125 protein-coding genes and 1 pseudogene (2 of these 126 only partly in view) are annotated in these 111881 nt (G+C 45.5%); 65 read left to right on the top strand and 61 right to left on the bottom strand.

Annotated features, from left to right (window positions below; genetic code table 11):
• The 3 genes from DIU38_RS16885 to DIU38_RS16875 all read right to left on the bottom strand — a co-directional run.
• Positions 1 to 1755, bottom strand: partial view of a TonB-dependent receptor gene (locus DIU38_RS16885; protein ID WP_208809188.1) — the 5' portion only. It extends 147 nt beyond the left edge of the window; only the first 1755 of its 1902 coding nucleotides appear in the window; the start codon lies at positions 1753 to 1755; its stop codon lies off the left edge, out of view.
• A gap of 33 nt (positions 1756 to 1788) precedes the next feature.
• Complete coding sequence (locus DIU38_RS16880) at positions 1789 to 2349, bottom strand: carboxymuconolactone decarboxylase family protein (RefSeq protein WP_112658386.1); 561 nt, start codon at positions 2347 to 2349, stop codon at positions 1789 to 1791.
• A 184-nt stretch (positions 2350 to 2533) separates the two neighbouring features.
• Positions 2534 to 3082 carry a hypothetical protein gene (locus DIU38_RS16875; RefSeq protein ID WP_146750468.1) on the bottom strand — a complete coding sequence of 183 codons (549 nt, stop codon included), beginning with the start codon at positions 3080 to 3082 and terminating at the stop codon, positions 2534 to 2536.
• A gap of 278 nt (positions 3083 to 3360) precedes the next feature.
• On the opposite strand from DIU38_RS16875, the gene DIU38_RS16870 reads away from it, so the two are divergent.
• On the top strand, positions 3361 to 3837 hold the full coding sequence (locus DIU38_RS16870; protein WP_112658382.1) for an organic hydroperoxide resistance protein: 477 nt from the start codon (positions 3361 to 3363) through the stop codon (positions 3835 to 3837).
• A 100-nt stretch (positions 3838 to 3937) separates the two neighbouring features.
• Here the strand turns inward: DIU38_RS16870 and DIU38_RS16865 are convergent, their stop codons facing one another.
• The 6 genes from DIU38_RS16865 to DIU38_RS16845 all read right to left on the bottom strand — a co-directional run bounded on the left by DIU38_RS16865 (position 3938) and on the right by DIU38_RS16845 (position 8175).
• The gene (locus DIU38_RS16865; protein ID WP_112683129.1) at positions 3938 to 4618 is read right to left on the bottom strand and encodes a metal-dependent hydrolase; all 681 of its coding nucleotides are present in this window, start codon (positions 4616 to 4618) and stop codon (positions 3938 to 3940) included.
• Positions 4619 to 4645: 27 nt separating this feature from the next.
• On the bottom strand, positions 4646 to 5068 hold the full coding sequence (locus DIU38_RS16860) for a hypothetical protein (protein WP_112652637.1): 423 nt from the start codon (positions 5066 to 5068) through the stop codon (positions 4646 to 4648).
• Positions 5069 to 5128: 60 nt separating this feature from the next.
• Positions 5129 to 5281 (bottom strand): hypothetical protein, encoded by a 153-nt coding sequence (locus DIU38_RS33130; protein ID WP_167516213.1) that lies wholly within the window; start codon positions 5279 to 5281, stop codon positions 5129 to 5131.
• Positions 5282 to 5301: 20 nt separating this feature from the next.
• Positions 5302 to 6102 carry a DUF1223 domain-containing protein gene (locus DIU38_RS16855; RefSeq protein ID WP_112652638.1) on the bottom strand — a complete coding sequence of 267 codons (801 nt, stop codon included), beginning with the start codon at positions 6100 to 6102 and terminating at the stop codon, positions 5302 to 5304.
• A gap of 308 nt (positions 6103 to 6410) precedes the next feature.
• Complete coding sequence (locus DIU38_RS16850; RefSeq protein ID WP_112652639.1) at positions 6411 to 7172, bottom strand: LytR/AlgR family response regulator transcription factor; 762 nt, start codon at positions 7170 to 7172, stop codon at positions 6411 to 6413.
• A complete protein-coding gene (locus DIU38_RS16845) occupies positions 7153 to 8175 on the bottom strand; it encodes a sensor histidine kinase (RefSeq protein ID WP_112652640.1) in 1023 nt (340 codons plus the stop codon). Before DIU38_RS16845 ends, DIU38_RS16850 begins: the two co-directional genes overlap by 20 nt.
• Positions 8176 to 8565: 390 nt before the next feature.
• On the opposite strand from DIU38_RS16845, the gene DIU38_RS16840 reads away from it, so the two are divergent.
• The 9 genes from DIU38_RS16840 to DIU38_RS16805 all read left to right on the top strand — a co-directional run bounded on the left by DIU38_RS16840 (position 8566) and on the right by DIU38_RS16805 (position 25265).
• Positions 8566 to 9105: an RNA polymerase sigma-70 factor gene (locus DIU38_RS16840; protein WP_167516212.1), complete on the top strand. Its 540-nt coding sequence runs from the start codon at positions 8566 to 8568 to the stop codon at positions 9103 to 9105.
• An 85-nt stretch (positions 9106 to 9190) separates the two neighbouring features.
• Entirely contained in the window at positions 9191 to 10258 is a 1068-nt protein-coding gene (locus DIU38_RS16835) for a FecR family protein (protein WP_112652642.1), read from the top strand.
• A 195-nt stretch (positions 10259 to 10453) separates the two neighbouring features.
• Entirely contained in the window at positions 10454 to 13822 is a 3369-nt protein-coding gene (locus DIU38_RS16830) for a TonB-dependent receptor (protein ID WP_112652643.1), read from the top strand.
• Between the two features lie 4 nt (positions 13823 to 13826).
• Positions 13827 to 15305 (top strand): RagB/SusD family nutrient uptake outer membrane protein, encoded by a 1479-nt coding sequence (locus tag DIU38_RS16825; RefSeq protein WP_112652644.1) that lies wholly within the window; start codon positions 13827 to 13829, stop codon positions 15303 to 15305.
• A gap of 74 nt (positions 15306 to 15379) precedes the next feature.
• Positions 15380 to 17578, top strand: coding sequence for an alpha-N-acetylglucosaminidase (locus DIU38_RS16820; RefSeq protein WP_112652645.1), 2199 nt, complete (start codon positions 15380 to 15382; stop codon positions 17576 to 17578).
• Positions 17579 to 17818: 240 nt separating this feature from the next.
• Entirely contained in the window at positions 17819 to 20665 is a 2847-nt protein-coding gene (locus tag DIU38_RS16815; RefSeq protein WP_149354116.1) for a beta-galactosidase, read from the top strand.
• A gap of 122 nt (positions 20666 to 20787) precedes the next feature.
• Positions 20788 to 21021 (top strand): hypothetical protein, encoded by a 234-nt coding sequence (locus DIU38_RS33565; RefSeq protein ID WP_208809187.1) that lies wholly within the window; start codon positions 20788 to 20790, stop codon positions 21019 to 21021.
• Between the two features lie 20 nt (positions 21022 to 21041).
• Positions 21042 to 21914, top strand: coding sequence for an acyltransferase family protein (locus DIU38_RS16810; RefSeq protein WP_407716468.1), 873 nt, complete (start codon positions 21042 to 21044; stop codon positions 21912 to 21914).
• 105 nt (positions 21915 to 22019) lie between these two features.
• Positions 22020 to 25265, top strand: a complete 3246-nt coding sequence (locus DIU38_RS16805; protein WP_112652648.1) for a GH92 family glycosyl hydrolase — start codon at positions 22020 to 22022, stop codon at positions 25263 to 25265.
• A 43-nt stretch (positions 25266 to 25308) separates the two neighbouring features.
• Here DIU38_RS16805 and DIU38_RS16800 read toward each other — a convergent pair whose 3' ends face one another.
• The 11 genes from DIU38_RS16800 to DIU38_RS16750 form a co-directional block, all read right to left on the bottom strand.
• Positions 25309 to 26337, bottom strand: coding sequence for a LacI family DNA-binding transcriptional regulator (locus DIU38_RS16800; RefSeq protein ID WP_112652649.1), 1029 nt, complete (start codon positions 26335 to 26337; stop codon positions 25309 to 25311).
• A gap of 444 nt (positions 26338 to 26781) precedes the next feature.
• A complete protein-coding gene (locus DIU38_RS16795) occupies positions 26782 to 27729 on the bottom strand; it encodes a DNA/RNA non-specific endonuclease (RefSeq protein WP_112652650.1) in 948 nt (315 codons plus the stop codon).
• Positions 27719 to 28753: a trypsin-like peptidase domain-containing protein gene (locus tag DIU38_RS16790; protein ID WP_167516211.1), complete on the bottom strand. Its 1035-nt coding sequence runs from the start codon at positions 28751 to 28753 to the stop codon at positions 27719 to 27721. The genes DIU38_RS16795 and DIU38_RS16790 overlap by 11 nt, the downstream gene beginning before the upstream one ends.
• A 10-nt stretch (positions 28754 to 28763) precedes the next feature.
• Positions 28764 to 31304: a GAP1-N1 domain-containing protein gene (locus tag DIU38_RS16785; protein ID WP_112652652.1), complete on the bottom strand. Its 2541-nt coding sequence runs from the start codon at positions 31302 to 31304 to the stop codon at positions 28764 to 28766.
• The gene (locus DIU38_RS16780; RefSeq protein ID WP_112652653.1) at positions 31301 to 32122 is read right to left on the bottom strand and encodes a TRAFAC clade GTPase domain-containing protein; all 822 of its coding nucleotides are present in this window, start codon (positions 32120 to 32122) and stop codon (positions 31301 to 31303) included. The genes DIU38_RS16785 and DIU38_RS16780 overlap by 4 nt, the downstream gene beginning before the upstream one ends.
• The gene (locus DIU38_RS16775; RefSeq protein WP_112652654.1) at positions 32115 to 33077 is read right to left on the bottom strand and encodes a TRAFAC clade GTPase domain-containing protein; all 963 of its coding nucleotides are present in this window, start codon (positions 33075 to 33077) and stop codon (positions 32115 to 32117) included. Before DIU38_RS16775 ends, DIU38_RS16780 begins: the two co-directional genes overlap by 8 nt.
• A gap of 4 nt (positions 33078 to 33081) precedes the next feature.
• Positions 33082 to 34197 carry a GTPase-associated system all-helical protein GASH gene (locus DIU38_RS16770; RefSeq protein WP_112652655.1) on the bottom strand — a complete coding sequence of 372 codons (1116 nt, stop codon included), beginning with the start codon at positions 34195 to 34197 and terminating at the stop codon, positions 33082 to 33084.
• Positions 34198 to 34342: 145 nt separating this feature from the next.
• Positions 34343 to 34597 carry a hypothetical protein gene (locus DIU38_RS16765; protein ID WP_146750469.1) on the bottom strand — a complete coding sequence of 85 codons (255 nt, stop codon included), beginning with the start codon at positions 34595 to 34597 and terminating at the stop codon, positions 34343 to 34345.
• A gap of 16 nt (positions 34598 to 34613) precedes the next feature.
• Positions 34614 to 35594 carry a nucleotidyl transferase AbiEii/AbiGii toxin family protein gene (locus tag DIU38_RS16760; RefSeq protein ID WP_112652657.1) on the bottom strand — a complete coding sequence of 327 codons (981 nt, stop codon included), beginning with the start codon at positions 35592 to 35594 and terminating at the stop codon, positions 34614 to 34616.
• 1 nt (position 35595) lies between these two features.
• Entirely contained in the window at positions 35596 to 36315 is a 720-nt protein-coding gene (locus DIU38_RS16755) for a DUF6088 family protein (RefSeq protein WP_112652658.1), read from the bottom strand.
• Between the two features lie 225 nt (positions 36316 to 36540).
• A complete protein-coding gene (locus DIU38_RS16750; RefSeq protein WP_112652659.1) occupies positions 36541 to 37089 on the bottom strand; it encodes a hypothetical protein in 549 nt (182 codons plus the stop codon).
• 74 nt (positions 37090 to 37163) lie between these two features.
• Here DIU38_RS16750 and tnpA (DIU38_RS34080) point away from each other — a divergent pair, with 74 nt between their 5' ends.
• Both tnpA (DIU38_RS34080) and tnpB (DIU38_RS16740) read left to right on the top strand, forming a co-directional pair.
• Positions 37164 to 37340 (top strand): IS66 family insertion sequence element accessory protein TnpA, encoded by a 177-nt coding sequence (gene tnpA, locus DIU38_RS34080; RefSeq protein ID WP_244311213.1) that lies wholly within the window; start codon positions 37164 to 37166, stop codon positions 37338 to 37340.
• A 162-nt stretch (positions 37341 to 37502) separates the two neighbouring features.
• Positions 37503 to 37787 carry an IS66 family insertion sequence element accessory protein TnpB gene (gene tnpB / locus DIU38_RS16740; RefSeq protein ID WP_167516206.1) on the top strand — a complete coding sequence of 95 codons (285 nt, stop codon included), beginning with the start codon at positions 37503 to 37505 and terminating at the stop codon, positions 37785 to 37787.
• Between the two features lie 239 nt (positions 37788 to 38026).
• On the opposite strand, the pseudogene DIU38_RS16735 reads toward tnpB (DIU38_RS16740), so the two are convergent.
• Positions 38027 to 38475: pseudogene (locus DIU38_RS16735) on the bottom strand (IS66 family transposase); the annotation flags it as partial.
• Between the two features lie 135 nt (positions 38476 to 38610).
• On the opposite strand from DIU38_RS16735, the gene DIU38_RS16730 reads away from it, so the two are divergent.
• From DIU38_RS16730 to DIU38_RS33125, 3 genes are read left to right on the top strand one after another with little or no spacing between them, the layout of a single operon-like run.
• Positions 38611 to 40590, top strand: a complete 1980-nt coding sequence (locus tag DIU38_RS16730; RefSeq protein WP_112653272.1) for a PAS domain-containing protein — start codon at positions 38611 to 38613, stop codon at positions 40588 to 40590.
• A 17-nt stretch (positions 40591 to 40607) separates the two neighbouring features.
• Positions 40608 to 41009 (top strand): sensor histidine kinase, encoded by a 402-nt coding sequence (locus tag DIU38_RS16725; protein ID WP_146750456.1) that lies wholly within the window; start codon positions 40608 to 40610, stop codon positions 41007 to 41009.
• Complete coding sequence (locus DIU38_RS33125; RefSeq protein WP_167516210.1) at positions 40993 to 41169, top strand: hypothetical protein; 177 nt, start codon at positions 40993 to 40995, stop codon at positions 41167 to 41169. The genes DIU38_RS16725 and DIU38_RS33125 overlap by 17 nt, the downstream gene beginning before the upstream one ends.
• A gap of 50 nt (positions 41170 to 41219) precedes the next feature.
• Here the strand turns inward: DIU38_RS33125 and DIU38_RS16720 are convergent, their stop codons facing one another.
• Positions 41220 to 41711, bottom strand: a complete 492-nt coding sequence (locus DIU38_RS16720; RefSeq protein WP_112653274.1) for a DUF421 domain-containing protein — start codon at positions 41709 to 41711, stop codon at positions 41220 to 41222.
• Between the two features lie 104 nt (positions 41712 to 41815).
• Here DIU38_RS16720 and DIU38_RS34075 point away from each other — a divergent pair, with 104 nt between their 5' ends.
• From DIU38_RS34075 to DIU38_RS16675, 11 genes are all read left to right on the top strand, one after another.
• Complete coding sequence (locus tag DIU38_RS34075; protein WP_244311212.1) at positions 41816 to 42379, top strand: alcohol dehydrogenase catalytic domain-containing protein; 564 nt, start codon at positions 41816 to 41818, stop codon at positions 42377 to 42379.
• Between the two features lie 32 nt (positions 42380 to 42411).
• Positions 42412 to 43023 (top strand): zinc-binding dehydrogenase, encoded by a 612-nt coding sequence (locus DIU38_RS34070; protein WP_244311211.1) that lies wholly within the window; start codon positions 42412 to 42414, stop codon positions 43021 to 43023.
• A 7-nt stretch (positions 43024 to 43030) separates the two neighbouring features.
• Complete coding sequence (locus DIU38_RS16710; protein ID WP_112653276.1) at positions 43031 to 43876, top strand: SDR family oxidoreductase; 846 nt, start codon at positions 43031 to 43033, stop codon at positions 43874 to 43876.
• Positions 43877 to 43900: 24 nt separating this feature from the next.
• Positions 43901 to 44140, top strand: a complete 240-nt coding sequence (locus DIU38_RS34065; protein WP_243771210.1) for an SDR family NAD(P)-dependent oxidoreductase — start codon at positions 43901 to 43903, stop codon at positions 44138 to 44140.
• A complete protein-coding gene (locus DIU38_RS16705) occupies positions 44095 to 44697 on the top strand; it encodes an SDR family NAD(P)-dependent oxidoreductase (RefSeq protein ID WP_243771209.1) in 603 nt (200 codons plus the stop codon). The genes DIU38_RS34065 and DIU38_RS16705 overlap by 46 nt, the downstream gene beginning before the upstream one ends.
• 12 nt (positions 44698 to 44709) lie before the next feature.
• The gene (locus DIU38_RS16700) at positions 44710 to 45816 is read left to right on the top strand and encodes an NAD(P)-dependent alcohol dehydrogenase (RefSeq protein ID WP_279574058.1); all 1107 of its coding nucleotides are present in this window, start codon (positions 44710 to 44712) and stop codon (positions 45814 to 45816) included.
• A gap of 21 nt (positions 45817 to 45837) precedes the next feature.
• Positions 45838 to 46638 carry an alpha/beta hydrolase gene (locus DIU38_RS16695; RefSeq protein WP_112653277.1) on the top strand — a complete coding sequence of 267 codons (801 nt, stop codon included), beginning with the start codon at positions 45838 to 45840 and terminating at the stop codon, positions 46636 to 46638.
• Between the two features lie 141 nt (positions 46639 to 46779).
• Positions 46780 to 47205: a DUF4142 domain-containing protein gene (locus DIU38_RS16690; RefSeq protein WP_167516209.1), complete on the top strand. Its 426-nt coding sequence runs from the start codon at positions 46780 to 46782 to the stop codon at positions 47203 to 47205.
• A gap of 29 nt (positions 47206 to 47234) precedes the next feature.
• A complete protein-coding gene (locus tag DIU38_RS16685; protein WP_112653279.1) occupies positions 47235 to 48236 on the top strand; it encodes an SDR family oxidoreductase in 1002 nt (333 codons plus the stop codon).
• A gap of 10 nt (positions 48237 to 48246) precedes the next feature.
• Positions 48247 to 48747 (top strand): DUF4142 domain-containing protein, encoded by a 501-nt coding sequence (locus DIU38_RS16680; protein WP_167516208.1) that lies wholly within the window; start codon positions 48247 to 48249, stop codon positions 48745 to 48747.
• Between the two features lie 181 nt (positions 48748 to 48928).
• On the top strand, positions 48929 to 49804 hold the full coding sequence (locus tag DIU38_RS16675) for an alpha/beta fold hydrolase (RefSeq protein WP_208057790.1): 876 nt from the start codon (positions 48929 to 48931) through the stop codon (positions 49802 to 49804).
• Positions 49805 to 49834: 30 nt separating this feature from the next.
• Here DIU38_RS16675 and DIU38_RS16670 read toward each other — a convergent pair whose 3' ends face one another.
• The 7 genes from DIU38_RS16670 to DIU38_RS16640 all read right to left on the bottom strand — a co-directional run bounded on the left by DIU38_RS16670 (position 49835) and on the right by DIU38_RS16640 (position 53904).
• Entirely contained in the window at positions 49835 to 50107 is a 273-nt protein-coding gene (locus DIU38_RS16670) for a hypothetical protein (protein ID WP_112653281.1), read from the bottom strand.
• Positions 50108 to 50109: 2 nt separating this feature from the next.
• Positions 50110 to 50568 (bottom strand): DUF748 domain-containing protein, encoded by a 459-nt coding sequence (locus tag DIU38_RS16665; RefSeq protein ID WP_112653282.1) that lies wholly within the window; start codon positions 50566 to 50568, stop codon positions 50110 to 50112.
• A complete protein-coding gene (locus DIU38_RS16660; protein ID WP_112653283.1) occupies positions 50565 to 50795 on the bottom strand; it encodes a hypothetical protein in 231 nt (76 codons plus the stop codon). Before DIU38_RS16660 ends, DIU38_RS16665 begins: the two co-directional genes overlap by 4 nt.
• A 29-nt stretch (positions 50796 to 50824) precedes the next feature.
• Entirely contained in the window at positions 50825 to 51709 is an 885-nt protein-coding gene (locus DIU38_RS16655; RefSeq protein WP_112653284.1) for an alpha/beta fold hydrolase, read from the bottom strand.
• 28 nt (positions 51710 to 51737) lie between these two features.
• Positions 51738 to 52151, bottom strand: a complete 414-nt coding sequence (locus DIU38_RS16650) for a PPC domain-containing DNA-binding protein (protein WP_167516207.1) — start codon at positions 52149 to 52151, stop codon at positions 51738 to 51740.
• 272 nt (positions 52152 to 52423) lie between these two features.
• Positions 52424 to 53023, bottom strand: a complete 600-nt coding sequence (locus DIU38_RS16645) for a Crp/Fnr family transcriptional regulator (protein WP_112653286.1) — start codon at positions 53021 to 53023, stop codon at positions 52424 to 52426.
• Between the two features lie 17 nt (positions 53024 to 53040).
• Complete coding sequence (locus DIU38_RS16640; RefSeq protein ID WP_112653287.1) at positions 53041 to 53904, bottom strand: AraC family transcriptional regulator; 864 nt, start codon at positions 53902 to 53904, stop codon at positions 53041 to 53043.
• A gap of 202 nt (positions 53905 to 54106) precedes the next feature.
• Between DIU38_RS16640 and hxlB the strand changes: the two genes are divergently transcribed.
• From hxlB to DIU38_RS16605, 6 genes are all read left to right on the top strand, one after another.
• Positions 54107 to 54697: a 6-phospho-3-hexuloisomerase gene (gene hxlB, locus DIU38_RS16635; protein WP_112653288.1), complete on the top strand. Its 591-nt coding sequence runs from the start codon at positions 54107 to 54109 to the stop codon at positions 54695 to 54697.
• Positions 54698 to 54742: 45 nt separating this feature from the next.
• Positions 54743 to 55375, top strand: a complete 633-nt coding sequence (hxlA, locus tag DIU38_RS16630) for a 3-hexulose-6-phosphate synthase (protein WP_112653289.1) — start codon at positions 54743 to 54745, stop codon at positions 55373 to 55375.
• 297 nt (positions 55376 to 55672) lie between these two features.
• On the top strand, positions 55673 to 55957 hold the full coding sequence (gene tnpB, locus DIU38_RS16620) for an IS66 family insertion sequence element accessory protein TnpB (RefSeq protein ID WP_167516206.1): 285 nt from the start codon (positions 55673 to 55675) through the stop codon (positions 55955 to 55957).
• A 50-nt stretch (positions 55958 to 56007) separates the two neighbouring features.
• Positions 56008 to 57522, top strand: coding sequence for an IS66 family transposase (gene tnpC / locus DIU38_RS16615; protein ID WP_149354115.1), 1515 nt, complete (start codon positions 56008 to 56010; stop codon positions 57520 to 57522).
• Between the two features lie 62 nt (positions 57523 to 57584).
• Positions 57585 to 58496, top strand: coding sequence for a PAS domain-containing protein (locus DIU38_RS16610; RefSeq protein ID WP_112658295.1), 912 nt, complete (start codon positions 57585 to 57587; stop codon positions 58494 to 58496).
• Positions 58497 to 58617: 121 nt separating this feature from the next.
• On the top strand, positions 58618 to 58911 hold the full coding sequence (locus tag DIU38_RS16605) for a putative quinol monooxygenase (RefSeq protein ID WP_112658293.1): 294 nt from the start codon (positions 58618 to 58620) through the stop codon (positions 58909 to 58911).
• Between the two features lie 623 nt (positions 58912 to 59534).
• Here the strand turns inward: DIU38_RS16605 and tnpA (DIU38_RS34900) are convergent.
• From tnpA (DIU38_RS34900) to DIU38_RS16590, 3 genes are all read right to left on the bottom strand, one after another.
• Positions 59535 to 59672, bottom strand: coding sequence for an IS66 family insertion sequence element accessory protein TnpA (tnpA, locus tag DIU38_RS34900; RefSeq protein WP_407716483.1), 138 nt, complete (start codon positions 59670 to 59672; stop codon positions 59535 to 59537).
• A gap of 63 nt (positions 59673 to 59735) precedes the next feature.
• On the bottom strand, positions 59736 to 60170 hold the full coding sequence (locus DIU38_RS16595) for a hypothetical protein (protein ID WP_112658291.1): 435 nt from the start codon (positions 60168 to 60170) through the stop codon (positions 59736 to 59738).
• A gap of 99 nt (positions 60171 to 60269) precedes the next feature.
• Positions 60270 to 63299, bottom strand: coding sequence for a type ISP restriction/modification enzyme (locus DIU38_RS16590; RefSeq protein WP_112658289.1), 3030 nt, complete (start codon positions 63297 to 63299; stop codon positions 60270 to 60272).
• Positions 63300 to 63415: 116 nt separating this feature from the next.
• Here DIU38_RS16590 and DIU38_RS16585 point away from each other — a divergent pair, with 116 nt between their 5' ends.
• Positions 63416 to 63628: a hypothetical protein gene (locus DIU38_RS16585; protein ID WP_112658287.1), complete on the top strand. Its 213-nt coding sequence runs from the start codon at positions 63416 to 63418 to the stop codon at positions 63626 to 63628.
• A gap of 24 nt (positions 63629 to 63652) precedes the next feature.
• Here DIU38_RS16585 and DIU38_RS16580 read toward each other — a convergent pair whose 3' ends face one another.
• The gene (locus tag DIU38_RS16580) at positions 63653 to 64252 is read right to left on the bottom strand and encodes a hypothetical protein (protein WP_112658285.1); all 600 of its coding nucleotides are present in this window, start codon (positions 64250 to 64252) and stop codon (positions 63653 to 63655) included.
• 267 nt (positions 64253 to 64519) lie between these two features.
• Between DIU38_RS16580 and DIU38_RS16575 the strand changes: the two genes are divergently transcribed.
• The 6 genes from DIU38_RS16575 (at position 64520) to DIU38_RS16550 (ending at position 70449) form a co-directional block, all read left to right on the top strand.
• The gene (locus DIU38_RS16575) at positions 64520 to 65518 is read left to right on the top strand and encodes a transposase (protein ID WP_112657431.1); all 999 of its coding nucleotides are present in this window, start codon (positions 64520 to 64522) and stop codon (positions 65516 to 65518) included.
• Between the two features lie 446 nt (positions 65519 to 65964).
• Positions 65965 to 66795 carry a hypothetical protein gene (locus tag DIU38_RS16570; RefSeq protein WP_149354114.1) on the top strand — a complete coding sequence of 277 codons (831 nt, stop codon included), beginning with the start codon at positions 65965 to 65967 and terminating at the stop codon, positions 66793 to 66795.
• Entirely contained in the window at positions 66681 to 67601 is a 921-nt protein-coding gene (locus DIU38_RS16565; protein WP_167516205.1) for a hypothetical protein, read from the top strand. The genes DIU38_RS16570 and DIU38_RS16565 overlap by 115 nt, the downstream gene beginning before the upstream one ends.
• A gap of 59 nt (positions 67602 to 67660) precedes the next feature.
• Positions 67661 to 68614, top strand: coding sequence for an HNH endonuclease (locus DIU38_RS16560; protein WP_167516204.1), 954 nt, complete (start codon positions 67661 to 67663; stop codon positions 68612 to 68614).
• Between the two features lie 169 nt (positions 68615 to 68783).
• Positions 68784 to 69563: an esterase/lipase family protein gene (locus DIU38_RS16555; protein WP_167516203.1), complete on the top strand. Its 780-nt coding sequence runs from the start codon at positions 68784 to 68786 to the stop codon at positions 69561 to 69563.
• A complete protein-coding gene (locus DIU38_RS16550) occupies positions 69553 to 70449 on the top strand; it encodes a hypothetical protein (RefSeq protein WP_112654540.1) in 897 nt (298 codons plus the stop codon). Before DIU38_RS16555 ends, DIU38_RS16550 begins: the two co-directional genes overlap by 11 nt.
• Positions 70450 to 70477: 28 nt before the next feature.
• Here DIU38_RS16550 and DIU38_RS16545 read toward each other — a convergent pair whose 3' ends face one another.
• Positions 70478 to 71530: a hypothetical protein gene (locus DIU38_RS16545; protein WP_112654541.1), complete on the bottom strand. Its 1053-nt coding sequence runs from the start codon at positions 71528 to 71530 to the stop codon at positions 70478 to 70480.
• 4 nt (positions 71531 to 71534) lie between these two features.
• A complete protein-coding gene (locus DIU38_RS16540; RefSeq protein ID WP_112654542.1) occupies positions 71535 to 71972 on the bottom strand; it encodes a hypothetical protein in 438 nt (145 codons plus the stop codon).
• Positions 71973 to 72176: 204 nt separating this feature from the next.
• Here DIU38_RS16540 and DIU38_RS16535 point away from each other — a divergent pair, with 204 nt between their 5' ends.
• From DIU38_RS16535 to DIU38_RS16520, 4 genes are all read left to right on the top strand, one after another.
• Positions 72177 to 73316: an exodeoxyribonuclease VII large subunit gene (locus DIU38_RS16535; RefSeq protein WP_167516202.1), complete on the top strand. Its 1140-nt coding sequence runs from the start codon at positions 72177 to 72179 to the stop codon at positions 73314 to 73316.
• A 169-nt stretch (positions 73317 to 73485) separates the two neighbouring features.
• On the top strand, positions 73486 to 74007 hold the full coding sequence (locus DIU38_RS16530; RefSeq protein WP_112654544.1) for a hypothetical protein: 522 nt from the start codon (positions 73486 to 73488) through the stop codon (positions 74005 to 74007).
• 133 nt (positions 74008 to 74140) lie between these two features.
• Positions 74141 to 74581: a hypothetical protein gene (locus tag DIU38_RS16525; protein WP_112654545.1), complete on the top strand. Its 441-nt coding sequence runs from the start codon at positions 74141 to 74143 to the stop codon at positions 74579 to 74581.
• Between the two features lie 31 nt (positions 74582 to 74612).
• Positions 74613 to 74834, top strand: a complete 222-nt coding sequence (locus tag DIU38_RS16520; protein ID WP_112654546.1) for a DUF6965 family protein — start codon at positions 74613 to 74615, stop codon at positions 74832 to 74834.
• Between the two features lie 4 nt (positions 74835 to 74838).
• On the opposite strand, the gene DIU38_RS16515 is transcribed toward DIU38_RS16520, so the two are convergent.
• Genes DIU38_RS16515 through DIU38_RS16505 form a run of 3 tightly spaced genes read right to left on the bottom strand, consistent with a single transcriptional unit; the run spans position 74839 to position 75718 of the window.
• Positions 74839 to 75240 carry a DUF5655 domain-containing protein gene (locus DIU38_RS16515; RefSeq protein WP_112654547.1) on the bottom strand — a complete coding sequence of 134 codons (402 nt, stop codon included), beginning with the start codon at positions 75238 to 75240 and terminating at the stop codon, positions 74839 to 74841.
• A 2-nt stretch (positions 75241 to 75242) separates the two neighbouring features.
• Positions 75243 to 75473: a hypothetical protein gene (locus tag DIU38_RS16510; protein ID WP_112654548.1), complete on the bottom strand. Its 231-nt coding sequence runs from the start codon at positions 75471 to 75473 to the stop codon at positions 75243 to 75245.
• 17 nt (positions 75474 to 75490) lie between these two features.
• Positions 75491 to 75718, bottom strand: a complete 228-nt coding sequence (locus DIU38_RS16505) for a hypothetical protein (protein ID WP_112654549.1) — start codon at positions 75716 to 75718, stop codon at positions 75491 to 75493.
• 61 nt (positions 75719 to 75779) lie between these two features.
• Here DIU38_RS16505 and DIU38_RS16500 point away from each other — a divergent pair, with 61 nt between their 5' ends.
• From DIU38_RS16500 to DIU38_RS16460, 9 genes are read left to right on the top strand one after another with little or no spacing between them, the layout of a single operon-like run.
• Positions 75780 to 75953 carry a DUF3606 domain-containing protein gene (locus tag DIU38_RS16500; RefSeq protein WP_112654550.1) on the top strand — a complete coding sequence of 58 codons (174 nt, stop codon included), beginning with the start codon at positions 75780 to 75782 and terminating at the stop codon, positions 75951 to 75953.
• A gap of 36 nt (positions 75954 to 75989) precedes the next feature.
• A complete protein-coding gene (locus DIU38_RS16495) occupies positions 75990 to 76358 on the top strand; it encodes a DUF3606 domain-containing protein (protein WP_112654551.1) in 369 nt (122 codons plus the stop codon).
• 6 nt (positions 76359 to 76364) lie between these two features.
• Positions 76365 to 76532, top strand: coding sequence for a hypothetical protein (locus tag DIU38_RS16490; RefSeq protein WP_112654552.1), 168 nt, complete (start codon positions 76365 to 76367; stop codon positions 76530 to 76532).
• Positions 76533 to 76553: 21 nt separating this feature from the next.
• A complete protein-coding gene (ligD, locus tag DIU38_RS16485) occupies positions 76554 to 78989 on the top strand; it encodes a DNA ligase D (RefSeq protein ID WP_112654553.1) in 2436 nt (811 codons plus the stop codon).
• Positions 78986 to 79435 (top strand): hypothetical protein, encoded by a 450-nt coding sequence (locus tag DIU38_RS16480; protein WP_112654554.1) that lies wholly within the window; start codon positions 78986 to 78988, stop codon positions 79433 to 79435. Before ligD (DIU38_RS16485) ends, DIU38_RS16480 begins: the two co-directional genes overlap by 4 nt.
• The gene (ligD, locus tag DIU38_RS16475; RefSeq protein WP_112654555.1) at positions 79432 to 82296 is read left to right on the top strand and encodes a DNA ligase D; all 2865 of its coding nucleotides are present in this window, start codon (positions 79432 to 79434) and stop codon (positions 82294 to 82296) included. The genes DIU38_RS16480 and ligD (DIU38_RS16475) overlap by 4 nt, the downstream gene beginning before the upstream one ends.
• Complete coding sequence (locus DIU38_RS16470) at positions 82293 to 82736, top strand: hypothetical protein (RefSeq protein WP_112654556.1); 444 nt, start codon at positions 82293 to 82295, stop codon at positions 82734 to 82736. Before ligD (DIU38_RS16475) ends, DIU38_RS16470 begins: the two co-directional genes overlap by 4 nt.
• A 24-nt stretch (positions 82737 to 82760) precedes the next feature.
• Positions 82761 to 83831 carry an L-dopachrome tautomerase-related protein gene (locus DIU38_RS16465; protein WP_112654557.1) on the top strand — a complete coding sequence of 357 codons (1071 nt, stop codon included), beginning with the start codon at positions 82761 to 82763 and terminating at the stop codon, positions 83829 to 83831.
• A gap of 4 nt (positions 83832 to 83835) precedes the next feature.
• Positions 83836 to 84612 (top strand): HAD-IIA family hydrolase, encoded by a 777-nt coding sequence (locus DIU38_RS16460; RefSeq protein WP_112654558.1) that lies wholly within the window; start codon positions 83836 to 83838, stop codon positions 84610 to 84612.
• 46 nt (positions 84613 to 84658) lie between these two features.
• Here the strand turns inward: DIU38_RS16460 and DIU38_RS16455 are convergent, their stop codons facing one another.
• The 4 genes from DIU38_RS16455 to DIU38_RS16440 all read right to left on the bottom strand — a co-directional run bounded on the left by DIU38_RS16455 (position 84659) and on the right by DIU38_RS16440 (position 86429).
• Positions 84659 to 84865, bottom strand: coding sequence for a hypothetical protein (locus DIU38_RS16455; RefSeq protein WP_112654559.1), 207 nt, complete (start codon positions 84863 to 84865; stop codon positions 84659 to 84661).
• Positions 84862 to 85155, bottom strand: a complete 294-nt coding sequence (locus tag DIU38_RS16450; protein ID WP_112654560.1) for a hypothetical protein — start codon at positions 85153 to 85155, stop codon at positions 84862 to 84864. Before DIU38_RS16450 ends, DIU38_RS16455 begins: the two co-directional genes overlap by 4 nt.
• A gap of 58 nt (positions 85156 to 85213) precedes the next feature.
• Complete coding sequence (locus DIU38_RS16445; protein ID WP_146750344.1) at positions 85214 to 85903, bottom strand: DUF6515 family protein; 690 nt, start codon at positions 85901 to 85903, stop codon at positions 85214 to 85216.
• 85 nt (positions 85904 to 85988) lie between these two features.
• The gene (locus DIU38_RS16440) at positions 85989 to 86429 is read right to left on the bottom strand and encodes an Hsp20/alpha crystallin family protein (protein ID WP_112654562.1); all 441 of its coding nucleotides are present in this window, start codon (positions 86427 to 86429) and stop codon (positions 85989 to 85991) included.
• 192 nt (positions 86430 to 86621) lie between these two features.
• On the opposite strand from DIU38_RS16440, the gene uvrA reads away from it, so the two are divergent.
• Positions 86622 to 89141, top strand: a complete 2520-nt coding sequence (uvrA, locus tag DIU38_RS16435; RefSeq protein WP_244311210.1) for an excinuclease ABC subunit UvrA — start codon at positions 86622 to 86624, stop codon at positions 89139 to 89141.
• On the opposite strand, the gene DIU38_RS16430 is transcribed toward uvrA, so the two are convergent.
• The 4 genes from DIU38_RS16430 to DIU38_RS16415 all read right to left on the bottom strand — a co-directional run bounded on the left by DIU38_RS16430 (position 89138) and on the right by DIU38_RS16415 (position 91075).
• Positions 89138 to 89338: a hypothetical protein gene (locus DIU38_RS16430; RefSeq protein WP_112654564.1), complete on the bottom strand. Its 201-nt coding sequence runs from the start codon at positions 89336 to 89338 to the stop codon at positions 89138 to 89140. The genes uvrA and DIU38_RS16430 overlap by 4 nt on opposite strands.
• A complete protein-coding gene (locus DIU38_RS16425; protein WP_112654565.1) occupies positions 89338 to 89880 on the bottom strand; it encodes a hypothetical protein in 543 nt (180 codons plus the stop codon). The genes DIU38_RS16430 and DIU38_RS16425 overlap by 1 nt, the downstream gene beginning before the upstream one ends.
• Before the next feature lie 199 nt (positions 89881 to 90079).
• Positions 90080 to 90655 carry a Crp/Fnr family transcriptional regulator gene (locus DIU38_RS16420; protein WP_112654566.1) on the bottom strand — a complete coding sequence of 192 codons (576 nt, stop codon included), beginning with the start codon at positions 90653 to 90655 and terminating at the stop codon, positions 90080 to 90082.
• Positions 90656 to 90670: 15 nt separating this feature from the next.
• Complete coding sequence (locus DIU38_RS16415) at positions 90671 to 91075, bottom strand: hypothetical protein (RefSeq protein WP_146750343.1); 405 nt, start codon at positions 91073 to 91075, stop codon at positions 90671 to 90673.
• Positions 91076 to 91306: 231 nt separating this feature from the next.
• Here DIU38_RS16415 and DIU38_RS16410 point away from each other — a divergent pair, with 231 nt between their 5' ends.
• On the top strand, positions 91307 to 92692 hold the full coding sequence (locus tag DIU38_RS16410) for a PAS domain S-box protein (RefSeq protein WP_112654568.1): 1386 nt from the start codon (positions 91307 to 91309) through the stop codon (positions 92690 to 92692).
• Here the strand turns inward: DIU38_RS16410 and DIU38_RS16405 are convergent.
• Both DIU38_RS16405 and DIU38_RS16400 read right to left on the bottom strand, forming a co-directional pair.
• On the bottom strand, positions 92687 to 93640 hold the full coding sequence (locus tag DIU38_RS16405; RefSeq protein WP_112654569.1) for a helix-turn-helix domain-containing protein: 954 nt from the start codon (positions 93638 to 93640) through the stop codon (positions 92687 to 92689). The two genes, DIU38_RS16410 and DIU38_RS16405, sit on opposite strands and share 6 nt — an antisense overlap.
• 9 nt (positions 93641 to 93649) lie before the next feature.
• Positions 93650 to 94627, bottom strand: coding sequence for an SDR family oxidoreductase (locus DIU38_RS16400; protein WP_112654570.1), 978 nt, complete (start codon positions 94625 to 94627; stop codon positions 93650 to 93652).
• A 187-nt stretch (positions 94628 to 94814) separates the two neighbouring features.
• On the opposite strand from DIU38_RS16400, the gene DIU38_RS16395 reads away from it, so the two are divergent.
• Genes DIU38_RS16395 through DIU38_RS16385 form a run of 3 tightly spaced genes read left to right on the top strand, consistent with a single transcriptional unit; the run spans position 94815 to position 97277 of the window.
• A complete protein-coding gene (locus DIU38_RS16395) occupies positions 94815 to 95111 on the top strand; it encodes an ArsR/SmtB family transcription factor (protein ID WP_112654571.1) in 297 nt (98 codons plus the stop codon).
• A 22-nt stretch (positions 95112 to 95133) separates the two neighbouring features.
• Positions 95134 to 96240 carry an NADH:flavin oxidoreductase gene (locus DIU38_RS16390; RefSeq protein WP_112654572.1) on the top strand — a complete coding sequence of 369 codons (1107 nt, stop codon included), beginning with the start codon at positions 95134 to 95136 and terminating at the stop codon, positions 96238 to 96240.
• 2 nt (positions 96241 to 96242) lie between these two features.
• Complete coding sequence (locus tag DIU38_RS16385; RefSeq protein WP_112654573.1) at positions 96243 to 97277, top strand: LLM class flavin-dependent oxidoreductase; 1035 nt, start codon at positions 96243 to 96245, stop codon at positions 97275 to 97277.
• On the opposite strand, the gene DIU38_RS16380 is transcribed toward DIU38_RS16385, so the two are convergent.
• The 7 genes from DIU38_RS16380 to DIU38_RS16350 all read right to left on the bottom strand — a co-directional run bounded on the left by DIU38_RS16380 (position 97274) and on the right by DIU38_RS16350 (position 101726).
• Positions 97274 to 98158, bottom strand: a complete 885-nt coding sequence (locus tag DIU38_RS16380) for a helix-turn-helix domain-containing protein (RefSeq protein ID WP_112654574.1) — start codon at positions 98156 to 98158, stop codon at positions 97274 to 97276. The genes DIU38_RS16385 and DIU38_RS16380 overlap by 4 nt on opposite strands.
• Before the next feature lie 12 nt (positions 98159 to 98170).
• Entirely contained in the window at positions 98171 to 99046 is an 876-nt protein-coding gene (locus tag DIU38_RS16375; RefSeq protein WP_112654575.1) for an NAD(P)H-binding protein, read from the bottom strand.
• Between the two features lie 94 nt (positions 99047 to 99140).
• Complete coding sequence (locus DIU38_RS16370; RefSeq protein ID WP_112654576.1) at positions 99141 to 99869, bottom strand: SDR family NAD(P)-dependent oxidoreductase; 729 nt, start codon at positions 99867 to 99869, stop codon at positions 99141 to 99143.
• A 16-nt stretch (positions 99870 to 99885) separates the two neighbouring features.
• Complete coding sequence (locus tag DIU38_RS16365; protein ID WP_112654577.1) at positions 99886 to 100422, bottom strand: lipocalin family protein; 537 nt, start codon at positions 100420 to 100422, stop codon at positions 99886 to 99888.
• Between the two features lie 4 nt (positions 100423 to 100426).
• Entirely contained in the window at positions 100427 to 100669 is a 243-nt protein-coding gene (locus tag DIU38_RS16360) for a hypothetical protein (protein ID WP_112654578.1), read from the bottom strand.
• A 17-nt stretch (positions 100670 to 100686) separates the two neighbouring features.
• Positions 100687 to 101457 (bottom strand): non-homologous end joining protein Ku, encoded by a 771-nt coding sequence (gene ku / locus DIU38_RS16355; protein ID WP_112654579.1) that lies wholly within the window; start codon positions 101455 to 101457, stop codon positions 100687 to 100689.
• A complete protein-coding gene (locus tag DIU38_RS16350) occupies positions 101454 to 101726 on the bottom strand; it encodes a hypothetical protein (protein WP_112654580.1) in 273 nt (90 codons plus the stop codon). Before DIU38_RS16350 ends, ku begins: the two co-directional genes overlap by 4 nt.
• Before the next feature lie 55 nt (positions 101727 to 101781).
• Between DIU38_RS16350 and DIU38_RS16345 the strand changes: the two genes are divergently transcribed.
• The 3 genes from DIU38_RS16345 to DIU38_RS16335 all read left to right on the top strand — a co-directional run bounded on the left by DIU38_RS16345 (position 101782) and on the right by DIU38_RS16335 (position 102862).
• Entirely contained in the window at positions 101782 to 101979 is a 198-nt protein-coding gene (locus DIU38_RS16345) for a DUF2188 domain-containing protein (RefSeq protein WP_112654581.1), read from the top strand.
• Between the two features lie 90 nt (positions 101980 to 102069).
• Complete coding sequence (locus tag DIU38_RS16340) at positions 102070 to 102300, top strand: hypothetical protein (protein WP_112654582.1); 231 nt, start codon at positions 102070 to 102072, stop codon at positions 102298 to 102300.
• Positions 102293 to 102862 (top strand): hypothetical protein, encoded by a 570-nt coding sequence (locus DIU38_RS16335; RefSeq protein ID WP_112654583.1) that lies wholly within the window; start codon positions 102293 to 102295, stop codon positions 102860 to 102862. The genes DIU38_RS16340 and DIU38_RS16335 overlap by 8 nt, the downstream gene beginning before the upstream one ends.
• On the opposite strand, the gene DIU38_RS16330 is transcribed toward DIU38_RS16335, so the two are convergent.
• Entirely contained in the window at positions 102863 to 103456 is a 594-nt protein-coding gene (locus tag DIU38_RS16330) for an alpha-ketoglutarate-dependent dioxygenase AlkB family protein (RefSeq protein WP_112654584.1), read from the bottom strand.
• On the bottom strand, positions 103456 to 103725 hold the full coding sequence (locus DIU38_RS16325; RefSeq protein ID WP_112654585.1) for a hypothetical protein: 270 nt from the start codon (positions 103723 to 103725) through the stop codon (positions 103456 to 103458). The genes DIU38_RS16330 and DIU38_RS16325 overlap by 1 nt, the downstream gene beginning before the upstream one ends.
• A gap of 88 nt (positions 103726 to 103813) precedes the next feature.
• Here DIU38_RS16325 and DIU38_RS16320 point away from each other — a divergent pair, with 88 nt between their 5' ends.
• Genes DIU38_RS16320 through DIU38_RS16305 form a run of 4 tightly spaced genes read left to right on the top strand, consistent with a single transcriptional unit; the run spans position 103814 to position 109608 of the window.
• Positions 103814 to 104167 (top strand): hypothetical protein, encoded by a 354-nt coding sequence (locus tag DIU38_RS16320; protein WP_112654586.1) that lies wholly within the window; start codon positions 103814 to 103816, stop codon positions 104165 to 104167.
• Positions 104168 to 104178: 11 nt separating this feature from the next.
• A complete protein-coding gene (locus tag DIU38_RS16315) occupies positions 104179 to 104904 on the top strand; it encodes an ImuA family protein (protein ID WP_112654587.1) in 726 nt (241 codons plus the stop codon).
• The gene (locus DIU38_RS16310) at positions 104897 to 106399 is read left to right on the top strand and encodes a Y-family DNA polymerase (RefSeq protein ID WP_167516201.1); all 1503 of its coding nucleotides are present in this window, start codon (positions 104897 to 104899) and stop codon (positions 106397 to 106399) included. Before DIU38_RS16315 ends, DIU38_RS16310 begins: the two co-directional genes overlap by 8 nt.
• Positions 106396 to 109608 (top strand): error-prone DNA polymerase, encoded by a 3213-nt coding sequence (locus DIU38_RS16305; RefSeq protein ID WP_112654589.1) that lies wholly within the window; start codon positions 106396 to 106398, stop codon positions 109606 to 109608. The genes DIU38_RS16310 and DIU38_RS16305 overlap by 4 nt, the downstream gene beginning before the upstream one ends.
• A 5-nt stretch (positions 109609 to 109613) precedes the next feature.
• Here the strand turns inward: DIU38_RS16305 and DIU38_RS16300 are convergent, their stop codons facing one another.
• Positions 109614 to 110525: an SOS response-associated peptidase gene (locus DIU38_RS16300; protein WP_112654590.1), complete on the bottom strand. Its 912-nt coding sequence runs from the start codon at positions 110523 to 110525 to the stop codon at positions 109614 to 109616.
• Positions 110526 to 110528: 3 nt separating this feature from the next.
• Positions 110529 to 110777: a hypothetical protein gene (locus DIU38_RS16295; protein ID WP_112654591.1), complete on the bottom strand. Its 249-nt coding sequence runs from the start codon at positions 110775 to 110777 to the stop codon at positions 110529 to 110531.
• A gap of 50 nt (positions 110778 to 110827) precedes the next feature.
• On the opposite strand from DIU38_RS16295, the gene DIU38_RS16290 reads away from it, so the two are divergent.
• Positions 110828 to 111145 carry an RNA recognition motif domain-containing protein gene (locus tag DIU38_RS16290; RefSeq protein ID WP_112654592.1) on the top strand — a complete coding sequence of 106 codons (318 nt, stop codon included), beginning with the start codon at positions 110828 to 110830 and terminating at the stop codon, positions 111143 to 111145.
• A gap of 6 nt (positions 111146 to 111151) precedes the next feature.
• On the opposite strand, the gene DIU38_RS16285 is transcribed toward DIU38_RS16290, so the two are convergent.
• On the bottom strand, positions 111152 to 111601 hold the full coding sequence (locus tag DIU38_RS16285) for a DUF1281 family ferredoxin-like fold protein (protein ID WP_146750342.1): 450 nt from the start codon (positions 111599 to 111601) through the stop codon (positions 111152 to 111154).
• Between the two features lie 118 nt (positions 111602 to 111719).
• Positions 111720 to 111881 carry the 3' portion of a hypothetical protein gene (locus DIU38_RS16280; RefSeq protein ID WP_112654594.1) on the bottom strand. The gene runs 66 nt beyond the window's last position, so only the last 162 of its 228 coding nucleotides appear in the window; its start codon lies off the right edge, out of view — the gene reads right to left on this strand; the stop codon is at positions 111720 to 111722.

Raw genomic sequence — 111881 nt, 5'->3', positions numbered from 1 at the left:
ACGGATAGAAGCTGTTAGTTTCAGGTTGTCATCAAACAGTTTTTTGGCGGCTTGTAAAAATGAGCCGTACTCTTTAATGGTTACACGATTTACCTTGTCATCAAACAAACTGCCATTGGTAAACATCCTGTAATCGCGGAAACTGCCGCCTGCCAAAAGTTCAAACACTTTTATGGCGCTGGTAAAATCATACTGGCCTTCAGCATGGTAAAATTTACTGTTACTGAAAACGCCGGCACCACTTAAGCCATAATTGTGGATGGATGCGTTTTTAGCACTGTTAAATTCTGATGTACCGGGTAAAAAGCGACCCTGATCGGCAAAAGTCCTTGCGGCGGAATTGTTGTTTGGCGTAACACCACTTACCGAACCGTTAAACGCAGCCGCATAACGGGTAAACCAGGTATCATCGGCTTTATCAGGTGTTACAGTGTTTCCGTTCAGGTCTTTTACCCAGTCGCGGTTGATGAATTGGGCCAGGGAGCGGGTATTGTATGAGTCGTGTGAGTTTTCTTCAACAGAGTAGCCGCGGACGAAGAAGTTGCTGCCTTTTAACTCAATCCTGTGTGTTTGTAAAACAAAGTTATTGAGGTCGAAACGGCTGCTACCTGTATAGCTTGCAGTACCGCGGCCGTAGTTGTATTGGTAGATTGCCTCCAGATTATTGCTGAAACGGTATTGTAATGCGCCGTTAAGTTTAAGGCTGTAAACGTTGTAGTTCATCAGGTCTTTTTCCTCATAACCAGTTCTGGAAACAAGGCCAATTCCCGGTAAGGTTTTTGTAACCTCATCTCCATAAATGTTAAGTGCATCGCGGCCAGGGTTATTGGGGCCACGCTGGGCGGCTGGAGTTGATGCGCTTACGTCGGTATAGTTATCGGCATACCAGTCGCGCCCGGTAAGGTATGAGGCGTTGATTTTAAACGCGAATTTATCATTGAATGCTTTGGCATAGCGGGCTGCAAAGTCATATAAGCCCTGTGGTTTAACAACAGATTCTCCAAAGTGGTTAAGTCCGCTTTTTACCTGTACGGTTAACCCCTGGTATTTAAACGGATCTTTGGTTTTAAGCGAAAGTAAGCCGTTAAAAGCTACCGGACCATACAATGCCGAAGCCGCGCCCGGAATAACTTCCACACTTTCGATATCGATATCCGAAGCGCCAAAAAGGTTACCTACCGAGAAGTTTAAACCGGGGGTTTGATTATCCACACCATCAACCAGTTGTAAAAAACGGCTGTTACCTGTGCTGTTGAAACCACGGGTGTTGATCTGTTTGTAAGTTAAACTGCTGGTTACCGCTTCAAGGCCTTTTAAGCTTTGCAAGCCATCGTAAAAAGTAAAGGAAGGGTTTTCCTTAATGGCCTTAAGGCTCATTTTTTCGATACTCACCGGCGATTGTAAAATGCTTTGGTTGATACGGGTGGCAGATGATACCACCTCGTTAAGCACAATTGCCTTTTGGCTTAGCTTTACGCTGATGTCATTATTGGCAGATGTTACCTGGCTTTCCTGCACTTCAAAGCCAACGGCTGATATAACGATGGTGAATGGCAGCTTTAATTTATTGGCGTTTAAAGTGTAGTTACCTTTTGAATCGGTAGTTGTGCCGGTAAGTTTTCCCTTAACGGAGATACTCGCGCCGGATACAGGTTTGCCTGTAACGCCATCGGTAATGTTGCCCGTTATTTTAATTTCCTGTGCAAACAGGTTTATTGAGTTGAGCAGTAATATGATGAATAAAAGTTTTTTCATTGTGATTGGGTTTTACTTTAATGAGGATTAGGGTTATTTTTTTAAATGATCATAGCCTTGTGGCAAACGGGTATAGCCATGGTTAACTAATCGCTCGGCCAGCACGTTGTAATAGCCAGCATCAGCAGGTAAGGCAGTGGCCAATCCGTCAACATAGCGGTTGTAATAGCAAAATAAGGCAGCTATGAGCACGGTATCATGGATCTCGATATCGGTAGCTCCGGCAGCTTTGGCACGGTCGATGGCTTCGGTAGTTACATTCCGGCCATTTTGCGCGGTTAGCTTTGCAATGGTAAGCAAGGCTTTCATTTTTTCGGTAACCGGGGCGGTTTCAATGTTTTCCTTTACTTTTTGCGCTGTTTCGGCTTCACCTGCAAGTAGGTCGGCCGCAGCGGTGTGAGCGGTAGTGCAAAAGGTGCATTGGTTGTTGTGTGATACCACAGTGGCAATCAGTTCACGATCGGCTTCAGACAAGGTTGATGGCCCGCGCAATAAAAACTGTGTAAGGTTACGGATAGGTTGTGCCGCTTCTTTGGCATACTCCAGCAGGCCGGTAATGCCCGGCAAATGGCTTTCAAGTGTAATGTAAGGCATTTTAATAAATTGAATGTTTATAGGTTGGGGAGAGGATGTATCGTCTGGAGATTACTAATCTTATCGATATGTTGTTATTTTCATAACTCTTGAGCCACGAATAAACTATCGACAGAAATAAATAATAACACAGCGGTAGAGTGGCACAGCCGCTACCCTAAAAATGAATTAAAACAGGAGAAGATTAACAAACGGCCTTTGGCGGTTGCTCGGGGATATCCTGGTGAGCAGGAATTAACTGTTGAACTATTTGAGCAACAATTTGTTGAGTATATTTTATATGGCAGCCAAACTCAAAATGTACAAAAGTGAAATTGAGGTTATCCTGCATAATTATTTTACCAAAGGGTACATGCTCTTTTTGCGGTACCGGGTTTTCTTTTATATCCTTTGCGTTAATAATGTTTTTATCGGCCAGCCGGGTGGTTTCGTAGTTTGGGATGCACATCAAATAAATTGCGCGACTGGTTACACGCATTTTTTGATAATTGTAGCTGTTGTTGTCAAACCGGATCTGCCCATGAATATTTTCGTAGTTTTTCCAGTCGGTAATCCCAGGCATGTTTACTGGTATTACTATCTCGGTAAGGTCTTTCACATTGTAAAAGCCTTTGGCAGTTTGTTCGGCAAAGTATTTATTGCTTTTGTAAACCATGAACTGATGCAATGCCAGTTGCCCGCCTATATTAAGCAGGTGAAAACCGAGCAGCATTAGGGCAATAAACTTCTTCAATTGGTTTACGAACAATGAGTGACTTAAAATTGCTGTTTATAAATGTAGTATCCAAATTTATTTAGAATAATTACGCGTAATGTGTAGCTGGTTTTCTTATTCTTTACCGGTTGTGATTAAAAGTTTCAATAGCTCTCGTACTGGTTGAACTTTCGGCTTAAAGAATGTCTTGTTCACGACATGGCTTGTCCGGTTCACATAGTTAGTGATAGGGCACCGGGCGATATCAGGGTATCTTTGAGCATACAAAAAACAAAAATTATTTAATAAATAACACAATGGAAACTATTCAAGAATCAGGTATCAGTAAGATCAAGGTTATCAACGCTATCTCAGCTAATAAAATTGACAAAGTATTATATACCGGTAAAGTTCGTACAGTTGGCGGTCGTGACGGTGGTTCATCTATTAGTACCGATGGCCAGTTGGATATCAAACATTCAACTCCCGGAACCCCTAAACCAGGCACTAACCCCGAGCAATTATTTGCAGCAGGCTGGTCAGCATGTTTTGAAGGCGCCATCGGTATTGCTGCCGCTAAAAAAAGGATTGAACTCCCTGCCGAATTGGCTATTGATGCAGAAGTGGATTTGGGTATCACTACCGGCGCTTATTTCCTTCAAGCCCGTTTAAATGTAAATTTGCCAGGTTTGGATGTTGAAGTAGCCAAAGCATTGATTGAAGAAGCACACCAAACATGTCCTTATTCAAAATTGACTTACGGTAATATCAATGTTGAGATCAATTTAGTATAATTCGCCCCCTCCGTCCCCCTAAAGGGGGTACTTTAAAAGTAACAAAGATGTCTTCCCAATTTAATTAGGAAGGCATCTTTGTATTCAAGAAAACTAAAGTTTAAATTTCTATACTCTCGCCAATACCCGGTAAAAATAATTTTAATCCGGCTTTTTCAAACTCACTAATAGCTTCGTCTTTATCTATTTTAATAAAGCCAAAGGTATCATAATGAACTCCCAAAACTTTATTGGCCTTAACAAGCTTTGCCGCTTCAATGGCATCTTCAACGCCCATCGTTAACATGTCCCCGATAGGGAAAACCGCGAAATCGAGATCAACCCATTTGGCCACCAGTTCCATATCTAAGGTGAGACCGGTATCGCCGCTGTAATACAAATTGCCATCATCAGTCTTTAATGCATAACCACAGGCTACACCGGCATAGCTACCATCTGGAAAGCTGGCTGAGTGTTGGGCAATGAATGATTTGGCAGTGCCAAAATCAAAAGTCATCTTGCCTCCAGGGTTTAAAGGATGCACATTTTTAACGCCTTTTTTGCTGAAGTAATCATACACCTCATAAATACCCACAACCATAGCGCCTGTACGGTTGGCTATAGTTTCTACATCCAAAATATGATCGTAATGCCCGTGCGATACAAAAATGTAATCAGCTTTAATTTCATCAATGTTGATTTCTTTTGCCAATTCGTTACCCGTAATAAAGGGATCAAATAAAATGTGTTTATCTCCGGCAACCACCGAGAAGCATGAGTGACCGTAATAGTTGAGTTTCATTGGTTTGTTTTTTTATGTTAATGATGATTAGTTTAAGAGCGGAGTTAAGGCGTTTAAGACAGGCATTGACAATAGCTTAAAATGATCGTAGGCTGTGTAGGTAAATTTACCTGTTACATTGTTTATTTTAGGATGTAGAAATGTCATCTTTTTAAACATGATGGTATCGGCCGAAGAATAAGTTGTGTGCGGATCTGGTCTTTTGTCAATGCCGATAGGAAGCATGTTATACGCTTGATTTTGTTTACCGGAATTAGGCCCCGGCAACCTAAACCCCGGTGCTATTTGCGAAGCATCAAAGCGGCCTATTTGGGAGGATGAGTTGTGCCCGCCCGCTGGCAGGTTTAGTTTAAGAGTAAATGCCTGCTCGGTACAATTTAGTTCGTTTGCCTGGGCATATGAGCTAATGCTTAAAAATGTTGTCATGGCAATTAGCAGTAATGTTTTCATGATAGTATTTGTTTAAAACAGGATCGGCCCTGCGAAGGGCCGATCCTGTTTATGTTAGATTTAGTTATTTTCCACCGGTTTTTTTCTCTTTCCCGGAACGCAGATCAATTCACAATCCTGCGGGTTACGTTCAAACGGTGCCCTTGTCAGGAATGATAAAGAGAACAGTGACAAGAATCCCATTAATAACCGGCCTTGTTTCAACTTGCTCATGATTTTTGAATTTATAGTTGTTATATTTTGGCTACAGCTTCATTGGTTAAAACTGCTTTTGTTGCGGTTAAAATCTCACCATTATCTTTGTTTTGTATAAAGCCTACTACTTCCCATTCTTGCTGGTTAAATTCTTTAGGAACGCTAATAATTGTTTGGCCTGTTTTTACCTCGCTTAGGGCAACTGTTTTTAAGTCGCGTACTATTTGGGCGTGCGATAAAGTTCTGCCTTCGTTTTCGCCGCGGGCAACTTTGCTGATGGCTGTTTTTTGCACAACGGCTATCAGCAATTGTTGGTTATCAGTATTGCCAGATAGTTCGTAATTTACAGCAAGCTTATCGCCGGTTTGTTGTGCTTTTAAGGAAACCTGAGCGGTTTGTGCGGTTGTTAGTGCATTCGAAATCGCTTCACGAAGTGCCGGCTCATCCGAGCCAACCATCTCGGTTTTACCATTAACTATAACTTGGGGTGTATAAACCTGGGCATTTAAATGGTAGCTATATTCTTTTTGACGTTTTGAAAACATGGCATTGCTGAATACATCTTTCCAGCCGAGGTTATTCCAATAATCAACATGGTAAGCCAATATGTAAACGGGTTTGTCCTGTGAATCTTTTTGGATCCTCGTCAGCAATTCATCAGCAGGGGGACAACTTGAGCATCCCTCTGAAGTAAACAATTCTACCAAAGCAAAACCTTTTCCGGGAGTAGCGGTGTTTTCAGTTTTAGGGGCATTTATTTTACGATTAGCGTAAGCTGCGGTAGCAAGTGCCAGTGCCACGGTACCAACGCAAAAGCTAAAAATTTTTAAGGTTTTCATATTTCTTTCGATTTTAATTTACATCAAAATTAGCCTCGAAATGGCCGCCAAAACAGCGTAAAAAAGCCCAACCGGACATATTGTAAGCTCAGTTGGGCATTGTTTGAGTCGAAAGTCTTTAGTCTTAAGTTCTCAGTTGTTTTTAATTGTAGAGACGCATAATTGCGTCCCCCGTATGCAAATTACTTTAGCAAATGATCTGCAAAGTCGCTTGTCCTGCGGGAGACGCAATTATGCGTCTCTACTTGAAAAAATTATACAGCTTTTTAGAACTTCTGACTCAACACTTCCGACTTCGAACTTAAAAACTATCTATTCTCGAGCCAGCTTAAAAATACCGGCGCTTTTTCTTTATTGATGAGTAATTTCTCGGGAGTTGGAATTGTTAGTTTCACAAACAGCTTACGCATAAAATAATGCTCCACCTCTTTTATCGCACTGAAGTTAACTATGTATTGCCTGTTGAGCCTGAAGAACTGCTCCTGCGAGAGCTGACCGCTGATCTGATCAAGCGACTGGTTAACCACATATTCCTGCTGATCAAAAGTCATGATGGTCGAAAGTTCATTGCGGATGTAGAAGAAGGCTATATTATTGGACGCTATGGTGATATACTTATTATTTTTAAATACCAGGAAGCTTTTTTTACCGGCAGGGGGCGTAACCTGCGATAGCAGGCTGCTGATATCAGGAGATGAACCCTGCTGAAAGAAATTCCGCAACTCGTCTACCTTTTTAAAGGCATCGGCAATATCTGTTTTTGAGAAAGGCTTGAGTACATAATCAACGCTGTTGGCCTTAAATGCCTCTAACGAATATTCATCAAACGCGGTACAGAAAATAATAGGGCAGGACACCTTTACCGATTTAAAGATCTCAAAACACAACCCATCCGACAGTTGGATATCCATAAAAATAAGATCGGGCTGCTTGTTCTCTGAAAGATAGGTAACCGAGCTTTCAACACTCTGAAGCTTCGCAATTATTTTTGAGTGCGGCCTTAATTCTAATATGATACCTTCAAGCGAGCGGGCCGCTTTTAATTCGTCTTCAATGATAATAATGTTCATGTATAATAGGTAGTTTAACTTTGAATATTTTATCTTCTGATATGATCTCTATATGTTTATCAAGCAGGTGATCGTAACGCAAATTGATATTCTTAAGCCCAACACCTGTTGAAGGTTCTTCAAAGCGCTTTGGTTTTATTTCGTTTTCCATAACGATGTTTTCACCTTCAGCATAAAGCTTAATATGCAACGGATGATCCAGCGATACCACATTGTGTTTAATACAGTTTTCTATCAATAGCTGCAGTGTGAATGGTGGGATTAGCGTGCCGCGATATTGTTCGTGTATAGTATTAGTGAAAATAAAACCGTCTTCAAACCTGGCTTTAAGTAAAAAATTGTAAGCTTCTACAATTTCCAGTTCGTCGGATAAATGAATAAGGTCCAACTTGCGGCTCTCAAGCGTAAAACGGTAAAAATTTGAAAGTTTAAGGATGAAATCTACCGAGTGTTGGTCATTGGTCTCAACCATCGCCTTCAAGGTATTGAGACTGTTAAACAGAAAATGCGGGTTGATCTGCTGTTTCAACAGTTCATATTGTGCACCAAGGTTATCGGCCTTAATGCGTTCCAACTCAACGTTAACCTGCTGGTTTTGGTAGTTCTGGTACAACAGGTTTATAAGCATATAAAATACCAGGTTAATAAGTATGCCCCTTACTTCGATCATCAGCATTACCGGGCCAAAATTCAAATGCGTTAGTATCAGTTGCTGTATGTAGGCTAAGGCCAGCATTACCCCCATACCTATCAACAGTGTTGTAAGGAGCCGGGAATACGAGATGCTTTTATTCAGTTGTTTTTTGCCCGATTGCTTTGGCAGCGTATAGATATTATAGTACCATACAAACAGTGAAAAAGAAGCGGTAACAGCCGAATTCACTGCCGCTTCAGCGGGTTTAAAATGGCGTTCGGCTATTTGGGGAACGGAGGCCAACAGGCCAAGGAAAATTGAACTGCTCCATATAATTCCGGGAGAGATTTTAAATGTTGTGTCTTTCATTTATTGCAAGGGTTTGCGGAAATAAAATGGTCGCCAGGCAAATATAAAGTTAATTATGGCCTATAGGCCAAATCTGCTGTTGTGTTACTAAAACCACCGTCAAACTTTAATCTGTTTTGACTAAACGCCCCAATTATTTCCGTTTACTGCTAAAATATAATAGGTTTCAATATGGAAATATGGGTTTATGGTACAAGCGGACATCTTATCACCTGAATTAGACATTTTAAACCGCGAATATTGCGACAATATAATTGCAGACAATCGGTTTTGGGCGATGAGCAGATCGGGGCTTCTAAATCAACCTAAAATAGCTTTGATCAAGATTTTTTACTTAAAATTGTACATTATTTCAGTTAACTGTTCCCGTTAAAAGCAAGCCGCTCAACATTGGAGATTAAAGAACTTATAGATTCTATTCATTATAATAATGATGAATCTGCCTTTAATGAATTGTATAAGCTGCTGATCAATAATCTTAATCAGTTTGCCTGGTCCTTTTTGGGCGATAAGGAAGCTTGCGAGGAGATTATCAACGACCTTTTTGTAAATATCTGGACTGGCCGCCGCAAGCTTAACAAGATCTCGAACCCTAAAGTATACTTTTATGTGGCTATAAAAAATGCCTGTCTTAACCATATCCGAAGTAACACCTCAAAAAGAAACCGCGACGCTCAACTTGCCGAAACCTATTATTTTCATTTATCGGTTGATCCGGCGCAATTGCTCATCAGCAAAGAGCTGCAGGCCGGAGTTTTAAAAGCTGTAAACAGTTTGCCGCCCCGTTGTAAGCTCATTTTTAAAATGGTTAAAGAGGATGATCTCTCCTGCAATGAGGTAGCCGATATCCTTGGTCTCTCCAACAAAACCGTATTTGCGCAGTTGGCCATTGCTTTGAAGAAATTGGATGAGGCGCTGGGGAATAAATAGGTTGATCCCCCTCAAAAAAAATATTTTAATTTCTTTTAGGAAAAACCGGGAACTGCCGTGTCCTTAATGCAGAATACCAATTACTATGAGCAAATCCAGGTTTATTGAGTTAATGGCCAAAAGCATGGGCCAAACTGCCAGTGCTGAAGAATTGACCGAACTCGACATGTTTCTTGAACAATTTCCCGACTATAAAAAAAAGTATAATGTTACCAATGCTTTAAAAGGAAACGGCACTGAAGCAACAGAAACAAAACCAGAAGAGATTAACGGAAACCTGGAGGAAATCTGGAACCGAATTAAAAACTTGAACGAAAATTCGGCGAATGATACTAAGATAAAACCAATGTTCAGGTGGCAATGGGTTGCTGCAGCGGTACTGGTGCTTGTTACTACAGGCGTTTTATTTTATAACAGAGCGGCACAGCAGGATACTTTAACCGCCGAAAATATATTACATGAAATTCATGTGCCTTATGGTAAAACCGAAAAGCTCAAATTGCCCGACGGAACACTGGTTACCCTGAATGCAGGCAGTACTTTTTCGTACCCCGAGGCTTTTGAAAAAAACAGCCGGGATGTAAGCCTTACCGGTGAAGGTTTTTTTGAGGTAACTAAAAATTCCAAGAGACCTTTTCTGGTACATACGGCCAGGCTTGTTGTAAAGGTATTAGGAACGGTGTTTAATGTTAAGGCTTATAATAATGATAAAACAGTTGAAACTACACTGTTAAAAGGTAAGGTACAGGTTGAATTAAAGAACAATCCCGAAAAAAAGATTATCCTGTTGCCTAATGAAAAGCTGATTGTTGTTAATAACCGGGAGCCTAAAAGTGTAAAGAGCAAGGAAGGTAAAATTGAATACCAGGTAACCGAATTGCCTGATGTTAAGCCGGATGAAGTGAAAGAAACAGCCTGGGTTGATAACCGCATCCTGTTCACCAACGAGATGTTTGAAGATGTGGCTGCTCAAATTGAACGCAAATACAACGTGCAGGTTGTGTTTGAAGATCGGGCGCTTCGTACCGAGCAGATAAGCGGTTTACTTGATAAAGAAACGTTGAAGGAAGCTTTAGGCATTATTGAATTGACCACGCCGTTCAATTTTAGGGTTGATGGACAAACGGTGTACCTGTCAAAGAAAGATAAATAAAAACAAAATAAACCAACTAACTACTTAATTAACAGCTTATGATATTGAAAACTTACCTGTCAGATTCCTGAAACATCCTCAAATAAACAAGGGAAGAGCTGCCACTCCTCCCCGCAAACAAATAGGATTTTATTAACGGAGTAAGCTATTGTAACACAGCACTTACTCCATCCATTTATTTTCAAAACAAATGTAATGAAAAAAACAAGAAGGGTGTTCCCGCTTCGTGGCGCGCCCGTGTGTCTCAAAGTTATTTTGCTGATGAAAGCAGTATTTTTATTGGTCATGGTTACCTGTGTGCAAGTTTCTGCAAAAGTGTACTCACAGCAGAAATTTACGCTAAACTTAAAGCAGGCCGAAGTAAGCAGTATCCTTACAAAAATTCAAAAACAAAGCGATTACCGCTTCTTTTATAATTATGCCAGTGTTAAAAAGTTGGGCAGGGTTGATGTGGATGTAAAAGACGCAACTATTGATGAGCTGCTTGCCGTTATCATTGATGATAAGCTCTCCTATAAAATGAGTGATGATCATGTAGTGATCATTGCCAACCAGGAGGATGCCAAAAACCTTGCCCTTATAAAAGGAAAAGTTGTTGATGCCAAGGGCGAACCACTTATTGGTGTAAACATTAGGCTTCAAGGGACTAACCAGGGCACCACTACCGATGCAAATGGTAATTTCAGTATCGATGCCCCTGTAAACGGTGTGTTGGAAATCTCTTATATCGGGTATGAAAAGAAGGTTGTTACTATAACCGGAAGCCAAACTTTAAATATTACCCTGGCAGCCCTGCCATCTGCCTTGACCGAAGTTGTAGTGGTAGGTTATGGTACCACTAAAAAGGTTGACGTTACCGGCGCTGTAGCCAGTGTAAAGGGTAGCGACATTCAAAACCTTCCTGTTAGTACTGCTGCTCAGGCTTTGGATGGCCGTGCAAGCGGTGTAAGCATTGTTCGTAACGATGGTTCACCTGGCGCTGCGCCGAGCATCAGGATCCGTGGAACAGGTACAGTGAATGATGCCAATCCGTTAATTGTAATTGACGGTGTACCTACCAGTAACCCTGACGCGTTAAGTGACATTAACCCCAACGATATTGCCAGCGTCGACATTTTGAAAGACGCCTCTTCAAGCGCTATTTACGGTACACGTGCTGCGAATGGTGTGGTTTTGGTAACTACGAAAAGAGGTACTTATAATCAAAAGCTGGCAACCACTGTTAACTTTTATAGCGGGTTTTCCAACACAACCAAATACCTTAACCTGTTAACTGCTCCGCAGCTTTATCAGTTAAAAAGAGAGCGTTATACCAATGATGGTGTTGCTATTGACGCGCCGTGGGATGATAGTTATTATGCTACACAAAGAACCGACTGGCAAAGGGCCATTATGGGTACCGGGCATGTAACCAATGGCGATGTTAGTATCCAGGGTGGTAATGATGCTTCAAACTATTACTTTTCAAGCTCTATTTATAACGAGGATGGTATTATTGATAAAACCAACTTCAAACGATACAGTACACGTATCAATTCCGAGCATAAGATAACTTCGTGGTTAAAACTGGGAGAGAACGTTCAACTGACCTACGGTAATAACAATGGCTTTGATAACAATAATTCGCAAACGGGTTTGATATTTTCGGCTCTGCGTTTTAACCCGGCTATACCGCTGGTAAATCCTGATGGTACTTACGGTACATCAAAGGCTTTCGCTAATCAGTTGGGTGATATCAACAGTCCTTATGCTACTATCCAAATGGCCGACAGGTACACTAAAAAATACAGGGCATTGGCCAACGCGTTTGCTGAAATTACTTTTTTAAAGGAGCTGAAATTGAAGGTTAACTATGCCTTTGACGGTACATTTATCCGCAATTATAATTTTAGTATCGCAGATAATAATCAAACAAGGCCAAATCCAAATTCTACCTTAACTCAATCTGAAGAGGAAGTATCGTCACAGTTGCTTGAATCTTTTCTTACGTATGATAAGGTGTTTGGCAAAAGTCACGTAACTTTTACGGGTGGTTATTCTTATCAAAACTTTAAAGATTACGGTTTTAACGCTCAAAGGGTTGGTTATGACGATACCGATCCCGATCAACGGGTGCTTAACCAGGGCAATGGCCAATTCAATTCAAATATCTTGCCTCAGCCATCTTCATTACAGTCGGGCTTTGCAAGGTTATTTTATGATTTTGACAGCAGGTACCTGGCAACCGTTACTTTTCGCGCAGACGGTTCTTCCAAATTTGCGCCCGGCAAACAGTGGGGGTACTTTCCTGCATTTTCCTTGGGCTGGAGAATTACCAGTGAAAAATTCATGAAAAATATCACCTGGATTAATAACTTGAAATTGACGGGTGGTTATGGTGAGTTGGGTAATCAAAATGTACTGCCTTTTCAGTATCTAAGCTTGATCAAAATTGGCAGTACTTATGAAAATGGTGGTTATGCCTTTGGCGGCACGGGAGTAAGTGGTGCAGCTGTTACAAGTATTGCAAATCCGGATATTACTTGGGAGCGTACTGCTATGACCAACATTACCCTTGATGCTGGTTTCCTGAATAACCGGTTAAATACCACACTTACGTATTTCAATAAGAATACTAAAGATATGCTGATATCACCGCCGGTAGTAGGTTCAGCGGGTTCGGTAGCTATTCCAAATCAAAACATCGGTACAATGAATAACAAAGGTGTCGAAGTTGAAATTAACTATCAAGGCGGCGATAAACTAAAATATTCATTCGGTGCCAATGCTTCGTTTATCAAAAATAAGGTAACTAAACTTAATGGAGAAGGCACTTTCATTGGTTCGACAGTTTACGGGCGTTCAAGCCAGGAAATCTCAAGAACATATCAGGGTCAGCCGATAGCTTCTTTTTACGGATGGAAAACAAATGGCCTTTACCAAACCCAGGCAGAAATTGATAACGATCCGGCGCTTAAAAATGATTCGCGCAAGGCTAATATCAAACCCGGCGATGTGCGCTTTCTGGATTTAAATGGCGATGGCCAGATTGATGGTAATGATCGCACCAATTTGGGCAATCCAAATCCTAATGCTACAGTTGGTTTGCAAGGCAGTCTTTCATACAAAGGTTTTGACTTTGCAGCAAACTTTACCGGCGTATTTGGTGTAAGCCTTTATAATGCCGATAGGATGCAAGGTATTGATCCAACCTATCCGTTTAATCTTTATGCCGAAGACATGAACCGCTGGACAGGGGCGGGCACAAGCAACTCGATCCCGCGTATGTCATTAGATCGTGCTAACGACAATTATCGCACATCCGACCTGTTTGTCGAAAGCGGGAATTACTTTGCCCTCAAAAACGCCACTTTAGGTTATACTTTACCTGCAAGCTGGGCTAAAAAAGCAACACTGAAAAGCGTAAGGTTATATGCATCAGGTCAAAACATATTTTTTATAACCAATTATAAGGGATACACGCCCGAACTTGGTTATACTAACGGCAACCTGCAGCGTGGGGTTGATGTGGCCCAGTACCCTACGGTACGTACAATTACATTCGGTATAACTGCTAAACTTTAAAATCATGAAATCGAAAATTACAATATATATGGTTATAGGGCTGGCGTTACTCAACAGCGCCTGTAAAAAAGCACTTGACCTTAAACAACAAGGTGTTTATACCTCAGATAATTATTTCAGGAACGAAGTTGATGCTGTAAATGCGGTTTCCGGTATTTATAGCCTTTTGGAAGAAGAGGATTATGTTGGCCACGCGGAGGCTACATTTGATGTTCCATCTGACGATTACTGGCGTTCAGGTGATCATAGCGAGGATGAGGGCATTGAGAACTTAACTTATGATGCTTCAAATGCTGCTATCAGGTATCCATGGAAATGGAGGTATGAAACCATCAACCGGGCAACCAATTGCATCATTAACATCCCAAAGATCACCGCAATATCTACCGATATTAAAAATCGGAGTATGGGCGAAGCTTATTTTTTACGTGCCTTTGGCTACTGGCGTTTAATGATCATTCATGGCGATGTACCTATCATTACCGAAGATGATTACTCAAAACAAACTTTTAATGTTCCAAAATCGCCAATTGAAGAAGTACGAAAACAGATCGAGTCGGACTTGTTGAAAGCGGTGGATCTTTTGCCTGAAAGCTATGGCTCTGCCGACCGCGGCCGTGTAAGCAAAGGAACTGCATTGGGCTTATTAACCAAGCTTTACATGTATTGGGAAAAACTTCCTGAGGCAATTACAACCGGTCAAAAAGTGATTTCCAATTCACATTACGCGTTGGCTGCTAACTATGCCGATAATTTTACCCGCGCTAATGAAACCAGCACCGAGTTGCTTTTTTCGATCCAGGCTGTACAAACCGTTGTACAAAATGACTTTACAGTTTATTACATTCCAAGATCATGGAACGGTTATGGCTTTAGTCAGCCATTACAGGGACTTGCCAATGAGTTTGAGGCAGGTGATCCACGTAAACAGGCTACTTTATTAAGCGTTGGCGACAAGGTTGATCTGGGTGATGGCAAGGGCTTGACAACGTTTACCGCCGATCTTTCTGCTACTGGTTATGCATTTAAAAAGTACGCTGTATTTAATACTGAAGCTGATGGCGGCGGTGTTGACCATAGTTATGCTGTGCCTTTAATGCGTTCTGCTGATATTTACCTGTTAGTTGCCGAAGCATTGATCCGTACACAAGGTGCGGGCGCAGGTGATGCGCTGATTAACCAGATCAGGCACCGTGCCTCGGCTTCATTAAAACCGGTTTCAGGCGCAGGTATGAAAGAGCTGATCCACGAACGCCGTGTTGAACTGGCTGGTGAAGACCAGCGCCACCAGGATTTAATGCGCTGGGACAAAAAGAACATCGTTGATATTGCGGCTATTTATAACCTCGCTGTTTCAAAAGCTCCGCTTGATCAAAACAAAACTGTAACCTTTGTGCGCCCTAAAAACTATTATTTCCCAATTCCACAGGTTGAGATTGATAAAAGTAAAGGTGTGTTGGTACAGAACCCTAATTTTAAATAATAATATCCTCATACCGGCAACAGCGGAGATATCCCTGTTGCCGGTATTTATTTCCAGCGTTTAATTATCTGTTGATGAGAAAGTGTTTACTTGTTTTAGCTGCTATTATTTCATTCGGCCTTAAAGCCGGTGCCCAGGTTGATCAGAAGGCCTCGTACGATTTTATTGAAAGGGTAATTCCCGGTAAAAGTAATTTGTTTACTGTTGAGGCTATCCCGCAACAAAACGGTAAAGATGTATTTGAACTGGAAAGCCGCAATGGTAAAATTGTGCTCAGGGGTAACAACGGCCTTTCAATAGCATCGGCATTAAACTACTATCTTAAAAATTACTGCTTTTGCGATATCGGTTGGAATGGCACTAATCTTAATTTGCCGGCCACTTTGCCTGTGGTTAAAGGGCTTATCCACAAAACAACGCCTTATCAATATCGCTACTATTTAAACTACTGTACGTTTAACTACACCATGGCCTGGTGGGGCTGGGAACGCTGGCAAAAAGAAATTGACTGGATGGCCCTGAACGGCATTAACATGCCGCTGGCCATAACAGGCGAAGAAGCCGTTTGGCAAACCGTTTATAAAGACATGGGCTTTACCGATAAACAACTGGATGAGTTTTTTAGTGGCCCCGCTTATTTTTCATGGTTCTGGATGGGGAATATCGACGCCTGGGGTGGTCCGCTGCCGCAGCATTGGATGGACTCGCACAAAATATTACAAAAAAGGATTTTAGAGCGTGAGCGTTCATTTGGGATGACACCTGTATTGTCGTCATTTACCGGCCACGTGCCGCCATCATTTAAAGATAAATTCCCCGGTGCTAAGGTTAAAAGAACCAACTGGGATGCCGGTTTTCCCGATGTATTTATACTTGACCCCGACGATCCGATGTTTGAAACCATCGGTAAAAAATATATAGAAGCACAAACTAAAGAGTTTGGTACCGACCACCTGTACTCGGCCGATACTTTTAATGAAAACGTGCCGCCAACAAACGATTCAACCTACCTGGATGGCATGAGTAAAAAGGTATTCAACTCCATGGCCGCTGCTGATCCTAAAGCAATCTGGGTAATGCAGGGCTGGATGTTTCACTATAATAACAAATTTTGGCAGCCGCAGCAAATTAAAGCTTTGCTTAACGCTGTACCTAATGAACAAATGATAGTGCTTGACCTGTACAGCGATGCCCATCCTGTTTGGAACCGTACCGAAGCTTACTATGGCAAACCATGGATATGGAGTATGCTGCAAAACTTCGGCGGGAACATCAGCCTGTTTGGCCGTATGCGCCACGTAGCTGCCGATCCGTCCATCGCCCTGCATGATCCCGAATCAAAAAATATGCGTGGTATTGGTGTTACTCCCGAAGGTATCGAACAAAACCCTGCACTGTTTGCACTAATGTTGGAAAACGTTTGGAACGATACCCCGATTGATGCCGATAAATGGGTAGCTAACTATGCGAAGCGCCGTTACGGACAAGCTAACAATCTGGCAGATGAAGCGTGGCACATCCTGTTAAATTCGGTGTACTCAGGCGGCTTAACAGAAGGCGGCCCAGAATCGATTATTGTGGCAAGGCCAACGTTGAAAAAATATATCGATAGGGTGCTTACCAAACCGGATTATGATCCCAAGCAACTGGTTAAAGCATGGACATTACTTATCAATGCGGCGGACAGCCTGAAACAAAGCGACGGTTTTCAGTATGACCTCGTTGACGTTACCCGGCAGGTTATGGCTAACTATGCAAGTCCGTTGCAGCAAAAAATGGCGCAGGCCTATCAAAATAAAGATCAACAACAATTTAAATTATACAGTAGCCAGTTTTTGGAGTTGATGGATGATATGGATGCTTTGTTGAGCACCCGTAGAGATTTCCTGTTAGGCAAATGGATCAACGAAGCCAGGGCTAACGGTGTGACCGACAAAGAGAAAAACCTGTATGAGTTTAACGCACGTGACCTTGTTACCCTTTGGGGCGATAAAGAAAGCGGTTTACGCGAATACTCAAACCGTCAATGGGCTGGTTTAATCAAAGGCTATTACAAACCACGCTGGGCAATGTACTTCGGTTTGCTGGATAAGTCATTATCAACCAAAACCGACTTTAATGTCGAAGCTTTTGACAAACAAGTAAAAGATTGGGAATGGCAATGGGTAAACAAGCATGATAATGCTTACACCGACGCAGCAAAAGGCGACGCCGTTGAAAAATCAAAGCAATTGTTTGCGAAGTATAATGCGATGATTTTGGGGACGCGATAAGAAGTTTAATAAAAACGATGTCATTTCGATAGAGCAGGGGAGGAATCGAGAACTGGGGCGAAAGAGAAATCCTATACGCCCTACAAGGCACATGCATAGTTTAATGGAATGGCGTATAAGATTTCTACTCACGCTATGCTTAGGCCATCACAAGTTCGTCGAAATGACAGGAGTAAAAACATACAGATAAAGACTTACGAAGTATTTCAAAACTTCGTAAGTCTGGATTTTTGAAAAATCATGAGAATACGCTATACCATATTAACATTTATCTTATTGCTAACCGCTTTTACATCAGCCCACAGCCAGGGCTCAAACGATTATATCTTCCCAGCTACAGCAGTTGCTAAGCCTTATATCGATTTTGATAGTAAAGGCTTTATAGTTGAGGGTAAACGTACTTTTATAGCATCGGCTGGATTGGAGTATGCCCGTATCCCGCATGAACTTTGGTATGACAGGTTACTGCGCATAAAAAGGGCAGGTTTTAACTGCATCGAGATCTATACTATTTGGAACTTTCATGAAGAGCAGGAAGGTAAATTTAACTTCAGCGGTGACCGTGATCTCGGAAAATTTCTGGACATAGTAAAGCAACTTGGTTTATATGCCATTGTGCGTGTTGGCCCGTATTATTGCGCCGAATGGGATAACGGTGGATACCCGATATGGCTTAAATTTAAAAAAGGTCTGAGGGTACGTGAGGATAACAAGCCCTTTGAACAATATGTAGATCGCTTTTTTGACCATCTTTTGCCGGTGGTATTCCAGAGGCAGATCAATAAAGGCGGCGCTGTGATTTTGGTTCAGTTGGAGAATGAGCACCCCAACGGCTGGGGAACAGTAATGCCTGATGGTTACTTTAAACACCTGCAGGCAAAAGCTTTGGATATGGGTATGCAGGTACCATATTTCTTCAGCGGATTACATCACGCCAGCGATCCGGCCGGTGATGGAAAACTGGATGACGATAAGCGGCCAAACCCATGGTTCTCTACCGAATTCTGGGCTGTTTGGTATTCACAATATGGAGCCAAGCCGGGAGATGCTGAGCTTTACAACAGGCGCACCTGGAAAATCATCGCGCATGGCGGTAATGGCTATAACTACTATATGGCGCACGGTGGTTCAAACTTTGGCTATACAAACAATGATGAGGATGCAGCTTCATACGATTATGGCACTGGTATAGGCCAGGCAGGTGATTTACGACCAATATATTACACTTTTAAGCGTGCTGCATGGTTCTCGCGTAGTTTCCAGGATGTATTGGAGAACAGCACAAACGCTTCGGAAACATACAAAGGCATTGCCGTTGACACAGCGGTTAAAATATCTGCCCGTACAAGCCCAGCCGGTGATTTGATCTTCCTGGATACCCCGGGTACATCTGAGGTAGGTACATCATTAAATATCAAGGGTAGCGAAAACCTGTTAGCGGGTAAAAAGATCAGCCTGCAGCCCAAAGAGATTTATCCTTTGGTACATAATCATAAACTTAATGATGAAGTTACTCTTGATTGGGCGCTTACCCGTGTATTTGCTATTGTTAAGCAGGCTAATACCACAACGATTATTGTTGATGCTGAAGCCGGTGAGCCAGTGTTGCTTCGTTTTAATACCAAAGTGAAAGCTTCGTCAGTATCAGCTTCAGTGAAAGTTGAGAACGATAATGTACTGATTGATGACCAAATGTCTGCTACTGCCGAAAAGCCCGTTGAATATACTTTTAAGTCAGGCCTGCAAACGATAAGGGTGTTGGCCATGAACCGGGCCTTAACCGATAAAACGTGGGTTACTGAAAGCGAGGGTGAAAACTATATTATCACCGGATTAAACTATGTTGGCGAGGCATCGGTTAAAAATGGCCAGTTAAAATTAACAGCAGAATCATCTTTAACGCAAAATGCAGTTCAGAAAGCTACATTATATACTGATAGTAAAATAATACCATTCAGCATCGGTGCGCAGAAAGGCGATCAACAGTCAACTATCAGCTTAGCTAACTGGCAGTATAAAAATGCAGCAGTTAACGCGGCAACAAACGTAAACACAAGCAGCTGGCTCAAATCAAAAGATCCACAGCCGATGGGTGCAGATGCTGATGTTACTGCGGATGCCTGGTATAGGACTACTACCAATATACCATCCAACGGAAAATATACCCTGCAGGTGAAAGGCGGCGGCCGGGGACAGGCATTTATTGATGGCAAACCTGCCGCAAGATGGAGGCTGAACGATAATGAATTAACGCTTAACCTTACAAAAGGGAAGCATACACTGGCCGTTTTTGCAGCGCACGATGGCAGGGACAAGTTAGCTGCTTACCTTGGGCCAATAGATGAGGTAGATAGTAAAGGGCTTTTCGGTAATGCGCTCATTAAAAAAGGCGGACCGTTCATTTCTGAGCTTGGCAACTGGTATTTCACCAAAGCCAACAAAAAAGACGATGTAAAACAGGGGCCACCGGCGTTTGATACATCGGTTTACAAAAAATATAAAATAGGCGCGGATGTTTTTAACCTGAAAGAGGGTTATGCCTGGTTTCACACTACTATTCCTCGGCAGTCTGCAGGTACTTCAAAATTAGCGGTGCTGTTTAAAAGTGTTGATGAAAACGCCACCGTATTTATTAACGGCAAACAAGTAGCCCATCACGATGGCTGGAACCAACCATTCGAGGTAAATATTACCGATGCCGAAACTTTAAAACGACCAATTGAACTTTCGGTCTTTATCGAAAATTATTCAAATGAAGGAGGTATAGACCAACCTATAAAGATCAATGCTATTGGCGATGCCACAGCAGTAATTAACTGGCAATTGAAAGGTGGTCCGGGTGATGTACAAGCTGTTAATGGCTGGACAAAGCTTGGTGCGGCCAAGCAAACGAAAAATGCTCCGGTCTTTTATCGTACAACTTTCAACTTACCACCATCGACAGGAAATACGTTCATTTGGCGTTTTGATCCGGTGGGATTAGGACATGGCTCCGTTTGGGTCAATGGTCACAACTTAGGCAGGTACCCTGAAAAACTGGATATGAAAAGCCTTTATATCCCGAATGCTGGCTTAAACCGGGTGTAAACCAGGTGGCGGTTTATGACGAAGACGGCAATAGTATCAATAAAACCCGTATTGTGGCAGAAGGAGCTGCAGGCCGGTTAATCAAAGAAATTTCAATACCCTTAATTAATATAATTGCAAAAATGGCTGCAACAACCGAAAGATTTACCGCGCTTGATGTTTTCCGTGGTATGACCATTTGCTTCATGATCATCGTTAATGCCCCGGTTCGGGGGCAAACGTATGGTCGCCGCTTGATCATGCACCCTGGATTGGTTTTACACCCACCGATCTCGTTTTTCCATCCTTCCTTTTTGCAGTTGGCAATGCGCTTAGTTTCTCTAAAAAGAAATTTGAAACTGATGCCGCTTTTATAGGCAAGATTTTTAAGCGCACTGTGATCATTTTTCTGCTGGGGTACCTGATGTATTGGTTCCCGTTCTTTCACCGTGAAGCAGGTAGCTGGGTATTTAATCCGCTAAGCCATACCCGTATTATGGGGGTGCTACAACGGATTGCTTTGTGTTACTTTTTTGGCGCGTTGATAGTTCATTACTGCTCGCAAAAAACGGCCGTTATCATATCTGTTTTACTTTTAATTGGCTACTGGGCATTCCTGATATTTTGTGGCGAACCGGGTAAAGAGTATACCATGCTTGGCAACGCAGGTACCCGGTTGGATATTGTATTGATGGGCAACAACCATTTATATCATGATAAAGGCGGCCCCATAGCTTTCGACCCGGAGGGTTTACTCAGCACCATGACGGCCATTGTTAATGTGATTGGCGGGTACCTGGCCGGAGCGTTTATACAGCGTAAGGGTAAAAATTATGAGTCGATTGCGCGTTTGTTCATGTGTGGAGTATTGCTGATAGCTGCTTCATTATTCTGGGCACAATTTTTCCCTATAGCCAAAAAATTGTGGACAAGCTCATTCACACTTCTTACTATCGGGATTGATCTTTTACTGTTAGGTTTTATGGTGTTCGCCATCGAAATAAAAAAGGTAAAGAGTAGCACAAACTTCTTTCTCATATTCGGGCGCAATTCACTGGCCATATATCTGCTGTCAGAATTGCTGTTAACCGTGTTCCAAACCATTTGGGTAAAACCACAGCTAAGTTTTTACGAATGGATAAACCAGGCGTTTTATCAAAAAATATTCCCCGGCGCGTTTGGTACATTGGTGTTTGCGCTTTGTTATATGATGCTTTGCTGGCTGGTGGCATATCTGCTTGATAAGAAAAAGATCTATATAAAAATATAACATCCACGTAGAGACGCATCACATGCGTCTCCAACTAAAAGGTCAACGTTTTAGTATCAGATGCTGAAGACGCATGTGATGCATCTCTACAAAACATAATTTAAATTGAAGTCATTATCCCGTATCGTTTTCGCCTTAGCCGCAGTTTTACTGGGCAGCAACCTTTATGCCCAGCAAATAAACCATCTGCATGATGTTGATCCGTTTATCGGCACGGCACTGAGCAATGTGCTTACCAAATGGGGTAATAATGGTGGTTGTTATCCGGGAGCTGTTGCGCCATCGGGCAGCGTACAACTAAGTCCCGAAACAAAAACTACAGGAGCAAGGGGATATAACTATATGGATAGCTCAATTTATTATTTCAGTTGCTTTGGCCACATGAGTGGCTTTCCTGAAGGCTCGTCCGGACATTTCTTTGTGATGCCATTTAATGGAAACAATATTTTTGAGCCTGGTAAATCAAATCTCCGTTTTTCGCACAGAAATGAAATGGCTGCTCCTGGCTATTACAAGGTAAGTTTTGACGGTAAACAGATTGTCGCCGAAGCTACCGCTACGGCAAGAACAGGCATGTTCCGTTTTACATTTAATGGAAATGCTAATCCGCAAATCTTTATCGGTAATGCCGGCGAAATTCAGGTGGTATCAAATAAAGTGCTTCATGCTTCAAATGCTAACGCGGTAATAAACTTTAACCAAGGGTACACTGATAAAAAAGAAGTTAAAAGCGGCTGGCTGTTTACTTTCAGCAAAGCTCAGGCAGGTGCCACAATTATCACTTTACAATTAAGCAAATCATCGGTTGGTTACCCCGGGGCACAGCATAATATCAATCAGGAAACAGGTAGCCTTAGTTTTGACGAGATACGCGCCAAAATAAATAGGGAATGGGCTAAACTATTATCAATCGTTGATATAACCGATGATAATGAGCAGAATAAAAGGGTGTTTTACACAGCACTTTATCATTCATTATTGCTGCCGTGGGTTGCTGATGACGCTGATGGCAGTTACCGCGGTACGGATGGTAAGGTCTATCAAAAAACAGGGCAAAACCAGTATGAAGCTTTTTCTCCATGGGATACATTCCGGTCCTTACATCCTTTGCTCACTTTGTTATATCCGCAAAAGCAACAGGATGTGATCTTGTCTATGTTGGATGTATACAAGCAAAGCGGTCACCTGCCTACCGAAAGTATGACGGGCAACCATGCTGTTCCAATTATTGTTGATTCCTATTTGAAAGGGATTGTGGGCTTTGATAAAGATTTTGCTTATAAGGCTATGAAGAAAGATTTGGTTGACGGGCCATTTGTTCAGTCAGACATGGAAGTTTATCACCAAATGGCCTATGTCCCCTTTACCCGGCCCGAGTCAGTTACCCGCACGGTTGAGTATGCCTATGATGACTGGGCGCTGTCGCAATTCGCAGATAAGGTGATGAATGATAAGCCGACTTATCAGTTATTATCAAGCAGAGGTTTTAACTACCGCAATCTTTTAAATAAGGACGAACTGTTTATGCTTCCGCGTAATGGAGATGAGTTTAAGCTTCAGCCCGGCACATCGGGTTATAAAGAAGGCGACAAATGGGTATATTCCTATTTTGTGCCTCAAAATGGTAAAGACTTGATTAATATGACGAGCGGTAATGAGCAGTTTGCCGCCCGTTTGGATTCAGCTCTTCGCAATAATGTTATCCTCTTTGATAACGAAACTGTTTTTCACTTACCTTATTTGTTTAACCAGGCCGGCAAGCCACGGTTAACACAAAAATGGGTGAGAGATATCATGCTCAATAGGTTCAAGGCTACTCCTGGCGGTTTGCCCGGTAATGATGACCTCGGTTCAACATCAAGCTGGTATGTCTTTAGCTCGCTCGGGATATATCCGGTATGTCCTGGTAATCCGCTTTACGCTATCGGTGCGCCTTTGTTCAAATCTGTAACGCTTCATTTACCCAATGGCAAAAAGTTCATAATCGGCAGTAATAATTCATCTGCAAAAAATAATTACGTACAGGCTCTGCATGTGAATGGCAAAGCTTGGCAGCAATTGGCCCTGCCACATTCGGTGGTGGTTAAAGGTGGTGCAATGACTTTTGATATGGGGAAAGCCCCAGGTAACTGGCCAACCGATAAAGATCCGATTGAGCTATCGGCCACAAAAAAAAATACTGCCTTTGGTATAGTGAGTTATTCGGTCGATAAAAAAAATGCAGTGCCTGGCGAGCCGCTTGTGATAAGGTTTAAACTTAAAAATACAGATAGCAAGGGCATTAAAACCGTAAAGCTGTTGGTTAACGGAAAGCCATATAGTTATAAAAACTGCCTGGTTGAGCCGGGACAAACTGTTCAGGATTCTATTGAGTTTCGCCTTTACCCTGTGGGAAAAACGGTACTGAAGCTTGATAATACACTACCGTTGATTGTCGAAGTGAATCTGCCTGCAAAACCGCAGGAGCAAGCTTTTAAAATATCGGGGCTGGAAGTAAAACCGATGATCAGGTTGAATGAAAGCCAGGAAATAAAATACCGGATAAAAAATACTGGCGGATTAAAGCAAACCTTTATTATACCTGTAATCCAGAATGATTCGGTTGTTTTTACCGATAATATTAAACTTGATGCCGGTGAAGTTAAAACCATTAGTCATCATATAAAAGCTTCCAAAAACGGATTTGAATATGTGAGGGTCGATACGGCGAAAACTATCTACAAGGTTTATGAAAATGCTACAGAATCATTATTGCTTGATTTCGCATCGATAGTCCGTGGTAAGATAGTAGCTGATAGTTCGGGCTTTCATAACAACGGAAATGTTATTTCATCTTCAGTAACGACTACTAATGATAAACTATTATTTAGCGATAGTACTTATGTGGAAGTCCCAAACTCACCAGCTTTGGATAATATGGATGAATCCATTACCATGATGGGATGGGTTTACCCGATGGGCAATGAGAAAGGTTTGGTTGATATCATTACCAAAGGCGATAACCATGTATTGCAAATGACCGATAACAGAACCCTGACTTTTTTTGCAGGCGGATGGGGCAGGGGCGACTGTACTGTAAACCTTCCTGCCGACTGGCAACAACATTGGCATCACATTGCGGGCGTGTGCAATGGCAAAAAGCTATATGTTTATATCGATAGTGTTTTGGCCGGAACCACGCTGTTAAATGTAACCGCTGATCTGTCGGTAAATAACAAATGGACGTTAGGCCGAAACGAAGAGTTTCCATCAGAACGCGTGTTTCACGGCTTTATGGACAGAGTGAAAGTATTCAAAGCAGCATTATCTGCTGATGATATCAAAACTATCGTGTCGTCAGAAAAACAGTAAGCTGATAGTGTCTCCTACGTTTAAGAATGATATTTAACAATCTCTAACGGGCTGTTGATGCCCTTGCTATTAATTGTGATGGCATTATCAGTTCCTGCTTGGCTTCATTAAGCCGCCCGGACAGACGGCCGAAAAGGATTTCCGCTGCCTGCTTCCCCATATCATACGCAGGTTGTAAAATAGTAGTAAGCGATGGATTAAGTATGGCCGCGGTAATTTGATTGGTAAAGCAAACAACTTTTACATCACGAGGGATCTGTAGTTTCAGTTCATCGCAAGCCAGATAAGTTGCGGTAGCCAACTGCTCAACTGTAGCTATGATACCATCTGGTTTAACGGTCGTCAAATGCGCTTTGATTATATTTACATTTTCGTCGGTATATTTGTTGGAGCAGGTTACTATTCCTGCATCTTTAACTACAAACCCATTTTCAGTTAAAGCGTTGCGATATCCTTGTTCCCGGGCGGTTAAAATAGAAGGATAGCCGCTGATGGTAACCAGTGAGATGTTTTTACATCCGGCTTGCAACAAGTGTGTGGCTGCGTTGTAAGCGCTATTATAGTCGTCGGTTACTATTTTATCCGCAGTAATATCCTCGCAAACCCTGTCAAAAAAAACTATGGGGATGCCTGTTTCCTGTAATGTTTTAATATGTCCGGTATCCTGGGTGCTGCTTGCTACCGACATAATGAGGCCATCAACGCGTCCGCTGGCCAGGTCGTTAAACATGGATGCTTCCCGTTCATAACTGTCATGGGAAAGGTAGATCAGCGCATGGTATTTTTTTGGCGCGACAATACTTTCAATTCCGTTAATGGCCTGGCTAAAAAAGCTGTCGGCAATTTCGGGTATAATGATGGCTATAGTATTGCTGCTTTGTTTGCGGAGACTGCTGGCATAAGCGTTAGGTACGTAATTTAAACGCCTGGCGGCTTCCATTACCCTCAGTTTGGTTTCAGGACTTATATCATAGCTATCGCGAAGCGCTTTGGATATAGTTGCGGTTGAAAGGTTAAGCTCTTTCGCAAGCGTTTTCATATTCACCTTATCGTTCTTATTACCGCCGGTCATTTTTAGTATTGGTTGTGCTTAATTGTGGAGCAATATAACGAAAAAGATGTTCAGTAGTTTCGACGCGACTCAACCTGAACGCAAGAAGGGCGTCTATATGTTAAAACAATATTGGGTACGGTTTAAATGAGAAAAGGCACAATTTCTTGTGCCTTTCGTGATCCCGCTGGGACTCGAAATTCTATATAGATAAAACCCTTATTATCAGTATGTTATGTCAATCAAATTTTAGACGTATACCGAAAAGTATACCGAATGTTTTAGATCAATTTGATGCTGTTTCAGAACGTTAATACGCTAATATACAGTTTATTCTGAAATAAATCAAATCAAAATAATTAATCAATTTTGACCTTTGATTGGATGTGGTTTTTAGGGGGCACAACTAATTGACAATTTGCGGCATTCAATAAAGATCCTACAATCTTAGGACTTCTTTAATCGTTACAAACAGATGTTATCTATTCTAAACCCCAAGGTTTGTTCCAACGAATCACTTTCCAAATCCGGATCGATATCTATTTCCTTAAATATCAATTCTTTTGGCCGAATGTCCTTAAATGGTTCTATTGCACTTTCAAAACTTAATTCAGCTAACTCCTCTATCGTTGAAATATTAACCTGATAAGTACCGGCCTGCTTAAATTCTAAAAACAACGCTTCCTGGGAGTTGTCTGATTCCAATTCCTCAACAACTTCATCGTTTTGTAGTAAGCTAATTTGGCTCATTAGAAATCCAACTCTGTACAATTGGCCGTCATCTTTTACAAAATACACGATCTTCCAAAAAAATGTAGGTACTCTTACACTTTCACCATTTACGGGAGATCTTAAGTAGGGGTCATTTTCTAATAATACAGGACCAGTAAATACTGTTATGCGAAGTTTGCATTTTGTCGTTTCTGCATGAAGGATGTAGTCTTCTAAACTTCGCCACACATCCCTGTTTAAATCTTTGTGTTGAGGTACAGAATTAGAATAATAAAAAGTTGAATCTGCGGCCTTGAAAGCTAGTCCTACTGTTTCGCCCCATTGAACATCCTCCCGTTTCGTGAGATGTCCGCGATCAAATTTTGAATTATCGGTAGAGTATAGTTCGTATCCCCATTGTGCACCTTTGAGCCTCGGATCTAACCTCCAACTGTCTTTTCTCGGAACTTTCTTGAAAAGCGATCCGTCTATGTTGGAAGCGGTAAAATAAGCCAGTTTTCTACTTTTAGATAATATAAGAGAGTAATTAAAATAAGGTATTACACCACTTTCAAAGGTATCTGTTATTAGCTTATCGCCCAGTTTTAAGGTGCTTAACGCTGGCATGTTTATAAAATGCTCAGTCTCCTCACTTGCTAAAAATAAAGGGTCAAAACCATTATATAAATTGTCATTTTCCATTAGTAATCATTTTATCAAAGTAACCAATGATAGCATCAATCCTAATTCCTTCATTTCTTGATTTAAAGCCAAATGGTAATGGCGCTTCGTCTTTTTTTAATATTCCTCCGCTATGGTGTACAGCGACGATATCCCATGCCGAATTAAATACTGGAGCACCCGAAGAGCCTTTTAATGTATCTGTTAGATATTGAATCGTTCTTTGCGAAGAAGACGTAATTATATTATGATAAAGTGCTAATTGTTTCGATTGACCGCCCGGATGTTGAATGATATTCACAAATTCATTTTTTGGCGCCTCAACATTATAAAGTTCAATAAAGCCATAATTTTTTAGCGTTAGTTTTTCATCTGAAATTTCAAATATAGAGACGTCAAATTCATGTATCGGCGAGGTGATCCAAATACCTTCTGCATTGATCTTAAAGACTTCGGTATGTTTAATGCCACCCTCCAAATCATCCTCATAATTAAATATAATTTTCGTGTAAGGGATTTTGGTTTTTTCTGAAATAACATGATAATTGGTGACGAAAAATACCTTATCGTTAGCCGGGAACTTCGCCAGGAATCCAGTACCGACATTAGTACTTGAGCCTATTTTTACTTCGACCTTTGCTACTGAAATTGCTTTCCTCATTCCTAGTTCTAAAAATGTGATGGGTAGCAATGTCGTCTTTTCCATCGTTAGAACCTCTAACTCTGCATAATCTGGATTCTTCCAAGTTGAGATATCGTCCAGCTGCGGAGCAATGGAATAATCAATGTGCTCGCTTCCAATAGCGGCCATTAAAAATGGATTTTCCGCAAAATGTTTTTGTGCGACGGCGAAAAGGTCAGCAGTTTTGTTCCTTTTATCTAATTCAGAGATAACACTGTGCCATATCTCCATAGCATTGCCTGAGAAATTGATTTTGCTCGGCTGTAAGCCAGCTTCCTGCGCCAGCCGGACAATTGCCTCGTGCGAGTAAGCAAGATCCGCTAATGCGTCATTTAACTGTGAAAGGCGCGTATTCCAAGCCATAGTTTTATTGCTATATATAATCCTTACGAATTTTAAATAAGAAATTAAAATCATCTACATAGCTAAACTCATCGTTTACTTCTTTCATAAGGGAGTTCATCGAGATTTTCTTAAACTCTTTATTTTTAAGTTTTTTGATGGCTTTTGCCCATGTTTCCCTTGCAGGCACTCCCAGAACCAAATCACTTTCATGCCCACCCGCTCTTTCCCAAACCCTCGTCAAACTGACTGGGTTAGGGTAATAGTTACATAAAAGTTCTTCAGTATTGGTCCACCATTGTTCTTTGCCAATCTTGACTTTAGGAATGAGGCCAGATAAGAAAATTTTTCCTTTGTCAACAAGTGATAATAAATCGTAACATTCCTTTAGTGCTATTGACCAGCTATTATTTTTTGAGGAACGATTGTAGACTAAATGTGCAGATGACCCGCTCTTACGTTGGTAGATAAGTTTACCCAACTGTTTAGCTTCGTTTCCGCCAAGAATGCCTCTAAATTGCTTTAAATACTCTTCTAAATAGTGATTCGGGATATTTGTAAATTTTTTGAAAATGGGTATGACGGGCTTGATCTTGTCCTTATTAAAATATAGAAAATCGCTAATAGCATAATCGAAAATATAATTTGATAATATGGAGTCGTTTGGAACATTGATATTCTTTCCATTGCTCAGTTCACTTAATAGATAGGCAGATGTTTCTTTAAGGAATTGTGATCTGTTTTTATCATCTAATTTGCCCCATAATTCATTACGCCTGTCGTAGTACAGAATATTTCCGTATTTACTATTTGCAATTGAAGAGATCAACTCAACTTTTACTTTTTCCCCGTTTATCAATAAGGTGAAAAGCTGATCCAACACCAAATTGAATTTTTTTATGCCCTTTTCAACGCTATTTCCCAAGCGTATTGACTCCGCCCATATATCCTGCCAACCGGTATTGCTGACATCTATTTTACTGAGCAACGCAGGAGTAGCCCGGCAATATTTCCCCGCGATAAGAATCAAACGTCGATCTTTCAAATTTACAGCACAATTCACCGCCGTTTCACCTTCTGTTTTTGCGAGAATGACCTCAAGACCTCTTGTTGAATTCTGGTTTTTATCGATTGCTAATAGCTCGGTTAGTGCCTCTTCGATCCCTTTGTCCTTAATCAACAAATGAGCGTAGAAAACTAATAATCCGGTTTTAGCTGCATAAATTTTTAACGCATCAACTAATTGTTGCTTGAGATTAAGGGGTAATGCCTGAATAAAATCTTCTTCTTTAATATTGATTAACATTAATTGCAGTAACTCCAGCAGTTTAGGATTTATGGATAGCCACTCATAAAATATTTGAGCCTTCAACATTCCTGGAGAATGAAAAAACGCCTTCAATGATTCATCGACCGATTGGGACAACCAATCTTTGTTTTTCGTTCCTTTTAGAAGCTCAATTATCTTTAGTGATTCGATCGTAGCTGCATTTAACTGGAACAATCTTTTTTTAAGCCACTTAGCAATGCTTTCGCCAAAAATATATACACTTTTTGCAAATGATTCAGTTTTGAAATTTTGAAGAATTCCAAAATCTTGATAATCAGAGTTGTCTATTAACTTAGCGAGATGCTTTACAAACGCTTCCTTAAAGGCGGCTCCCTTTTTAGGCGATGGAGAATACGAAGCGATAATGTGACTTAAAGTGGAAAGCTTTTTAAAATCTGTTTCCTGCTTATAATTTTCAAATGTGCTCAGCACTATACTCACAGTATCCCATTCACTTCTCGGGAAAACGTCTGCGCCAATAGCCTCCGCAAAGTTATTGATCAGCGTATGTGATTCTTTATGGCCAACAAGTATTTGCTCAGATATTGATGAGAGTACCGCAGAATCATGTTCCCCCACCACCATGAACCCGGAATTTTGGAATTTCGAAACTGTTTTTTCAGGAACGTTAATTAAGTTTAATGTTGATTTCGGTACCGCATTCGCGTTAAAATAAATATCAAAATTGAATTTTTCTTTTTCTTCGTCCGTAAGTCTTTCCCATAGTTCAGCAACTGCTTTGTTGTAATCATTTTCACCAACCCAGACAATGGTGTTAAACCACTCCGAATAATTGACATACCCGGTAATCACCTTTTTGAACCGTCCAAAAAACGGTTCAGGTAAATCTACGTTTTGAGGGCGCTTTTTTACTTTTGAGATGTCAATCGTAATTGTCTCAATCGTAGCGTTTTTATTTACTTCATTGGGAAGTAAATCGAAGAGAGGTGTTAAGTTGTCAACATGAGATAGATTTTTTTTTTCCAGAATCAACACATGGGAAAAAGCTCTTCCAGGCCGGACAGTTGTTGAGGGGTCAACGAAAGATTTTATAACTAAAAAGTATTCATCATAACAAAATCCACGCACCGCAGGGCCCCAGGATTTGCCGCTGGCAGTATCATGTAAGTCAGTTTTAAAAGCGATTGCCTGGGCTATCTTTTGATCTTTTATGGTAGTTTTCAAAAGATCCCAAGCGCCGCCTTTTTCCCCACAAAGTGACTGATGTATTAAGATTTTCACAGGACCGCATTAACAATTAATTGGGTTATATCATCTGTTCGATTGCCATCTTTATCTATCAGGAAACCAAATTTTTCTGGACCTTCAATTGCATATTTATCCTGGCTAGCTTTATCTGTCAGCCTGAATTGCTGTGCTGATAAACCTAAAATGCTCCAATTGTTAGTCTCCCAGTTTGCGTTTATGAAAGAATGTAATAATGGGAGCTCTTTTTTTAAATAATCTTCAGGCTTGTCCTTGGTTTGCAGTTCATCCCAACACGTCAGTGCAACCGTTAGGCGAACCTTAGCATTTTTAAAGTGGTAGTCATTAAATTTATAAAATAACAAGATCTGCAGCAATTCGATATAAAAAACCTGGTCCGAAAGGATATGGTCTTCATCCCGCGGGATTGGGGTCACATTATTGGCATTCGGGGTAATGTCAGCAATATCTTCTGCCTTGTTGATCTCGCTAAGTCGTATGAAAAATAACCAATTATTGCTATTGCTAACCGCCGTCTTCCAACGATTGTCTAGTTCGCGATTTATAATTATTTGATTGACTTGTTCGCCACCATATTCCGGACAAATAAGATCAAATCGCTGGCCATCTGATTGAATGGGCAGCATAAAGTCAAGGCTCTGTTCTGAATGAGTTGGCGTAGGCTCTTTTCCGTCTGCCAGCTCATTTAACGCGTCAATAATCAGGGATAAATTCGGTACCTGATCATATAATTTCAATGTGCTTTTTTGCTTTTGAAGGCGAAGGTATAACTGAGATAGAAAGACAGTTTTGGATGATCCAGGCTTGCCAATTAATAATATAGGGTTATTCATGGCTTTTAAAGTTTAAGAAGTGATCTTTTTCCGAGTGCGACACTGTCGCCGATACTAACTCAATTGGCCTTGGAATCTGTTTTGATAGCCAATCAATCACTTTAAGATTATTCGCATGAACAAGAGGATCTGGCTGACTTGATGAAAAGTTACTTATATCAAGCTGATGGAAATTATTGAACATCATCAAAAGTTCTTCTTCCAAAGAGGAAAGAATGCTTTCATGTACCTCTGATTTTTTATCAGATTTTGACCAAACCGCTATCACAGGACGGTCCCTCAAGTTGTATTTCAGCATCTCCGCTATCTTTATGATATCTGCTTTGGCGCGGCCTTTCCTGGCAATCAGGTCATTACAGTCAATAAATAAAATAAAGGCGGATGAAGTTTGATAAATTAGACGGGCATTTCCTGCATTCACATGATCCCGATCAGTTGCCCAAATAGTGAATACTTCACCTGAAGCATCACTAATTAAAACATCTTTTAGTACTCCTTTTTCATCTCTCAGGGCAAGATGAAAAAAACGGCAATATTCCAAAGGCGTAGGGTCGGGGAACGAGACTTGTGTTTGATAAACTTTTAGCCGGTCATACAGGTAATCCCAACCGATTAATGTTTCGGAACCTGCGAAGTCAAAGCCGTCTAATGCGTATCCTTTTTGCAATAATGTAAACACCATTGCCAAAAACGTTGTCTTACCCGCACCAGCACGCCCTGCAATTCCTATTGTAAATGCAGAATTCCGGCCAACAACTGAGTTAATCTCTTCAAAAGAGAGTGGATCTCCAGTCCAATTAAGTGCTTTTTTGAAAGCTTTTGGAGTTTTAGTGTTGTTTCTACTTTTCGGGTTATTAGTGGCAAGCCAATATGGGCACTTTTGATAATCAGGATCTCCATTATGGCACATCAATGTCTTATGCGCCGCACAATCCTTGTTTGAGCATTTTGCCATAATGTTATTTCGATGTTAAGATTACATTACATAAGAAGTCATGAAACAACCAGGTTGTTAGCGATCCCGGCTTAAGCTTTAGGTCTTCATCAACTCCGACTTTAGTTTTTAGATCCTTTAGTTCGTACTTCTTATGAACTAAACCTGAAACAAAGTCTAGAAGTGATATTCTGCCTTCTGCATTACTCTGTTCTTTCAATATGCCACTCAATGCATCAGCATTGCTGTTTAAAGAATTTAAAAAAGAGGTTAAAGTAACGTCATCATTTCCAGCAATTTCCTCGACTGTCGCGCTCAAAAAGTAATCAACGCTTTCAGGGAATATAGCAGGGACAAAGGTTGCAAAGTCCGCAGCAAGTGCAATTTCAAGCACCGGAGAAGCAATTACATCATACGGGCTTTTCAGCATCGGCGAATACGCTGTAGTTTTCCACCATATTAATTCTGTTTTTAGTCCTAAAGCATTGATGGAGCCCGATACCATCTCCAAGTTGTTCTGGGTATCCAAATGCGCCTTATTTATGGCTGCGGTATAACTCTTAACAACTTTTGGGATAAAAGTAGGTAAGGTTCCATCGCCATAATCCCCTTCCAGCACTTTTTTGGTTATTGCCTCATCAACAATTGGTCGTTTTACGCCTTCAGTGCTGATTAAGGTATTATTAATTGCATGACGAATTCTGAATTTTTCATATGCTGCAATTGTGATTTTTTGTGCAATATCCGATAAAAATACTTTAATAGTTACTTCTTCGACAGGCGAAAACGTTAAATGTTTGACAACATCTTTTGTTGAGAGATAAATCAAATTTGCTATTGCCATGTCGGCAGCTAGTTCAACGAGTGCGTTTAATATCACTGCGCGTATAAAAGGGATTGGGGTATCCCTGGTAATAGCAGCATAAGTAGGCCATGTTCTTTCAAATATTTCCTTTACTTCCGCTATCTCATTATTTTCAGCCGGGATATTAGGGTCGATACCAGCAAGCGCAAAGCTGTAAATACGGGACTTTTCTTTTTTAATACGTTTTACCAACTCTTGAGATGATTTCTTTAATTTCTCTAATTGTTGGTCATCAGTAAGAGTTATCAAATTGTTTTTGAGAAAAGTTTGCAGCATGATGGTGATATTGTTTAAGTCTTTAAATTGATAATGAATCTACTAAGTTAGGAGAGTCAGTACCATTTTCCAAACAAACAAGGAATAACATCCTAATTGTTAATAATTTATAGTTAAGAAAAACGAAATAGCTTCGAAACTCTTGCTACTTAATATGCATTATTAAAAAATTTTCAATTGCTATTTTTGGTATCAAAAATGGCTTTTTAAAAAACGTAATTTCGATAGCGTTGCTCACAACTTTATATTCTCCAATAAAGTCGCCACCAAGTGCATTAAATGCAAATTGGCCTTTATTTGTATCCCCTACAAATGTTCCCTGGTAATCTTTAGCCGCATTTTTACCATATGCTAATAGTTGGTTGATGTTCCCGGTAAAAGGCATCGTTATCGTTGTCATTATAAATAGTTGTTGGTTAGGAATTTATATTCCAAGATACCGAATTTAACCTATTTGAAACCCTTTGTAGTGTATTTATCAATTCCTTTTCCTCCGGCAACTCTCCAGTTACCAGTTCGCGAAATGTCGTTCTGTATGGTTGGAGAATTGCAGCCCAGGTTTTTTCAGGATTTGCAAAGATTAATGCTTCGTTTGGAGGATTAGTCAACCATCCATTGTTATTTTTATAGGTCAATATATCGTCCTTACCGACCATATTTAATAAGTTATCGAACTCCGCGGAAACAAAAAAAGCGGCGACGGTGGCATCTTTTAATAACATATTTATATCATAGATATGCCTGATTTTTTTCGCCAGATCTTCGTAAGGTTCATCTGAATAAGAAAACCGGACAAGGCTCATGATTTTTTCACATAGAGTACGCTCTTTGGTCAGCACTCTGACAGTGAAGCCTTGTAATTCATATTCTCTGATCAAGGCCTTTTGTCCAGTGCGTTCCATCATGTAGGCAATAAAACTGTTTACTTCAGCCGTAGTATAAGGTTCGAAATTGCCCAGCCAAGTGGCTTCCACAATGATGTGTTCACGAACTTGCCCATATTCGCCGGCGAATACACCTTTAGTATAAGCATGGGCTGTTTTTCGGTTCATTCCAAACTTAGTTGTAACCCCCTCAATCTGTACTTCCGGTATCACTGTACCCACCAATTGTGTAATATCACGAATTTTTTTACTCAGCATGCCGTTTGTGTCATCTTGTCTACGTATTACAACAATATCAATATCTTCGGAAAAGCGTTCTATTATTCGGTAACATTTTGATAGTGCTGTCCCGCCTTTAAAAACAGCGTCGTGGGCAAGGTCGGATTGAAACACCGTTTTCAAAGCGAGGGTCACCCAATAATCTTTTTCGACATAAATCTCGGCAATTTTCATTTGCTGAGCGGTCGCCGTGATCGCGTCTTTAAACAGTTCCGGGTTGTTGTGTAAAGTCATTTCAGGCGATGTTCCAAGTGATGTTGTTAGGTAATATGTTATTGTTCAGCCCGAACTCAAAAGTACTGAGAGGGTTGAGGCTCTTGCGCAGTGCATTAAGATCTTCCTTGGGGCTAATAAGCTCCATTAAAGCCCCTGCCAAGGCCCTTACGCGTGGTGGGTATTGCAAGGCAAGCCTTTTAAGAAGCGCCCGGTCTTCGAGTTTACCGATACCGTCTTTCAACAGCCTGATGGCAGCTTCCTTGTTGATATCCGGAATTGTTTTTAAGTCTTTGATGGCGTCGAGGTATTCGAGGTAACGGTAATTATCATCGTCGATATCTGCGTAACTTTTGATGGACGTCACTTTCCGGTTACCCAGTGTCAACTCCAGCCGTTTATCGCGGGTTGCTATTTTAATGTTCTTGGGCACCTGTGTGGTCAGCCCCATCCGGTTATACAACAGCGTCCCGGTAATATAGGCGATCCTTTTCCCGGCTGAAAATAAATAGGGCTTCAGCAATTCCTGTTCATCGGGTTTCAGTATGCCGAAAGCAGAGCGTTTAGGTTTGTAAAATAGCCCGGTTGATGCACGCGTTATCAGGCCGTTTTTGACTAGGCGTTCGATAGCTTTCGTAGCGGCGGTGTATTCCTCGCGCTCTATCGGCAGCTCCCGGTAGCCGAAGGTACTGCCGTCGGGCATCCCGGCAATCTTGTCTGCAATTTTTTCGGCTACTTTCATTTTTTAAAATTCTCGCAGATAAAGTTACTTTTTAATTTTCAAATGTCAAGTAAACCGCACAGAATACTTGACATATTTAATAATTATCAGGTATTGATAAATGCCTGTACTCTATTTTGTATTTTATAAAGATATTATTAATACAAAATTATTAATGATATTATTAAAGCAGCCGAGTATCTGTTGACATAATGATGTAGTAATGCGGAGCTAATGATTCCCTTATTAAGATGCTGTTGCGCTTGCTTTAATAAGGGCTTTTAACTTTGCACGCGCATCTTGTTCAATCGCCGTATTTCGGTCCCTTTTTATCTTGGTATTATTCCTGAGTAACAATTGATGCACGGCCTCCGGAAGTTCCGTTGTTTTGAAGTGGGTTGACACATAGATACGGCGATTATGCGCGAGTTTACCGGTAATAAAGCCTCGCGCCAATAATTCGCTCAGCAGCTTATCCATCTGATAACGCTTGCTGTAGGTATCATACATGGCTTTGATACCCGCCTTTTTGAGCATTTGGGGCAGGAGGTCTTTTTTGCGCGCGCCGGTCATACGTGTTAAAATGTAATCCTTGGTCGTACCAACCAGCTCCTTATTCCCGATTATACTCTTAATGCTTAGGAACCCTCTTAACAGGTCAATTTCGTAGGGTGTTTTTGTTTTGCCGTAAAACTCAAACATCATATTGATGCTCATCATCACGGTGACATCGCGGCCACCCTTTTTCTTCCAGTCATCAATGGCCTGTTGCGTTTTTACGGCAGAGGCCATCATGACCTCAATATCACCGTATCCGCCCTACCAAGTACATCTTGATTAGCTAATTTTCTGGGTTTAGCTTTGGCAGCATGAATAATTCTAAAGAAAAGCGCAGTGCGATGAGAGCCATGATCGAAGATTGGCAATCTAGTGGCAAGTCAAAGAAAGAATATTGCCTGGAAAAAGGCATCAATGACGCCAGGTTTTATTATTGGTATTCCCGGATCAATGGAAAAGAAGATACTCCCGGGGATTTATCCCGATAGAGAGGCATTCTGGTATCAGGGAGATAGAAGTTTTTTACCCAAACGGAGTAAAACTAAAAGTTAATGTCGACCTGCCGCTTTTAGCTCAGTTGATCCGTCTGTATTAAGATGTTCTCACTAGGATCTTCGCATCGTTTTTATCTTTATTCGGGGCATTGTGATATGCGTAAAAGTTTTGATGGGCTGTGCGGATTAGTCAGCTCCGGCCTGCAGCGCAGTCCCACCAGTTGCGAAGTGTTCGTCTTTTTGAACCGCAGTCGTACACACATCAAACTACTACATTGGGAAAGTGGCGGTTTTGTTCTCTATTACAAACGGCTGGAACAGGGCACTTTTCTTAGTCCAAAAGACGGAGGAAATGAAATGTCATGGAGCTATCTGGTACTGATGGTAGAGGGTATTCATGTTGTAAAGAGTATTCAGAAAAAACGTTATTCATTAGTGTAAAAACAGGCTTTTCTCTTGTTAAATCGCTGGTAAATCTGTATTTTTAGCGTATGGAAACGGCACTGGAAAATCTATCGAAAGAGGACCTTTTAAAGGTTATTTCCAGTCGCGATGAAAAAATAGATTCGCTAACTTCTCTGAACAGTTCGCTGGTGCAGGAACGGGATTATTTGAAATCACAGGTCGAAATGTTCAAGCGCATGCAGTTCGGACAGAAACGTGAGCGTTTTGAAGCGCTGTATATTTTCCCTTGCAAAGCGTTGTTTTGTCGGTATAAGGGAAGGTGGTCAACGTACTTATCCACCAGTATGGAAGCTAACAGACCAGCTCCGGGAATACCTTTGTCAATTACTCGCTCTGGAAGCTCGGCGATCTTTACGCCTTCACCGTTTTTAGCGGCATATTTATAGCGGATGTACCTTTTGATAAAGAATCGTGCGGGCTCGCATTCCAATTCTTCGGTAACTTCCTTGCCGATACACACCATAGCTGAAAGGTCACCTTCAGGGTGTATTTCGATTTCTTCAACAGGTAAATGTTCGGGCAGTTTTGCACGTCCATGGTGGTTTGGCCGTTTGCGTATGTATTCAATCTTTTCTTTGATTGATTCCTGTTGCTGGGCTACAGCTATTGCATCGGCTTCAAAGGGTAGTAGCGTTTGGTTAGGATCACCCGCCAGGGATGCACGCGAGGCCAAAGAAAATTTGAAAAGCTAAAGAGTAAAATAAATTAACCCTGGTGGATCACTCCGCTAGTAAGTATTATAAACAAATCCGGCCTTTTTTGGTTAATTTGGTTGCTGATTGCCCTCTCTGCCCTTACTATGCTTTTAACTGACGGAGAAGACCTACAGAAAACGATACTGAACGCGCCTATCGGCATTTGCCTGCTCAACGGGGAAACGCTGGTGGCCGAGGTCGTCAATGCTAAATTTTTAGAAGTAGCCGGTAAGCCTTATGAGGCGATCTATAGGCAGTTTTATTGGGACGCTTTTGTCGAGGCCCGGCCTTATTATGAAGCAGCATTAGCGGAGGCGGTAAAAACAGGTGAGGCTTATTATGCCGATGAAGTGGAACTGATGTTGATCCGGCACGGGCAGGAAGAAATGATCTTTGTCACCTTTGTTTACGCGCCTATTAAAAACGAGGCGGGCAACGTCACCAAAGTCGCCGTCTGGGTTTTGGAGAATACCAAGCAGGTAACCGAACGTCAAAAAGAAGTGGCGGCTAAACTCGCCTTTAAACAAGAGCGTGACCGTCTCCAGGGTTTTTTCATGCAGGCCCCCGCGGGAATCTGTATCATGCGCGGATCGGAACTGAGATATGAATTAGTTAACCCGGCCTACCAGCAATTTTTGCCCGGACGAAAGTTGTTGGGGCGGCCAATCTTTGAGGCCTTGCCTGAGCTGGTAGGCACCCCCTTGCAGGAGATCATTTTAAAGGTTTATCGGGAGGGCGAAGCTTTTGAAATGAACGAATTGCGGGTACCGATCGCCGAGTATGAAGGTGGGCCGGCCACGGACCGTTTTTTTAGTTTTAGTTACCAGCCCTGGCGGGATGAAAATGATAAAGTAGACGGCATACTGGTCATCGCCTTTGATGTGACCGGGATGATGCGGGTACAGCAAGAGCTGGATCAGCAAAAAAGGGTTTATGAAACTATTACTTCGGGTACGCCCGATCTGATGTATGTCTGGGACCTGGATTATAAATTTACTTATGTCAACAGCGCCTTGCTGAATATGTGGGGCAAGACCTGGGAAAACGCCATCGGCAAGGGTTTACGGGAAAACGGCTACGAGGAATGGCATGCGCAAATGCATGAACGCGAGATCGACCAGGTCAGGGCGACTAAACAATCCGTGCGTGGTGAAGTTTCATTCCCGCATGCCGTTTTAGGCAAACGGGTCTACGATTATATCCTGGTACCGGTGTTAAATGCCCAGGGGGAAGTCACAGCCGTAGCCGGCACGACCCGGGATGTTTCCGACCGTAAGGAGATGGAAGAGGCGCTGGCCGAAACGACCGAAGAATTACAGGCCATCAATGAGGAAATGGCGGCGACCAATGAAGAACTGGCGGCTTCCAATGAGGAACTGACGGCTAAGAATCATGAACTGGCCATGGTTAACCGGGAATTGGCCGCGGCGCGCCAGCAAATAGAAGAAAGCGCGACCACGCTACGTTTGGCCATTGAGGCCGCTAACTTCGGTACCTGGTTCATTCATTCGGTCACCCGCGAATTTATAACCGATACCCGTTTAAAAGAGCTGTTTGGTTATTACCCCGACGAAGAACTTTCCATTGAAGGTGCCTTGGCACAGATCACCGATGAATACCGCGGCTTTGTAACGGATAAACTAGAGACAGCCATTTATCATAATGGTGATTACGATGTCACCTACCCGGTTATCGGCCTGCATGATAATCGGCTGCGCTGGCTCCGGGCCATCGGAAACTTGAAAGCGGACGCGTCGGGCGCTTTCTCGGCCTTTACCGGCGTAGTCATGGACATTACCGAGCAGCATTTGGATGAGCAGCGCAAAAACGACTTTATCGGCATGGTCAGCCATGAACTGAAGACCCCATTGACCTCTTTAACCGCTATTGTACAACTCGCTCATATCAAACTCAAAAGCAATGAAGATAATTTTTTGGCCAGCGCGATGGACAAGGCGAATTTGCAGGTCAAGCGGATGAGCAATATGATCAACAGTTTCCTGAATGTCTCGCGGCTGGAATCGGCTAAATTGCAAATGACAAGAAAATATTTAACCTGGATGAACTCATCGATGAGGTGGTGAAAGAAAACGCCGCAACGATGTCCAGCCATATCATTAAATTTGATTTATGCGATCACGTTATGGTGAGCGCCGACCAAGACAAAATCGGTTCCGTGATCACTAACCTGATCAGTAACGCCGTTAAATATTCTCCTAAGGGAAAAGACGTGGAGATCAAATGTGAGGTCGTGGATCATTGGGCGCAGGTCAGCGTTAAGGATAAAGGGATCGGCCTAAAACCGGCCGACCAGGACAAAGTGTTTGACCGCTATTACCGGGTAGAAAGCAGTAATACGCAGCATATTTCCGGTTTTGGTATCGGCTTGTATTTAAGCGCCGAGATCGTTCACCGCCACGAGGGCGAGATCTGGGTGAAAAGCGAAAGCGGCCACGGCTCGACCTTTTATTTCAGTTTACCTTTATATGAAAAAGAAAAATAATTATGTAAGTGAAAGCCTGTCCTTCGAGGATTTTGAACAAGCCATTGCGGAACGTCCTTCAAGCATCGCAGTAGATGAACTGGTTAAAGAGCGATTATTGGCCGAAAAAGAAGCCCGTAATAAAGAACGGGAACTGAAAAAAGCCAAGCGCAAAAAATAGCATTTGCTATTATCAGTATGGAAGGGGGGATTAACCGTGAAAACAGTGAGCTACTGATTTTTTTTGATGGTACTGATCTCACCGTTACGTTCGATATAAACTTTATCGATTTTGGTCAGATCTTCGGTCAGCGCGGATTTACGGACACCCTGCAAAATATCTTCCTGGCAGACCAGCGCTTTTTTTCGATTTGCTTCTACAAAACGGCCGTCCTCGAAGAGCACGATCTTTTGTCCTTCTACCAGGCGGGCAAAAGTTTTATTATTGGCGACGAGCCAACCTACCAGCCTGTGCAGCAGCACGATCACTAAACAACAAACCATTACCGGTACATAGGGCGAGGCGCCAACCACAGCCCGGCTCATGATGGCACCCAGTGAAATAACGATGATGTTGTCCAACGGCGTCCGTATACCAAAAGAGCGCCGGCCCGAAATACGGATCAGGATTAAAGCGATCACAAACATCAGAATACCCCGGCTACTCATTTGCAGTCCGTTGAGGTGCTCGCCCTCACCAAAAAGCTTCATAAATGTTTCCATTCTTTGACTACAAAAAGTTGTGGTTCTGTGTTTGAAAATTTAAGATATTCTTAAACAATAAATTTTCTTTCATGTTAAGTATAGACATCAATAATTAAATACTTATGAAAGCAGCAGTATTTCACAAACCCGGCGACATTCGTTACGACACCGTTGAAGATCCGCGTATCGAACAGGATACAGACGTTATCTTAAAAGTTACCTCCACCGCTATCTGCGGTTCCGACCTGCATATTCTAAGTGGCGGTGTGCCGCAGCCAAAACCCATGGTGATGGGCCATGAATTTATGGGTATTGTAGAGGAAGTAGGCAAAGGCGTTAAAAATCTCAAAAAAGGCGACCGGGTGGTGGTGCCGTTCCCCATTTCCTGCGGGCATTGCTTCTTTTGCCAACATGATGCATCACCTGCGTGCGAAAACTCTAATTACAAACATTATGGGCCTAACGGCGATATGGCTGACCAAAAAGGAGCTGCCCTGTTTGGTTATACCGACCTCTATGGCGGTTACTCGGGCGGGCAGGCAGAATACGTGCGTGTGCCCTACGCCGACATCAGCCCAAGAGTTGTGCCTGATAACATGAGCGATGAGCAGGTATTATTCCTGACCGATATTTTCCCAACTGGCTGGTCGGCTATTGACTGGGCGCAATTGAAGGCGGAGAAGTAGTTGCCATCTTCGGTTCGGGGCCAGTCGGCCTGATGGCACAAAAAGCGGCCTGGCTAAATGGTGCCAGCAGGGTAATCGCTATAGACCCCTTAAACTATCGTTTAGAGAAAGCTAAAGCGGTGAATAAAGTAGATACTTTGAATCCACATGAAGTGGATGTGGTGGAAGCTATCCGGGAAATGACTGGCGGCCGCGGCGCGGATGTTTGCGTGGACGCGGTTGGTTTTGAACCAGAGCGCGACCTGCTGGATAAAGCTAAAGCCTTATTCAATTTTGAGGTGGGTAGTATGAAGGTGTTGGATATGGCCTTTAAAGCCGTGCGCCGCATGGGTACCGTATCCATTATGGGCGTTTACGGCTCTACTTACGACAACTTCCCGTTACACCGCGTATTTGATAAGGGCATCACTCTAAAAATGGGCCAGGCACCCGTGTTAAATTATATCGATCACCTGATCGAACTGGTGAAAACAGAAAAAGTGGTATTAGATGATATCATTACCCACACCCTGCCATTAAGTGAGGTTACCCATGGCTATGAGATCTTTAATAAAAAAGAAGAAGACTGCGTAAAAGTGGTATTAAAACCTTGGGAGCAGCGTAAAGAAACGGAAAACAAAGAACCGGTTAAGATCGAAAATTAAACAGGCCATGAAACAGGTACCAAAGAAACAAAACAGGCAGCCGGGTATCGAGGGGAAAATGGACCCCGCACCGGAGTATATCAAGTCCACCTATACCGACGCAAATAAACTGCTGGATAAAGTCGCCCTGGTGACCGGCGGTGATTCCGGTATCGGCCGTGCCGTCAGTGTGCATTTCGCCCGCGAAGGTGCGGATATCGCCATTGTTTACTTTGACGAGGATATAGATGCAAAAGAAACCAAACGATTTATCGAGGCCGAAGGGCGCAAATGCCTGCTTTTAAAAGGCGATGTTAAAAAAGCTGCCTTTTGCAAGAAAGCGGTTGAACAAACGGTCAACAAACTGGGCAAACTCAATATCCTCGTTAACAATGCCGGTATTCAGGTTCCCCAGAAAAACCCGAAGGCGATCGATGAAAAGCAACTGGAAGATACTTTTCGCACCAACATCTTCGCCTATTTCCACTTTGCGAATGAGGCGTTGGAATATCTTAACGAGGGCGATTGCATCATCAATACAACTTCAGTTACCGCTTATCGCTCCTCGCCTAACCTGATCGATTACTCTTCCACCAAGGGTGCCATTACCAGTTTTACCCGGTCGCTGGCTACCAATTTAACGGAGAAAAAGATCAGGGTCAATGCCGTCGCGCCCGGACCGGTCTGGACACCGCTCATCGTTTCCACCTTTGACGAAGAAAAAATAAAAAGCTTCGGCAGCGAAACCGCTATGAAACGAGCCGGACAGCCATCGGAACTGGCCCCGGCTTACGTTTTCCTGGCCTCGGATGATGCCTCCTTTATTACCGGGCAGGTCATTCATGTAAATGGCGGGGAAGTCGTTAACGGATAAATTAAAAACATCAATATAATACCTATGGAAAATCAACAAAAAACAGCTTTGATCACCGGCGGAACCAGCGGGATCGGCAAAGAACTGGCGAAACTATTCGCTAACGATAAATACAATTTAATCATTGTTGCCCGCAACCAGGCCGAACTGGACATTACAGCCAATGAACTTCGTGCTTATGGCATCCAGGTAACGACAATCGCTAAAGACTTTCCGATATGGAACAGGCCAAAGCTTTATGCAATGAAGTTACTCAACAAGTAGACGTATTGGTAAACGATGCCGGCATGGGTGTATATGGTCTATTTAAAGACAATGAACTGGAACGCGAGTTAGGCATCATCCACTTAAACATCTGCGCCACCGTTATCCTGACCAAGCATTTTGTGCAGCAAATGGCTGCCAGTGGCGAGGGTAAAATCTTAAATCTAGTAGCAGGCAAATTGCCTGGCCCATGGCAGGCGGTTTATCATGCCACTAAAGCTTTTGTGCTATCGTTCACTACCGCTATCCGCGAAGAGCTGAAAGATTCGGGTGTGACCCTGACAGCATTAATGCCGGGGGTTACCGATACGGATTTCTTTAACAAAGCCGGCATGAACGACAGTAAAGCCGTGCAGGATAAAGAGGCGATGGCCGACCCGGCTGACGTGGCCAAAGATGGTTATGAATCTTTAATGGCCGGAGATGACCGGGTAATATCAGGTTTTAAAAACACGGTGCAGGTAAATATGGCCAACCTAATGCCTGATAGTTCGGTTGCGCATACGCTGTATGAGCAGCAGCAGTTTGAACAGGAACAACAACAAAACAAACAATAACATCAGGTATCTATGAAAAATACAACAGCAATGCTGGAAAATATCGCCACCAAGGGCTATGGCGCGTCCGGGTCATTAATTGGTGGGGAAACCCTTAAACCAATGGACTTTGAGCGCACGCCGCCGCAGGTTAACGAGGTTTTAATAGAAACACTTTATTGCGGTGTTTGCCACTCGGATGTACACCAGGTGGAGAACGATTGGAAAAATACGATCTATCCGTGTGTACCAGGCCACGAGGTGATCGGCCGGGTAACTTATGCCGGCGAGGCGGTCACCAAATTTAAGATTGGAGATATTGTAGGTGTAGGCTGTATGATAGATAGCTGTAAAAGCTGCTCGGCCTGCTACGAAGGCGAAGAACAATTTTGCGAACACCCACACGGACCAACTATGACCTATAACGGCTATTTTGTAGCCGACGGAACTGATTATAACACCTTTGGTGGTTATTCTAATAACCTGGTGGTTAAAGAGGATTTCGTTTTACGCATCCCGGAAGGCCTGGATATTACCAAAGCCGCGCCTATCCTTTGCGCGGGTGTTACCACTTATTCGCCGTTGAACCACTGGGGTGTAAAGGCCGGGGATAAAGTGGCTATAGTAGGTATTGGTGGCTTAGGCCACATGGGTGTGATGATAGCCAAAGCTATGGGTGCCGAGGTTACCGCTATTACATCTAAAGAAGAAAAAAGAGCTTTAGCCGGAGAATTGGGTGCTGACCACGTTATCGTATCAGACAACGAGAACGAAATGAAACAGTACGAACGCTACTTCAATTTCATATTGGTAACTATTCCCAATCCGTTCGATATCACCCCATATATCAACCTTATTCATCGCCGGGGCAACCTGGTAACCGTTGGCTTACTGGCCCCATATGATAAACCGCTTAATAACATGGATGTGGCCAGCCAGGCGCGCAGCGTGGGTGGATCACTGATAGGCGGTATTGCCGAAACCCAGGAAGTGTTGGATTTCTGCGCCAAGCATAATATCCTGCCGCAAGTGGAAATGATCAATATCCAGAATATTAACGATGCCTACCAAAAAATCAAGGACGAGGACGTCCGCTTCCGCTATGTTATCGATATGAATTCTATTAAAAACGAAGCATGATCAAAATATAAAAACATCACCATGAAAAAGACCATCGTATTTATCCACGGCATGTTCCAAAACCCGGTGAGCTGGGAAAAATGGATTGCTTATTTTAATGACAAAGGATATGAATGCATCGCGCCAGCCTGGCCGCTGCATGAGGGCAATCCAATTGATCTGCGTAACAACCCACCCGCCGGTCTCGGCGATCTGGAACTGCAAACCATTGTTGACGAAATGGAGCGGGTTATAATCGCATTGCCTGAAAAGCCGATCGTTATTGGCCACTCTGTTGGCGGGCTTATTGTGCAGTTACTAACTCAAAAAGGTATTGTGGAAATGGGTGTACCGATAGATTCAGTTGCGCCTAATGCGATGCTGGCCTTCGATTGGGGCTTTATGAAAAACAGCGCACTGATAGCTAATCCTTTTAAAGGTAACGAGCCTTTTATGATGGATCTGGAAAGTTTCCACGGCTCTTTCTGTAATACAATGACCATGGAAGAAACCGATGAAGCTTATAATCGAACTGCTACGCATGACAGCCGGAACGTACTCCGCGACTGTATGGGCGAAGCCGGGCAGATCGATTTGGAACTGCCGCACTCACCTTTATTATTTATCGGCGGCGAAGAAGATGAGATCATCCCTTATGATCTGAATGAGAAAAATGCGAATGCCTATACCGATGAAGTAAGCATCACTGGCTTTAAAGCCTTCCCTAACCGTAGTCACTGGATCTGCGGACAGGCCGGCTGGGAAGAGGTGGCCAGCTACATTAACGAATGGCTGACGGAACATGAAGAACATCAGTATAAAACCACATCGACCACTTTATAAAAAATAAAACATAATGGAAAACAACACTATCGAACGCCGTGATTTTTAAAAAAATCCGTGGCATTAAGCGCAGGCTTAACATTAGCAGGGGGTATGTTTAAATCTTTTACTGCAGGCGCGGAAACGCTAGCTAGTGACCCAATGGCGGCCAACGAAAAAGAATTTCGAATGGGCGTAATAGGCCCCGCCGAACTATCGTTAGCTACCAGCCAAATTGCGGTAAGTAAAGCGACCAATAAAAATGTAAAAGAGTTTGCCGGCTTCGAATTGGGCGAAGCGATTGCCGTAATCGGTGTACTGAAAGACTTAGGGACGTCGGTACCGCCTATGGATGCCAAGGCAAAAGCCACGTTAGAAAAGATAAAATCGACACCGGCCGGCCTTGAGTTTGACAAGGTATATATTAAAGTCCAGTTGGAGAACCACGAATTTCTACGTGATTTTTGGCTCAAAATTATATCAGTAAAGGAAAACTGGCCGGCGCGGCCGAAAATCAGGGCAGGCACCTGGCCACTTTATCGCTGGCCGTTTTTAAAGAGCACGTGGCCATCACCAGCCGTATTTTAAAAGAACTTGGAGCTTAAAGACTAAAACTTATGAACGAGAATGATAAAATAACCCGGCGGCAAGTGGTCGCCGGGTTAGGCGCCACACTGGCCGCGGCCGCAGTATCACCTGCATTCGCTTCCGGCGTACCGACAGCCGCAGATGGGCCGGCTAAGATTAGCGACCCTACTAAAATACACCCGAAACCACCGTTCAAAAGCCAGCCACAACCCTGGCCAGGCCTACAAAGCAAAATGGACCCGGTGCCCGATTGCGGCGAAACCAGTTACAAGGGATCGGGTAGGCTGATGGGGCGCAAAGCGCTCATTACAGGCGGCGACTCAGGCATGGGCCGTGCAGCTGCCATCGCTTACGCCCGTGAAGGCGCGGATGTGGCGATCAATTATTACCCTACGGAAGAAGAGGATGCCAAAGAAGTTATAGCGCTGATAAAAAAGGAAGGGCGAAAAGCCATTGCCATACCCGGCGATCTGCGCAGCGAAGATTTCTGTAAAGCTTTAGTTCAAAAAGCGGTTGACGGTTTAGGTGGGCTGGATATTATAGTTAATAATGCCGGCCGTCAGCAATCTATAAATTCCATTGCCGATGTAACCACGGAAGAATTTGATGCCACAATGAAAACCAATATTTACGCACCTTTCTGGATCATCAAAGCGGCGCTGCCGCATTTACCGGCAGGTTCGGCGATCATCGGAACGACCTCGGAGCAGGCTTACGACCCATCACCGGATCTGTATGCTTATGCGCAAACCAAGGCCGCTACTATGAACTATGTCAAATCGCTGGCTAAGCAATTAGGCCCGAAAGGCATCCGCGTTAACGGCGTGGCGCCCGGCCCTATATGGACGGCATTACAGATAAGCGGTGGCGCCCAACCCGAAAAACAGCAAATGTTTGGCAGTTGGACTATGTTAGGCCGACCAGGGCAGCCCGCCGAGCTTGCTTCTATTTATGTACAATTAGCCGCGGCCGATGCCAGCTTTGCCACTGGGCAAATTTATGGTTCATCGGGTGGGGTGGGAATGCCTTAATACGAGCGTTATGAAAAATATAATTTTAATGATGATATTTTGTCTGGGCGGCCTGGCCGCCAAGGCACAGATTCCGCAGCCCGATCCGGATACAACGGCCAAACATTTCCTGATAGTAGCCAGTATCAAAAACCTGCAGGAAATTAGTGCGGGCCAACAAGCGTTACAAAAAACCAAACACCCTGAAGTTAAGGGCTTTGCGCAAATGATGATCAAAGATCACGGGCAGGCTGAGCAAGCTTTGCTTGCCTTAGCAAAAAGCCGTGGCATCAATCTTCCACCCACAGCTACCGGCGGCATTAAACCCGATCTATTGCTGGCAGGTGCTACAAACTTTGATTCGGCCTATGTTCACGCGATGTCTGCAGGTCATGGTAATACGGTGCAAATGTTTGAAAATTATGCAACCACCGGTAAAGATCCGGCGGTGCGCGCCTGGGCACAGCAAATGCTGCCGACTTTAAAAATGCACCTGGAACATATTAAAACCATTGAAAAACAATTAAAATAACTCAGCATGAGCAAGGGAAGCAAAGTGGAGCGCCATTCCGTATCGGAACAGCCATAAGAACTGAATTACGAAGCTAAAAAAGACCGGTACCAGTTCCGCAAAAGTAGAAGCCGCCAAAAATCCACTTGCTCTAATTAGCATAGCGCAATAGAAAAGAGACTTAACAAATAACAGTAATGAAATGGGCGGACTGAAAAACATCAAAACAGACCTGCTGGAAATTGCTTATTTAGAGGCAGGCAAAGCCGGCGAGCAAGTGGTATTATTACTACATGGCTGGCCGGACGATGCAACAACATGGAATGACATAACCTTAACCGGCTACCGCACTATCGCGCCTTTTTATCGGGGTTTCGGTCAAACGCGTTTTCTTGATGAAAAAACACCCAGGACAGGTAATGCGGCAAGGCTAGCCCTGGATATGATTGCCATGCTGGATGCCCTGGGCATTGAACAGTTTTTAGTTATTGGCCATGACTGGGGTTCTACCGTTGCTGAAACACTAGTGGTAGGCTGGCCGGAACGGGTAAAAAAAATAGCCCAGGTATCTACACCATCACTGTTAGGGGGACTCCAAACACCACCTTTTTCTACAGTGCGCCTATATTGGTACCAGTGGTTCCAGTGTACCGCGCGTGGCGTGGAAGCAGTGAAGAAATATCCGATTGGGTTTGCCCGCATCATGTGGGAGACCTGGTCGCCGGAGGGTTGGTTCAATGAAAGCATTTTTGAGCGGGTGAGCCAAAGTTGGCAGAACCCGGACTTTGCAGATGTGACCCTGCATTCCTATCGTTCCCGCTGGGGTGAGGATGAGCTTGATCCAAGTAGTCAGGAGCTGGAAGAAAAGGTGAAGGCTACCAAAACCCTGTCACTCCCCGCGTTGTATATCCAGGGTGAAGCAGATGGCGTTACGACACTTTCGGCCGGTGAAAAGGTAAAGGAAAAGTTTACCGGGCCATATCAGCGTATCACTTTGCCGGGCGTGGGTCATTTCCCTTCCCGCGAAGCGCCTGAAAAACTCGCGGGAATACTTCTTGAATTTTTAACAAATGACTGAACTGAAAGGATAGATCACAGTTGTATATTGTTATTTTTCATCGCTATTGGCTGATTGTTTTGCTTTGAGTTCACTGCTTAGGCTTTCGTGAAAGGCGTGGATGAACGCGTTTTTAAGAACGTTCACAAAAGTAGCCCAGCCACTTGTTTTAGGGTCTTTGATATTTCCATGAATAGGTATCACCGTGGCAATCTTCTTGGTTTTGGGGTTGGTTACTGCTTTGGCAAATAAACCCACCACCGCTTTTTTGATCACCCTTAACACCCCGCCTTTTTTCTTAATGTCTTTTTCAACATCCAGCACTTTTAGGTTACTGATAAAGGGCTTAACGTACCATTCATCTCGCCGTCTTTCAGGGTAAACTTGCTGAAGATATCGATATTGCCGCGTTCCACGTCAATTTTAGCGTTACCTTCAAAAAAAGCATTCAGGCTTAAAAGGTTAGAGCCTTTTAGAGCCATACCTAAATCCAGGTCGGGAATTTCTTTAAGTACATTTACATCCATATCTGATTTGAGCTGTCCGCCGCCAATTGATGTGCCGGTAAGGGAAACATGTGACGGAAGCGCTTTATTGGTTTTCTGCACGTTAGCCAGGTTAAGCGCCGTAAGCTGCATATCGTCGATATGTAAATTAGTTATAGGCTTTTTACTAAGATCTAAATAGGCAAATTTACCTTTATTCACTTGCAGCCGGTTAATGGTCATCGGCATTAACGCTTTCAAGGCTTTAGTCCAGCTATCTTTAGATGGTTCTTTACTCATACGTTAACATTATTGATGTCGTAGTTGATCTTAAAATTTCCGTCTTTCAAAAATTTGCCGCTTACCGCATCCAGATCTTTTTTTGATAACGTCTTGAAACCGTCAGGCATAAATAAACCGTCAAAAGCGTAAAAGGATGAAATCAATGCGATGTCGGCCTTGTTCAATACTTCTGCATAGCCATGTAACACTTGCTCCGCGGCTAATTTTTCATTTGTTGTGCTCATATCAATTTAAATAAATATTGCTAATTCACTTATTGCTGCAGAAAAGGAACAATAGCAGCCCATACTGCCGGAAAATTTACCTGAAATGCCGGATGCGGGGCATTCGGTATAATAGCCAATTGCACCTTCGGAAACATGTAATATGCTCCAATCACCGTTTTCAATGCTGCATTCTGATCAAGCTCACCGGCCATCAGCAGCACAGGGCAATGTACTTTTCCAAATACTTCTTTACTGATATTGACCGTATTGTAATATTGATTGATCGAAACCAACCACTCCTCAAATTTTTCCGGATGCGGATTTAAGGCCATCTGTTGTTTCCAGTACAAACTATCCAGCCCAAAAGCATCTTTACGTGTAATATTAAATGATCGCGATCCCTTTAACCATTCACCTGCGCCTATGGTAATCAGCTTTTTCACTTTATTGGGATATAGGCCTGCAAGATAATAGCCGGTGTAACCCCCGTCGCTAAATCCTAAAACAATCGCACTGTCTTTTGTTACGGTGTTTAGAATGGCATTCACATCATTGGCCTTCTGCTCATAGGTAGGTGCTGTACTTCCCATTTCTGATTTTCCATGGCCGCGGGTGGAGATAGCGATCACCTGATAGTTTTTAGAAAGACTGTCAATGAATCTTCCCATTTCATAAGTCGAACCAAAAACTCCGCCATGCAAAATAACAAAGGGTTTGCCCTTACCATACACTTCATAATAAATCCGTGCATCTCCGGTGTTCAGATAGTGCCCTGCTTTGGGATTATTGCCATAAGGAATAGCATCAGGCGGTGTCGGAGCAGCCTGCATAAAGCTTCTCAGGTGCTTCAGGTCCTGGGCATCGACGCCCAATGAAAATATCAGTGATAGGACAACCAGCAAAAAGCCTGGTCTTTTATTTATTAACTTCATTTTAATTTGTTGTTTGGGATGCTAATAATTATTTTTCCAGATCAGGATCTACAACCAGGGCGTTAAATTCCGGGCTGATCTTTTTATAAACTGCGGTCGGTTCAACAGTAATATAGAATTCGAAGGTTGGACCAACGATCAGTTCCAGCAAGTGTCCACCGTGACAAATGCCGTCACTGGTAGCAACACTGCCATGTGTATGGGCAAAAGATTTGCCGTTATAAAGTGATATATCGCCTACCAATCCAGTTACTTCGGATGGTTCATTAATATCCGAAAGTTTGAACATTTTGCGATCTTTATCATACCAGCCAAATTTGGCCGAGGTAGCGTCACCGAATGCGGTATAATGGGCGTTTTTCACCTGATATTGCTGCGCAAATTCGGCAATGCCCGATGTTACTTCATCACCCGTTGCCAGCACCAAAAGGTAGGATTTCATTTTCCCGTTTGTACTTAACAGCTTAACCTTCGCACCTGGAGCTCTGCCAAGTTTCGCAGGGTTTGTCAATGACACATATTCCTGCGCACTCGCCGCAATACTTCCACATAAAATAAGTATCAACGCTAAAGCCAGCCTTGTGATTTTTTTTGATCCTATTATAAATTCTAATCCGTTCATCGTCTTTATGTTTTAACGATGCAAAGGTGGGAAGACTATCGGTTTCTGGCCAATAACCTTTGTTAAGAAATAATCTTAAACAAGTTTAAGATTCAGGCCGGGCGCACCATTTTCTTTCGAACCTTGCTCAGGAATTCAGGCGTTATTCCAAGGTAGGTTGCAATATGGACATTAGGTAAGCGGTTTGCCAAATTTGGATAACGGGCCATAAAATTCGTGTACCTGTTCTCCGCAGTTATGCTAATGTTCTGCATGACACGGTTTTGGAGATCAATGTATTTTTTCTCTACAATGATCCGAAAATTGCGGTCGAATTTATGGTAATGCGTATATAAAAAGAGTAAGTCGTCATGTTTGATTTGCAAAATCACCGATGGTTCAAGAGCCTCAATGTATGTGTTACTTGCTGTTTCTGAATAAAAACTGCATAGATCAGTGATCCATTCATTCTCAACCGCAAATTGTAAATTATATTCCTTCCCGGTCTCATCGACCACGTATTGCCTGAAACAACCTGACACCACAAAAGTAAAATATTTAGCTACATCACCTTGCTGTAAGATATAACCGCGCCGTTTAACACTACGTTCGGTAAACCTGACTGCAACCTCTTTGCGTTCCGCAAGATTAAGCGGGAAATATTGTTCAAAGAACTTCAATAATGCGGCAACTGATAAATTTTCAATATCCATAACAGCTATGTTAAGCGTTAAATTAACGTATTGGATTTTAATTTCAAATGATTTTGAGCTTGTTTCTGAAATTCGTCAGGCGTTTGTGCTGTCTGCTTTTTAAAGAAACGGCTGAAATAAGGCCGATCGGAAAACCCGAGTTCAAAGGCAATTTCTTTAATGGTGTGTTCACTGTGTATGATCAGCCGCTTGGATTCCAGGATGATCCTGTCATGAATGATCTGCGTACCGGTTTTTCCAAGTTTGTCTTTCAAAATTTGATTTAGCCGTTTTGAACTTATGTCCAGCTTGCCCGCATAGAAGTCAATATTTCGAACCTGCAGATAGTTCCCTTCCAGCAGCATCAAAAACTCGTAAACCCTTTTCTGGTGAATATCGTGCGTGGTGAACTCCTCCTCTTTAACTTTAATTAGCTTTAACAGAAATACTTTCAGCAACGTCTTTAAGATCATCAGGTCTTCAGATGACTTCTGGTATTCGTTGATCAATAGATTGTAAACACCGCTAAGATCATCTGCCGCAGCCTTATCCAAACGCAGACAGGAAAACTCGCCCTGCACATTAAATATCTTGAAAATATCCAGCAAAAATTCCTTGTCTTCTTCTTCCAGGATCTCTCTTTTAAAGGAGATCAATTCTCCGTTTTTACCGGCTTTATTTAACTGGTGTACGCGGTAGGGCGGGATCAGATAGATCCAGTTCCCTTTAGCCTCGAAATCTGTTTCTTTTAAAGCATGCAGCGGATCTTCATTTTTCAACCATACGATTTCAAAGAAGTCTTTCCTTCCCGGATCATTCAAATAACTGGGCGGGCAGTTATTCAAATTCCTTATGTAGATCATCGCACTTTCCAGCCGATTGTCTTTCGTGTTATTTGTCATTAGGTAAAGGTAGTTACTTCAGCATTAGGCTGGTGGATGATTAGATAATTATGGTGGACTATTCGGAAATGACCGGTTTGTATTATTGTATTTATGACTTTTAGCTGATTTTATTTCCAGATAGTCCACCCAATGGGGCTGTTTGTATAACCGTTTGCACTGATTGAGGCGATACTTTTGCCGGAGAATTAAACGCTTTGAAATGGAATTAACTAATCAATATATACAAGAAACCGCCACTGCCATAAAAGCAAACCTGATTCAGGTATTACAGGAGAACACTGTCTTGGCAGAGAAAATCGACTATAGCAATTTCGGAGAACTGATTAAAAATATATACGAAGCATCTGCTATTTTCCTGATTGCTTCCGGCCGTTCCGGCTTTGCAATGCGTTCAGTAACGATGCGCCTAATGCACCTGGGACTGAAAGTTTTCTTCGTCGGCGAAACGACCACCCCGGCGATTAAATCAGGGGATCTGTTGTGGGCTGCATCAGGATCGGGAACGACCGGCACGATTGTGAAAGCAGCCGAAAAGGCTAAACAGGTTGGTGCACGTGTTATCACAATGACCACTAATGCATCCTCAACACTGGCCGAAATTGCAGATGTACACATTCTGATCCCCGCGGCAGAAAAAGAAGACCACAACGAGGCCAAATCAACGCAATATGCCGGCAGCCTTTTTGAACAGTCAGTCCTTTTAGTTGGCGATGCGGTATTCATGGAGTTATGGAAACTTGACGGATCACCCGCCGAAGAGCTTTGGAAACGTCATGCAAACATCGAGTAATTAAGAATAATCAATTATCATAAATTAATAATAACAAATAATAAAATGGCAAAATTACAAGTAGCAATAGACTTATTGACAACCGACGAAGCATTAGCGCTTGCAGCAAAAGTTGCACCTTATGTAGACATTATTGAGCTGGGTACCCCACTAATCAAGAACATGGGATCAGCTGTTATTACAGCAATGAAAAAAGCGCATCCGGATAAATTGGTTTTCGCTGACCTGAAAACGGCTGATGCCGGTGAATTGGAAGCTGATATCGCGTTTAAAGCAGGTGCAGATCTGGTTACCGTAATGGGCGCAGCAGGTAACGCAACCATCATTGGTGCAGTTAAAGCAGCAAAGGCACATGGCAAAGGTGTGGTAGTAGATACCATTGGTTATCCTGACCGTGTGAAACGTGCACAGGAAGTAATTGAATTAGGTGTTGAGTTTGTGGAACTACACGCCGGATTAGATGAACAATGGACAGCAGGTTATTCTATCCAGGTACTGATCGATGAAGCAGCAAGAGCCGGTGTACCCGTTTCTGTAGCGGGTGGGGTTAACTTGAGCAACATTACCTCTGTGATCAAAGCTGGCGCGCAGATAGCGGTTGCAGGTGCAGCCATTTACGCAGCAAAGGATCCAGCAGCAGCAGCTAAAGCCTTGCGCGAAGCTATAGATGCAGTATAAACATTTTTAGTACAAGACAAATTTAAACGCTTTTCAAACTTTGGAAGGCGTTTTTTATAGACTGCAAACTTTAAACTATTATAGGGCATTTTTTAAACTTGGTTATAAGTTTGGGTGATATGGTTCTGCTTTAGAAAACTTAATTGATGATCAGGGAGATAGAAGTTTTTTACCCAAACGGAGTAAAACTAAAAGTTAATGTCGACCTGCCGCTTTTAGCTCAGTTGATCCGTCTGTATTAAGATGTTCTCACTAGGATCTTCGCATCGTTTTTATCTTTATTCGGGGCATTGTGATATGCGTAAAAGTTTTGATGGGCTGTGCGGATTAGTCAGCTCCGGCCTGCAGCGCAGTCCCACCAGTTGCGAAGTGTTCGTCTTTTTGAACCGCAGTCGTACACACATCAAACTACTACATTGGGAAAGTGGCGGTTTTGTTCTCTATTACAAACGGCTGGAACAGGGCACTTTTCTTAGTCCAAAAGACGGAGGAAATGAAATGTCATGGAGCTATCTGGTACTGATGGTAGAGGGTATTCATGTTGTAAAGAGTATTCAGAAAAAACGTTATTCATTAGTGTAAAAACAGGCTTTTCTCTTGTTAAATCGCTGGTAAATCTGTATTTTTAGCGTATGGAAACGGCACTGGAAAATCTATCGAAAGAGGACCTTTTAAAGGTTATTTCCAGTCGCGATGAAAAAATAGATTCGCTAACTTCTCTGAACAGTTCGCTGGTGCAGGAACGGGATTATTTGAAATCACAGGTCGAAATGTTCAAGCGCATGCAGTTCGGACAGAAACGTGAGCGTTTTGAAGGTGATCCTAACCAAACGCTACTACCCTTTGAAGCCGATGCAATAGCTGTAGCCCAGCAACAGGAATCAATCAAAGAAAAGATTGAATACATACGCAAACGGCCAAACCACCATGGACGTGCAAAACTGCCCGAACATTTACCTGTTGAAGAAATCGAAATACACCCTGAAGGTGACCTTTCAGCTATGGTGTGTATCGGCAAGGAAGTTACCGAAGAATTGGAATGCGAGCCCGCACGATTCTTTATCAAAAGGTACATCCGCTATAAATATGCCGCTAAAAACGGTGAAGGCGTAAAGATCGCCGAGCTTCCAGAGCGAGTAATTGACAAAGGTATTCCCGGAGCTGGTCTGTTAGCTTCCATACTGGTGGATAAGTACGTTGACCACCTTCCCTTATACCGACAAAAACAACGCTTTGCAAGGGAAAATATACAGCTCGCTTCCTTGACCATCGAAGGTTGGACAAAGGAAGCGCTCTTTAAGCTCGAACCGCTTTACCAGCAGCTGGTCTTCGATACGAAATCAAAAGGATATTTACAGGTTGATGAAACACCCATAAAGGTGTTGGACAGCGATAAAAAAGGTGCAGCCCATCAAGGCTATTATTGGGTTTACCATGCCCCATTGGAGGGAACGGTACTTTTTGACTATAGCCCCACTCGTGGCCAGCTTGCGCCATTACCCATCCTTGGAAACTTTAAAGGTTATCTCCAAACCGACGGATATGTTGTATACGAAAAATATGCACGCAGCAAAGATATCACCCATCTGGCCTGTTGGGCACATGCCCGCAGGGAGTTTGAAAAAGCATTGGATAATGATAGATCCAAGGCAGAAAAAGCACTGCTGCTGATTCAAAAACTATATGCTGTAGAAAGAATAGCCAGGGAGGGGCAGCTGGATACTGCGCAGATCAAGGAACTTCGCCTTAAGGAATCTCTTCCTATAATCAATGAAATGGGAAAATGGATATTCCAGGAAATAAAGAGTACGCTGCCAAAGAGCCAGGTCGGCAAGGCCATGGCCTATGCTTATGCCAGATGGGATGCCTTGTCTGCATACCTGTATGACGGCTCGCTACGTATTGACAACAATCCGGTCGAAAATGCAATCAGGCCTATCGCCCTGGGCAGAAAGAATTACCTCTTCGCTGGAAGCCATGAGGCAGCGCAAAGGGCGGCAATGATTTACTCTTTTTGTGCCATATGCAAAAAACACGAAGTAAACACCTTCCAATGGCTCAGATACACCTTGGAAAACATCATGTCCATAAACCACAAAAACATAAAAGAGCTATATCCTCAGAACTTTAAAAATATAAGCCGTTAATCAAATATGTAGTTCGTAGGGCGGATACGGCCGAGCAGGTCCTCCTGGAGAAATCCGCTGAGATGGAGAACATGCTCGATAGCATTACGGATGGCTTTTACGCGCTGAACAAGAACTGGGAAGTGACTTTTATGAATAGAGCCGCCGAACAGGCGCTGTGCTGTACCAGGGAAGAGGTGATGGGCAAGAACCTCTGGGATTTTTTCCCACGGTCCCGGGAAGGGCGCTTTTACCAAGAATACGAGCGAGCCATGAACGAAAGGGTCAGTGTGCATTTTGAAGAATGCTACGCACCGCTGGGCGTCTGGGGCTCCATGAACGTTTACCCGACGAAGGACGGTATCGTTGTCTATTTTGTGGATATCACCGAACAAAAAAAGATACAAGAAAAGATCTATAATGACGGGCAGAATCTCCGGGCGATCATTAACAATACCCGCGACCTGATCTGGTCGGTCGACCGGCAATCCCAGATCATTACCGGTAACCAGGCTTTCTGGGACCGTGTAAAAAAGCTGACCGATAAAAATGAAGATGAAGTCACCAATGCGGATTTTGTAGAGGAAAGGCTGAAGGTTTTTTTTGAAAGTTATGAGCGGGCCTTTACAGACGAGGCCTTCAGCCTCGTCCGAGAGCGGGAGATCGAAGGCAAAAAAGTTTACGAGGAACTTAACTTTAACCCGATCCGTGACCTGCATGATGTGGTAATCGGCGTAAATTGCTTGGTGCGGGATATCACCGAGTCACAGGAGCATTTGCATAAAATTGAGGACCAGAACAAGCGCCTGCGGGAGATCGCCTGGATACAGTCGCACCGCGTCCGCGTTCCAGTGGCAAGTATCCTGGGGCTTGTCCAGCTTTGCGACCTAAATGATTCCCCCAATGCGGAGATCATTTCAAAGCTAAAAATATCGGCAGAACAGCTCGACAAAGTGATCATGGAGATTACCGGATTGACGGATGACCTGATCTGATCAGTTTAGAAATATAGAATAGGTTCGTTCTAATTAGGTATTGCTAGAACGTGGCACTATTTGTGTGGCTTTTATGGTGACGGTAAATTGCCGCCGACCACTTATATTAAAAACAAGTCAAATGGAAAAATTAGCATTACTGGCAAGGCTGGAGGCCAAACCAGGTAAAGAAAAGGAAGTAGCTGAATTCTTGAAAAGCGCGTTGCCTTTGGCCGAAGCTGAACCTGGCACCATTCGCTGGTATGCCCTGCAGATCGGGCCGTCTACCTTCGGTATCTTTGACACTTTCGCCGATGAAGCCGGTCGCGAAGCGCATCTGGGCGGCGCGATCGCCAAAGCGTTGATGGCGCAGGCTCCAGATTTACTTACAGCGACACCAGTCATTGAAAAAGTAGATTTGCTAGCTGTTAAATGAACTTTAAAATAAAAAGTCCTGATCCAGTGTTTCCACTGGATCAGGACTTAAACCTCTTGTAGGTGTTTCGATTTGTTGCGTTGGAAGCGTTAATTCCTAAGCAAAACGTTAAATTCGTTCGGAAAAAAAATGACCGCGATCGATAAATTAGACGATAAGGAACTTTCTTAAAATAGATACAGGATACTAAAAAGATGAGAAAGCCAGCAGAAATCACGTATAGTTAAAACGAGACAACAAATGTCTCAGAAAAGAAGATAACTAACTCGATTTTCTTTTAGCGGTATGTAATTTCCAATAAGTCTTATAGATATATTTATACTATGATATCAGTATTAATTGATGTACTAAATCACAATAAAAAAGATTGTCTCAAAAAATGAAGGTTCTAATTTTGATTATTGCATAGTCTTTCTGATCATAACCCAGAAAAAGAAATGGGACCCGAACTTGTGTTCCTAGTCCCAATTATTGATATTAATGTACTCATTATTTGATTGTTCAGACTTCAGTTATTGGTGTACAACGGATCAACTGAGATAAAAGCAACGGGTCGCCATTAACTTTCAGTTTGACTCCGTTGGGGTAAAATATTTCTATCTCCTTGGTGCCTGAAGACTTCTCTATGGAATAAATCCCCGCGGAATACGCTCGGTATCATTGTTCCGAGAATACCAATAATAAAACTTCGTCTCAATGATACCCTTTTCCAGACAATATTGCTTCTTTGACTTGCCGCTGGATTGCCAATCGTCGATCATCGGTGACATAGCACTGCGCTTTTCTTTCAAATTATTCATACAGGCAAAGCTAAAACCTGAAAATCATCTATTCAGATGTACTTGGTAGGGCGGATACATATCACCGCCGTTCAGCTTCAATATCTTCATCGCCTGCTGCATCTGCCAGTAATCGATACAAGCCTGCCGGAAATCCTCATCCTGTTCACCCGCCTGCGTAAATTCATCCATCCCCGTTTCCGGATTAAATTCCTGCCCGTCCCCTGTAAATCCATTATAGTCCTCGTCAGGAATAAAAGCTTCTTCTTCAGCCAGGAAATTAATTTTACGGAGTAAGGGTGCAGGCAGGTTGCCGCGATAATAGGTATAGAGCACCTGCCGGTAGGCTGTTGACAAGTCGGTATATTCTACCATTTTGGCAAATTTAGAAATACCGTAATCAAATATCTCGTCCAGGTTACCTGGAAGGCCTGAAATAAGGTATAAAGGAAAGGGTATATACTTCGCGTCTTTCGCCATAAACTAACATCAAAAATATGGCGCATACAACAAATGAAAAATTGACCGCCCCAATAGATAAGCTAAAATACTAAATTAAGATGACGGAACTAACAATACCTACAATACTGGATACTCGGGAGAGGAAGCTGTATTTGTCATGAGGTCGATAATATCCATCGTTTTAACGCTTACCGCACAGACCCTTTTTATCAAATCAATTAATTGAGGCTTATAGTCGATAACCCTGTAGTTACTAAACTTTTCTGCTATAGTAGCATCTTTTGACTTGCTTTCTTTATACTGATCTAACAGCCATTCTAACGCACTTCTATTTCCAAGTTTATATTCCCAGGCACTCGTTGGTATACCCGAAATTTGGGTATTCTCGTCAATAATAATTATCCCCTGCTCCTTAATTCCCTTCAGCTTTGGTTTGGGGGATTCCTTGGTGTCAATACTATCCTCCTTCAAATCATAAGGCTCGATCTTTTCAAAATTCAAATGCAGATCAATTAATTGTTTGCCCCATTCCGCCCACTGAAAAAAATCCTCGTAATAAGGCAATCTTGGAAAGTCTCTTTTTAAGTTGAGTGCATATTTTGTCCGGTAGGTTGGATTAAACAATGCAGCGTAGGTATAATTAAAAATATCTTCCTTTTTTATTTTCTTCGTTTTGTACTGTTTTACAAATTGATTTAATGCCCAGTCTGTCACATTTTCCTGTTTATTGCCGGTACTATCGTAAGTAAACAAAGGTAAGCCGGTGGTCTTTTCTAAAAAGTCAAAACTGAAGACGTTATCAGCTATTAGTGTTTGGAATGGTTTTGAATGACTTGATCCCGAAAAAGTAATAAATATGTTCCCGCTTAACAAAAGTTTGGGTAGTAACGAAGGCATTTCAATCAGATCGGGCGAATGATAGAGAAAGCGTTTAATATAAGGCCGGTAATATGCCGTGATAAATTTCGATTCATCTAACTTTAAGGGGAGTTTTTTTTCAAACCTTTGTTTTAGTCCTCTTGTCCATTTAATATCTGGTTCGCTGGTCGGATCTCCCTTTTGAGTCAGTTTATAATTATAACTCCTGATAAAGTATTCCAGCTTGTCCTGTAAACTTGTCTGGTTTATACTATACACCCATTCATCCCTAGCTGTATTTGATCCTATGGTAAATTCTTTGAATATGGCTTTTTTACTTTTACCGGCTTTTACAGCACGATCACAAACGGGGATCAATGTTCCAAAATCATTTTCGGATATATTCACCCAACTGTTATTTTTGTCTGGTTCGATATGAATAAAAGGAATATTCACCAAGGAATTTTCCGTGAACCACTGTAATTTATCTTCCTTACGCCACTCATCCTCCATGCTGGTGTAAAAAATGCTGCATTGGCTTCCTTTAACCCGTTCTGCTTTTTTGACCAGAAACATAACAGCAACGCCTGTTTGGATGCCGAATACATTATGTGTCGTGCCTGCAATTTTGGGATTTGCCCTTACATCGCTTTTTGTATCAATGACATAACAAAAGTCAAATTCTGTTTGGATCACCTTTCTGAAGCCATCAAAAGTCCGGCTGTCAATAAAGCTTCTATTTGTTATAAATGATACAATTCCATTGTCCTGTAACCTATCGAATGCCCACCGGTAAAACCTGGCATACATATCGTAGACTTTAGTTTTTTGTGCTGTGCTATATTTTATAAAGGTTTCTTTTATCCTTTTGTCAATTTCGGGATACTCACGGTTTTTGTTGTTCTCATTTTCATTAAGCTGGTTAGCATTATAAGGAGGGTTGCCAATGATCACGGAAATCTTCCGGCTATTTTGCTTGATAATCCGCAGGCTATTTTCTTCAGACAGGGGAGCAAAGAGGCTGGTCTGTTTACCTGTAAAATTAAATCCCAAATTATCAAGTGTATCTACAAAACAAAGTTTATTGAATTCCTCATATTTACCCATTTTTTGGGTGTAAGTAAATTCAATATTCAAATTGCTGATATAATAAGGTAGGATAGCAACCTCATTAGCGTGGAGTTCATGTTTGTATTTATGTTCCAGCTTATCTTTTTTGATATAGTCGATGATGTCGCAAATAAATGTACCTGTTCCGGTTGCCGGATCTAATATTTCAACATTTCTATCCTCAAGGAATTTATTGAAATGTTTGTGAAGTAAAAAATCAGTGCTTGTGATCATAAAGTGGACGATCTCATTAGGCGTATAAACTACACCTAAACGGTCGGCAGCCTTGGGGTTATAACTTTTGTAAAAAGTCTCATAGATGACTTTTAGAAATTTCTGTTTTTCATGATGATCAGCTATTCCGGCAGCGGCAGCGTTAATTGCCTGGTAATAATGCTGAATCCCTGATAATGCCGCTTTACGAATGCTGCCAGTGAAAAAGGTATGGATCACTTTCTCTAGTTCCCGCGCGATATTATTTTCGCGGTGAAATTGGTTTTCGTCAAAAATGGTGTTGAACACATCTTCCGTCAGGATATGCTGAATGATCATTTCCCGGATGTCGTCTTCAGTGACATTGGGATTAATGCTATCGTGGCATAGCTTCAGGAATTTCCTGCTTAGCTTTTTATATTCTTTATTTTCCTTTTCCGCTTTTTCAATGATCTTTCTTAAAGCAGAAGTTACATTTGGAATATCCTGTTTAAATAATTCAATGGCCTGACGGAAATGCCTCACTTCCGGGCGCTCAAAGCTAATAAACGTGGTGATTAGTTGGTGGAGTGCGTCTCCGTCCTTCATGGATACCCTTAATAACTCACTGCCATTTTGGAACAATACCGCTGTTTGACTATCTTCAAAAATGATATTTTCCCGAGGATAGCCTTTGTCAAATTTTTTCCTAATTTCCTCATCTATATTATCGATTTCATCCTTACTTTCCCAATACCCCCAATCTTGTCTTAATATATCCTTCAGTGTGCCATCAGGTGTGACTTTTTTATTGCTGTTGTTCGCCTTTATGGTTACCTCGGGTACCAAAATTAGATTTTTGGCCTTTGCGTATTCATTTAATAAACTATGAAAAGCATTTCTTATCGCAGTTTCTTTTTTGGTGCCACCATAATGGATAATATTTTCGACTTCTTTTTGGTATTGATGGATGGAGAATAGGCTCATTAGAGTGAATTATGGTATCAACTTTAAAACTAATAAATAAAGCGCTTCATCCAACAATATTTAATTACTGCCTATTAAACTATTAATCCGATATTGTGAATTAAAAACCCATCGTTATGGAAAATGAAGCTATAGACAACGTGGAAGAAGGCGACATCGTTGACTTTATATCACCCGTTAATAAAGTTACCTCCCCTGTTAAAGCAGTTAATAAAGAAAATAGACAGGTACTCATTAATTTTTTTGAAGACCCGGAACTGGTTATTGACAGGGTAAATAAATGGGTAAGCTTTGACTTGTTAAAAATCACTAAAAAAAAAGCAAATTAAACGATTTTTAATGCGTCTGTCCTCTCAAAAGAGAGTAAGCTGTACTAAACCAAACAGAAGCTTTTCAATGTCGCGCAACGTAGCCAAGATGACTGGTTGTTTGTCGTTGGTAGTATCAGTGCTGCCGATCTTTTTGGTCATCATGGTTTTTAGTTCATTTAGCGCAAAGCTCAAAGCATCCTGGCGGCTTTTGAATTGTTTGCCGTAAACAGATAGTCCGTAACAACCACCGGCAACACCGTAGCTATAATTCATGCCATAAGTCCAAACGTGGTTTTCACCTCTGCCGAGATAGATCAGGCTGTGATTGCCGTAGCGGCTGGTATCGCCAAATGTCAATTCTTCCCTGTCTAAAAATACAGGCCTGGTGAACCATCCGTATTTGTCAAAACTGATTTCGGTAAATCCAAATTCTAACCCTTTGCGATGGGCATGTACATTCATCGTTATTGTTCGAAATGAATCACCAAAACTGCGAAACCAGTCGAGTTGAATTTGATCCTTTGCTTCAATAGCAGCGATCATTTCTTGAAAGATACCCTTTTCATAAGCCATGAAGTGGTTGTCCTTCATGTAGGTTGTGATTTGTTTTTTTGATTGAAGATTTAATACCAGGCTTTCCATAACATTACATTTTAGTTTTTTAATGCAAGGGTTTTAAAAGCTGGGTGTGCTGTTGTCAAGGGCCCTTTAGATTTGCTTTGTGATTATTATTGAAAGTATCTTGCTGACAAAGAATAGGGTGAACCAAGTCAAGGCCCAGGCTAAAGACCTATGGCCCGTATTAGTCCCTGTTTCGAGTCACAAGTCGATGTCAATGACAAGTTAGAATTTTAGACACCAGGTCTTATAAAGGTTTTAGTCTGAGTACATCACATTAATTTATTTAGTATGAAATACAAAGTATTTATCGGCATCGATGTATCAAAGCTTACTATTGATGTCCACCTGCACGGAATCGGTGCCTCCAAAACATTCAGTAACGAGGAAAAAGGATTTGCTTTATTTTTAAGTTGGGTAAAAAAGCATAGTAAACAATCGGAACCGGCGGAGATGATCATATGCTTCGAGCATACCGGTATGTATTCAATTAAACTTGCCACTTATCTAAATGATATTGGAATCCCATTCGCCATGCTTCCTGCGCTTCAGATTAAACAATCTATAGGGATCAGAAGAGGAAAGAATGACCAGATCGATGCACAAAGAATCGCTGAATATGCTTGGCTACACCGCGAAACCATTCAGGCAACTCTATTACCAGCTAAAAGTATTCTCAAACTTCAGTCGCTGCTTACATTACGAAATCGCTTGGTATGTGATCGTGGAGGGTATGAAGCCACATGGAAAGAACAGAAAAAGGCATTGGAAGGAAAAGAGCACAAGGGGATATTTCAAGTTTATAAAAGCCTGATAATGAACCTAACGGTTCAAGTTAAAAAGATTGAAGAACAAATAAAGGCGGTTATAGAAAGTGATGAAGCAGTTAAATTAAACTATCAATTACTGACCAGTATTAAGTGTGTAGGACCTGTACTGGCCGCAAATATGATTGCTTATACGCACAACTTTACCCGTTTTGCTACCTGGCGAAAGTTCGCCTGCTATGTGGGAACTGCTCCTTTTGAACACCAATCTGGCACGAGTATAAAAGGAAGAACACGAGTCAGTAGTTTATCCAACAAGCAACTAAAAAAATTAATCCACATGGTGGCTATATGTGCTTGCGCATATAATCCAGAGATGAAAAGCTATTATAAAAGAAGAGTGAGCGAGGGGAAAAATAAGATGAGTACACTAAATGTTATACGCAACAAGATCATTTCCAGAATGTTTGCTGTTGTCAATCGCGGCTCGGGCTATGTAGATCTGATGAAATATGCAGCTTAGGGCTTATCATCTTAACTCTTAAACAACTCCCCTTATTTTGGACGGGTTCTGTCAAGGGCAGCGAAGGGCGGGCTTGTGCGGCTGCGCTGTTTATGTACCCTTGACGGGTTCCGGCCAAAATGAGAATTTTGTTGTCGAGTTAAGATGAAGAAATATTATTTGGAAAAGTCTTAGAATACCGGCCGGTGCGGGGTTCATAGACCCTTGACGGCGGCGCAGCGGGCTTTACCTTTGCGGTTAAAAAAGTGAAATGGTTTGGCAAGCCGTTTTTATCGTGTAAAAAAGCAACCGGTAAATATGGACAGGTCGTGCCGCATTAGCGATGGCAACGGCATCCTTTTTCAGGAAAAAAAGATATAGAGGACAGCGCGGGCCGAAGGCAATGCCCAGGTTATAAAAAGCTCTTTTTATTGCCTAATTTTAGCATTCCTAAAATCCCGTTCCTTATGACGCTTGCCCAATTAGCTGCCAGTTTGAACAATAAAGCCAGGAATAGTGGCTTTGCTATAGCCGACCTCCCTGGGCTTCGCAAGCAATACTTACATAAAAAACAATTGCCCGGCGACCTGTTTACCAAGGCCACTATTTTTGATGGCGCAGATAAATACTTCTTTCACTTTGGCGGCAGGGATGAAATGCAGTTTAATGTAGGTGAAGAATGGATCGGGACCAAACGGGTGACCCGTTACGGCCTTTGTTTTTCCCTGGAACCCAGCCGCAGTCTGACCAATCCTGTTCATGACCTCAAAGCCTTTAAGCAGCGGTTCAACCAATGTCTAATGGTTCACCCGGCCTGGTTCAAAAATTTCCGGCATTGGTATTTTCACCAGGGCAAGCGTTCGGCAAACCAGGCAGCAACCCAGCTCAATGACCAATGGTTTCAATACGGTAATTTTATTTGCCTTGGCGGGATCATCCAGAAAGCCTATTCCAGCCTGAACGATGCCGATCTGCAAACCATCCTTGCAGCCTTTGACCGGCTCCTGCCCATTTACGAGTACGTGGTACTTCAAAAGAAACCGGCAGCGACGACGCGGATATTTACCCGGCTGACCTCGAATGAAAACCATTGGGAGCTGCCCAGCGCGCACCGCTGGAGAAAGGCTAACCAGGGCAAGAGAAATATACCTTTTGAAAATCAGTATGGCTTCGGTCACGAGGAATGGCTGTTAAATCCGCGATATCGTATTGGCGGCTATCAATATGGTTATATCCGGGCATTCAGCATGCCAAAGCCGGAACCGATGCTTTTGCGGAGGTACACTTTTACACCGTAAAAAAAGAAAAAACGGCGAATTTGGTTTACTATGTCGGAAAAATTCGGAACGTCGAAGTTATCAAACATGACCAGACTGCACAGGATATTATTCAACCTGTCATCGGGCGTTATCAGGCAGATATGTTTAATGAGATTGTGCGAATCAATGCCGACCGTAAGGGTATGGATGATCACCCTTTTGTCGCTGTGGCCCGTTTCGAACTAGCTGATCTGGACTTTTTGGATGAGCCGGTCTTACAACCGGATTTTGACCTGGAAAAGTTTAAACGCTTTCAGCCTTATGAATTTGAAGGCGATATCGAAACTGTTTTTCAAAATGAGCCGGAAGATGACGAGACTGTGTTTGTTGCAGGCAAAGCCAGCCAGACGGCTGTATACAATAAAACGACCAGCGACGCGTCGGTCACAATAGAAAAGCTGCATATCGAAATTGTCGAAGCGCTGGAACAATACCTGCTCCCAAAATATAGTGTTGCTAAAGCCAACTTGAGCATAGACCGTATGCGGTTCCGGGGCAATCCTGCCGATGTGGTCACCGAACACTCGAATCAGGCCATTACGATCTATGAAGTGAAAACATCCGCTTCCGGCAGACGCAATATCCGTGATGCGATTGCGCAGTTATTGGATTATGCCGCTCATTCCGGCAAGATTAAGGTGCGCAAATTAATCATTGTTTCGCCTGCTTCACTCACGACAGATGAACTGGCATTTCTGAAACATTTACAGGATAGACTAACTTACAAAGTGGAATATTTATGCTATGATAAAGAACAGGAGATTAAATTTCACAAGCAAGGATAGCCACCGGATTATGCGTAAATTTGGGTATGTATTTTAACACCGGAGACAATACGACAGATATGAACCGTGAAACCCTATTTGGTTTCGGTAAATTCCTGCAGGAATATGATGTACTGGTGAGTTTTAAGATCGATGAGGATGACCGCAAACCGCTCATTTTGGAAAGGAACAGCTTTGTGTGCCGTTTCTGCGGAAAACAGAAACCGGAAGTTACTTTTAAAAAACGTGCGCATGCGCTTCCAGAATTCATTGGGAACGGGAGCCTGTTCACCCATTGCGAATGCGATGATTGTAACGGATGGTTCGGGCGGGAACTGGAAGTGCATTTTGCCAGCTTTATGCACCTTAACCATACCATGTTCGGGGTGCGTGGCAAGAAAGGTTATCCCAAATTCAAGACGACCGACGGCACCGAGATCGTGAACGATGGCGGTATGATTGACTGGCAGGGCATACCCATGGAACAATTGAACCATGACGAAAAAACCAGGACTTTGACCGCCACGCAAAAAGTACCTTCCTTTATTCCTGCAAATGTTTTTAAGGCGCTGGTAAAAATGGCGCTGACCATTATGCCCGCCGCACAACTGCTTACCTTCGCGGACACGATGAGTTGGCTCAATGCACCGCTGAACGACCCCCGTTTTACTACTTCGAAGCTTTGGCTGGCCTATGGCGCGATAGGGAGCAGCGACCGCTTCCCGCACATTGGCGCAGCCTTACTGAAAAGAAAGAAACTGACTGATCTGGAACTGGTGCCGATGATCTTTAGGCTTAATTACGGTAATTTCCAGTTCGACGTCCCAGTCCCTATGTTCCACCAGGGCAAGATGATCCCGATCAAACAAATCCCATACCTTCCCAACCTTTTTGATTTACGCGACGGCTATGGGACCACCCATTTAAGACTGATCGATTTCAGTTTTACCGCGCCGGTTAAAGACCATTCAATGTCGTTTGAACTGGTAGATCTGGATGGAACGGGTACGGTAGAAACTATCGCCGTAAATTGAAGGGCTATTAGCAATACCCGTATCTCAAAAAAACGGCTACAAATAGTCGAATACCGAGCTTATTATTAAATTTAGCAGCTGAATATAAATTATATGCCTAATGGAACCTGTCACTACACATCATTCTTCACCGAGATATCCCCAATTCCATAAAAGAAAATCGATGGTTATGCTGGCCAATGAGCCGGAAGAACAATTGCTAGTTTTTGTGCATGGTTTCGGTGGTGACCCCTTAAAAACATGGAGTGATTTCCATAGTTATCTAACTTTAGATAAACAGTTTAAGGGTTTCGATCTGTTGTTTTACCATTATGATTCTAAAAAAGTACAAGCGAGTGCCAGCGCGATATTGCTGGATTTACTGATGGAGGAGATTTTGGAGCAACCCGCCTTTTTCTCCGGGTACTTTTTTCGTGATGAAGATTTGAAGTATAGCATACGTCCCGAGGGCTTCAAATACAAGAAGATTTTTTTTGTGGCGCATTCATTTGGCGCAATCGTCAGCCGGAAGGCCATGCTGTCTTCGCGCAGCAAAAATCATACGTGGCATAAGATCAGCAAACTGATGCTGATCGCCCCGGCGCATAATGGCGCAAAAGCATTACTGCCCGTTCAACAGATGCTAAGCGTCATTCCATTTGTCGTCGGCTGGAAGCGTTTTCGTACGCCAACACTCGACGATGTGGATCTCAGCTCGCCTAATTGCAGGCTGAAAGAGCTGAAAGAAGAAACAAAAATGATCCAGGCCGGAAGCGAAGGTGAGTTCACCATTGCCGGGCAAGTGATCTGGTCATTGGAGGATTACGTAGTCAACAATGAAGAATACCTGAAGGATGCCGAACCGATCATTGAAGATTATCAGGATCATAAGCATGTGTGTAAACCTAACGATGGCTATCTGACCCCTTTGGACACGCTTAAAAAATTTGTGCTGCAATATGGAAGCTAAATTAAAAGAATTAATGGTCAAGTATCGGCAGACGCCTGCTACAGCATTGGCGGTGCAAACGCTGAAAGGCGCGTTGGCGACCCATGAAGAAGATGAATTTACCTTAGATTTTGTCGTGAATCTGTTTAAGGATACGGAAACGAAGAAAAGCATTTCAAACAAGGTGGATGCCTTGGATAAGCTTTTGGATTTCTACAGTATTTTGGAACTGGCTGCTGCATCGCGGTTTGTTGAAACCGATGATCTTGAAGAAATCGGCAGCGAAGCCGAGCAGCTGCTTACGATGGGCGGTCTTCGGGCTTATCTGTTGACTGAATACCGCTCAACCCTGCCTTTACAATTACTGGAAAGGCTGCGGACGCGAATTGAGCTCGCCGTACCTCCTTACGTGTTTTACCGCGTTATGATCAAATTCCTGAATGTTTATGATTTCATTATAGAAAGTGATTGCCTGCACGATTTTTTAGCCCTGGACGGGGATACACTCGGTAAATTTTTCAGGGTGCTTCGGAATGACAGCCAGGAGAACACAGTATTGTATAATTATTTTATGGACAACAGAACGTTCACGGGATATGAAGAATACCTGACGCTTATCGACCTCATCCGGGAACTGCTTGAAGATGCAAGACATTCGGATCAGCTGCGCACGTATTTTCTGCAATTTATGCAAAGATATATTGACCCGGACATTTACCCCGCGCAGGCAATTATTGAAGAAACCAACTCGCTGTGCCAGTATTATTTAGACGAACTGCTTTTTAGTAACACTGATTTTCCGGGCCAGTTTATAGCCACTGAAAGTGCCCGGCTAAAAGGTTTGGTTAAAACACTGGCAGATCTGGAGGAAGCATTGGCTATCCATCTGAACATGCTGGTAAGTTGACGACCGTATTAAATAAAATGGTGGTTGATCAGTTACCGGCTTCTTTTTGATAAACCAAACGGACCCGGTGGCTGATGGCTTCGAGTAGATATATACGTTCAAAATTGGACTGCGCTATTACAGGGAACGCAACGGTCAGTAAGTCAAAGCCTGAATAGCTGCTAACCCCATCCATTACGATGAGCAGCCAGCAATTTTTTACAGCTGCTGAGGAAAGATAAGTTTCTGCCAGCAATTCTTTTGGGCGGATCGTGTCCAACAGCAGTTCGCTGAATCCCGCTTTCGCCAGATAATTTTCGGACAGGTTGACATCGAGCCGGGGCTCAGGATTAGGCACAAAGCTGACTTTTTCAATAAATGCCGGCTTAGGAAAGTTGCCGCCTGTTCCGACGCTGTAGATATAGTCAGCGATCTGCTGCGTCACCTGTTTCCGTTCGGATACAGTGAATTTACGGTTCTCAAAATTATGCTCGCCAGCCACCTGGTGATTATAATCGATAAATACGTTAACGGTTCCAAAAAAATCCGGATTAGCGCTCAGCAGCAGCTTGTGCGCATTTGCTACAAATTGTTTCGCAGCCTTTATAGTGGGTATAGCTTCCCGCCGGATTAGCCGTGTGTGTTCCAGGCCGATCTGTTCATTCGCCCGCATTAGCAGAAAATCCGGGTAAAGCGTCGGCGTTTCCGGCACAACCAACGTTAACGGAAGGGCGGAATCGATAACAAAACGGCCAACGTCGAGAAGTTCCTCGTACTTATCCGGCGTCACCTGCGGTTGCGCGTCCAGTAAATCATGGTAAGGCTGCGTTAATGCAGCAACAGCCAGCCAGTTACTATCCTCCGACTGTTGTTGCGCCTCCATATTATCCATGTTGATGGCTTCAATTGGAAAACCCGTAGCAGCGGCGATCCTGGCCCGCATTTCCTCGGGAGTGCCTAATTTTGATATTTTTACCACGGTCCGGATCATCATACCCCCCGGAGGTGGGCTAATTTTTCCAAGCCTAATTCCGATGGCAGTATTCCTGTCCTCCGGGCTTAACTTGTCTAAAAAATCCAGCCATTCTTTTTCGGGTTCCATCGCGTTAATCAAGATGATTGATCAGTTGCTCCGCAGCGTTGTATTTGAACAGCGCATTTTGATAATATTTATTGTTAGGATGGCTTTTATCGATCTTCTCCGATGAGGTCGCGATTTCCTTCAGCAATTCCTTAACTGAATGGGAATTAGAATTTTCGATAAATTCAACGGCATCCACAATGATCCTGAACACGGGCAAGGGGCCTAAGAGTTCGGGGCTGGAAAAAATCACATAGGTATACACTTCGCCGTTTTCATAATAATTAGCGAAAACGCCGACTTCCTCGGGAACCTCATCATCATCGTTTTTGCTCACCCCAAAAAATTCGACAAAAACATTAAGCTGCAACAGCTTCGGTGTATAGGCAAAATACAGTTCAGACTCATACATATCCACAATAGGGACGATTTGAATATTTTTTGAAGCAAATAAATTTTCCATCAATCAAATATATTATAATCAATTGAATCCGGGACGCTATGAGTGAAGAGCATTTGCGTTATTAAATTTCTCGGGTGATTTTATCGGCGGTGTTCTTTTTTCTTATTGATCGTGATGTTATTGTGTGACCTGTACCCGCTCGGATACGTCGACATCGGGGTTACCCTAAAAATCTTAAACGATATTTTGGTATTTTTACAGTTTATGGAAAGCCAGGAACCGATTATTTACTCGCCGGCAGCAGTATTAAATATTTTTAATAATTCTATTTCGCTGAAGCAGACGCAGCGCATTATTCAGCTGCGCGGTATTTTCGTGCTGGGTAAGGGGGCTTTCTATAATGGTAGCTATTACGACAGCCTGCGTGACGAATCTACGGATGCGCAGATCACGCTGGTGGTACCGGCTTTGATCAGGAATGAATTGCAACAAAATAAAACTGTAACCATCAATGGTTATATCACGCGGAGAGTGGTGAACAATGCCAGCCGGATTGAGATCCAATTGACGGTAACGGAATTGGTCGGACAAACGCAGAACAAGTATTCGGATGAGGAATTGGAGCGTATTGAAATTCAACAGGGAAAGGCGGCAGCCGGTTTCCGGGATGTACAGGGCTGGATCAAGGAGCAAATTCTACTGGAACATCCATTTAAGATTGGCGTCATTATTGGCAAATCAGCGATTATCGACAACGACATCAAGCATCAACTGCGGGAGTCTATCGCCTTTTATCAGTTAGATTTTCATCGCATTAATCTCAGTTCAGAAGCTGAAATACAGAGTACCTTAAAACAGCTGGACGACACGGGCACGGATATAATCGTGGTATCGCGCGGCGGCGGCGAGAACCTGGAGATTTTTAATAAGCTGAATATCGCGGAGCGGGCAATCGCGCTTAAGGGATTGTTCGTGACCGCCATCGGCCATAAGGATGACGTAACGCTCCTGCAAAAAGTAGCGGATAAAGCGTTCATTACACCTTCGGAGTTCGGACAATTCCTGAACGACACCTACAACCATACTGTAGAAGAAGCACAGCATTCGCGGGCACAGTTGGTTGAATCAGTTACAAAACAAATATCTGCGCGATACCAGAAGGAGATTGAGAACCTGAAGCAGCAGGTCACCAACCTCGATGAACTGAAAAAGCAAAGCACTGCCGATATGCAAAAAGTGTATGAGGAAAAAATCAGCGGACTAAACCAGTTGCAACAGGAAAAGCAAACGCTTTACGAGCGTCGTATCGCTGAGCTGGAAAAAAAGAGCAATGTGAATTGGATTGCCGTAATCATCGCCATTGTTGCAGGCCTAGTCATCGTCTATTTGCTGCAACATCATTAATATCGTCGTTTCGATGACATAAACGTTTTCCTCTTGACAAGGCAGTTAGATAATATTTTTCTAAAAAAAAGTAATTAGTAGTGCGCAAATAGGCTGCGCAGCCTAGCTTTTATTTTGTTCATTAATAAAAATATGATGTTAAACTTTTTACGGATCAAAATTTAAGCAAATGAATGGCCTTCAGGAAATGATATTAATAGGAGAGATTGTGTTACAATCTAAAATTGCAAAGCGAGCTGCTGAACGTTTGCGGGCAACGCATGACCATTTTGACCATGTAGAAACCTGGTGCTCGATTCAATCCATCCTGGTATCTGTAGGAATTGTCTCAAAAATTCTTTGGCCTGACAAAAAGTATAAACAGTGCGGAGTTGAATTACGGCGACTGCTCAAAGTTGATGAGAGCAACCCGCTTTCCAATCGGTCATTTCGTAACCATTTCGCGCATTACGATGAGCGCGTACATGAGTATTTTAAGTTTAACTCGCAAGGCGTCTACACAGATTTAGCGATGAACCCTCACCTAAACAGTGGGATATTCGGTCATATCCCTATGCACACGCACAGAGGTTATAATGCTTTCAATGATACCGTAGTATTTCGCGATGAGATACTTGATTTAAACGAATTATTGATTGCGCTTGACGCCCTGCTGGAAAACTGCAAGCCCTATGCTCTGGCCGGATGCTAAACTATATACCATAGCAGAAAATTATCGACTTTTTTTGGCCATCGCGCGGTGCAAGCTGATTGAGCGGCTTATTCTCCGACACAAAACTGGCAGTTTTCGCCAGATTTTGTAAATTGCATAAAAGATAGTGCCTATGGGACTGCTGAATTTTTTCGCGAAGCTGCTCGGTCTCGGCCGCCGTTTTAGCGGCACGCCGGAGCAATACCTCGCTATGGTGCAATACATGGCGGAAAAGAACAATCCGGATTACAGTAAGGAAGAACTGCTGCAATGGGGAGAGGTTATGCAAAAGGTCATGAAGGTTAACCTGCAACCTTACCAGGATTTTAAAGACCTGGCTGAAAACGGCACACCCGACGATTCGATGGTAGAAAAGGTAGACGGCAAGGTAAAAGAAATAGAGCAGCGCCGCGACCTGAAGCAGGCCATTTATGGCCCAAACGCTGATCTTGGGGATGATGATGTGATGAAAAGCAATGACTCCGGTGCGGTATTCGCCCGCAAGATGGTTAAGGATTTAGCCGAGCATGTGCAATTTTCGGATGAGGAACAAAAAAAATTGGATGAGCTATAGCTGCCAGAGATACTTAGGGTATCTTTGCAGGATGACTAACGAAGAACTGATCGCCTGGTTCAAAGATAAAGAACTTCCAAAAGTATTGCGCATCAACAGAGCCATCACTCAGCATGAAGTTCAAGATGCGGTGAAGCGAAATATCGAAAATCTATTGGCCAATCCTAATGATAACCGGGCCAAACACCGGCTGACTGATATAATGACTGCCCTCGAAACTCCATATGATGGGCCGGAAATTCCGGCTTTATAAATTATCAAACCAATTCGTAAGATTCCCGGAGATAAATGAATACCCCCGGTTTAAGCTCTTCCAAATTTGAAAGCCGGATATGGTTCTCATATTTTTTTCCTGCGGCCGCGCTTTTGATCACGGGTTTTTCCTTGTGCGGGGTTTTAGAATAGAATTTTAGATCGAGCCATTTTTTCATGGGGCGGATGACCAGGAAACCGGTGCGGCGATAAAATAAAATGCAGTTGGGGGTGGTACTGATGAGCACTTTGGGCCAGTCGGCTAGTTCGGCAAGTATCTTATCAAAAACCAATACCAGTTCATCGGAGCGTCCTTCAAAAAGCGTGTCCAGGCTAACCCGCTTGCAATAATGCCGGAAGTCGGCCCAGGGCAGGTCCCGTTCGCATTTGGGGCAGGTCCAGCTCATGATCAACAGGCCTCAAGAATGATGATCCATTTGTTTTCATCGTTCAGCGCGTAGGTGAGGCCGTCGCTCATTTCATAAACATGGCGTCCGCATTTTTCGCTGTAAAAGCTTTTCATTTCACGGATGACCTGCCCACCGTTTTCTTGGCGGAGGTAAAACGACAATGCGCTTATGGAGGGCGAGACGTCGCTCAATTTTTGGTACTCACCTTCTTTTACAAATGCAGAACTCATAATTCTTGTTGATATAATTAAACCGTTTGTGCTTCGATCTTTAAGGCGATCTGATAGATAACTTCTTCGTCCAGCCCCCCTGGATTATCGCAAACATGCAGGTATTCCTCCTCGTCCGGTTCAAAAACGGCCACCAATGTGCCATTTTCATAAACCTGATAGGTACAGTGTTCCTCCCGCAAAATTTGTACCTCAAAATAAAAGACATCCTGGGCACCGTTCACTTTGATCTCAAATTTTTCCATTAAATCATAAAACCCATTGAAACAGAATTTGTTATTCTTCTAACTAAAAAAATTAACTAATATGGCAACAAGAGGCGCAAAAGTGGAAAGGAACTCCGTATCGGAACAACCACACGAACTGAAATACGAAGCAAAGAAAGAAGGCACTACCGCTAAAAACGTGGAGGCCGCGAAAAAGGCGACTGGCAGCAATAAAAGGGCCGCTGTCGAAAAGAAACTCGAAGGAAAGAAATAAGAAAGCCCCGCAAGGGGCTTTCTCATCTGCAAAGCCATGATCCGAAAAGTTAAAAAAAACAATCCCGACGCCCGTTCCGTGGACATCGATGATGCCTATTGCCTGGAATTCTGGACGAGGGAATTCGGCGTATCGGTACACAAATTGAAGGCATCCGTGCTGGCAGCTGGTTCGGAGGCACCGAATGTGCGGCGGGAATTAAACAAACCCAATACCATGAAAACTGAAAAAACAAAACCCACTGAAACCGAGGATAAAGATCACCTGAGCCAGGAAGATTTGAAAGCCGGTATCAAAACATTTGAACAAACCGACGAGCCGCATGCCGCACTGGAAACGCCGGATGGTAAAAACAACGGCGCCGAGCCCAGTGTTTATCAGCACCAGCGCAAAGCGCATACCTGATCAATCATGACGGAACTGGATCAATATAAAGCCAAGCGGAATTTTAAGAAAACCGCGGAACCGGCGGGCGGCAAGCCCGGCTCGGATAAGCTGCTTTTTGTTGTTCAGAAGCATGATGCTTCTCATTTACACTACGATTTCCGCCTGGAAGTCAAGGGCGTCCTTAAAAGCTAGGCAGTGCCGCGCGGGCCGTCGATGGACCCGGAAGAAAGGCGGCTGGCTATGCCGGTCGAAGACCATCCCTACGATTATAAAGATTTTGAGGGCATCATTCCTAAAGGCCAATACGGCGGCGGCACGGTCTTTGTCTGGGACGAGGGCTGGTATGAACCGGCCGTGGATGAAAAGCTGAAAGACAAAGCAGCGAAGGAACATTGGATGATGTCCAATTATTATAAGAACGCGATAAAGATAACGCTGCACGGCCACAAGTTGAAAGGGGATTTTATCCTGATCAAATTCAAGGAAGATAAATACGAGGGCGGCTGGCGGCTGGTTAAAGCCGATGACCAGTACGCCACTAAAGACGATATTTTGCTTAAAGACAAATCGGTTATCTCCAAACTGACCATTGAGCAGTTGGCCGAAAAGGAAGGTGCCAGTGTTTGGAACAGCGACCGCGAGCCAGCCAAAGAAAAAACAACAGTTGTCAGTATCGATGAGCTGAAAAAACGGGGCATCAAAAAAGCGATGCCGACATCCGTCAAACCGATGCTTTGCACGTTGACCAAGGAAGTGGTGCCGGATGAAGACTACCTTTACGAGGTCAAATGGGACGGCTACCGCATCATTTCCTACATCGACAATAAAAAAGTCCGCATGGATTCGCGCAGCGCGCTGGACTACACCAAGAAATATCCGCCCGTGGCCAATGCCTTAAAGGAATTGGGCCACGATGCCGTACTGGATGGCGAAGTTGTAGTCTTCAATGAAGAAGGGAAACCCGATTTTGACGCACTTCAAACTTTTAACGGCCACGAAACACCGATTAATTATTGCGTATTCGACCTGCTTTGGCTGGACGGTTATAATTTAATGGGACTGCCGCTGACGGATCGCAAAGCCATTTTAAAACAACTCGTGGAAGGCAGTGAAGTGCTGCGCTTCAGCGAATCATTCGACGATGGCGAAGCTTTATACCAGCAGGCGCTCGACCTCGACCTGGAAGGCATAGTCGCCAAAAGAAAAGACAGTAATTATGTACCAGATGCCCGCGATAACCGCTGGCTGAAAACGCCCACCCGCAAGCGCCAGGAATTTGTGATCGGCGGCTGGGCAGAATCAGATAAAGTCCGTTCATTTCGTTCATTATTGTTCGGCGCCTATAACAGCAAAGGGGAATTCGAATGGATCGGCCGCTCCGGCGGCGGCTATAAGCAAAGCGAGATGCCGGGCATCCTGACGCAGTTGCAAAAGCTGGAGATAGATAAAACGCCGTTTATCAACAAGGTGCTGGATACCAAGGGCGCGAAAATCCACTGGGTCAAACCCGAACTAGTAGCCAACTTTGAATTCGCGACCTGGACAAAAACGGGGCGCATCCGCAAACCGGCTACTTTCCTCGGTTTTCGCAAGGATAAAAAAGCCAGCCAGGTGGTCAGAGAGGTGCCGTTAAGCGATGAGCAGGAAGAAGAAATTATAGACGAACCGAAAATCAAAGAACCGGTCGAGGCAACGGGTGACAGCAACTGGCCAAAGATCCAAAACAAAAAAATACAGTCAGAACGTGATTTCGAGTTTGGCGGGCATACGGTTACCATCAATAATATTGAACAGGAATTGTGGCGCGGTATTACCAAAGCGCGGCTGATCACCTATTACCATAGCATTTGCAATCATATATTGCCCCACCTCAAAGAACGGCCGTTGTCATTGCATATCAAGCAGGATGGCGCTAATGCCCCCGGCTTTTACATCAAGGACATGGAAGGGCACGAGCCCGACTACCTTGATATATATTCTGACCATCGTCGTCATAAAAAGAAAGGGAAGCGCGACCAGATCGATTACGCGGTCTGCAATAACGAAGCAGCCTTGCTTTACCTCATCAACTTAGGCAATATTGACCTGAACCCCTGGAGTTCGCGCATCAGCAGTCCGCAAGAACCCGATTTTATCAGCATTGATCTTGATCCATCAGACGAAGATTTTGGAAAAGCGATCAAGACCGCACAGGCAGCGAAGAAAGTATTTGACCGGTACAAGCTGCAAAGCTTTGTCAAAACCTCGGGCAAAACAGGTATCCATTTATTTTTGCCCTGCCAGGGGTTTGTTTTTCCGCAGGCAAGGACTCTGGCTGAAAAGATATGCGGCCTCGTAGCAAAAGAAGTACCGGATATTGCCACCACCGAAGTAAGCATTGACCACCGCGGCAGCAAGCTGTTTGTCGATCCAAGCCAAAATGACTACGCCGATACACTGGCCTGTGCCTACTCGGTGCGACCGTACAAACACCCGACAGTTTCGACGCCCTTGGAATGGAAGGAGGTGAAAGATAACCTCGACCCTAAAAAGTTCACGATGGACACCCTACCAGAGCGGTTGGAAAAGAAAGGCGATTTGTGGGCGGGTCTGACGGACGAAAAGCTTAAAGAGGCCAACACTAAAAACCTTAAAACGCTACTGGCATGATCCCCTACGATTCCATATTGCAACTGGTTAATGGCAAGGTCTACAGCCTGCACCATATCTGGAGCAGCTTTCATATCCATCAGCCGGATTACGAAGCCATCCGTTTTTATGGCGTTTCGCCGGCTGACCGGCAGGTGATCGTAGTGCAGACGGACGGGCAAAATGTCATTTATAAAGATCTGCCGGAAACACCGATTGATGAGCTGGATACCGGCAAGGATATTGAAACTAACCTCGGCCGGATCATCGGCGGCAACTTTGAAAAAGAAACCTGCGACGCGTATATCACCGAGGTGCCACTCGAGGACGTACTGGACGCGTTTTGTCAGATGCAGGACTATATCGCCACGTCCAGCGGCCTGTGGGCAACAGACCGCCCCGACCTGTTCAAAGGCAAGCCAAATGCCGAATTCTTGTTCCATTTACAATTCAAACAAAAGCCGTGAAGATCGCGACTTACAATATCAACGGTATCAATGGCCGCTTGGACATCCTGCTGCGCTGGCTGAAAGAGGCCGATCCGGACATCGTATGCTTGCAAGAGCTTAAATGTGAAAACAACCGTTTCCCTGAACGGGCATTAATAGAGGCAGGCTACAACGCCATCTGGCAGGGGCAAAAAAGCTGGAATGGCGTGGCTATTCTTGCCAAATCTGAAATCAAAGAATTAAGAAACGACCTACCGGGTGATGACAATGAGTTCACCCACAGCCGCTATATCGAAGCATTTATTAATGGCATCGTGATCGGCTGCATTTACCTGCCTAACGGCAATCCCTGGCCAGGGCCAAAGTTTGACTACAAACTGCGCTGGTTCCAGCGGCTGACGGATCATGCCAGCGACCTGGTTGGCCGCGACCTGCCGGTGATCCTGATTGGTGATTATAACGTGATGCCCACCGACCTGGATACCTATAAGCCCGAAAAATATGTGAACAATGCCTTATTCCGGCCAGAAACAAAAGCAGCCTATAAAGATTTAGTAGAGCAGGGCTGGACGGATGCCATCCGCACCTTACACCCTACCGCCCGCATCTATACGTTTTGGGATTATCTGCGCGATGCTTACGGCAGGAATGCCGGTTTACGGCTCGATCATTTCCTGCTGAATAAAAAGAGTGCTGACCGCCTGGTTTCAGCTACGGTCGACAAGCATGTCCGCGGTTGGAAAGGCAGCAGCGATCACGCGCCGGTTTGGATCGAACTGTCGGAAGAAAGCGGCGGACCTTCCAGACGCGGCAACAAACCGAGCCTCAAAGTGGAAAAAAAGAGCAGCCAGGCCGAAGTAGCGGTACCACCCACACACGATTTGAACAGCTTGCTGAAAAAAGCGCCAAAAGCCAAAATGCCGGCTAAGTTACAGCCCATGAAGGCAACGCTGGTGCGCGAACCGTTTGATGATTCGGGCTGGCTCTACGAGATTAAGTGGGATGGTTACCGGGCACTGGCTGTAGTCGGTGATGGAAACGCGGAACTTATCTCCCGCAATAATATTTCTTTTGACCAGTTTCATCCGATAACGGACGCGCTGGCAAACTGGAATGCCAAAGCCATTATCGATGGGGAAATCGTCGTGCTCGGCGCAGATGGTAAATCAGATTTCAGCGCGATCCAGAACTGGCAGCGGCGGAAGGATGGGCAACTGGTCTATCACGTATTTGATATTTTGTGGTACGATGGGCGCGATTTGAGGGGCCTTCAGCTTACCGAACGGAAGGCGATCCTGGAAGCGGTGTTGCCCGCTGACGATTTGATCCGCCTGAGCAAAGCTTTCGCGGTGAACGGTATCGAATTTTTCCATGCGGCGGAAAAAGCCGGCATCGAAGGCATCATGGCCAAGAAAGCCGACAGCGCCTATTCGGCCGGCGACCGCTCCAAAGAATGGCTTAAGGTTAAGGTCGAACGTAGGCAGGAAGTGGTCATTGGTGCATTCACCCGGAACGCCGGAACTGATAAACTCTTCAGCGCCTTGGCAATCGGCGTGTATGAAAACGGTGTGCTGCGCTATATTGGCAAGGTCGGTACCGGCTGGTCGGAGAAAAAGCAAAAAGAAATGATGGCCGAGTTCAAGCCGCTCATCACGGATGTGTGTCCATTTGATGTCGAACCGGATGTGGACGAACCCTCGCAGTTCCGCCCTCGCAGGCTCGGCGCAAAGCCATTTTGGTTAAAACCTGAATTGGTCTGTGAAGTAAATATAGCTGAGATCACCAGCGATGGAAAAGTCCGGCAGGCCTCATTTAAAGGCATGCGCCGCGACAAGAACCCAAAAGAGGTCATTTTAGAAACACCCACCGAAACAAACCAAATCGTTGCAGAAGCAACGGAAATACCTAACCCGGCAATAGCCATGAGTAAAACGATCAAACCGGAAGCTAGCTTCCTGGACGCAGACAAGGATAGCCAGACCGTCAAAGTAAATGGCTGCCCCTTAACTTTCAATCATCTCTCAAAAGTATACTGGCCGGAAGACGGTATCACCAAGCGGGATATGTTCAACTATTACGACCAGGTCGCCGAGTACATGGTGCCGTACCTGAAGGACCGGCCGATGTCCTTGAACCGCTTCCCCAATGGTATCCATGGCCCCAGCTTTTACCAGAAAAACGTAAAGGACAAAGTGCCCGATTGTATGAGCACGATGCCGCATACCAACGACAAGGGCGAAGAAAAGGAATACCTGGTAGCTACCAATAAAGCCAGCCTGCTTTGGATGGCCTCACTCGGCTGTATCGAGATCAATCCCTGGTTCAGCAGGGTACAGTCCCCAGATAATCCCGATTTCTGTATCATCGACCTCGACCCGGACAAACAACATTTTGACCAGGTGATCAGCGCGGCGCTGGAAGTTAAAAAAGTACTGGATGCTATGGGAGTACCTGCTTACCCCAAAACGTCAGGTTCCACCGGAATGCATATTTACATTCCATTGGGCGCGAAGTATACTTACGACCAAAGTCAAATGTTCGCCAAGATCATCGTTACCCTGGTGCATAAACAAATACCCGAATATACCAGCCTCGAACGGATGGTGAAAAACCGCGGCGGGAAAATGTACCTGGACTTTTTGCAAAACCGCCCGGATGCCACCATTGCCGGTGTTTATTCCTTGCGGCCCAAACCCGGCGCCACAGTGTCTATGCCGCTGACCTGGGATGAGGTCAGACCGGGACTAATGATGCGGCATTTTACGATCTATAATTCCATTGCCCGCTTAAGAGAAACGGGTGATCTGTTTAAAGGCGTGCTCGGCACGGGAATTGACTTAAAGAAGACTCTGACAAAAGCTAAAGAAATTGAACTATGAAAAAATTGATCAGCAGTATGGTTGGCGGTATCACCGGTGCGGTAGCATTAAATATAGTGCACCAGGCCGTAAAACAAATTGACCACGAAGCACCGCGCGTCGACCTCGTCGGTGAAGAAGCTTTAACCAAAGGAATGGAATCCCTGGGCCTGACACCGCCCAACGGCAACGCCCTTTTTATCGCCACCCTTACCGGCGATATACTTAGCAATGCCTTATACTATAGTACCATCGGTTTTGGCAAAAAGAGATATTTACTGCTAAGGGGTGCCGCCGTTGGAATAGCTGCCGGCGTGGGCGCTTTAACACTGACCGGGCCAATGGGTCTGAGCGACGCCCCGGTAACGCGAACAGACAAAACAAAATTATTAACCGTAGCCTGGTATACCTTGGGCGGCTTAGTCGCAGCTTCGGTGATGAGGGCCTTACGCAACAAGTGATGATTAACAACTAAAACCAAAGCCATGAAAACCATCAAACTCTCGATTCTTGCATGCTTGCTGGGTGTTTGTTCCGCAGTAGCGCAATCCAAATTACAACCCGTATACAGTGATAACACCTACCAGTTTACCGGTGTGGCCGTATCTGCTAAAGGCCGGTTATTTGTCACCTATCCGCGCTGGTCGGACACTTACAAATATGGCGTAGTAGAAGTGGTGCATGGTAAAGCTGTTCCTTATCCCGATGCGGCGACAAACAACTGGGTGCCGGGGCAGGATGGCATGAACAAATGGGTTTGCGTTCAAACCGCGTATGTGGACGACCAGGATAAATTATACATCGTCGATCCGGCTGCACCGAAGCTGGGCAAGGTGTATAACAACAGCGCCAAGGTGGTGAAATTTGACCTGGCTACCAATAAGATCGAAAAGATCTACCGTTTTCCGGGCACAATTGATAATCAGAGCTATTTGAATGACATCCGCGTTGATACCAAAAGACAAATGGCCTACCTGACTAATTCCGGCACCGGCGGGATTGTCGTGCTCGATCTCAAAACTGGTCAGTCCAGGCAGGTGCTGCAGGCGCATAAATCCACCCATCCCGATCCCAATGTAAAATTCATTATCGACGGCCGCGAACTTAAGAAGCAAGGCCAGCCGGTAGCATTCCAGTCGGATGGCATTGCCTTATCACCGGACAGGGCTTACCTGTATTATAAAACCATTACGGATAAGAAACTCTTTCGCATTCCAACCAGTGCGTTGAACAACCCGGCCCTTAGCGGTCAGCACCTGGCCGGCCAGGTGCAGGACCTGGGCAATATCAGCAATACCGATGGGATGGAATTTGACCCCAAAGGAAACTTATATCTGGGAGACCCGATTACCTACAGTATGGTGCAGGTTACGCCGGACCTGAAACCACATATCTGGATCAGGGACAGCAAACTGATCTGGCCGGATACCTACAGCATCTCCAAGGATGGCTTTATTTATATCACCACCTCGCAGATACAAAAACAGCCAGACTATAATAACGGGGTGAATAAACGGACCAGTCCTTATATGGTCTTTAAAGCGAAATTACCTTAGAGGGATGAAAAAACACGGGTTAATGATCGATATGGACGGCGTAATTTATGCCGGCGAAGAATTGATAAAAGGCGCTGACGTTTTTGTAAAGCGCCTGTTAAAGGACAAAATACCGTTTACTTTTTTATCCAATAACAGTTCAAAGAGCCGTGCGGACGCGGTTGAAAAGCTGGCAAAGCTGGGCATAAAGGTCACCGAAAAGCATATTTATACCAGTGCGATGGCCACTGCGACCTTTCTTACTGAGCATTACCCGGATTGCATAGTCCACGTTTTATGCGAGGGCGGCTTGCTGAAGAGCCTGAAAAATGCGGGCATTCGCAGTGCTGACAAAAAACCTGACCTGGTTATTCTTGGCGAAGGACAGGAATTCAGTTTGGAGAAAGTGCACAAGGCAGTCGACATGATCCTGGCCGGTGCGCGCTTTATTGCCACCAACCGCGATCCCTCACCGCGTCGGGAAGGCTGGAATAACCTGGGCATTGCGGCGACGGCTGCGATGATCGAAGAAGCCAGCGGGCGCGAACCGTTTGTGATAGGTAAACCCAGCCCGGTCATGATGCGCTCGGCAGCCGCCTATATGGGTCTAAAGCCTGAAGAGGTGACCGTCATTGGTGATACCATGGAAACCGATATCATTGGCGGCATTTATATGGGATTTAAAACCATACTCGTTTTGTCCGGGATCGCTGACAAAGAACAGTTGATCAAATATGGCTACCGGCCTCACCTGGTCGTAGATTCTGTTGACGAGATCGAGTTTCCTCTAAAATGGTGGTAATAAATCCGTTTTTATTTTAATTTTATATTACTGCAAGTTTAAATCGTCAAACTTGTCCTGCCCAGTCATCATCACGATCCCGCCGAAGCACGAGCGAAATAAACCAAAGTAGAAATCCGATCAGCAAGATTTGCCGGTGGCTGCCGGGCACCTGATGAATTTTTCCCGCCGCCCATAAGATGCAATCATAAAACAAAAAGCAAAAAAGCAGCGAAAAAAGCAGCGAACTATAAAAATCTATCTTCTGTTTCATATCATTTCCTCCAGGTTTTTTAAGCGGAACACCTCGCGGGCGATGAGTTTACAGTTATAGCCGAGTTCTTCCAGCGTACAACAAATGGTTTTAATTTTTACCGGCAATTCGCCTACCGTTTCCATCAGGTCGATATGCAGCAGGCGTGTATCTTTTAAATCAGGGCTACCTTTCAGCTGATTGAACAAATCATAGGCGGCCTCGCGGTCATTGCCAAAAAAGTACTGCCCGTAATCCGCAAACCCCTGCCGCGTACTTAGGCTCAATAAGATATAAAATTGTGTTTCCATTGTTATCCTAAATTTTAAGAGCCCCTGCGTGCAGGAGCCCTTTGTGATTTAGCTTTTGTTATCCTTTTTCCGGTGCGGGTTCTTCTTTTTTGCGTTCCGGAACCGAAACCACCCGGTAGCTGAGCTTGTCGTCTTTTCTGACCTCCTCCAGGTAGATCTCATCCGGCGTTACCCAGTAAGTTTTGCCGCTTAGCCTCACCTGGTGAGCGCCGTCGGGCAGGCGGTTGGTCATGTCGCCTACCAGCGGTAAAGACGGGTCCGGCTCGGCAGTCGTGTTCAGGATGCCATCTTTGCCTACTACCTTATAGGCAAACTGTCCGCCTGGATGAATGACGGAATCATAGTAAATGCCTTTGTATACCCAGTAAGGATTGCCGTCGATTGTTAGAATCTCTGCCCCGATGGGCAATGAAGGCACCTCCGCACCAATCGGCGGCGCGGCGACTTTATAGCTGCCATCCGCATAGGATTGATAGAACAGCCCGTCATAGTAATAATAGGGATAAGTATTCCAAAAAAATGAATAATAGCCTCCGGGCAGTGAATGAACGACTACACCTATACGCGGATAAACATAGGGGTGATAGAATCCGGCATGTACCGCCATTGCATCGGGGCGTAGGTGAAAAGCTGTCCTGTTAAAGGCGGTCATGCGGCCGCCTCTTTGGGCATCGGCAGGAGCGGTTAAACCTAAAACCAGCGAACCTGCGATGCTTAATCCAATTAAGAATTTATTCATCGTTTTCATGGTCATTTAAATTTAAAGTCCTACAATAGTATATCCCGAAAAGGCCGCCATGACGGCAGCCTCTGTGGATATATGATGGAGTCGATTATTTTATTTCGATCTGCCTGCGGACGGTTTTGGCTTCCTCGCGTTTGGCAATATCGATACGTAAAACGCCGTTGGTGTAGGTCGCCTCGATCTGGTTGTCGTCCGCACTGTCCGGCAGGGTAAACGAACGCACGAAAGAGCTATAGCTGTATTCACGTTTGCTGTAGTTCTTCTGGCTGTCTTCGTGATTTGAAGACTGTTCGACCGAAATGGTCAGGTTGTTGCGTTCTAAATTCAGTTTAAAATCTTCCTTTTTCAAGCCTGGCGCGGCCAGTTCCACATGATAGTTGTTCTCGGTCTCGCTGATGTTGACAGCCGGAACACGGGTCACCATCCGGTCGTTAAAAAAGGTATCGTTAAAAATGGAGTCGAAAACGTCACTAAAGCCTGGCAATAATGAACTGTTTCTTTTTTCTGGATTGAATTTAACTAAGGTCATGGCCTTCTAAATTAATAAATGAACAATAAAATTAATTAAACTGTCATAAGCCTTACAAGGCCTGTGCCAGTCCGTTGATGCTGAAAAAATTACAGTTTGCGGCTGTAATTTTTTCAGCGGCGGTGTCAATTTTTCAGCGTATAGGATAGCGCCCCGACACAAACAATGCCTTGCCCCGCCTGTTTCAAGATGATGAGTGATCAGCAACAATTTTCGGGTTTTGTCCGCGTGCGCGGTGCCAGGGAACATAATTTAAAGAACGTCAGCCTGGAAATCCCGCGCGATGCGCTGGTGGTGTTCACCGGTATTTCGGGATCGGGCAAATCTTCGCTGGCCTTCGGAACGCTGTATGCCGAGGCACAAAGGCGCTACCTCGAATCGGTATCGCCCTATGCCCGGCGGCTGTTTAACCAGATGGCTATCCCGGAGGTGGATGAAATCGATGGCCTGCCGCCGGCCGTTGCTTTACAGCAGCAGCGCGGCTCCGCTAGCACGCGTTCCTCGGTGGGCAGCGTGACCACTCTATCTAACTTATTGCGCATGCTCTATTCCCGTGCCGGTGATTACCCACCGGGCCAGGGGATCATCTATGCCGAATCCTTTTCGCCTAATACGCCCGAGGGCGCCTGTCCCGAATGTCACGGCCTGGGCAGGGTCTACGAGATCACCGAGAAGACGATGGTACCCGATGACACCTTAACTATCCGCCAAAAAGCCATCGCCGCCTGGCCCTCCGCTTGGCAGGGTCAGAACCAGCGGGATATACTGACCACCATGGGCTATGACATTGATGTACCCTGGAAGAACCTGCCTAAAAAAGACCGGGACTGGATCTTATTTACCGAGGAACAGCCGGTCGTACCCGTTTATTCCGGTTACAACCACGAAGAAATACAACGTTTTATCAAGCATAAGCGCCAGCCCGACTATATGGGTACTTTTACCGGTGCACGCAGGTATGTGCGGCATACCTTCGCCAATTCCCAAAGTGCGCTGATGAAAAAAAGGGTAAGCCAATATATGCTCAGCAGCGAATGCCCGGTTTGTCATGGCAAGCGGCTCAGGCAAGAATCACTGAGTATTAAATTTGCCGGCTATGATATTGCCCAACTATCGGGGCTGGCGCTCAATAAGCTGGCGACGACTTTCCACCCTTATGCCAGCGGTGATGCACCCGCCTTAAAAAAGCTGGCTGCCAAACATCCCGAAAAAGTGATCGTTGCCCAGCGCATCGCCGAAGACTTTCTAGCGCGGTTGCAGGTTATGCTGGACCTCGGCCTGGGTTATCTAACCATCGAGCGGAGTACACCGACCTTATCACCGGGCGAATTACAGCGCTTGAGACTGGCCACCCAAGTGCGCTCCAATCTGTTCGGCGTCGTCTACGTGCTTGATGAACCCTCGGCAGGTTTGCACCCCGCAGATACCGAAGCTTTGCTGCGGGCGCTGGATAAACTCAAAGCCTCCGGAAATTCCCTGTTCGTGGTCGAGCATGAGATCGACGTGATCCGTCATGCCGACTGGATCGTGGATGTCGGCCCGGCCGCCGGCGAAAAAGGCGGGCATATTCTGTACAGCGGATTGCCGGCCGGCCTGAAAGACATCAAAGCATCGCTGACCCGTCATTATATTTATGGCGATACCGCTAAACCCATTAGTGATCCGCGGGTACCAAAAGACTGGTTAAAACTGGCAGGCGTGACACGCAATAACCTGAACCGGCTCGACGCGGCATTTCCGCTAGGCGTACTGACCAGCGTGACGGGTGTTTCCGGCTCGGGTAAAAGCAGCCTCGTCAGCCAGGTCCTGGTGGAACTCGTTGGCGAAAGTTTAGGTGTGCAGGTGGATATTTCCGGCGATACGGAGGCCGATCCGCTCGAACAAACCGAAGTGCAAACGCTGGGGGGGCAGATCACCTCCGGCATGAAGAACATTAGGCGCATGGTCGTAGTTGACCAGAAACCCATCGGACGCACGCCGCGCTCCAATCTGGCTACCTATACCGGCCTGTTTGACCATGTACGTAGATTATTTGCTGCCACCCCGACGGCCAAAAGCCGTAAGTACGACGCGGGCCGCTTTTCTTTTAACGTGGCCAAAGGGCGTTGCCCGCATTGCGAAGGGGAAGGGATGGTAATGGTGGAACTCTTATTCCTGCCAAGCGTGTACACACCCTGCCCGACCTGCGGCGGTACGCGCTACAACCCGAAGACGCTCGAAGTAAAATACAAGGACAAAAACATCGCCGAAGTACTCGGGTTGACCGTTGACGATGCGGCTAATTTCTTTGATGAAGAACCGTCGATCAGCCGCGCGCTGGAAGTGGTGCGCGAAGTGGGTTTGGGGTATTTGCGTTTAGGCCAGCCGGCTACTGAGCTATCCGGCGGCGAGGCCCAGCGCATCAAGCTAGCTACCGAGTTGCAACGGGCGCAACACGGGCAGACCCTTTATATTTTAGATGAACCGACTACCGGTCTGCATCCGTCTGATGTTGAACGGCTCATGCTACAGCTCAACCGCCTGGTAGATGCAGGCAATACCGTTATTCTGGTCGAACATGACATGCAGGTTATTGCGGGCAGTGACTGGGTGATCGACATCGGTCCCGGCGCCGGTGAAGACGGTGGCCAGATTGTCGCCGCCGGGACACCAGCTTTTATCGTGGGAACCAAAGGCAGCCGGACCGCGACCTATCTCGCCAAGTACGTTTAAAGCTTGAATTCGCCGGCATCAACGCTGGGATTTGCGGGAGGGTTTTCCTCCGGCGGATATTCATCCGGGACTACCTGCGGGTCTTCCTGAGGCACTTCAGGTGTCTTGGGATCTGATGGCTGGTTTACTTCCGGCTGCTCGTTCGGCACCGGAATTTCGGGCTGTTCGCCCGGAATTGTATCGTGTTGTTTCCCCATTATTTTGTTTCCTTAAATTCGATTAAACCATTTACCAGTTTTTGCCACTGACCGCCTGACAGACCGACCCTGGCGATTAAGGCGATCGCGGTGTTGCGGATCTTATCGTGCAGATCGACAGCTTCATTATTCGGGGTTTCGTTTCGGCCGTGTGCGCCCGCGCTGACCACCAGCCCGTCCCGGCGGACGATAAAGGTACTGGTCGATTCATCCGTATAAAAATGCGCGATCTCCGCTGCGGCCTTATGCGGATCTGCCGCCGGACGCACGGTCATGAGCACATATTCTTCCGCGGTGTGTGCGCCGCCTTCTGAAACCAGCTTTTCGATCAGTACCCATTCGACGCCATCGCCTGCATCCGGACCGGGCCCTGGCAGGTCAATGCTGATAAAGAAACCTTCCTCGGCCAGCACATCTACTTCCTCGCCCTGGTTATTGCAAAGCACGAACTTCGCTGAACCCGCCCCTGAATATGCGTGCCAGTTGCTAACCGAAAGCATTCGTCCCGCCGCGACCTGGAAGGATGTATGCGCCTGTTCCAATGTATCATGTTTTTTTCCTGTGTAAAATCGGTCTGTCGGCCGGTCTGTTGCGGCGGCAATTGGTCAAGGGCTGTTTTCATACCGGTAAAACAGGCCGGTAGCCGCGTTTGTTTCAATGATTTTTTAACACCAAAATGCCGCAGAATTGTTATTTGCTACAATTTCTTCTGTTATCTGGCAAAGTTAATCAAATCAAACCTCAAACGCCACTTGCCTTTCGCATCATGCTTAAGAACGCCGGCGTGATGCCTAGATAACCGGCGATCTGTTTTTGGGCGATGCGTTGCTCCAGCCCGGGGTAGCGCTTACGGAACTCGAGGTAGCGTTCTTCGGCGGTTTTGTAAAGTTGAGAGGTGATGCGGCGCTCATACAGCTCGAAGCCATTTTGGCTGAGGATACGGAAAAAGCGCTCAAACTTCGGGAGGATTTGGAACAGTTTTTCCAGTTGTGGTAACGAAATATAATAGACCTCGCTGTCTTCCAGCGCCTGAATGGCATTTGCCGAGGGTTTTGCATTAAAAAAGCTCACAATATCACAGGTCCACCAGTTTTCGGGGTAAAAACCGATGATGTGGTCTTCGCCGCTTTGATCGGTGTAAAACATGCGCAGGCAGCCGCGTTTGACAAAGTAGATGTAGCGGTCGGTTTCTCCTGCCTGCAGCAGGCAGGCGCGCTTCTTCACTTCCCTGAGCTGAAAGAAAGTAAGCGCTTGCTCCTGTTCAGCAGGGGCAAGCGCGATATGCATGGCAAAATTGTTCAGGATCAGCTGGTGCATGAGCTAAGATAGGTATTACAACTCGAACTGGCGCGTCATATACAGTTTGAGTTTGGCAGTACCGGCCAGCCGAAGCGGTTCGGCTATTTCGTGGTAAGCCGCGCTTTGTGCCACGGTCAGAAATGTTTCGGCGCTGGCATACTCCACGATAGCAATGGCGTCCCAGTCCTCACCTTCATCCGCCACTACGCTGGCTAATACGTTCGTCACGAGTTTTACATTAGCTTCAAGGCCTAAAGTTTTCACCACGCGGTTAAACGCCGGGAGGTATTCTTCTAGGTAGAGGCGGCGGTCCGCAAATTTAAGCAGGTTCACCATCAGTACCGGTCCTGTGCCTGGCACATTATCCGGGATCTTTACTACTGTCTTTTTATTTTCCATTACACAAAGGTCGCCTGGCCCGGCTGCAAAAAAGTTCAACTAGTTGAAGGTTTTAAAAATTCTTTTCAAACCAATTGACCTATTATCTTCCGACCAGCGAGGGATGCTCCCTAATGGGCAAACTTCTGGGGGGAAAAAAGCGGGTGCCCGCTGGGTTAACAAATAAATTGTTTAGCCAGGGATGCCTGTCAATTTTACAACTTGCGGGAATGCGAAATATAAATTTTAACTTGCAGTAAAATCTCCGGATAAATCGCTGATCTTACCCCTATGAATGTCGTTGGTGCTGCGTTGGCCTTTATACTAATTCTTGGTTTGGTGCTTTATTTCCGGCAGCAGAAACAGCAGCGGACCCGGGAAGATAGCGCCGATGATTACAAGCGCCTGTTCGATGGCATCCCTACGCCGATGTACATCTATGACGATAAAACCTTCCGGTTCCTGGCGGTGAACGATGCGGCTATCGAACAATACGGCTATACGCGGGAAGAATTCCTGAACCTCAGGATCACCGATATCCGGCCGCCGGAAGAGATACCCGCCCTGCTCAAATTTCATGAAAGCCTGCCGGAAGGCCATGTAAATGCGGGCCGCATGCTGCATTGGAACAAGGCCGGGCAACGCTTTTATGTCAGCGTTTATACCCATTATACGATGTTTGAGGGCAAAGGTGCCCGGCAGGTCCTGATCGTCAATATCGACGAAAAGATGCGGGCCGAGCAGATCGTCAGCGAGAAGTCCGCGGAACTGGAAAATATGCTCGACAGTATCACGGACGGCTTTTACGCGCTGAACAGGAATTGGGAGGTGACTTTTATGAACAAAGCCGCCGAACAGGCGCTGTCCTGCACCAGGGAAGAAGTCATGGGCAAGAACCTTTGGGACTTTTTCCCGAATTCCCGCGAAGGCCGCTTCTATCCCGAATATGAGCGGGCCATGAACGAAAGGGTCAGCGTTCATTTTGAGGAACTCGACGCGCCGCTGGGGGTCTGGGGCTCCATGAACGTTTATCCGACCAAGGATGGCATCGCCGTTTATTTCGTCGATATCACCGAACAAAAAAAGATCCAGGAAAAGATCTATAACGACGGGCAGAACCTCCGGGCGATCATTAATAATACCCGCGACCTGATCTGGTCGGTCGACCGGCACTCGAATATCATCACCGGTAACCAGGCTTTCTGGGATAGGGTAAAAGAACTCACCGGGAAAAATGAAGATGAGGTCACCAATGCTGATTTTGTACAGGAAAGAATGAAGGTTTTTTTCGAAAGCTACGAAAGGGCCTTCAAAGGCGAAGTGTTCAGCGTCGTCAGGCAACGTGAAATCGACGGCAAACAGGTTTACGAAGAACTGAGCTTTAACCCGATCCGTGACGTGCATAACGAGGTTATCGGCGTAAACTGCTTTCTAAGGGATATTACCGAACGCGAGGAGCACTTGCAAAAGATCGAAAATCAAAACAAGCGCCTGCGCGAGATCGCCTGGATCCATTCCCACCTGGTGCGTGCACCGTTAGCCAGCATTTTGGGCCTTGTCCAGCTTTGCGACCCGAATGATTCGCCCAATGCCGAGATCATCCCGATGCTGAAGAAATCGGCGGAGGACCTTGATAAAGTTATCCAGGACATTACCGTATTGACGGATAAGCTATAAGGAATCCCGGAATGCTGCAGGAGAGAAGCTTGTTTTATTTTTAAACAGTTTACTGAACGAGGTCGGATGGCCGAATCCCAGTTCATAGGCGATCTGACTAACGGACAAGTCGGTCATGGCCAGCTTCTCTTTGGCTTTTTCAATCAGCTTGTTGTGGATGTGTTCCTGCGTATTCAAGCCGGTAAAGGATTTTAATAGGCTGCGCAGGTAATTCGGCGAAATATGAAGTTTATCGGAGATATACTGGACCGTAGGCAGGCCGCTTTTCAATAAATCATCATTGGTGAACCAGGCGTCGAGCGCAGCTTCCAGTTTCTCCAATATCCCGTGGTTGGTGATCTTGCGGGTGACAAACTGCCGGTTATAAAACCGTTCCGCATAGGTGAACAGGAGTTCCAGTTCGGCGATAACCACATCCTGGCTGTATTTGTCGATCTTCGACCGGTATTCCTCCTGTATGCTGCGGATAATGCTGAGCACTTTTTGTTCCTCCTGCGGTGCGAGGAACAAAGACTCGCTGACCGAGTAATGAAAGAACTCGTGACGGCTGATGGTCCTGGCCAGGGTGGTTTTCCATAAGAAATCCGGGTGGACCAGGATCATCCAGCCCGAGATCGCCGAAGCCTCCGGATTGTTGTTTTCGATCGCCAGCACCTGGCCCGGGGACATAAAAAACAGTTTGCTGGCTTCAAAATCATTTTCCTGCTCAGCGGCCGAAACCGCCAGGTCGAAGGAACGCTGGCCGTAACGGTATTTAAATTTACCTTCCGGGTCGCGCTTCAGAAAAATGATGTAAAAACCGTAAGACAGGACAAATCCCCCGTCCATTTCCGGCGGCCTGACCGTATTCATCTCCACCACGCTGAAATGCGGGTGATCCGGCATCGGCAAGCCCAGCAGCTGGTGATACTGGCTGACGGTTTTGATATGGCGTACTTCCTTTGACATCGATCAAATTTACTTACTATTCCGGTAAGCCTCAGCAAATACCGGCGCATAGGTGCTGAGTTTTGTTTGCCCTAATACCGGGCGGTGTTTAAAATAGTCTTCATACAGCTTGCCGCTGCGGCCTGCCGCGCCCATTTCCACCAGCCCGTCCGCCAGCATTTCACCCATGCCCTGTTTCAGCATCGCATTGCGGAGCATTTTATCAGAGATCTTGCCCCATTTCAGATAGGGTTTGCCGATGGCCTCCCCCAGGATCCGGGCCACCTCGCTGCAGGTCGGTTCCTCGCTGGCAATATACCGGAAGCTTCGCCCTTCAAAAGGTTTTTCCATTTCTTCGGCAATGACTGCGGCTATGTCAATGGGCGACACCAGCAGGTTGATCGTATCGCCACCGTAATTGGCCACGATCACCCCTCTTTTGCCGCTGAGCAAACCCCCCAGGCCGTAGTACTGCAGCGCCATAACAGCACCGATAAATCCCTTGCTCAGCGTTTTGATCGTATCGATGTTCATCAGCAGGTTGCCGTAAAAGCCCACCGGCCGCATAAACTTAATAGCCACCTCCGCGGGCAGCGACCGCAGGATGGTCTCGGCCATATGGTGAAACCTTAAAAGGCCCACACCCTGGTCGGTATGCGCGCCAATACTGCTTAAATGCACGATCTTCTTCACGCCCGTTTGCTCCACAGCAGTTTTGTAGACAGTGACCAGTCCGCGCACACTTTCGTAAGGGTCGTAGGTTTTATCCCGGAAACGGCCGGGCTCGGTCGGTTCCATGAGGTAAACGATGTCCGCACCGGTGAATGTCCTGATCAAAAAATTCAGATCCCGTAAGGAGCCGATGGCGGCTTGCGCACCCAGCGCTTCAATGGCATCCTTCCGGTCGGCATTGCTGCTGATCACGGTTACCGTATGTCCTTTGGCCGCCAGTGCCTTAGCCAGCGGCTGGCTGATATTGCCCAATGAGCCTGTTAATATAATTTTCATAGCGTATTGTTATTCAACAAAGGTCTGCGTATCGTGCAGACCGTTGATAGCCAAAACGGCTTTTGTCGTAGCCAAAACGCTTGCGCCTCAATTAATGAATCCTTTCCACGGCTAAATGCCAGATCAGCACAATGTCATATCTCTAACTGGATTGGCATATCGGGAAATTCCGATATATCTTTGTACCATGGATCAGGTAGAAATATTCAAAGCGCTTTCCAATAAGACCCGGCTGCAAATACTGGCCTGGTTAAAGGAACCGGAAACTAGTTTTCCCGGGCAGGCGGAACACGCCGGTTTCGAGGACGGCGTTTGCGTCGGACAGATCCAGGCCAAAGCCGGCCTGACGCAGTCCACCGTTTCTGAATACCTATCGCTCCTGCAGCGCGCCGGTCTGGTGCAGTCCACGCGCAAAGGGCAATGGACCTATTACAAACGGAACGAAGCCGCTTTTGAACAACTCTCCCAACTGATCCTTTCCTAAGTTTAACATCAAAACATTTACTATGAACACCAATAGTCTATTCCAGCCTTTCGCGCTGAAGTCCTTACATATCCAGAACCGCATCGTCATGGCGCCGATGACCCGCTCCTTTTCACCGAACGGCGTACCCACCCCTGATGTAGCCGCTTATTACCGCAAACGCGCGGAGGGTGAAGTCGGACTGATTTTATCAGAAGGCACCGTGATCGACCGGCCATCTTCCTCAAACGATGTGAACATCCCGCATTTTTATGGCGAACAGGCCTTAGCCGGCTGGCAGAATGTGATTAACGGTGTACACGCCGCCGGTGGCAGCATGGGCCCGCAAATCTGGCATATGGGCGTGATGGATAACCACCACTCGGGCTGGCTGCCGCCGGTGCCCTTCGAAGGCCCTTCCGGTTTGAACCGTCCCGGTTTTAACAATGGTAAAACCATGACCGATGCCGACATTGCCGATACCATTGCCGCTTTTGGCCGTGCCGCTGCGGATGCCAAACGTTTGGGTTTTGACTGCGTGGAGATCCACGGCGCGCATGGCTATTTGATCGACCAGTTCTTTTGGGAAGGCAGCAATGAACGTACCGATCAATACGGCGGCAAAACCCTGCCGGAGCGTACGCGCTTTGCCGTGGAAGTGATCAAGGAAGTTAGAAAACAAGTCGGTGAAGACTTTGCGCTCATCATCCGTTTATCGCAATTCAAGCCATCCGCCTACGACTACAAGCTGGCTAAAACCCCGCAGGAAATGGAAGCCTGGCTGAATCCTCTGGCGGATGCAGGCATCGATATTTTCCATTGCTCACAGCGCCGCTTCTGGGAGCCTGAGTTTGAAGGCGCTGACCTGAACTTTGCCGGCTGGGCTAAAAAGTTGAGCGGTAAAGCGACGATCAGCGTCGGTTCGGTGGGTTTATCCGGCGATTTCTTCGGCTCGTTCCGGGGCGAAAGCTCGGAGCCAAGTTCACTGGAAGAACTGATGCGCCGCATGGACCGCGGGGATTTCGACCTGGTAGCCGTTGGCCGCCCGATCTTAGCGGACCCGTTCTGGGTGCAGAAGATCCGGGATGGGCGCAACGCGGAATTGAGGTCATTTACCAAAGAAGCTTTGGGTCATTTAGTGATGGAATAATCATGAGCAAGCAATTAAGCGATATCAAATACTCCGTGCTGGACCTGGCTACCGTGGTGGAAGGTTTTACCGCGGCTGATACTTTTAAAAGAAGTATGGAGCTGGCGCTGCAGGCCGAAGCAGGCGGATATACCCGTTACTGGTTTGCCGAACACCATAATATGATCGGCGTGGCCAGTTCGGCGCCTCAAATATTGATCGGCTATATTGCCGGCGGTACCAAAACGATCCGGGTAGGCTCGGGCGGCATGATGCTGCCCAATCATGCCCCGCTCATTGTTGCTGAGCAGTTCGGCACCCTGGCTACGTTATATCCGAATCGTATAGACTTGGGCCTGGGCCGCGCGCCGGGCACCGACCAGGTGACGGCGATGGCTATCCGTGGTGAGAATATGCATGCGCCCAATCATTTCCCGCAAGACGTTCAGCAATTGCAAAAACTATTCTCTGAGGAGAACCGAAACGGCAAAGTGCGGGCCAACCCCGGTGAGGGCCTGGACATCCCCATCTGGATCTTGGGCTCCAGTACGGACAGCGCCTATTTAGCGGCAGAATTGGGTTTACCCTATGCCTTTGCCAGCCATTTCGCACCTGCCTATTTTAAGCAAGCCATCGCCGTTTACCGCCAAAACTTCAAGCCATCAGCACAGCTGGCAGAGCCATATGTGATGGCCTGCGTGAACGTGGTCGCCGCCGATAATGACACGGAAGCCAAACGCCTGTTCACGTCCTTACAGCAATTCTTCATGGGCGTCATTACCGGTAAACGGGCGCTATTGCAGCCGCCGGTAGCTACGATGGACAACATCTGGAACCCCTACGAAGCCGAAGCCGTCAACCAGATGCTGGCCTACGCCTTTATCGGCGGCCCGGAAACTATTCAACAGCAAATGCAGGAATTTATCAGCGAAACGAAGATCGACGAAGTCATGGTGACCTCGCATATCTATGATCACCAGGCGAAATTACGCTCTTATCAATTGTTTGCAGAAGCACTTACATCCCAGACCGCCGACCTGGCCGCTTATAAAGCTTAGTTGAAAGAGGCCCGGAACTCCAGCGGTGAAAGACTGGTGCGGGCCTTGAATAATTTACTGAAGGATTGCGGGTACTCAAAGCCCAGCTGATAGGCGATCTCGCTGACACTTAATTCCGTGGTCGACAATTTTTCCTTGGCTTTTTCGATCAGCCGGTCCTGGATATGCTGCTGCGTGTTTTTCCCGGTCAGGACCCGAAGCACCGAGCCGAGGTAGCCCGGGGAAATGTGCAGGTTGTCCGCCAGTTCGCTAACCGTCGGGATACCGGGCCAGTCTTGCAAAGCTGCTTCGAACCGTTCCAGGAGCTGATGGCTGCTGATCTTCCGGGTGAGGAATTGCCGGTGGTAAAACCGCTCCGCATAGGTCAGAATGGACTCCAATTGGCTGACCATCACTTCCTGGCTGAAACGGTCAATATTAGAGTGGTATTCCCGTTCTATATTTTGCAGCATGCCTGCAATGATGGCTTCCTCTTTCTCCGACAGGTGTAAGGCTTCACTGACCGCGTAACTGAAATATGCATATTGTTTGATCTTCCTGGCCAGCGTGGTGTGCCAGAGAAAATCCGCGTGCACCAGCAGCAGCCAGCCGGTGTGTTTCAATTCCCTGCCCGGTTCGACTTCAATGCGCAGGACCTGCCCGGGCGCCATAAAGGTCATCATGCCGCCGTCAAAGTCATAGGTCTGCTGCCCGTATTTCATTTTGGCGCCGAAGTTGTGTTTGAGACCGATGGAATAAAAGTCATTGACCAGGCTGATGGGTTCATCACCCTTTAGCGCCTTGATATCTTCGAAGCGGACAACGCTGATCAGCGGGTGCTCCGGCGCCGGCAAACCCATCAGGCGGTGATAAGCACTAATCGTTTTGATCTGTTGCAGCATAGTACAAGATACTTATTTAAACGCTAAAGCAAATTCCCGCGCGAAGTCCTCGATCTTAATCTTACCCATCGCAGGCGGGTGCCGGTCATAATCCTCCCGCATCAAACCCGTGCGGATCGCCGCATTCAGTTCCACTAGCAAACCCGCCATTAACGGCGCGACGCCATGTTGTTCCATGGTCGCCTTCACCTGGTCATCGCTGAAGGACAGCCATTGCATTTCCGGCTTACCAATCGCCGCACCCAAAACTGCTGCTACCTCTTTGCAGGTCCGCTCATCACTGGCGACATAGCGTATCCTCTCAACGGAGGGCCTGACCAGTTCTTCAGCTGCGGCCTTCGCGATATCCAGCGGTGATACCCAGATCAATTTGTCCCCACCGCCATAATTGGTCGCGATCATACCCGAGTTTTTGATCATATCGACGTAGTGATACAAATTAGTATAAAAGGAAGCCGGCCGCAAATGGGTAAGATCAACGTTTGCCAAGCCATTGAAAATTTGTTCTATCCGGTGGGAGCCGACAATGATGCCGGTACCGGCCGGCAAGTGTGCCCCCCAGCTGCTGAGCTGCACCACCCGTTTGACACCGGAGGCACGGATAGCTTCCGCATAGCTTTGTCCCACCTGCTCATAATAAGCGATCGGATCAGGTGCCGCGAAATTCGGCGGCACCATGGTGTAGACCGCATCGGCACCTGTGAACACCCCGGTTAAAAATGCCGCATCGGTGACGGAACCGATAGCCGCTGTCGCACCTAAAGTTATTATCTCCTGGGATTTTCCCGGATCGGTAGAAATAATGGTCACGGTATGCCCCTGCGCAATTAATTGAACAGCCAATGGTTTACTGATATTTCCTAAAGAACCTGTTACGATGATTTTCATACCACAAAGGTCCGCAACGGTGAGCAGGGGCAATTAACTAAATCGACGGATCTTGTGTTTATATCCGCGGTCTTAGGGGACACATAGGAGTGGATCAAAACGCCATACCGCTGATTTGCCCGCACAGTTGCAGGAACTGTTCCTGCACATCAGCGTCATCAGCTTTCACCTCGTAACGGGCTTCCCGCTGGTGACGGAAATATCTACCGCTCACTAAGGCTTTGGGATCATCGCTCACAGCCAGCCAAACCTGCGTTTCATAACCTTTTTGCAGATCATCCGGCGCACCTCTGCCGCCCATTTTGGTCGGCACCCAGCCAGGGTCCAATGCGTTGGCCAAAACGTTCGGCCACTTGCGCGCGACCGCTTTGGCCAGGATCAGGTCATGCAGTTTGGAATCGGCATATCGCACTTTGGGCGGATCGGCGCGCAAACCCGCAAGTGTCGGGTCACCGTTCAAATGATCGCCTGAACTTAAATAGATCAGGCGTTTCGGTGGTTCGATCAGACAGGTGAGGATATAGGGCGCGATGGTGTTTACGGCCAATATCGTTTGAGCAGGCATTTGGTAGACACCCGCATTATGGATAATGGCATCAAAACGGCCGAGGCGGTTGACCTCATCTGCAAGTCTTTTGGTGGCGTCTATATCCGAAAGGTCAGCGGCCAGTACGCATTCCGCGCCGGGAACTTGGGCTAAAGCTTCCTCGGCGCGTCTTTCATCGCGGGCATGCAATACCACCCGGTACCCTTGTTTGACCAGTTCGACGGCTGCCAGCTGGCCCAGGCCATCGGCTGAACCGGTGATGAATATCCTGCTCATTATTTTTGAATTTCAATTAATAATCCATCCATTCGAGTTTACTGATCTCAAATCCGAGGGCCATGGCCTTTTGCAGGAAGCGCTGTTTCATTTCTTCCGGCATACTGCTTTCCCTGGATAGCAGCCACAAATAACTCATACTGCTGCCGGAGACTAGTGCATACTGGTAATTATCATCAATGTCGAGGATATTATAGTCCAGGTAGATCGGCAGGAAATAGGCGACCTCCAGTTGCCCGCGCGTTTCCGCTCCCTTAAACTTAATCGTGCCAGTCGCTTCCACCGCTTTATTTTTGACCGGGTTAAAAGCACGGGTAACGACCTTGATCGTGCCGTCCTCATTCAGCGAATATTCTTCGGTCAGGTCGCGCAGGTCCTTTTCGATCAGGTTGGGCAAACGCGCTACTTCGTTCCACTTGCCCAGATACTTTTCCTTATCGAACGGATCCACGATGGCACTGGCCGGAACTTTCTTTTTCGGCCACAGCACGTAGGCGATACCGGCAATGCCCGCGGCAGCCGCCACGCCAATTAATGCTTTACCTTTTTTCATTGCATTAATCCTTGATCACTGCGTCGGTTGCCACTTTAGCCGCTTTCTTGGGGATGATCGTTTTTTTGTCGATCACTTCCGCTGCGGTATCGCTGATGCCTTCTTTTACTTTGCGGGTGAGCTGCCTGCGGTATTGCGCGCCCTTGTCGGTCAAAAACAACCAACCCAGGCCGATACCTGCCGTTACGCCAACCGCGATCCCTACGATCAGGCCGGTATGGTCTTCTTTTTCAAATGGATTTTTCATAGCTAATAGTTTAAATTTTATGCGCCTTTTTTAACGTTCAAACTGCTCATCAGCTGATCGTACAGATCATCGCTTTTTGCCGCTTTCGGTTTCAGTTTTTTGATGGTTGGACGTTTCCCTTTCGCCTTTTGCTCGATGATATTCATGAGCTCCGTATGGTATTCGTCTTTATATTTCGACAGGTCAAGCGATTCGGCATACTGGTTGATCAGCGCGAGGCCCATATCCAGCTCTTTCTTGCTGACAGTAATATCATCATCCAGCTTCAGCTCGCCCTGGTCACGGATCTGCTGCTGAAAACGGATACGGGTCACAACGATGTCCTTGTCCACCGGGTGCACAATACAGAGGCTTTCCGTGCTGCGCAGTACAAACCTCGCCAGCCCGGCCTTACCGGATTTCTTCAGGGCTTCCAGCAATAAAGCATAAGCTTTATTTTTCTTGGTCGCCGGTTCGGTGTAATACGAGGTTTCATAATACATTGGGTTTACCGATGCCACATCGACAAAACTTTCGATCTCGATCACTTTGCTTTTTTCCGGAGCCGCCGCTTCAAAATCCGCGTCTTCGATGATGACATAATCATCATCATATTTATAGCCTTTGACAATCTTATCGTAGGGCACTTCCTTTTTGGTGTTTTCGTTGACGCGCTGGAACTTAATATGCGCATGATCGCGGCTGTCCAGCATGTCCAGGTCAAGCCGGGTCTCCTGAACTGCCGAAAATAATTTAATAGGGATGCTCACGAGGCCGAAGCCGATGGAGCCAGTCCAGATACTTCTCATAGAATATGCTTTTGAGGGTTGTCAAATTTACCTTGTGGGTGGTGCTTTTCGATCTGATCCGCCAGCAGGTGCAGGATCTCTTCGTTCACCTCACCCGGATTCTGGCAGATATGCAAAAAATCATGGTGATCCGGCTCGAAGCTGGCTATCATCACACCGTTTTCAAAGACTTTGTACTTACATTTCGTATCATCATGATGCACATATTCACCCACCTCAAAATGGTGCACTCCTTTGTCCGTGCTGACCATGATCGCATAATTATCCATAGTGATACAACTATTTGAAAACCTTATTGTTTAGCTTAAATAAAAAGGAGGAAATATGCCCTGGTATAACGGAGATTACCCGCCATCTTATAAAAATCAACCCAAATATCTACGTGATAAAGCCGTGGAGATCGCTAACGAAGTGCTGAAGACCAGCGGCAATGAAGGTGAGGCTATTGCAACCGGCCTGAAACAGGCAAGGATACATTTTGAGCATCATCCCGACGAAGTACCAGCAGCCGAAAAAGAATAAATAGCTATGCCGTTTAAAATTAGATCACAGATTCGTGATGCGCAGCAATGCTGCTAAACGCAATTTGCGAATGTTTGTTTACCTTGCATAATGGAACCCGAAGAAGAATTGCACAGCTTTCAATTTTGCGAAGAAGTGGCCGGTGTCGAACACGATTACCGTATCACCGAAATGGCAGCACACGTTTTCGGCGTGGAGAAAGATGGGGTGGTCATTGCGGAAATCTGCAACGACAGCTATTGGAAACAGGTTTCCGGGGCTACTTTGGACCAGGCGCTGATTGGCAAGATCGGCGACCGAATTGAAGATCATTATGCTTAACAATCCCGCTTTGATACAAATTGTCCGCGATGGTGGCCGCCTGGCTGCTGTTGATATTTTCCCGGTTTACAGCCAGGACGGCGAACTGTATGTAGCTACGCAGGCCTTTCGTTTGTATGAAGGCTATCCGGCTGAAGCGGGTGAAGATTTTGAGGAACACCTGGAACGTTACCTGGAAAGTGTAGAACTGGAAGGCGAAGCCAATCCGGGCTTTTTAGGCGAACTGCATTTTAACGGCACCACCATTTACGAATGGAAATATAAAGGAGGCAGCCTGAGCGAAGCCGAAGTTTTACAGATAGTTGATCTGTTACAGGATAAGGAACAAATCTTTCTTTCCGGCAATGATCCGGATACAGCGCTATCTTTTACCTATGACCGGTTCCACGAACGCAAATACATCCAGCTCGTGGCTGATGAAGGCCGTTACCTCGTCTTTATCAATGGTAGTTTTTCTGCCGAGATCGAAATGATGGAGGAAGATTGGGAATTGACCAGCGGCGATATCGATGACAGCTACTTGTTAACAGAGATCCTGACAAGGATCAGGACAAGTCCCTGATCAATAGGCATGCTTCACTACCCTGAATGTTAAATTTACCCGCGCTTTCATCGGCTTGACGGACTTGGCGATCCGGTGTTCGAATGCTTCCTGGAGACCGGCTTTCATCAGCAGGAACGAACCATGTTCCAGCCGGACGGAATAATGCTCACCATGATCGCCCTTGTTGCGGATATCGAAGCTTCTGACCTGTCCGAAGCTAACCGAAGCGATCACCGGCCGTTTGCCCAATACGTTTACCTTATCACTGTGCCAGGCAACCGAGTCATTGCCATCGCGGTAGTAATTCAGTAGTACACTGTTGAATTCCACACCAGCCAGCGGTTCTACTTTCGCCTTGATCATCAGCAGCTCCGGCGTCCAGGGAATAGGTTCTTCTTCCATGCGTTCCCCATACCAGGCGGTCAGACGCGGTGTTAGCACTTCTTTATCCCACATCTTTTGCAGGCGCTGCTTCCAGGGTGATTCACTGATAAACTTTTCAAGCAGGTAATCGCTTTCTTCCTTTCTGAATAACCCCGGCGTATATTCCAGCATCTCTTTCGGCAGGCTCTTACTTTGTCCTGCCTCGGGGAAAAAACACAATTGCTCCATCACTTTTCCTTCAAACTCTTTAATAATTCTTCCATTTCTTTTTCATGGCCGGTGATCGCGCCGGCCACTTCTTCCGCTTCGTAAACATTCAGCAGTTCACCATCGTAGATCCATTGATCGGCGTCATTCATCAGGATTCGGCCCATTTCTTTTTCGTTAATGGGATCATAGAGCAAATAACCCTCGCCTTTATTCGGCAAAATATAGAGCCATTTTTCAGTGCTGAGTTTTACCGTTTTAGGCAGGTCGTCGAACAGTTTATTTTTCATTAAAACAAAAGTGGAGAAAAAAATGTAAAAAAGGTACAGAAAATGCTAAAAATATTAGCATAACTTTATAGTCCCAAATTTGATCAGTATGGTACCGTTTTTTCTTGAACTCGAATTAGACAATAAGCAGCTTACGATCACGGTAGAACAGCTGCAAAATTTTGCGGACGTGGACGGCTATTGCCGTTATGACATCACCGCCGGTGAACGCCGGTCTGTCGTGTATATAAACGTGGAATACGAAGATCCGCAGCCGCCGGTCATCCCGCAGGATTTGGAAACTTTTTACGAGGCTATTCATTATCCCGGACAGGCGCAGGCTTTTACAGACGACGATGATGAATTGTTCAGCAACAGCGAACTGAACCAGATCGCGGCGGCGATCCGCCGGTATAACCGGGAGGCTGGCATTAGCTTCCCTGAATTCAATTTTGATCTTTAAACGGAAGGGATATGACAGCGACAAAAAAGGAGATCATCACCAAATTGCGCCAGGACCTGCTTGGCTGGGAAGGCTTCCGCCCTGTACCGCCCGAAGAACGGCAGTCCTTTGGCCTGGGCGCTATTGAAAGCGCCTTTCCTAACCAGACCTTTCCGACCGGGGCGCTGCATGAATTCATCAGCACACGGCCGGAATTCACCGCGGCCATCGGCGGTTTTATAGCCGGTATTATGCAGACCCTGCTCGAAAAAGGCGGCGTGTGCGTTTGGGTCAGCTATACACGGCGGATCTACCCGCCCGCGCTCAAACGTTTTGGGGTCAATCCCGACCGGATCATTTTTATCGACGTGGCCCGTGAAAAGGATGTGCTGTGGGCGACGGAGGAAGCGCTGAAGTGCGGCGGCATCGCGGCCGTCATCTGCGAAACGCGTTTGCTCAGTTTTATGGAATCCCGCCGCCTGCAGCTGGCTATCGAGCAAAGCCAGGTTACCGGTTTTATATTGCGTAAGGATGTGAAGCATTTGAATACGACCGCCTGCACCGCGCGCTGGACGGTCAGGCCGCTGCGCAGCCAGCTCCGGCCCGGCATGCCCGGCGTCGGGTATCCCCGCTGGCAGGTTGACCTGTTGAAAGTTAAAAATGGCAGTCCGGGCAGTTGGAACGTCGAGTGGAAGAACAAGCAGTTTGTACCGGTCATTGAACAGCCGCAAACGGAAAAGGCGAAACGCTATGCCTAAGCGCTTTGTATCCATATGGTTCAAGTATTTACTGACCGACCGGGAGGCCATCCGCCAAAAGTCGCTCCGGGAACTGCCTGTGGCGTTTACCGAACCCGATCATGGCAGGTCGCTGGTTACCGCGATGAACGCCCATGCGGAACGCTGCGGTATCAAATTCGGCATTACCGCGTCCGATGCCCGCGTGATCGCGCCGGGCATCCAGCTTTTTGAAGCCAAGCCGGGCCGCAACGTCAAACTGCTGAAAGGTTTGGCCGAATGGTGCCTGCGTTATACGCCGCTGGTGATGGTCGATCCGCCCGACGGGCTGCTGCTGGATGTGACCGGCTGCACGCACCTGAAGGGCGGCGAAATGGAATATCTGAAAGATATGGTCGGCCGTTTGCGCGGCCTGGGTTATACCATCCGTCCGGGCATGGCCGACACCATCGGCTGCGCCTGGGCCGTGGCACGCTGCGCGGATAGCGGCCTGATCGTGCCGCCCGGCGGGCAGCGCAATGCGCTCATGCCGCTACCACCTGCTTCCTTACGTTTGGCCACCGAATTACTGATCAAACTCAAACATCTGGGTTTTTACCAGGTCGGCAGTTTTATCCATCTGCCCAAATCTGTACTGAAACGCCGCTTCGGTGCCAGCATTGTGCTGCGGCTCTACCAGGCGCTGGGGCAAGAAGCCGAGTTTCTTTTGCCGCTGAAAGAACCGGTGCCTTACAGTGATCGGATTGCCCTGCTCGAACCGATACGCACCCGTGAAGTCATCGAAACTACCGTGCACGCGCTGGTCGATACCTTATGCAAACGGCTCTATGGCGAAGGGCTCGGTCTGCGCAGCGCGGTACTGACCTATCTGCGCATTGACGGCAAATCGGGCCAGCTTACTATCGGTACAAATCATCCCAGCCAGCGCACCGACCATATTTTTAAACTGTTCGCTTTGCAGTTTGATCAGGTAGCGCCCGGCCTGGGTATTGAGCTGTTTATTTTGGACGCTCCGAAAACAGAACCCGCCAGCGATAAGCAGAACCTGCTCTGGAACGGCAAACCGGCAGCGGACAGCGAACAGGTAGCCGAGCTGCTCGATAATGTGGCCGCCCGTGTCGGCAATGATCACATCCACCGTTATCTGCCGCAGGAGCATCACTGGCCGGAACGTGCCGCCGGTAATACAAGCGACCTGACGCAAAGCCCGGAAAGTGACTGGCCGGAAGATAGTATCCGCCCGGTGCAATTGCTGGAGCCGCCGGAACCCATCGAAGCGATGGCGCTTACCCCTGATTACGCGCCCAGGCAATTTGTCTACCGTCATGAGCGGCACATCATCGTGAATGCGGATGGTCCGGAAAGGATCAGCCATGAATGGTGGATCGAGGATGGCGGCTACCGGGATTATTACGTAGCCGAGGACGAGGAAGGTATGCGCTACTGGCTGTTCGGCACGCCTAACGACTTACCCGGCCAAACGCGGCGCTGGTTCATTCACGGTTATTTCCCATGAGTTACGCGGAGCTGCAGGTCACGAGCAATTTCAGCTTCCGGCTCGGCGGCAGCCACCCGGAGGAACTCGTCGATACGGCGGCTGATCTCGGCTACACCGCTATTGCGCTCACCGACCGTAATACGTTCGCCGGGGTGGTACGCGCCTACGTGGTCGCCAAAGACCGCGGCATTAAGTTTATTCCGGCTGTCCGGCTCGACCTGCTCGACGGACCGAGCCTGCTGGCTTATCCCACCGACCAGGCCGCTTACTCGCGGCTGTCCGGCCTGCTCACTTTAGGCAACCTGCGGGCTGAAAAAGAAAAATGCTATCTCCATAAGCAGGACGTTTACGAATACGCGGAAGGCAGCATCTTTGTCATCATACCGCCGGACAAGATCACTGCCGATTTTGAGCTACCCAAAAAATTCAAAAACGAGGTAGCCGAATACCGCGAAAACCTTAAAAAACTGTACATCGTCGCCAGCCGCACGTTCGCTGATGGCGATGCGAAACGCCTCTTCCTGCTTTCAGAACTGGGGGTTCCTATGGTCGCTACCAATAATGTGCATTATCACGATCCCTCACGCCGCGAATTACAGGACGTACTCACCTGTGTACGGGCGAAGCGAACTATCTTTAATGCCGGTTACCTGCTGCACCAGAACGCGGAGCGTTATCTGAAAGAGGCAAAGGAAATGGAACGCTTGTTCCATGCTTATCCTGATGCTATTGCCAACACCCAAAAGATTGCCGATGCCTGCAACTTCGACTTAAAAAGTCTGCAATACGAGTATCCGGATGAGCTGGTGCCTGAAGGGATGACCGCCGATGATTACCTGGCCGAGGTCACCTTTAAAGGCGCGCATGAATTCTTTGGCGAAAAGCTGGCGCCCAAACTGGAGAAGCAACTCCGTTTCGAGCTGGATTTTGTGAAGCGGCGCGGTCATGCCAAATATTTCCTGACGGTTCACGATTATGTCGCCTGGGCGCGTTCGCAAAAGATCCTTTGCCAGGGCCGCGGCTCAGCCGCCAACTCGGCCATGTGTTACTGCCTGGGCATTACCCCGGTCAACCCGATGAAGTACCGGCTGCTGTTCTCGCGCTTTATGTCGGATGACCGGCCCGAACCACCGGATATTGATGTGGACTTTGAGCATGAGCGCCGGGAAGAAGTCATGCAATATGTATTCAGACGTTTTGGCCGTGACCGTGCGGCCATCCTGCCGACCGTAACCGTATTGCAAAGCAAAGGCGCGATCCAGGATGTGGGGCGTGCGATGGGTTTGCAGGTAGACACGGTTAAAAAATTATCCAAGGCCTTCGGGGAACTGGTGGATGAGCATATCGATGAAGAGACGATCATTAAGCTCGGACTAAACCCGAAAGAACGGCACTTACGGAAAGTGATCCAGCTGACGGGCCAGCTCATCGGCTTCCCGCGCCAGCTCGGCCAGCACACGGGTGGATTTGTGATTACGCAGGGTAAACTCAGCGACCTATGCCCGGTATTCCATGCGCGCATGATCAACCGAACGAATATCGAGTGGAACAAGGACGATATCGACGCGCTCGGTTTTATGAAGGTTGACCTGCTTTCGCTCGGTATGCTGACCGCGATCCGCAAAGCTTTTGACCTGGCCAAAAAGCATCACGGCCTTGACCTGACGCTGGCGAATATCCCGCAGGACGACCCGAAGGTTTTTGAAATGGTAACCGCTGCGGATACCGCCGGAACTTTCCAGGTGGAAAGCCGCGCGCAGATGGTTATGGCACCACAGCTCAGGCCTAAAAACTTTTACGACCTGGCTATCCAGGTAGCGCTCGTCCGCCCCGGCCCGATACAGGGTGATATGGTGCATCCCTATATCCGCAGGCGGCAGGGGCTGGAGCCGGTCACCTACGAATCCGACGAGATCAAAGCGATACTGGAACGCACGCTGGGCATCCCGCTGTTCCAGGAACAAGCAATGGAACTGGCCATTGTCGCGGCAGGCTTTACGCCGACCGAAGCCGACCTGCTGCGCCGCAGCATGGCGACCTTTAAGTTTAATGGCCTGGTCAGCAAGTTTGAGCATAAACTGATCGGCGGCATGACCGCCCGCGGCTACAGCCGAGAATTTGCGGAAAGGATCTTTAAGCAGCTCGAAGGCTTTGGCAGCTACGGTTTTCCGGAAAGCCATGCGATCAGTTTTGCCCACCTGGTCTATGTTTCCTGCTGGATCAAATGCTATTGCCCTGATGTATTTGCGGCCGCCATCCTCAACAGCCAGCCCATGGGCTTTTATCAGCCCGCGCAGCTGGTGAGCGATGCCTACAAGCACGGCGTTTCGCTGCGTAACATTGACATCAACCATTCGGAATGGGATTATACGCTGGAAGAAACGAAAGGCAAATTCTGCTCGCTGCGCCTGGGCTTGCGCCAGGTCAAGGGCTTACGGGAGGAAGACAGTCATTTCCTGACAGCGGCACGGACGCAGGCCTTTACCCGCATGGAGCAGCTGGCGGAAGCCGGTGTGTCACAGGCCGGAATTGTCCTGCTGGCTAAAGCCGATGCTTTCCGTTCCATTGGGCTTGACCGGAGACAGGCGCTTTGGGAAGCCGAAGCCCTCAAAGACCGGCCTATCGGTTTATTCGCCGGACAGGCATCAAACAGCGCCTTTGAACCGCAGCTTCAGTTGCCCTTTATGCAGCTTTCAGAACACGTTTTGCAGGACTATGCTTATACAGGCCTGTCTATCAAGGCGCATCCCCTGAGTTTCCTGCGCCCGCAATTACAAAAACTCCAGGCATTGAGCACCCGGCAGGTGAAAGAGGCAAAGAACGGCCAGTACGTGCGCCTGGCGGGTATCATGTTGTTCTGCCAGCGTCCGGGCACCGCCAAAGGCGTTTGCTTTATCACCTTAGAAGATGAAGAAGATACCTGCAACCTGGTTGTTTTTAAACAGAACTTTAAGAAATTCACCAAAGAGATTTTATACTCCGACCTGCTTTGCGTCGAAGGCCGGGTACAACAGGAAGGTGAAACCACCCATCTGATCGTTACGAAATGTTATGATTATTCGCGGTTGCTTGGACAGCTGAGCCATGATATGGCAGCACAGGCCAGCCAACTTAAAAACACCACGGCCGCGAAGAAGATCGATCCTTATGCCGATGCGTATTTTGAAAATGTGTTAAGCGCCGAAGACCTGAAAAAGCCGTTTCCGAAAAGCAGGAATTTTAAATAAAAGTCTTAAAAAAGCGTCAGGTTTCCCGGACGACCGGCTATCACCGTTTGCTCACTCATAACTCCCTGCTCTTCTGCCGGTTCCGGCTCGAATGCAGGGGCTGGCCAGTGATCGAATTCCAGTTCTTCACGATACAGATAGGAAGTATTCAGTGCTGGCAACTCATCGAAATCACGCGGCGTAGCCTCCAGCGCTTTCCGGTAATCCGGGTCAATGGTACAATATTCTAATAAGCGTGACGGGATTTGCGTGCGCGCAATCAACTGCAACCTTTCTTCGCTGGGTTTCTCCATAAGCCATTCCCAGGCAAGGTCTTCCGTTAATATGGTAGGCATGCGCAGCTTGGTATTATGGATCTGTTTCATCAGGTCGTTGGCCCTGGTGATGCCAATGGCCACCGTATTTACAAACTGGGTGGTCTCCGGGTCGAGCCATTCATTGTATAAGCCCGGCATAAAAAAATATTCCTGGTCTTTTACGCTCACCTGGTAAGGGTATTTAATGGTTTCTTTCAGTTCCTGTCCCTTCTTGCCAATTTTCGGAATGTGCCGCGATTCGACGATACCCGTAGAAAGCACCAGGCAGCGGCGGTTCCGCGCAGCCGAAGCCCACATCGACGGCTTTCCGTCCTCTTTCACGAACAGGTTCTCAGACTTAAAATTCAGGGTCGTATATTTCGCACGGAAGATATTGGCTTCCGCGCGCGTTTTGATATAGCCGGGAACATATCCCCATTCCGCCTGCACGATATCAAAATCTTTTCCGTCCTCGCTTTGTACCAGAATAGCGCAGGGTGCATAATTGAACCCATTATGTACGCCCACGTTTAAGAAGTCATATCTGCTGACAGCCTTTTCGAGCGCCTTTAATTTGATAAATTCCGCCCTGGTAACTTTTTGCCCGTTGTAATAACACATAGCTTAACCTTTTTCCTTTCTTTTTGCCCGGATATAGTCCGCAATTAACCTGCCAACTTCTTCTGCCTCTTTTTGCCGTCCCTGCGGTACGGATGTCCACCATTTCTTGCCGCCGGGCGTTTCGGCTACGGTGATCACCAGCGGCTTACGCGGACCGGTAAATGTTATACGAAAGATGCGCATTTCCTGCAACTCATGTTCACTCACCCTGGCGGGCGATCCTTCATACTCGATATCGAAAGGCGCTTCCATTTCAAGTATAAAATTAATAAATTTACGAGTGAAGAACAACACGCTATCGGATGAAGATTTTTATTGCTAATGTACCGCACAAACTGGAGGAGGCGGAAATCAAAAAGATGCTGACCCAATTCGGGCAGGTAGCATCTGTGAAATTATTGACCGATAAGGAAACAGGAAAAAGAAAGGGATATGGATTTATCGAGATGCCGGTAAGGGAACAGGCTAAGGCGGCGCTTACAGCGCTTAACGATAAAGAGATCTTCGGGAGAAAGCTTGCGCTTAAGGAAGCGGATGAAGAACAAAGGCCCTCGGGCTTTGAGCGGCCGAAACGGGAGTTTCGGACGAATGAAAAAGAAGTGGACGGAAATAGATGGTAGAAACCATCAGCGTTCGGGCAGATCATCTCCGGAGAATAAGAATTTGTTGATCAGGTATTTCTGATGCTGGCGCAGGGCATTCAGCTTATGGTCGGGAGAAGCCTGCTTATCATACTTGTTTCGGTCAACTGAGGTCAGTTTTCCGTTATGATAGACCGCTTCGCCCCAGATACCGCTCATCATTTCGGCGTAATGACAAATGAAATTTACGTTATATTTTTCGGCGATCTGTTCCAGCACTTCCAGGTTTGGTGACCACCGGGTTTCGTAATTCAGCCAGCCCTCGGAATCATAAATGTCCCACATACAACCATCCTCAGCTTTCACAAAATCCGGCAAATGGTAAGTGTCAGTCATGTGCTGGTGCAGTTCGATCTTAACAAATAAGTCCCGTACTGCGGCAACGGATTCCCTGTCACCAAGGAACAGGACGCTGTTCGAACAATAATTAGCCATGGCATGAAAAATATAAGGGGCCAAAGCACTCGCTGCCGGCCCCTTAAAACCTAAACCTTATCACAATGCAGGCAAAGAAATGCCTGCTTATAATAAACGAAAGTAACAATTAAATATTTTAAAAGCGCTGTTGATGCCGGTTGGCGCGCATAAACTCATTAAAGTGGCGTTCCATGTCGCGGCGCTCCGCATTTTTTTTCATCCGGCGGTTCAGTCCCCAAATGAAAAGCGCCCAAATTCCGAAGCCGACGGCGTACAATAACAATGGTGTTTTGGAATA

It is taken from the genome of Mucilaginibacter metallidurans (assembly GCF_003286435.2).
Classification (GTDB): Bacteria; Bacteroidota; Bacteroidia; order Sphingobacteriales; family Sphingobacteriaceae; genus Mucilaginibacter; species Mucilaginibacter gossypii.
This window is presented reverse-complemented; position numbering and strand designations above follow the sequence as displayed.

Excerpts from the sequence above, each read along its gene's own strand:
- DIU38_RS16335 (WP_112654583.1), top strand. The coding sequence starts at position 102,293 with ATGCTTAACAATCCCGCTTTGATACAAATTGTCCGCGATGGTGGCCGC.
- DIU38_RS16640 (WP_112653287.1), bottom strand. The coding sequence starts at position 53,904 with ATGACAAATAACACGAAAGACAATCGGCTGGAAAGTGCGATGATCTAC.
- DIU38_RS16770 (WP_112652655.1), bottom strand. The coding sequence starts at position 34,197 with ATGCTGCAAACTTTTCTCAAAAACAATTTGATAACTCTTACTGATGAC.
- DIU38_RS16395 (WP_112654571.1), top strand. The coding sequence starts at position 94,815 with ATGGATCAGGTAGAAATATTCAAAGCGCTTTCCAATAAGACCCGGCTG.
- DIU38_RS16655 (WP_112653284.1), bottom strand. The coding sequence starts at position 51,709 with ATGAAGTTAATAAATAAAAGACCAGGCTTTTTGCTGGTTGTCCTATCA.
- DIU38_RS16300 (WP_112654590.1), bottom strand. The coding sequence starts at position 110,525 with ATGTGTTATTACAACGGGCAAAAAGTTACCAGGGCGGAATTTATCAAA.
- DIU38_RS16800 (WP_112652649.1), bottom strand. The coding sequence starts at position 26,337 with ATGACCGGCGGTAATAAGAACGATAAGGTGAATATGAAAACGCTTGCG.
- DIU38_RS16835 (WP_112652642.1), top strand. The coding sequence starts at position 9,191 with ATGAGCAAATCCAGGTTTATTGAGTTAATGGCCAAAAGCATGGGCCAA.
- tnpB (WP_167516206.1), top strand. The coding sequence starts at position 37,503 with ATGCGTAAAAGTTTTGATGGGCTGTGCGGATTAGTCAGCTCCGGCCTG.
- DIU38_RS16825 (WP_112652644.1), top strand. The coding sequence starts at position 13,827 with ATGAAATCGAAAATTACAATATATATGGTTATAGGGCTGGCGTTACTC.
- DIU38_RS16430 (WP_112654564.1), bottom strand. The coding sequence starts at position 89,338 with ATGGGGAAACAACACGATACAATTCCGGGCGAACAGCCCGAAATTCCG.
- uvrA (WP_244311210.1), top strand. The coding sequence starts at position 86,622 with ATGAGTGATCAGCAACAATTTTCGGGTTTTGTCCGCGTGCGCGGTGCC.
- DIU38_RS16795 (WP_112652650.1), bottom strand. The coding sequence starts at position 27,729 with ATGGAAAATGACAATTTATATAATGGTTTTGACCCTTTATTTTTAGCA.
- DIU38_RS16780 (WP_112652653.1), bottom strand. The coding sequence starts at position 32,122 with ATGAATAACCCTATATTATTAATTGGCAAGCCTGGATCATCCAAAACT.
- DIU38_RS16860 (WP_112652637.1), bottom strand. The coding sequence starts at position 5,068 with ATGAAAACATTACTGCTAATTGCCATGACAACATTTTTAAGCATTAGC.
- DIU38_RS16765 (WP_146750469.1), bottom strand. The coding sequence starts at position 34,597 with ATGACAACGATAACGATGCCTTTTACCGGGAACATCAACCAACTATTA.
- hxlA (WP_112653289.1), top strand. The coding sequence starts at position 54,743 with ATGGCAAAATTACAAGTAGCAATAGACTTATTGACAACCGACGAAGCA.
- DIU38_RS16710 (WP_112653276.1), top strand. The coding sequence starts at position 43,031 with ATGAAACAGGTACCAAAGAAACAAAACAGGCAGCCGGGTATCGAGGGG.
- ku (WP_112654579.1), bottom strand. The coding sequence starts at position 101,457 with ATGAGAAGTATCTGGACTGGCTCCATCGGCTTCGGCCTCGTGAGCATC.
- DIU38_RS16705 (WP_243771209.1), top strand. The coding sequence starts at position 44,095 with ATGGAACAGGCCAAAGCTTTATGCAATGAAGTTACTCAACAAGTAGAC.
- DIU38_RS33125 (WP_167516210.1), top strand. The coding sequence starts at position 40,993 with ATGAAAAAGAAAAATAATTATGTAAGTGAAAGCCTGTCCTTCGAGGAT.
- DIU38_RS16830 (WP_112652643.1), top strand. The coding sequence starts at position 10,454 with ATGAAAAAAACAAGAAGGGTGTTCCCGCTTCGTGGCGCGCCCGTGTGT.
- DIU38_RS16870 (WP_112658382.1), top strand. The coding sequence starts at position 3,361 with ATGGAAACTATTCAAGAATCAGGTATCAGTAAGATCAAGGTTATCAAC.
- DIU38_RS16610 (WP_112658295.1), top strand. The coding sequence starts at position 57,585 with ATGGAGAACATGCTCGATAGCATTACGGATGGCTTTTACGCGCTGAAC.
- DIU38_RS16580 (WP_112658285.1), bottom strand. The coding sequence starts at position 64,252 with ATGGAAAGCCTGGTATTAAATCTTCAATCAAAAAAACAAATCACAACC.
- DIU38_RS16535 (WP_167516202.1), top strand. The coding sequence starts at position 72,177 with ATGGAAAGCCAGGAACCGATTATTTACTCGCCGGCAGCAGTATTAAAT.
- DIU38_RS16320 (WP_112654586.1), top strand. The coding sequence starts at position 103,814 with ATGGTACCGTTTTTTCTTGAACTCGAATTAGACAATAAGCAGCTTACG.
- DIU38_RS16330 (WP_112654584.1), bottom strand. The coding sequence starts at position 103,456 with ATGGAGCAATTGTGTTTTTTCCCCGAGGCAGGACAAAGTAAGAGCCTG.
- DIU38_RS16510 (WP_112654548.1), bottom strand. The coding sequence starts at position 75,473 with ATGAGTTCTGCATTTGTAAAAGAAGGTGAGTACCAAAAATTGAGCGAC.
- DIU38_RS16495 (WP_112654551.1), top strand. The coding sequence starts at position 75,990 with ATGATCCGAAAAGTTAAAAAAAACAATCCCGACGCCCGTTCCGTGGAC.
- DIU38_RS16820 (WP_112652645.1), top strand. The coding sequence starts at position 15,380 with ATGAGAAAGTGTTTACTTGTTTTAGCTGCTATTATTTCATTCGGCCTT.
- DIU38_RS16565 (WP_167516205.1), top strand. The coding sequence starts at position 66,681 with ATGGCTGTTAAATCCGCGATATCGTATTGGCGGCTATCAATATGGTTA.
- DIU38_RS16550 (WP_112654540.1), top strand. The coding sequence starts at position 69,553 with ATGGAAGCTAAATTAAAAGAATTAATGGTCAAGTATCGGCAGACGCCT.
- DIU38_RS16775 (WP_112652654.1), bottom strand. The coding sequence starts at position 33,077 with ATGGCAAAATGCTCAAACAAGGATTGTGCGGCGCATAAGACATTGATG.
- DIU38_RS16570 (WP_149354114.1), top strand. The coding sequence starts at position 65,965 with ATGACGCTTGCCCAATTAGCTGCCAGTTTGAACAATAAAGCCAGGAAT.
- DIU38_RS16340 (WP_112654582.1), top strand. The coding sequence starts at position 102,070 with ATGGAACCCGAAGAAGAATTGCACAGCTTTCAATTTTGCGAAGAAGTG.
- DIU38_RS16665 (WP_112653282.1), bottom strand. The coding sequence starts at position 50,568 with ATGAGTAAAGAACCATCTAAAGATAGCTGGACTAAAGCCTTGAAAGCG.
- DIU38_RS16310 (WP_167516201.1), top strand. The coding sequence starts at position 104,897 with ATGCCTAAGCGCTTTGTATCCATATGGTTCAAGTATTTACTGACCGAC.
- DIU38_RS16515 (WP_112654547.1), bottom strand. The coding sequence starts at position 75,240 with ATGAGCTGGACCTGCCCCAAATGCGAACGGGACCTGCCCTGGGCCGAC.
- DIU38_RS16315 (WP_112654587.1), top strand. The coding sequence starts at position 104,179 with ATGACAGCGACAAAAAAGGAGATCATCACCAAATTGCGCCAGGACCTG.
- DIU38_RS33565 (WP_208809187.1), top strand. The coding sequence starts at position 20,788 with ATGGCTGCAACAACCGAAAGATTTACCGCGCTTGATGTTTTCCGTGGT.
- DIU38_RS16650 (WP_167516207.1), bottom strand. The coding sequence starts at position 52,151 with ATGAAATCCTACCTTTTGGTGCTGGCAACGGGTGATGAAGTAACATCG.
- DIU38_RS16375 (WP_112654575.1), bottom strand. The coding sequence starts at position 99,046 with ATGAAAATCATCGTAACAGGTTCTTTAGGAAATATCAGTAAACCATTG.
- DIU38_RS16850 (WP_112652639.1), bottom strand. The coding sequence starts at position 7,172 with ATGAACATTATTATCATTGAAGACGAATTAAAAGCGGCCCGCTCGCTT.
- DIU38_RS16290 (WP_112654592.1), top strand. The coding sequence starts at position 110,828 with ATGAAGATTTTTATTGCTAATGTACCGCACAAACTGGAGGAGGCGGAA.
- DIU38_RS16380 (WP_112654574.1), bottom strand. The coding sequence starts at position 98,158 with ATGCTGCAACAGATCAAAACGATTAGTGCTTATCACCGCCTGATGGGT.
- ligD (WP_112654553.1), top strand. The coding sequence starts at position 76,554 with ATGGACCCGGAAGAAAGGCGGCTGGCTATGCCGGTCGAAGACCATCCC.
- hxlB (WP_112653288.1), top strand. The coding sequence starts at position 54,107 with ATGGAATTAACTAATCAATATATACAAGAAACCGCCACTGCCATAAAA.
- DIU38_RS16560 (WP_167516204.1), top strand. The coding sequence starts at position 67,661 with ATGAACCGTGAAACCCTATTTGGTTTCGGTAAATTCCTGCAGGAATAT.
- DIU38_RS16645 (WP_112653286.1), bottom strand. The coding sequence starts at position 53,023 with ATGGATATTGAAAATTTATCAGTTGCCGCATTATTGAAGTTCTTTGAA.
- DIU38_RS16605 (WP_112658293.1), top strand. The coding sequence starts at position 58,618 with ATGGAAAAATTAGCATTACTGGCAAGGCTGGAGGCCAAACCAGGTAAA.
- DIU38_RS16360 (WP_112654578.1), bottom strand. The coding sequence starts at position 100,669 with ATGAAAAATCCATTTGAAAAAGAAGACCATACCGGCCTGATCGTAGGG.
- DIU38_RS33130 (WP_167516213.1), bottom strand. The coding sequence starts at position 5,281 with ATGAGCAAGTTGAAACAAGGCCGGTTATTAATGGGATTCTTGTCACTG.
- DIU38_RS16730 (WP_112653272.1), top strand. The coding sequence starts at position 38,611 with ATGCTTTTAACTGACGGAGAAGACCTACAGAAAACGATACTGAACGCG.
- DIU38_RS16590 (WP_112658289.1), bottom strand. The coding sequence starts at position 63,299 with ATGAGCCTATTCTCCATCCATCAATACCAAAAAGAAGTCGAAAATATT.
- DIU38_RS16575 (WP_112657431.1), top strand. The coding sequence starts at position 64,520 with ATGAAATACAAAGTATTTATCGGCATCGATGTATCAAAGCTTACTATT.
- DIU38_RS16855 (WP_112652638.1), bottom strand. The coding sequence starts at position 6,102 with ATGAAAACCTTAAAAATTTTTAGCTTTTGCGTTGGTACCGTGGCACTG.
- DIU38_RS16725 (WP_146750456.1), top strand. The coding sequence starts at position 40,608 with ATGTCCAGCCATATCATTAAATTTGATTTATGCGATCACGTTATGGTG.
- DIU38_RS16490 (WP_112654552.1), top strand. The coding sequence starts at position 76,365 with ATGACGGAACTGGATCAATATAAAGCCAAGCGGAATTTTAAGAAAACC.
- DIU38_RS16750 (WP_112652659.1), bottom strand. The coding sequence starts at position 37,089 with ATGATGGCCTCTGCCGTAAAAACGCAACAGGCCATTGATGACTGGAAG.
- DIU38_RS16500 (WP_112654550.1), top strand. The coding sequence starts at position 75,780 with ATGGCAACAAGAGGCGCAAAAGTGGAAAGGAACTCCGTATCGGAACAA.
- DIU38_RS16350 (WP_112654580.1), bottom strand. The coding sequence starts at position 101,726 with ATGGATAATTATGCGATCATGGTCAGCACGGACAAAGGAGTGCACCAT.
- DIU38_RS16505 (WP_112654549.1), bottom strand. The coding sequence starts at position 75,718 with ATGGAAAAATTTGAGATCAAAGTGAACGGTGCCCAGGATGTCTTTTAT.
- DIU38_RS16460 (WP_112654558.1), top strand. The coding sequence starts at position 83,836 with ATGAAAAAACACGGGTTAATGATCGATATGGACGGCGTAATTTATGCC.
- DIU38_RS16595 (WP_112658291.1), bottom strand. The coding sequence starts at position 60,170 with ATGGCGAAAGACGCGAAGTATATACCCTTTCCTTTATACCTTATTTCA.
- DIU38_RS16700 (WP_279574058.1), top strand. The coding sequence starts at position 44,710 with ATGAAAAATACAACAGCAATGCTGGAAAATATCGCCACCAAGGGCTAT.
- DIU38_RS16555 (WP_167516203.1), top strand. The coding sequence starts at position 68,784 with ATGCTGGCCAATGAGCCGGAAGAACAATTGCTAGTTTTTGTGCATGGT.
- DIU38_RS16465 (WP_112654557.1), top strand. The coding sequence starts at position 82,761 with ATGAAAACCATCAAACTCTCGATTCTTGCATGCTTGCTGGGTGTTTGT.
- DIU38_RS16695 (WP_112653277.1), top strand. The coding sequence starts at position 45,838 with ATGAAAAAGACCATCGTATTTATCCACGGCATGTTCCAAAACCCGGTG.
- DIU38_RS16525 (WP_112654545.1), top strand. The coding sequence starts at position 74,141 with ATGGGACTGCTGAATTTTTTCGCGAAGCTGCTCGGTCTCGGCCGCCGT.
- DIU38_RS16390 (WP_112654572.1), top strand. The coding sequence starts at position 95,134 with ATGAACACCAATAGTCTATTCCAGCCTTTCGCGCTGAAGTCCTTACAT.
- DIU38_RS34070 (WP_244311211.1), top strand. The coding sequence starts at position 42,412 with ATGGCACAAAAAGCGGCCTGGCTAAATGGTGCCAGCAGGGTAATCGCT.
- DIU38_RS16370 (WP_112654576.1), bottom strand. The coding sequence starts at position 99,869 with ATGAGCAGGATATTCATCACCGGTTCAGCCGATGGCCTGGGCCAGCTG.
- DIU38_RS16545 (WP_112654541.1), bottom strand. The coding sequence starts at position 71,530 with ATGGAACCCGAAAAAGAATGGCTGGATTTTTTAGACAAGTTAAGCCCG.
- DIU38_RS16365 (WP_112654577.1), bottom strand. The coding sequence starts at position 100,422 with ATGAAAAAAGGTAAAGCATTAATTGGCGTGGCGGCTGCCGCGGGCATT.
- DIU38_RS16480 (WP_112654554.1), top strand. The coding sequence starts at position 78,986 with ATGATCCCCTACGATTCCATATTGCAACTGGTTAATGGCAAGGTCTAC.
- DIU38_RS16305 (WP_112654589.1), top strand. The coding sequence starts at position 106,396 with ATGAGTTACGCGGAGCTGCAGGTCACGAGCAATTTCAGCTTCCGGCTC.
- DIU38_RS16680 (WP_167516208.1), top strand. The coding sequence starts at position 48,247 with ATGAAAAATATAATTTTAATGATGATATTTTGTCTGGGCGGCCTGGCC.
- DIU38_RS16755 (WP_112652658.1), bottom strand. The coding sequence starts at position 36,315 with ATGAAAGTAGCCGAAAAAATTGCAGACAAGATTGCCGGGATGCCCGAC.
- DIU38_RS16880 (WP_112658386.1), bottom strand. The coding sequence starts at position 2,349 with ATGCCTTACATTACACTTGAAAGCCATTTGCCGGGCATTACCGGCCTG.
- DIU38_RS16325 (WP_112654585.1), bottom strand. The coding sequence starts at position 103,725 with ATGAAAAATAAACTGTTCGACGACCTGCCTAAAACGGTAAAACTCAGC.
- DIU38_RS16585 (WP_112658287.1), top strand. The coding sequence starts at position 63,416 with ATGGAAAATGAAGCTATAGACAACGTGGAAGAAGGCGACATCGTTGAC.
- DIU38_RS16345 (WP_112654581.1), top strand. The coding sequence starts at position 101,782 with ATGCCCTGGTATAACGGAGATTACCCGCCATCTTATAAAAATCAACCC.
- DIU38_RS16440 (WP_112654562.1), bottom strand. The coding sequence starts at position 86,429 with ATGACCTTAGTTAAATTCAATCCAGAAAAAAGAAACAGTTCATTATTG.
- DIU38_RS16720 (WP_112653274.1), bottom strand. The coding sequence starts at position 41,711 with ATGGAAACATTTATGAAGCTTTTTGGTGAGGGCGAGCACCTCAACGGA.
- DIU38_RS16685 (WP_112653279.1), top strand. The coding sequence starts at position 47,235 with ATGAACGAGAATGATAAAATAACCCGGCGGCAAGTGGTCGCCGGGTTA.
- DIU38_RS34065 (WP_243771210.1), top strand. The coding sequence starts at position 43,901 with ATGGAAAATCAACAAAAAACAGCTTTGATCACCGGCGGAACCAGCGGG.
- DIU38_RS16660 (WP_112653283.1), bottom strand. The coding sequence starts at position 50,795 with ATGAGCACAACAAATGAAAAATTAGCCGCGGAGCAAGTGTTACATGGC.
- DIU38_RS16420 (WP_112654566.1), bottom strand. The coding sequence starts at position 90,655 with ATGCACCAGCTGATCCTGAACAATTTTGCCATGCATATCGCGCTTGCC.
- DIU38_RS16790 (WP_167516211.1), bottom strand. The coding sequence starts at position 28,753 with ATGGCTTGGAATACGCGCCTTTCACAGTTAAATGACGCATTAGCGGAT.
- DIU38_RS16530 (WP_112654544.1), top strand. The coding sequence starts at position 73,486 with ATGAATGGCCTTCAGGAAATGATATTAATAGGAGAGATTGTGTTACAA.
- DIU38_RS16450 (WP_112654560.1), bottom strand. The coding sequence starts at position 85,155 with ATGGAAACACAATTTTATATCTTATTGAGCCTAAGTACGCGGCAGGGG.
- DIU38_RS16410 (WP_112654568.1), top strand. The coding sequence starts at position 91,307 with ATGAATGTCGTTGGTGCTGCGTTGGCCTTTATACTAATTCTTGGTTTG.
- tnpA (WP_244311213.1), top strand. The coding sequence starts at position 37,164 with ATGAATAATTCTAAAGAAAAGCGCAGTGCGATGAGAGCCATGATCGAA.
- tnpA (WP_407716483.1), bottom strand. The coding sequence starts at position 59,672 with ATGATCGACGATTGGCAATCCAGCGGCAAGTCAAAGAAGCAATATTGT.
- DIU38_RS16845 (WP_112652640.1), bottom strand. The coding sequence starts at position 8,175 with ATGAAAGACACAACATTTAAAATCTCTCCCGGAATTATATGGAGCAGT.
- DIU38_RS16675 (WP_208057790.1), top strand. The coding sequence starts at position 48,929 with ATGGGCGGACTGAAAAACATCAAAACAGACCTGCTGGAAATTGCTTAT.
- DIU38_RS34075 (WP_244311212.1), top strand. The coding sequence starts at position 41,816 with ATGAAAGCAGCAGTATTTCACAAACCCGGCGACATTCGTTACGACACC.
- DIU38_RS16760 (WP_112652657.1), bottom strand. The coding sequence starts at position 35,594 with ATGACTTTACACAACAACCCGGAACTGTTTAAAGACGCGATCACGGCG.
- tnpC (WP_149354115.1), top strand. The coding sequence starts at position 56,008 with ATGGAAACGGCACTGGAAAATCTATCGAAAGAGGACCTTTTAAAGGTT.
- DIU38_RS16405 (WP_112654569.1), bottom strand. The coding sequence starts at position 93,640 with ATGTCAAAGGAAGTACGCCATATCAAAACCGTCAGCCAGTATCACCAG.
- DIU38_RS16295 (WP_112654591.1), bottom strand. The coding sequence starts at position 110,777 with ATGGAAGCGCCTTTCGATATCGAGTATGAAGGATCGCCCGCCAGGGTG.
- DIU38_RS16865 (WP_112683129.1), bottom strand. The coding sequence starts at position 4,618 with ATGAAACTCAACTATTACGGTCACTCATGCTTCTCGGTGGTTGCCGGA.
- DIU38_RS16470 (WP_112654556.1), top strand. The coding sequence starts at position 82,293 with ATGAAAAAATTGATCAGCAGTATGGTTGGCGGTATCACCGGTGCGGTA.
- DIU38_RS16455 (WP_112654559.1), bottom strand. The coding sequence starts at position 84,865 with ATGAAACAGAAGATAGATTTTTATAGTTCGCTGCTTTTTTCGCTGCTT.
- DIU38_RS16385 (WP_112654573.1), top strand. The coding sequence starts at position 96,243 with ATGAGCAAGCAATTAAGCGATATCAAATACTCCGTGCTGGACCTGGCT.
- DIU38_RS16540 (WP_112654542.1), bottom strand. The coding sequence starts at position 71,972 with ATGGAAAATTTATTTGCTTCAAAAAATATTCAAATCGTCCCTATTGTG.
- DIU38_RS16445 (WP_146750344.1), bottom strand. The coding sequence starts at position 85,903 with ATGAAAACGATGAATAAATTCTTAATTGGATTAAGCATCGCAGGTTCG.
- DIU38_RS16690 (WP_167516209.1), top strand. The coding sequence starts at position 46,780 with ATGGCGGCCAACGAAAAAGAATTTCGAATGGGCGTAATAGGCCCCGCC.
- DIU38_RS16400 (WP_112654570.1), bottom strand. The coding sequence starts at position 94,627 with ATGAAAATTATATTAACAGGCTCATTGGGCAATATCAGCCAGCCGCTG.
- DIU38_RS16815 (WP_149354116.1), top strand. The coding sequence starts at position 17,819 with ATGAGAATACGCTATACCATATTAACATTTATCTTATTGCTAACCGCT.
- DIU38_RS16285 (WP_146750342.1), bottom strand. The coding sequence starts at position 111,601 with ATGGCTAATTATTGTTCGAACAGCGTCCTGTTCCTTGGTGACAGGGAA.
- tnpB (WP_167516206.1), top strand. The coding sequence starts at position 55,673 with ATGCGTAAAAGTTTTGATGGGCTGTGCGGATTAGTCAGCTCCGGCCTG.
- DIU38_RS16520 (WP_112654546.1), top strand. The coding sequence starts at position 74,613 with ATGACTAACGAAGAACTGATCGCCTGGTTCAAAGATAAAGAACTTCCA.